The sequence below is a fragment of the Providencia sp. PROV004 genome (assembly GCF_011045615.1).
Lineage (GTDB): Bacteria > Pseudomonadota > Gammaproteobacteria > Enterobacterales > Enterobacteriaceae > Providencia > Providencia rettgeri.
On record NZ_CP042859.1, the window covers coordinates 3,567,768 to 3,683,110 of the forward strand.

Genomic DNA, 115,343 nt, shown 5'->3' on the forward strand with positions numbered 1-115,343 from the left:
TCAGTACAGTTATCGACCCGTGGTATGCGAACTGTTTGCATTTTCCATTCAGGGTAACGCAAATTTGGCCCTATGGAAGAATTTTTCTCCCCTGATATTGGTTTCCCTGACATTACGCTTTTTTCTAATGTGCTATGCAGCACTCTAATTGCCGAAGAATTCATATACAATTGATTAAAATTCAATATGATATATTGAGAATAGTTTACCAAAGCTACCAGTGAAATAGCAAAAATAACCACGCCAATCATCGCTTCAACTAATGCAAACCCTTGCTGCTTTATTCTCACTCGCAAAACCCTTTTTTAATCACTGGACAATAATCTAACCACCCTTTTTCACGAGGAAAAAACTGTCGTTTATTTACATCCAATACCATCCACCGGTAAACTTTAATTTCATTTTCAGAGCGGTAATGACTTTGTCCCGAAAGTACGAAAGTCGCCCCTTTGTAATGTTTTAAGCAACTTTTCCATTGTTGAGTTTCCTCTTTCTGGCAAACCCAATGCCTTAGTTCTCTATGTTTACTATCCCAATGCAATGTTCCTCCCCATGCAAGGGCTGATTCTGCTTTATTAAAAGCATCGAAATACTTAATTTCATTACGCTGCTCATCTCTAGCTCGTTCTTGGAAGAAATGCACAGATTTAATCAATAATGTGCCTATTGTGATAAAAATAATAACCATCAATAGAGAAACATTTCCCTGTTGTTGCTCTATACGCTTCATAAATTTCTAACCAAGGCCGCTATTCGGTAATTAAATGTTTGATTAGGTAATAACTCTGTTCTAAGGCTAATTTCCATTTCAAGTAATTGCACATTTTCCCGCCAATTAAATACTAATTTTTTAACCTTGATTAGCTTCTCATCAAATAGCGATTGCCAACGTATTCCATTGCAATCCCTGACATTCCTATTGGTTTCTAATTTTTCATTATTTAAGCGATAACCGAAATAATCAGAATCTATCGATTTAGATTTAATATTTTCCCAGTTACCTGATAAATCTTGGTCATAAGCAAAAATAATGCATGAATTGTTCCCTTGGCTTAAAGCCTTAGATGCAATTTTTAAAGGCTCCTTTCCACAATTCAGGCTACTGCAATAACCAATCCTTCTAAAATCTTTTTCCATGTTTATCAATGTTTGTCTTATATCCCTGTCTATTTGATATTGAATGTAAGACCGATAAGTTTGTTTAAATAATGTGGGAATGGCGCTCATCGCTGATACACACACAATGCTACTGATAGCCATTGCCATCAACATTTCAATTAGCGTAAATCCTTGCTGCTTTTTTAATTTATCGTTAGTTAAGAGGGTCAACATTTCGGTACTCCGGCCATTTTTTTATGGCTACAACTTCTTATACGACCTAATGAAGAAATATAAATTGTGATTTGCTCATGTTGATTTTTTAGCTCTATGCTAAAAGCACGAATAGTTCCCTGTTTTCCATAAAGCTGGATTGAAGTACGGCTTGCTTTGCTAAGAGTTATTCCTTGGTGCCTTTCTGCTGTTAGCTTGCCAACTTGCTGCTTGTTATTTGCATCCTTAACAATAAGCTGCCAATCACCTTTCCCAACCTTAACCGATAATATTTGGTACCTATTTAAATAGACCCCTTCTATCATTTGGCTATAAATAAACTCAGATACTTGCCTAGCAGCATCGATTAACCGTTGTCTTTCTACCTGCTGTTGCCATTGATATAAACCGGACAACATAATGAAAGAGCAAATAAATAAAACAATAAGAATTTCAATTAAGGTGAAACCACGCTGTATTGTATTTGAATCAACTCTCATCTTGTTGTGACTCCACTTTTTCATACACAAGCCTGAGATTGCCCAAAAAAAACGGTATAGCGAGTTTTGTGATTACAAACTGCATAACGTTTCGCAAAAAAATAGATAGATTCAGAGCAATACAACTCAATTTGCGAAGAGCCTCGCAAAGAAATAGTTCAGTCAAAATAAATACACGAAAGTAAATGGCTTATGAGCCAAGATAAATTTCGTCAAGGATGATGAGATTGATAAAGAAGGAAAATTAATAAGATATTAAAAAACAATACTAAGATGGTTTTTGATAAAACCATCTTAGTTAAAAATTTATTCACTAATCAAACAGTAAATGGATATTTGATAGCCTCATGGCACTGGTACCCTTCAAGGATAAAATCATCTGAAGTTACCCATGTTTCGAGATCTTCTAATGACTGAATTTTGGGGTTAATAATCAATGACGGAGAAGCAAAAGGCTCACGTTTTAGTTGGACATCACGCATTAAAGGTAATTGGTTTTCATAGATATGTGCATTCACAATTTTATGATAAGCCTTACCTGCTTTATGTCCTGTAATACGAGCCATTAGAGCGAGTAAAACAAAACATTGTACTTGGTTGAAATTTAAACCAAGAGGTACATCACAGCTACGCTGGTAAGATGTTAAATGTAGCGTATCACCTAATAGTGAAAAAGTATGAGTATGCATGCAAGGACGCAAGCAGCCCATTTCAAATTCACCAGGGTTATAGAAAGTGATAATTTCCGCACGGTCATCAATACCATTCTTTAAGTTATTGACGACTTTTTTCAGCTGATCTAAATGTGTTCCATCTGGGCGTTGCCATGAGCGCCCTTGAACACCATATACGCGCCCCATATCGTCTTCACCTTTGCGATGGGGATTATTCAGCCATGCTTGGTTTTCGTTTGCATTTGCATTCCAAGTATTACAACCAATTTCACGAAATTGAGCTGCATTGTCATAGCCACGGAGATAACCGAGAAGTTCAGCTATCGCCGCTTTATAGAAACTTTTACGAGTCGTAATCAAGGGGAATTGATTATTACCAACATCATATTCAAGGTCAGCGTTAATAACGGTTAAACAACGAACACCTGTACGTTTGTTTTCAACCCATTGACCCTCATCAATAATACGCTGGCATAAATCAAGATACGGCTTCATAGTGACTCTCTTTTTCAAAAATAACTTAAGTGGCTAACCTTCGCCTTATTGTATTTCATTGTTTTATTTACAAAATAGTTATACTCAACAGACTAAGTTAGCCCCAATAAATGGACTAATTAACTCTTTTTAGGCTCTTTTAGTGGCTTATGAGCCGGCACATTCTTACCATATTTATAAGCCCAGACAATCATTAGAATGCCAATAATAATCATTGGGATTGATAGAATTTGCCCCATACTAATACCACCAAATAAACCAAGCTGTGCGTCCGGTTGCCTAAAGAATTCAACGATAATCCTAAATGCACCATAACCAATCAAGAATAGCCCAGAAACACTCCCCATAGGGCGGGGCTTACGCACAAATAAGTTCAAGATGAGAAACAGAACAATTCCCTCTAAGAACATTTCATAAAGTTGTGATGGATGTCTTGGTAGCACACCATACTGCTCTAATATGGGTAGTAACGAAGGGTCTTGGGCGGCAAGCTGAATATCTTCACTGCGTGAATGTGGAAATAAAAATGCCCATGGCGTATCAAGTGTAACTCGTCCCCATAGCTCCCCATTAATAAAGTTCCCAATACGCCCCATGCCTAAACCAAATGGAATTAATGGTGCAACAAAGTCAGAAACTTGCAGGAAACGACGGCGAGTACGATGAGCAAACCACATCATGGCACATATCACACCGATTAAGCCCCCATGGAAGGACATACCGCCATCCCAAACCTTAAAGAGGTATAGAGGATCATCAAGAAAAACAGGAAGATTATAGAAGAAAACGTAACCTAGCCGACCACCAACAAATACGCCAACAAAGCCAACATATAACAAGTTTTCGACTTCATTTTTTGTCCAGCCACTATTTGGTTTTGCGGCACGACGCCCTGCAAGCCAAAGGGCAAAAACAAAACCAACAAGGTACATAAAACCATACCAATGTAACGACACTGGCCCAATCGAAAACATAACAGGATCTATTTCCGGAAATGCTAAGTAGTTGTTACTCATTGTTCCCCACTTTTTAATCATTAAGCCAACTACTCGTCGACTATTACGTATTCAACAGGCTTCAATTTGTGAAGCACCCTGAAGCATACAACAAAAAGTATCATCATTTATACTTGATATTTTTAGGCCTTAACCAAATTAGATGCTTACATCTTGTTGTAAATTAAATTCCACCACGCACAAAACCACCTAAACGGTGCTGTTCCATAAACTCACTCGCTTCTTGCCTAACGCTATCACAAGTTTCTGCAGCCAATAACTTCGGTACTAACTGTGACATCAAAGCAGGGTCAAGCTGGCGGATTAAATATTTCATGCGAGGAACACTACGCCCACTCATACTTAAAGAGCGATACCCAAGTGCAATTAATACCATTGCGCTAAGTGGTTGACCTGCCATTTCCCCACAAACGCTTACAGGGAGTTCCAGGCGTTGGCACTCTTCACTTACCTTTGCTAAAAAGCGCACAACTGAGGGATGAAGATTATCATATAGCGCTGCTACATGGGTGTTATTACGGTCAACAGCAAGTAAATATTGTGTAAAGTCATTAGTCCCGATAGAGATAAAATCAACACGTTTTTTAATTTCAGGTAGTAAAAACAGTAAAGAAGGAACTTCAAGCATAATACCAATTTGAGGCATCTCAACTGGCATTTTTAATAAAACACTCACTTCTTCTCTTGCTCTTTTAACCAGCAAAATTGCTTCGTCTATCTCATTAACACTTGTCACCATCGGTAATAAAATACGTAAATTACCCGAAAGCGTATTCGCCCGTAACATAGCCCTTAGCTGAATCAAAAAGATCTCGGGCTGGTCCAACATAATACGAATACCACGCCAACCTAAGCTTGGGTTTTCTTCGCTAATTGGCATATAAGGCAGCTGTTTATCTGCCCCTATATCAAGAGTTCTTAGCACAACCAGTTTGGTAGGAAAAAGTTGCAAAACTTCCTTATAGAGCTGTTTCTGCTCATCTTCCGAGGGAAAACCATTGTGCAGCATAAAAGGCAGCTCAGTACGATACAAACCAACACCATCAACCCCAGTGTTAATTTGTTGCTCGTAACGCGGACTTAAACCTGCATTAAGGTAAATGTGAACTTTTTCGCCATCTTTAAGTATTGCATCTTGCTCAAGAGTCCCTTCAGCTAAGCGGCTAATGGCATTTTCTTCTTCAATAATTTGCTGATATTCCTGAACAATTAAATTTTCAGGTTCAATAAAGACCTCACCACGGTACCCATCCAATATTAAATGGCGGTTATGTAATAACGAAGGCTCAATATCAGCCCCCATAATTGCAGGGATCCCCATGGCTCTGATTAAAATCGCAGAATGAGAATGTGTTGCTCCGTCACGCACGACCACACCGGCAAGTTGTTCAATAGGCAACTCAGCCAACACGCTAGCACTTAGCTCATCAGCAACTAAAATAAAGCTTTCTGGCCATTGTTCATTTGCGGTAAGTGAATCATCAAGATGAAACAATAAGCGTTGACCTAATGCTTTTAAGTCTGCCCCTCTTTCCCTTAGATAAAGGTCACGCAGGCGAGAAAACTGCTCCACATAATTTTCAATAACCGTTTTAACCGCCCATTCAGCGGTTGCATTGTCATTAATAGCGGCAAACAGGTGTTTTTTTAGTTGAGGGTCACTAAGTAGATGATTATAGAGATCAAAAATCGCAGCACTTTCTTTTGCTGAGCTAGCCATAAAACGCTTACTAATACGACGACATTCTGCTGTGGCACTTTCAAGAGCGGCGACAAGGCGTTGTTTTTCTTTATCGATATCAATAGCACTCGCTTGGAAAATACTATCTAAAGAAGGTTGGGAGCTATCTTGCCACCCATAAGCCATTGCAATTCCCTGTGATACCGGAATCGCTTTAATTCTATTTTGCCGATATTGCCCAAAAATACCTTTCGCTTGCGCTTGTGACAAAATCACAGCCAGTTGCATTGACAATGTGACCATGAAAGATTCTTCGGTTTCATTAAACAACCGCTTTTCCCGCTGCTGTACCACCAGCACGCCTAATAATTGGCGACGATAGACCACGGGAACACCTAAGAAAGCTCTCAAGCGTTCTTCTTTAAGCTGAGGCAGGAATTTATACTGAGGGTGTTCACGAATATCGGCTAGATTGAGCATCTCAGACTGGCGCCCTACCGCCCCTACGACACCTTCATCAAAACCTAGACGAATAGCAATCCCGCTAGGTTTTTTTAACCCGCGGGTTGCCATTAAGTAATAGCATTGGCGAAGGTGATCGGCTAAATAAATGGAACAAACATCTGTTCTCATTGCTTTGCAAGTCTCATTCACCAACACTTCTAGCGCATCAGTCAAACTTGTCGCCATTGCAACTTTTTCGACAATTTCACGTAAACGCATCAACATAGGCTACTTTGCTCCACGCCTACGGTTATTAAAAGTGGGTCGTTGTGGTAATTTTTGTTCCTGTAAAGGCATTACTACGGGGGCGAATTCTTTCATGACACGCCGATAAACTTCACGTTTAAAAGAAACGACCTGCCTAACAGGATACCAATAACTGACCCATCGCCAGCCATCAAATTCTGGCGATTTACTGCGCTGCACGTTTATATCGGCATCATTGCATTGAAGTTGGAGTAAAAACCAACGCTGTTTCTGCCCAATACAAACAGGTTTTGTATCCCAACGCACCAAACGCTTGGGTAATTTGTAACGTAACCAATTACGGGTAGATGCCAATAACCTGACATCTTTACGCTGTAGCCCGACTTCTTCGTATAGCTCACGATACATCGCCTGTTCCGGCGATTCCCCAGGATTGATGCCTCCTTGAGGAAATTGCCATGAGTGCTGACCATAGCGGCGGGCCCATAAAACTTGCCCTTGCCGATTACAAATTACAATTCCTACATTCGGGCGGTAGCCATCATCATCAATCACAGACTACCTCAATAACCAAATTTGAAAGATGCCTAATTGTTTCACACATACCTAAACTGGTAAACCTATATCAATACAGTTTGCAGATATGCCTGAAGTCACTACAATAGTGAACATCTCAACGGGGTGCCGAATTTATTTAGGCTGAGAAATAACCCGTAGAACCTGATCCGGTTAATACCGGCGTAGGGATTTGAGCCACCGCCTGCATATCTGCACCGGTTCCTCCTCAAATCCTGTGTCACTATCTTTTAGCGCAGGAAAAAGCATGTTTAAAAACAAAATTATAGCATCTATTCTTACCTTTAGTGCACTCAGTTTAAGTCAATTGGCATGGGCTGATAAACCAACGCTTACTGTTTATACCTACGATTCCTTTGCAGCAGAATGGGGACCGGGCCCACAAATTAAAAAGAATTTCGAAGCGCAGTGCGATTGTGAATTAAAAATAGTCGCACTGGGGGATGGCGTAGCTCTGCTAAACAGGCTCAGAATGGAAGGAAAAAAAAGCAAAGCGGATGTGATTTTAGGGTTAGATAATAATTTATTAGATTCTGCTGAAAAAACAGGCCTGTTTGCCCCTGCTGACATTAATACCAGCGCATTAAAACTCCCTATTTCATGGGATAGCTCAACTTTCATTCCTTATGACTATGGTTACTTCGCATTTATATATGACACTAATAAAATTAAACAACCACCAGCCAGCATGGATGCATTATTAAATAGTGAAAATAATTGGAAAATTATTTACCAAGACCCTCGAACCAGTACCCCTGGACTTGGCTTGATGCTGTGGATTGAAAAGCTGTATGGCGACAAATCTGCTGATGCATGGCAAAAAATGGCAGGCAAAACGCTTACCGTAACAAAAGGTTGGAGTGAAGCTTATGGCCTGTTCTTAAAAGGAGAAGGTGATTTTGTACTCAGTTATACCTCGTCGCCGGGCTATCAAATGCTCAATGACCAAAAAGATAACTATGCTGCCGCCTTATTTAATGAAGGGCACTATATGCAAGTTGAAGTGGCTGCAAGGTTAAAAAACAGTCCAGAGCCTGAATTGGCAAAACAATTTTTACAGTTTGTCTTAACCCCTGAATTCCAAAATACTTTACCAACAACCAACTGGATGTATCCGGTCATTGATATTCCATTGCCAGAGGTCTATAACCAGTTACCTCTACCTGAAAAAGCCTTACAATTTAGTTCTCAAGAAGTGGCCAAAGAACGCCAAAATTGGACTCGTTTATGGCAAACCGCCGTCAGTCGCTAATTAATTTATCTCTACTACCGGGGGCGTTGGCCTCCGGATTACTGATTACCGTTGCACTCATTAGTTTTGGTGCTCTGTGGTTTTTTGCGCCTGAAATTTCAATGGCTGATATTATCAGCGATAGCTATTTGTGGCATGTGATTGGTTTTACCTTTTGGCAGGCTTTTTTATCCGCTATTTTTTCTGTAGTCCCTGCTATTTTTCTCGCCAGAGCATTGCATCGCCGTCGTTTTTTTGGGCGAACTCTATTTTTACGCTTATGTGCAATGACGTTGGTTCTTCCTGTGTTAGTTGCCGTATTTGGTATTTTATCGGTTTACGGGCAAACGGGTTGGCTGGCTAAACTGTGCCAATTATTGGGGCTTAATTACAGTTTTTCGCCTTATGGCCTAAAGGGGATTTTGCTAGCACATGTCTTCTTTAATATGCCGCTAGCAACGCGTATGCTATTACAATCTTTAGAAAATATCGCTATTGAGCAACGGCAAATTGCAGCACAGCTGAGGTTTAATGAGTGGCAGCAATTTACCATTTTAGAATGGCCTTATTTACGGAGACAAATATTACCCACTGCTGCGTTAATTTTTATGCTGTGCTTTGCCAGCTTTGCGACTGTTCTCGCGTTGGGGGGTGGCCCAGCAGCTACGACCATCGAATTAGCTATTTACCAAGCACTTAATTATGATTTTGATTTAGGGCGAGCCACTATTTTAGCATTAATTCAACTCTTCTTCTGTGTCGGTTTGATGTTTATCTGCCACAGAGTAAATAGTGTATTTTCTGTTGGTTTTAGTCATCAGTCCCAATGGGTTGATCCTGCTGATAACACGTTTCGCCGCATTCGTGATTTTTTGCTCATCGCCGCTGCCATACTATTACTACTCCCCCAGCTGTTCGCGGTTATTTTCGATGGATTAAATGGGCAACTTTGGGCGGTATTGCAGCAACCCGCCTTATGGCAAGCCACGGCAACCTCAGTGTTTATTGCACTGTGTGCTGGCGCTGTCTGTGTGGTACTAACCTTAATGTTGTTATGGAGCAGCCGCGAATTGCGCTTACGCCAAGCAGCTCGTTTAGGGCAAGCCATAGAGCTTAGCGGGTTAATTATTTTAGCCATGCCGGGTATCGTCCTCGCGACAGGTTTTTTTATCTTTTTTAATGAAACGATAGGCTTACCTGAATCCCCTTACCCATTAGTTATCATGACTAACGCTTTGTTGGCCATTCCTTATGCGTTAAAAGTATTAGAAAACCCTATGCGAGACAGTGCTGAACGCTATAACCCGTTATGCCAATCACTCGATATTTCGGGTTTTAATCGTTTGCGAATTATTGAACTGAAAGCACTACGCAAACCAATCGCTCAAGCTCTTGCGTTTGCCTGTGTTATCTCAATTGGTGATTTTGGTGTCGTCGCGTTATTTGGCAATGATAACTTCCGCACGCTCCCTTATTATCTTTATCAGCAAATAGGGGCTTACCGATCAAACGATGGTGCAGTGACAGCCATGCTATTGTTATTGCTTTGTTTTTGCTTATTTAGCTTGATTGAACGTATTTCAGGAAAACATCATGATTAAATTGACTCAGCTAGATTACCAATACGACAACCTGACAATGTCGTTTGATTTTTCTGTTCAATCTGGTGAATCTGTTGCTGTTATGGGGCCTAGTGGTGCAGGGAAAAGTACGCTATTAAGTTTGATTAGCGGCTTTCAATTCCCCAATAATGGTACGATTGAGCTTAATGGCGAAGACCATACCTTTAGCCCACCCGCTAAGCGCCCTGTTTCTATGCTATTTCAAGAAAATAATTTATTTTCACACCTGACGATCCGGCAAAATATTGGCCTTGGGTTACAACCCAATTTGCGCCTCAATAAAACGCAAATTCAGCAAGTTGAGCAAATGGCGAGTCGTGTCAGCCTGAGTGAATGTTTAGATAGGTTACCGGCGCAACTGTCGGGGGGGCAACGACAACGTGCGGCATTAGCACGCTGCATGATCCGTAATCAACCGATTTTACTGCTCGATGAACCCTTTTCTGCTCTCGACCCTGCATTACGCCGAGAAATGCTACTATTACTCAAGGAAATTTGTGCGGAAAAATCAATCACACTGTTAATGGTTTCTCATAATGTTGATGATGCCCTACAAATTGCCCCGAGAACACTGGTTATTGCAGAGGGCAAAATTGCTTACGATGGCGATACCCAAAGCCTATTACAAGGGCAAAGTGCAGCATCTGCTTTATTGAGTATTACAGCCGTTTCTAATAATTAGCACTGTATAAATTCACACTATTCGCGTATATTTATCCTAACTATTTTTATGCGAGTAGCCTAATGACCCAACTCATCGCCCCAGCGGAAAGAGGCTTTATTCTTAGCCGGCACTGGAGAGACACCCGTCACGGTGTCGAGGTCTCTTATTGGCTACTCACTGATAACCAACCACAAAAGGTCACTGTTCCATATCAAAAAGCGATTGGTTTTTTAGCTGAATCTCAATTTCCTCGAGTAAAACACCTATTAGATGAACAACCCAATATTACCTATCGGCTTCTTGAATTAATTGATTTTAAACGTGAAAAGGTCTATGCGATTTATTGCCACCAATATCGACAATTACAGAACCTTGAAAAAAACTGCAACGAATTGGGTGTTGAATTATTAGAAACCGATATTCGCCCAAGTGAACGGTATCTAATGGAACGCTTTATCGCGGCCTCTGTCTGGTTTTCTCGAAATCAGCAAGGGGAGTTTCAACTAAAACCTTGCGAAGGCTACCGCCCCTTAGTCAAGGCCGTTTCCCTTGATATCGAAACCAGCCAACATGGTGAACTCTATTCTATAGGGCTGTCTGGCTGTGGTGACAACGTGGTATTTATGTTGGGGCCAGAACAAGGGCCTGCATTGAGCGCTGAACATCGCTTAATCTATGTGAATAGCCGCCCGCAATTACTTCATAAACTCAATGAATGGCTTCACCAATACGACCCTGATGCCATCATTGGTTGGAACCTAATCCAATTCGACCTACAAGTATTACAAAAACATGCAGAGCGTTATGGCATCCCCTTATTGTTTGGCCGGCAAAGCAAAAAGCTGGAATGGCGAGAGCATGGATTTAAACAAGGCGTCTTTTTTGCCGCTGCTGAAGGCCGGTTAATTATTGATGGTATCGATGCATTAAAAGCAGCGACCTGGAGTTTTCCATCATTTAGTTTAGAGTCTGTCGCCCAAGCGCTACTTGGTGAAGGTAAAGCGATTGATACCCCTTATGACCGAATGGATGAGATCAACCGTCGTTTCGCTCACGATAAACCTGCTTTAGCTCACTACAATATTCAGGACTGTATTTTAGTCCATCGAATCTTTGAAAAAACCGATTTAATGGCTTTCTTGCAGGAACGTTCAACGGTAACAGGTCTTGCTGTTGATAAAATGGGGGGCTCTGTAGCTGCATTCTCACACCTTTATATTCCCCGCTTACACCGACTTGGTTTCGTTGCGCCCAACCTCACAGAACAAAAAATGCAACTGAACCCCGGGGGCTTTGTCATGGACTCCCAACCCGGGTTATATGACTCCGTATTAGTTTTGGACTACAAAAGCCTATATCCTTCAATTATTAGAACTTTTCTCATCGACCCTGCAGGTATGATTGACGGGTTAGCACACCCTAACCTTGCACATTCGGTTCCCGGTTTTCGCCAAGCTTGGTTTTCTCGCACAACCCACTGTTTACCCGATATTGTCAGCCATATCTGGCAAGAGCGGGATAAAGCCAAAAAAGAGCATAATGCACCACTATCCCAAGCGCTAAAAATTATTATGAACGCATTTGCTGGAGTATTAGGAGCTGAAGGATGCCGTTTTTTTGACCCAAGACTGACCGCATCAATCACCATGCGTGGCCATGAAATTATGCGTACAACCAAACGCTTGATTGAGTCACAGGGTTACCAAGTTATTTATGGAGATACCGACTCCACGTTTGTATGGTTACGTGATGCCCACAATGAAGAACAAGCACAAAAAATTGGCTTTGCTTTACGTGATTACGTAAATAGTTGGTGGAAAAAACATTTAGCAGAAGAATGGCAATTAGAAGGTGTTTTAGAGCTCGAGTATGAAACCCATTACCGCCGATTTTTGATGCCCACCGTACGTGGTGCCGAAATGGGGAGCAAAAAGCGCTATGCAGGATTGAGTAAAGACACCATGGTATTTAGAGGGCTGGAAACCATTCGTTCAGACTGGACACCATTAGCTCAAATATTCCAAAAAGAGCTCTATACTCGTATTTTTTATCACCAACCTTACCGTGAATATATTCGTGAGTATGTCCAAAATATTCGTTCGGGCCAATATGATGACCGTTTAGTTTATCGTAAGCGTCTGCGCCGAAAATTGACTGATTACCAAAAAAATGTTCCTCCGCATGTTCGAGCCGCTCGTACTGCTGATGACTATAATTTAAGATTACAGCGCCCTTTGCAGTACCAAAATGGCGGTTGGATAAACTATATTATTACTCAGGCGGGGCCTGAACCATTGGAAATCATCACGGCAAAACCGGATTACGAACATTATATATCCAAACAAATCAAACCGATAGCAGATGCTATCTTGCCTTTCTTACAGGATGACTTTGATACCCTGCTAACTGGGCAAATTACCCTTTTGTTTTAAAATTTATTCTACCTTTGATGTTTTTTTAACAGGTGACGATAGCCTTCGGTTGAATTAATATATCGCCCCTTTGGTGTCTCGCACGTCTGGCTACACAAATTATGCGTGATAATCAACAATACTCATTATAATTCAAATAGACTGACTCATTGTCTCGGCCACAAGCCCAGCAAACGCCTTAGTGCTCACTTTGCTGCAATTTGAATGATTAAATGTGTATAATTAATCATCAGGTAACGACTATTTTTAAAATAATTCGAACTCTTCCTTGTGTAACTATTAATGAGTTACACCAACACTGGGCGAAGACACTGATAAAAATTGTCTTAAAAAATCTAAAAAATAAACTCTCAATTTTATGGAATTAAGTTAAATCTATGCCATTTACTCTTGGTCAACGCTGGATCAGCGATACAGAAAGCGAACTTGGATTAGGTGCCGTCGTGGCAATTGATGCCCGTATGGTAACGTTGCTTTTCCCTGCCAGTGGCGAAAACCGCCTATACTCTAGCAGCGATGCCCCTATTACCCGAGTGATGTTTAATGAAGGTGATACCATTACCAGCCACGAAGGCTGGCAACTTCAAGTTGAAAGCATTGAAGAAGATAAAGGATTATTGACTTACATCGGCACACGTTTAGATACGCAAGAAACCGGTGTCAGCCTTAGAGAGGTGTTCCTCGACAGCAAGCTCACATTCAATAAGCCGCAAGATCGTCTATTTGCTGGGCAAATTGACCGTATGGATCGCTTTGCTTTACGCTTTCGTGCGCGCAAATTTCAAAGTGAGCAAGTCAAACACCAAGCGACAGGCCTACGCGGTATTCGTGCAAGCCTGATCCCACACCAATTACATATTGCCAATGAAGTGGGAAAACGCCACCATCCGCGCGTATTACTCGCTGACGAAGTGGGCTTAGGTAAAACCATTGAAGCGGGGATGATTATCCACCAGCAATTAATGGCAGGCCGTGCAGAGCGCGTCTTAGTTATCGTTCCTGATAGCTTACAACACCAATGGCTGGTTGAGATGCTGCGCCGCTTTAATCTGCGTTTTTCTTTGTTTGATGATAGCCGTTACAGTGAAGCACAACATGATAGCGATAACCCATTTGAAACAGAACAACTCGTTCTGTGTTCACTGGATTTTGTCCGCCGTAATAAGCAGCGTTTTGACCAATTAGTTGAAGCGGGCTGGGATATGATGGTTGTCGATGAAGCTCACCACTTACAGTGGAGCGAAACTGCCCCGAGCCGCGAATATCAAGTTATTGAAACATTAGCTGAAAATATTCCGTCTATTTTGCTATTAACGGCAACACCGGAACAGCTAGGCCAAGAAAGTCACTTCGCTCGCCTGCGTTTACTTGACCCTAGCCGCTTCCATGATTACCAGGAGTTTATTGCTGAGCAAGAAAACTACCGCCCTGTTGCTGATGCGGTTTCGCTGTTGCTGTCAGGTGATAAACTAACTAATGACCAGCAAAATTTGCTTAATGAGCTAATCAAAGAACAAGATATCGAACCACTATTAAAGGCTGCAAACCTTGAAAGTGAAGACGGCAATGCCGCACGCCAAGAACTGATCAACATGTTAATGGATCGCCATGGTACCAGCCGACTGTTGTTCAGAAATACCCGTAATGGTGTCAAAGGTTTCCCTCGCCGTGAGTTGCATTCACTAAAAATGCCATTGCCCACCCAATACCAAACTGCAATTAAAGTGGCAGGTATTATGGGCAGTAAAAAAGACGTTGAAACACGTGCAAAAGAAATGCTCTACCCTGAGCAAATTTACCAAGAGTTTGAAGGTGAAAATGCCACTTGGTGGAACTTTGACCCACGTGTTGAATGGTTAATGGGCTTTTTGACCGCAAACCGCCATGAAAAAGTGTTAGTGATCTGCGCGAAAGCCGCAACCGCACTACAATTGGAGCAAGTGTTACGCGAACGCGAAGCGATTCGTGCTGCCGTGTTTCATGAGGGGTTATCACTATTAGAGCGTGACCGAGCAGCTGCCTATTTCGCTTCTCAAGAAGAAGGGGCACAGGTGCTATTGTGTTCTGAAATCGGCTCTGAAGGGCGTAACTTCCAATTTGCTAACCAGTTGGTGATGTTCGATCTGCCGTTTAATCCAGACTTACTTGAGCAGCGCATCGGCCGTTTAGACCGTATTGGCCAAAGCCGTGATATCAGCATTCATGTGCCTTATTTAGAAAATACCGCTCAATCTGTATTGATCCGTTGGTATCACGAAGGCTTAGATGCCTTTGAACATACCTGCCCAACAGGCCGAGCTATCTACGATAAATACTACCAACCATTGCTGCAATTTATGGCTGAACCGACAGTCACTGAAGGTTTTGATGATTTTATTAAAACCTGCCGCGCAGAGCATGACAGCTTAAAATTGCAATTAGAACAAGGCCGTGACCGCTTACTTGAAATGCATTCAAACGGTGGCGAGTCAGGTAATCAGTTAGCTGAAGAAATTAGCGAAGGCGATAACGATACTGAATTGGTTAACTTTGCGCTCAATCTTTTTGATATCGTTGGCATTAATCAAGAAGACAAAAGTGATAACTTAATTATCCTAACGCCATCTGACCATATGTTAGTACCTGATTTCCCAGGACTTCCTCAAGATGGCTGCACCATCACGTTTGATAGAGAGCAAGCGCTTTCCCGTGAAGATACGCAATTTATCAGCTGGGAACACCCTATTATTCGTAATGGTTTAGATTTAGTGTTATCTGGCGATACAGGCAGTTGTGCGGTTTCTTTACTGAAAAACAAAGCGCTGCCTGTTGGCACCTTATTGACTGAACTCATTTACGTTGTGGAAGCTCAAGCGCCTAAGAACCTGCAAATCAGCCGGTTCTTACCAGCAACCCCGGTACGCTTATTAATTGATTTAAAAGGTAATAACTTATCATCTCAAGTTGAGTTTGAAAGTTTTAACCGCCAATTAAATGCCATTAACCGCCATATGGCGAGCAAACTGGTAAATGCAGTACAAAATGAGGTTCATTCGGTATTACGCTTATCTGAGCCGATGATCGAAAAAGAAGCCAACGCATTGATAGAAAATGCAAAAGAAGCGGCTGATAAAGCGCTGACGTTGGAGCTTTCTCGTTTAGAAGCACTCAAAGCGGTCAACCCAAACATCCGTGATGAAGAGCTTGATATTATTGAAGAAGAGCGCCAGCAACTGATGACCAATATCGACCAAGCCACATGGCGCCTAGATGCCATTCGCTTAGTTGTGGTGACTCATCAGTAAACTATGATAATCAAACCATATTGTTCTATATGGTTTGATAATTAATTTAAAATCTACAACTCGAACTAATTATTTTATTTCGTACTTTTGCGTAATAAAAATAGGGTTACCCTAAGTAATTCGAGTTGTAGGTAGGCAGCAAACGAAGATATCTTGGGGAGCATACATAAGTACGTGACCCGAGTAGCTGAGTGAAGCTAACACCCCTACAACTTGAAGTATGACGGGTAATTGAATGATACCGTACAATCCACCGCTAGAACCTTGGCTCCACATCCTCTATCAAGACGACCATATCATTGTCGTCAACAAGCCAAGCGAACTACTTTCTGTTCCCGGAAAAGCCCCTGAGCACCACGATAGCATTATGAGCCGTATTCAACGTGATTTTCCTGCTGCTGAATCCGTACATCGCTTAGATATGGCAACCAGTGGCGTCATGGTTGTGGCACTGCACAAAAAGGCTGAGCGTGAGCTCAAACGCCAATTTAGGGAGCGTGAGCCCAAAAAATTCTATATTGCTCGTGTCTGGGGACATTTAGAAAAAGAAAAAGGCTTGATTGATTTGCCGCTAATTTGCGATTGGCCAAACCGCCCTAAGCAAAAGGTGTGTTTCGAAACAGGGAAATCGGCACAAACTGAATACCAAGTATTACAATACGAAGAACAAGCGACACGCGTGAAGCTTTCACCTATTACGGGTCGTTCTCACCAACTGAGAGTCCATATGTTAGCTTTAGGCCACCCAATATTAGGCGACCGTTTCTATGCTCACGATGAAGCCAAAGCGCTCGCCCCTCGCTTACAATTACATGCACAGGAATTATACATCACTCATCCTGAATATGGCACGCCAATGCATTTTACCTGCCCACCGGATTTTTAACGGTCTCTAATCGATTGATTAGATTTCAATATTACCAGTGCAAAAATTAACTCACTCTGTTTTTGCGCTGATTATTTTCCCGTTTGTTTTACCCTAAGAACATACATAACTATGTAACTAGGGTGCGCGAGCGCAGCCAACAAAAAACGGAAGCGAAATAATCCATTTTAATTATTCCCCTGATTTCCCCTAAATAGTTCGTGTTGCAGCTAGGTGGCAAAAGAGCGAATCCTTAGGAGCGTAGATTACTACGTGACTAGGGTTCATGAATGAAGACAACAAAGCGAGATTTTTTGGTTTTTCTTCGTTAGCCTGATTTCCCCTAAATAGTTCGTGTTGCAGCTAGGCGGCAAGAGAGCGAATCCTTAGGAGCGTAGATTACTACGTGACTAGGGTTCATGAATGAAGACAACAAAGCGAGATTTTTTGGTTTTTCTTCGTTAGCCTGATTTCCCCTAAATAGTTCGTGTTGCAGCTAGGCGGCAAGAGAGCAAATCCCTAGGAGCGTAGATAACTACGTGACTAGGGTTCATGAATGAAGACAACAAAGCGAGATTTTTTGGTTTTTCTTCGTTAGCCTGATTTCCCCTAAATAGTTCGTGTTGCAGCTAGGCGGCAAGAGAGCGAATCCTTAGGAGCGTAGATAACTACGTGACTAGGGTTCATGAATGAAGACAACAAAGCGAGATTTTTTGGTTTTTCTTCGTTAGCCTGATTTCCCCTAAATAGTTCGTGTTGCAGCTAGGCGGCAAGAGAGCAAATCCCTAGGAGCATACAGTAGTATGTGACTAGGGTGCGCGAGCGCAGCCAACAACGCTGCGGCGCGAAATATGACGGGGAAATTTATTTGAAGCCGAGCTCCTTCTTAACTAAGTCATAAGCTGCTTGGATAGACTGCGCCTTTTGCTTCGCAATCTCCATCATCTCTGGCGGCAAACCTTTCGCAACTAGTTTATCGGGGTGATGTTCGCTCATCAGTTTACGATAGGCTCGCTTAATTTTTGTTGGGTCATCACTAGGAGACACGCCAAGCACTTTACAAGCATCTTCAAGGGTTGGGCCATTTGATTGCTGATAATACCCTCCTGATTGCTGCTGAGAGTATCCTTGGCCAAATTGGCGACCACTTTGGATCATATCCAAGAACTGTTCAAACTGAACCTTAGAAATACCGAGCTCTTCGGCAATAATAAACAACACTTTTCGTTCGTTCGGGTGTAATTGTCCATCAGCAAAAGCAGCTTGTAATTGAATTTCCAGAAACATCTGAATCAAGTCAAAACGGCCATAACAGGCCATACGTAATTGTTTTAATACATCACGCAATGGAAAGTTAGGGGATTTGCCTTCTCTAAATGCTTGTTGAGCCGCTTTTCGTGTTTCTCCATGTAATTGCATTCTGTCCATTAAATTGGTCGCAAGCTGAATATCTGTCTCGGTTACACGGCCTTTGGACTTCGTTAAATGCCCCAAAATTTGGAAGGTACTCGCAAAGAAAATGATTTGGCGATCTCGCTTATTCATTCTCCCTGCAAATTTACGTTGAATCGATGCTTTATCAAAACCATGCCCAATAATTAACCCAACTAGCGCTCCCCAAAAGCCCAATCCAGAGACGATTGCGAGTATAACGCCAATAATTTTGCCCCAATAGTGCATATATCCCTCAATTCTTCAATGCTCAAAATGCAATTTTGCATTATCATACTATTCATTCAGCTCTATGCATAACTACCCGCGCGTAAAGTTTCTTACATTATACTGGCGCAAAGTGGTTGGCTAAGTTAGTCTTTGAGCGTTTGCTGGCGATGCCAATGATGACGGAACCCCATATTTAATGATGAAAAAAAGCTATCCAACACTACTCGCCACCATGGTATGGGCGGCAATTTATAGTCAGCAAGCGCATGCTGACCTTGCACAGCAGTGTATGCTGGGTGTCCCTGTTTACACCAAACCGATTGTAAAAGGTGACCCTAATAACCTGCCGATTCACATTACCGCTGAAGATGTCCGTGGTGAATACCCTAATTTTGTTGAATATGAAGGTAATGTCGATATTCAACAAGGGAACCAAACATTAACCGCTGATAACGTTAAACTCACCCAAACAGAAACAGCGGGTGAACTCCCTGTGCGTGAAGTAACAGCCACTGGTAATGTGCACTACGATGACCCACAAATTATCTTAAAAGGCCCTTCTGCGTGGTCTAACTTAGATAATAAAAACACTGATGTGAATGACGGTAACTACATGATGGTAGGCCGTCAGGGGCGTGGTGATGCGACGAAAATGAAAATGCGTGGTGAAAACCGTTACTCTATTATGGAAAACGGTACATTCACAACCTGTTTACCCGGTAATAATAGCTGGAGCGTCGCGGGCTCTGAAGTCATTATCGACCGCGAAGAAGAAGTCGCTGAAATTTGGCATGCGCGCTTTAAAGTGGGTGACGTGCCTATTTTCTATAGCCCATATATGCAATTACCGATTGGCAATAAGCGCCGTTCAGGTTTTTTAATTCCGACGGGAAGTTATTCAAGTAACGATGGGCTAGAGTTCTCATTACCCTATTATTGGAATATTGCACCAAACTACGATGCCACAATTACACCGCAATTTATGACCCACCGTGGTGTAAAATTAAATAATGAATTCCGCTACCTTATTGCTCCAGGTACAGGCACCGTGGCCTTTGATTTTCTAAATCATGACCGTGCTTATATCAAAGACAAAGAACGTGGTAAGCGTGAAGATCGTGATAGCGATGACCGTTGGTTATTCTACTGGCGCCATTCTGGGACTTACGCGGGGCATTGGAACTTCAGCTCTGACTATACCAAAGTGAGCGACCCTAGCTATTTTACTGACTTTAGTTCCCAGTACGGTAGCACCACTGATGGCTACGCTACGCAAAAATTCAGTGCAGGTTATTCAGATACAAACTGGAATGCGAAAGTCACTCACAAGCAATTCCAAATTTTTGCGGATAACCCCAACAAGCGCGCTTATAAAGCAGAGCCACAAGTGGACTTCAATTATTATAAAAATAATTTAGGTGCCTTTGACGTGCATACTTACGCACAAGCTGCTCGTTTTACGAGTGTGGGTAAAAATAACCCAGACGCAACTCGCTTACACATTGAGCCAGAAGTAAACCTGCCATTGTCTAATGGTTGGGCAAATATGAATAACAGCATCAAATTGTATGCGACTCATTACGACCAAGATATTCCTCGCTCGAATACGGATACTAGCTTAGAAAAAAATGTTACGCGTGTTCTACCCATGTTTAAAAGCGATGCAAAAGTTGTCTTCGAACGAGACCTTTTCCAAGGCAGCGATTTCGTTCAAACATTAGAACCACGTGTCCAATATTTGTATATTCCGTATAAAGATCAAGATAATATCAATAACTTTGACTCTTCATTGCTGCAGTCAGACTATAGCGGTTTATTCCGTGACCGGATTTACAGTGGCCTTGACCGTATCGCCTCTGCAAACCAGTTCACCACAGGTGTCACAACACGTGTTTATGACGATACTTTAGCTGAGCGCTTTAACTTCTCTGTGGGGCAAATTTATTACTTTGAACGCCCACGTGCTGGTGATTCAAATCGCCCAATAGATGATAAAAGCAACACAGGTTCATTATTGTGGGCCACTGACTCTATGTGGCGAATTGATGATAACTGGGGCTTGCGTGGTGGGTTACAATATGACCGCCGTCTCGGTAATGTCACAATGGGGAATGCGGTTGCAGAATACCGTTTAGATGCCGATCGTTTAGTTCAGTTGAACTACCGTTTCGTTGACCGCGATTATATTCAAGCAACCTTCCGTCGTGAAGATACTGCGAATGGTGGCTATACCTATACACTGCCTGAATACCAACGCGGTATTTCACAAGTGGGTGCTGTCATGAGTTGGCCATTAAGCGAGCGTTGGGGCTTTGTAGGTTCATATTATTATGATACCAAACAACAGCAACCTGCGAGCCAACTGGTTGGTTTGCAATACAATACTTGTTGCTGGGCAGTCAATCTTGGCTATGAACGTAAGATAGTTGGTTGGCAAAAAGAGAAGTTTAGCAGTGAATATGACAATAAATGGTCAATCAATGTGGAACTTAGAGGCCTAAATAACAATCATAGTTTAGGTAGTCAGAAAATGTTAGAAAGTGGCATTATGCCTTATCAACGTGCTTTCTGATAAAAATAACATAAATTTACTCTAAATAATTCGAGTTGCAGTTAGGCGACAAGCAAGTGAGTCGCTAGGAGCATACATAAGTATGTGACTAGTGCGAACGAACGCAGTCAACAATACTGCAACTTAAGGTATAACGAGTATTTACTCTAAATAATTCGAGTTGCAGTTAGGCGACAAGCAAGTGAGTCGCTAGGAGCATACATGAGTATGTGACTAGTGCGAATGAACGCAGTCAACAATACTGCAACTTGAAGTATGACGAGTAAAAAAGAGATTAGCCCGCTTTTGCGGAATCAAAGTCAATATTTATAGGACCATTATGAAGAATTGGAGAACGCTTATTCTGGGACTGATGTTCGCAAGCTCCACTGCTTTGGCTGCGCCTCAGCAAATGGATAAAGTCGCTGCGGTCGTCAATAACGGTGTTGTGCTGGAAAGTGACGTCCAGAATATGATCAACACAGTAAAACTGAATGCTCAGAACGCACGTCAACAAGTGCCTGATGATCAAACTCTGCGTCATCAGATCCTCGAGCGTCTCGTTATGGATAACATCATTTTGCAAATGGCTAGCCAAATGCAAATCAATATTCCAGATGAAGCCGTGGATGCAACTATTACTGATATCGCTCGTCAAAACGGTTTAACACTGCAGCAAATGCAACAACGCTTAACCGCAGATGGCATCAATATGAATCAATATCGTAGCGAAATTCGTAAAGAGATGCTGATCGCTGAAGTGCGTAACAATGAAGTTCGCCGCCGCGTTACCATTTTACCTCAAGAGGTTGATTCTCTAGCAGAGCAAATGAGCTCACAAGCCAATTATGAAATGGGCGTTAATCTAAGCCATATCTTGATCCCGTTGGCAGAAAACCCAACGCAAGAACAACTAAAAAACGCTGAAGCATTAGTGAATAAAATTTTAGCTGAACTGAAAAAAGGCGGAGATTTTGGTAAGTTAGCTATCGCTTATTCAGCAGACCCTCAAGCGCTGAAAGGCGGTAATATGGGTTGGTCACGCCTACAAGAATTGCCTGTTGTCTTTGCTGAACAGCTGAAAAATGCGAAAAAAGGCGATATTGCTGGCCCAATTCGTTCCGGTGTCGGCTACCATATTTTACGCGTAAATGATGTAAGTGGTGGCAGCCAACCGATTTCTGTCACAGAAGTGAAAGCACGTCACATCTTAATTAAGTCATCACCAATTATGGATGATGCACAGGCAAGACAAAAATTAACCAAAATTGCTCAGGAAATTCGTTCAGGCAAAGTTTCATTTGAAGATGCAGCAAAAGAGAATTCTGAGGATCCAGGTAGCGCATTAAAAGGTGGTGAATTAGGTTGGAATATGCCTGATGTCTACGACCCGGCTTTCCGTGATGCATTAATGAGACTGAATAAAGGCGAATTAAGCCAACCTGTTCAATCAAATTTTGGTTGGCACTTAATCCAATTAGAAGACACTCGTAACGTTGATAAAACAGATGCGGCACAAAAAGACCAAGCGTACCGTCTGCTATTCAACCGTAAATTTAATGAAGAAGCACAGAGCTGGATGCAAGAACAACGTGCTTCCGCTTATGTGAAAATGGTTGATGGCCGTGACAGCCAGTCTACAGATGAAAAATCAAATTAAGCCTATTGTCATCACTCCCGGCGAACCTGCCGGGATTGGTCCTGACCTACTGATTCAGCTTGCTCAACAGCAATGGCCTGTTGAGCTGGTTGCCTGTGTTGATCCTGAATTGTTACGCCAGCGTGCCAAAGCGCTGAATTTGCCACTGACATTAACCGAATATATCCCCAATACCGTCACTAAAGTACAACCTGCGGGTAGTTTATCCGTTCTACCTGTTCATTTAGCAACGGCTGCAAAGGCAGGTGTACTTAACGTTGATAATGGCCAATATGTCGTAGAAAGCTTAGCAAAAGCCTGTGACGGCTGTTTAAAGGATGAATTCTCAGCCATAGTCACAGGGCCTGTACATAAAGGCATCATTAATGATGCTGGCGTACCATTTAGCGGCCACACTGAATTCTTTGCAGAAAGAAGTGGCTGTGAACGCGTTGTTATGATGCTAGCTACCGAAGAACTGCGTGTTGCATTAGCCACAACGCATTTGCCACTCAAGGACGTGTCAGCTGCCATCACTCAACAGAGCCTGAATGAAGTCATCACGATTTTACACCATGATTTACAAACAAAATTTGGTATTGAAAAACCAGCCATCTATGTTTGTGGTTTAAATCCACATGCAGGAGAAGGCGGGCACATGGGTACCGAAGAAATTGATACGATAGAGCCCGCGCTCGAAAACCTGCGCACAAAAGGGATTAATTTGATTGGGCCATTGCCTGCAGATACCCTATTTCAAGCTAAGTATTTAGACCATGCAGACGCAGTGTTAGCAATGTATCACGATCAGGGCCTTCCTGTGTTAAAATACCAAGGTTTTGGCAGAGCAGTAAATATTACTCTCGGCCTGCCTTTTATCCGTACCTCTGTCGACCATGGCACAGCCCTTGAACTCGCTGGTACGGGTCATGCTGATGTGGGAAGTTTTATCACCGCATTAAAGTTAGCTATCCAAATGACATCTAAGAATACATGAATAATCGAGTCCATCAGGGGCACTTTGCCCGCAAACGCTTCGGGCAGAACTTTTTAACTGACCAATTTATTATCGACAGCATCGTGGATGCCATGAACCCGCTGCCGGGTCAGTCCATTGTAGAAATTGGTCCCGGCTTAGGTGCCTTAACCGAACCTGTCGGTAACCGAATCGATAAAATGACTGTAGTTGAACTTGACCGTGACCTTGCAGCACGCTTACACGTTCACCCTCAGCTAAAAGATAAATTAACTATCATTCAGCAAGATGCAATGACAGTAGATTTTGGTGAATTAGCCAAACAAGCAGGTCAACCCCTGCGCGTTTTTGGTAACTTGCCTTACAATATCTCTACACCATTAATGTTCCATCTATTCACATTCACCAACTCCATTGCTGACATGAACTTCATGTTACAAAAAGAAGTGGTGAATCGTCTGGTCGCAGGCCCTGGCAGCAAAGCCTTTGGCCGCTTGAGTGTCATGGCACAATATTACTGTAACGTGGTGCCTGTATTGGAAGTACCGCCGACTGCATTTACACCCGCACCAAAAGTAGATTCTGCCATTGTTAGGTTGATTCCTCATCGTGAAAACCCATATCCGGTAAAAGACATTAAATTTTTAAGTCGCATTACCACACAAGCTTTCAATCAACGCCGTAAAACTGTTCGTAACAGTCTTGGGGATTTATTCAGCGTTGAAGAGTTAACAGAACTGGGTATTGATTTAAGCACTCGAGCAGAAAATATTTCTGTTGAACAATATTGTAAAATGGCAAACTATCTCTCTAACCGTTCAGAATAGTCTGTTGAAGGAGGCACTATGCTTAATGAGCCGAATGTTAGCATCCAAGTTCAGAGTGTCTATATAGAAAGCCAATCTCAACCCGATATTGCGAGATATGTGTTTGCTTACACAATCTGCATTCGTAATTTAGGGCGGGAACCTATCCAATTAATGAGCCGTTATTGGCTCATTACTAACAGTGATGGCCATAAAACCGAAGTTCAAGGTGAAGGAGTAGTGGGTGAACAACCCCTTATTCAGCCAGGAAAAGAATATCGTTATACCAGTGGCGCAATCCTTGAAACACCAATGGGTACGATGGAAGGTTATTATGTGATGATAAGTACGCAAGGGGACAGTTTCCACGTTGATATCCCTGCTTTTCGTCTTGCCATCCCAACACTGATTAATTAATTATGTCGACATATTTAGTAGGTGATATTCACGGTTGCTATCGTGAACTCCGTGACTTGATGGAAAGTGTTCATTTTGATCCAACCAAAGACACATTATGGTTAACAGGCGATCTCGTTGCTCGCGGAGCTGAATCACTGCAAGTTTTACGCTATGTAAAAAGCCTTGGCTCAGCCGTACGTCTAGTGCTTGGTAACCATGATCTCCATCTGTTGGGAATTTACTGTAAGATCAGTCGCAATAAACCCAAAGATCACCTCGATGAGTTATTACATGCCCCTGATCTTGACGAACTGATCAATTGGTTACGTCGCCAACCTTTATTACAAATTGATGAAGAAAAAAAGATCTTGATGACCCATGCCGGTATGACACCGCAATGGGATATCAAAACAGCACGCATGTGTGCAAGAGAAGTTGAAGCAGTGCTTTCCAGTGATGCATATCCACTATTTATCGACTCCATGTATGGTGATATGCCAAATAACTGGTCTGAAAGCCTAATGGGGCTAGCACGCTTGCGTTTTAGTACCAATGCCTTAACACGTCTGCGCTACTGTTTTCCGAACGGGCAATTAGATATGATTTGCAAGGAAAACCCCAAAAAGGCACCTGCCCCACTAAAACCGTGGTTCGATCTACCAAGCCAAATTCCTGATGATTACTCGGTATTTTTTGGTCACTGGGCATCGCTCGAAGGAAAATGTACCCCCGATAACGTCTATGCTTTAGATACTGGGTGCTGCTGGGGAGGAGACTTGACGCTATTCCATTGGGAAACCAAGCAGTATCACCGCCAAAAGTCATATCAAAAACGCCGCAAAGAATAACTTTTTATATGATCAACTGTAAGTTATAGCAAAATGGCGCAATTAAGCGCCATTTTGTGATCAAACCAAAAATTAAGCTCTTTTGGTTAGGATCTCAAAACAATAACCATGGGTATTGTTTTCATCAGCTTCATGGTATTCCGTAAAAATAGAATCCCATTCATCAGGCTCATAAGTTGGAAAATGGGTATCACCAATAACTTCGGCATCAACATGAGTCAAATAGAGTTTATTCGCTAATGGTAAAAATTGTTGATAAACTTTACCACCGCCAATCACCATCACTTCATCAACATTTTCAATTGCTTGTGCCGCGGCTAACGCTTCTTCAATTGACGTTACCCAAATCACATCAGAATCAGTGCCAGGAACACTGCTTAATACAATATTTACACGTTGTGGTAATGGGCGCCCAATAGATTCATAGGTCACACGCCCCATGATAACCGGTTTATTTAACGTATTTCGTTTGAACCACGCTAGATCCCCCGGCAAATTCCAAGGCATCGCTTTTTCCATGCCGATAACCTGATCGATCGCCATTGCTGCGATTAAGCTAATATTCATCTATTCACCTTAGAAACAAGATATAAAAATTGAGCACACTATACGGAAAGAGAATTGTTTCGTCGACTAAATTTAAGCTTCCTTAAACAGGTTTGAATCACTTATACTCAAATTGATAAACTTACGACTAAAAATAACATGAAAAAACAAAATGAACCCTCTGATATTAGCCTAAATACGAGTATTTAGTCGGTCATTTTTATTTACCAACATTGAACGGGAAAAGAGATCAAAAATGTACGAAACGAGTATTATGGTTGCGACCATCGCGGCACTCGGTATGCTTTCTCCAGGGCCTGACTTCTTTTTAATTGTCAAAAACTCAGCTCGCTATCAACGCTCTGCGGCATTAATGTCTGCATGTGGTGTGATAGTCGCTATCGCGTTGCATATGTCCTACTGCGTTGCGGGCCTAGCTGTTTTAATTACCACCACACCTTGGCTGTTTAATATCTTAAAATACGCAGGTGCGGCCTATTTAATTTGGATCGGTGTCAAAAGCTTACTTCCGCAATCCGGCCATAGCGTTGATCTTACGACCAGTAAACACGAAATTGTTTCATTCAAGAAAGCCTTTATGCAAGGTTTCCTCTGCAATGTATTAAACCCAAAAGCCACGCTATTCTTTTTAGCCGTCTTCACTCAAGTATTAGATGTTAATTCTACCGTCGGTGAAAAATTATGGTTTGCCTTTATTATTTGGGGCTTAGCTGTCATTTACTGGCCAATATTAGTCTTTTTGATCCAAAGTGCCCCTGTCAGAAAAGGCCTAGCAAAAGTACAAACCTATGTTGATAAGGTTCTCGGAGTGGTATTAATCGCCTTTGGTGTTCGAGTGGCGCTAAGCTAGCCTTATTAGCTCCCATCAAAAAAGCAGGCTAAATGCCTGCTTTTTAAATATTCAATATTGTTGTAATACGAATTATTGCATTGTGTCTTGCGGTGCAACAACCAACTGCCCCACTGAACCTAAATCCGCTTTTTCCAAGTTTTGACTATAGAATAAAAAAGGAAAGTGGTTATAGGATGGCTGCATCATTTCCACTAATAATTCAACGCGACCATCAACCCATACCGTATCTTTCCAGCCATAGTCTTCTGGTGGAGTTGGTTTACCATTACGGTTTAAAACCTTAAAACGCACACCTTCAATATGAAACGCTTGCGGTTCATTCGTCGTCACAACCCAACGCTCCCAATTACCTTGGAGACTTGAGAAATCGACCCTATTTGTATCAATGGTCGCATTGTTAATACCAAAACCATCATTAAGGTGAATATTGCGTTGTGTAATACTGGATGTGACTTGCGTTTTATCTTCAACTAATTGTGTCGGTAAGCCGTCTGTTACTAATGACATTAACCCTGTCGCTTTGATAGTTAGCACATTAGTTGAAATTAAATTATTCGATGGCTCGAATAACCCCTTTAAGCGGTCCATAAAGGTCGCCGACTCACCTGCCGTGATAGTTAACTCTTGCGTTTTAGCCATATCAATCAAGACTTCGCGTCGTTCACCCGGCGCTAACGGTAGTTCTTGAACACTCACAGGGACAGTTAGTAAACCTTGGTCAGATGCAATCAACGAAAATGGGCGGCCATCACTAATTTTCATTACATAATTACGGGAGTTCGACGCATTTAATAACCGTAAGCGCACCCATCCTCGAGAAACTTCAATGTATGGATTTTGCACGCCGTTAACCAGTAATGTATCGCCTAAAAAACCATTTTCATCCGCTTTGTATTCTGGAACGCCAAAATTATCTAAGCGCTTATCTTGAATAATGACCGGAAAATCATCAACACCATAGTGTTTCGGTAAACGCAGGTTTTTCGTCACATCATCTTCAATGATCCACATCCCTAATAAACCATTGTAGACTTGTTCGCCCATTTTCCCTTGAGTATTCGCATGATACCAGAGCGTAGCTGCATTTTGGCGTATCGGGATCACCGGAGACCAGTCCGCATTAGGTGAAATTAACCGTGCGGCTCCACCTATTTGTGTTCCTGGTATTTGCAAGCCACTGATAGTCATCGAAACGGCTTCAGGTAAGCGATTACTATAAATAAGCTTAATATCATCGCCATTTTTTACTTTGACAGTCGGGCCAGGAGAAGAACCATTAACTCCCCAAATATCGGCTGAATATTTTCCATCAAAAGACCAATGAATTTTTTGTAATGTTAAAAATAATGGCTGTCCAGACCGTGATTCTAATAACGGTGGTACAGGTAAAGCTGTTGCCCCTTCTGCATTTGCATAAATAGGCGCATAGGACAAACATAGAGCCATCCCTGCCGCTATTAGGGTTTGGCATCGATTGAATGACATAAATTCTCCGCTAAACAAAATTCCAGCGCATTTTATTATTTGATATTATAAATATTCAGCCAATGATATGGCTAATTTTAGGTTGGCGCTAGCAATATAACTACTTAGATACAACAATTTAAGACCGCAATAATTTGTGAGCCATGATATCGCGAAAAAAGGCTAAATTCTAAAAATATCTATCCAATACATTAAAATTTAATTAATAAGATTATAAATAGTAAGGGTAAGTAATTAGAAAAGGAAAGTCAGGCAGTCGATAACAATAAAGACAGTTTATGCTATGTTCAATCTAAAATAATAGGCAATATTCACATATTGCCTATTATTAAAATAAATTCAATCGGTTAGGCTATTTACCCTGTTTTGCCATCTCTTCAACCTCAAGATCGAGTTCTTTAATTTTTGCTTCCATTAAAGCATGGCAATGTTCCGATAATTCCCTCACTTGCTCACGGGTATAAAGTGATGTATCAATAGGGTCTAACATTTCAATAATTACGCTACCGTTATTCCAACGGTTTAGCTTAATTTTACCTTGTGTGCTCGAAACGCAAACAGGCACAATAGGTACCCCTGCTGCAATAGCCGCATGAAATGCCCCTGTTTTAAATGGCAATAAACCACGACCGCGACTACGCGTTCCTTCAGGGAACATCCATACGGATATTTTACGTTTTTTGATCTGGTCTGCGACTTGCGTGATCGTATTATGCGCCTTAGAACGATTCGCACGGTCAATCAAAATATTACCGGTGATCCAATACAGAAAACCAAAAAATGGAATGTAAACCAAGCTTTTTTTACCGACTGTAACTGTTCTCGGTAATACCCCATTTGACATAGTCACCATGTCGTAATTGTTTTGGTGATTCCCTATATAAATACTTGGGCCATAACTTTTGGCTTTCTCAGGTACACGATTAATAACCTTAATCCCAAACACGACGGATAACCGCCCAAACATATGGCCAAATGTCATTACGTGTTTTGGGTTGCGTGGGCTAAACAAGCAGTAAATACCGCCGCCTATGCACACAAAAATAGTGTAGATAATGACAATGATCGCTCTAATCAGCGCTAACATACTAACCCCAAATTGTAAGGGGCTTCGCAGCCCCATGATGAATATTGTCTGCTTATAAACCTTTTGAACTTCATACTCAACAAGATTTATAAGGTTTGTTTTTGTTAATTATTCAGTATCTACTGGCTCAATATCAATACGCTCAATATTGTGCATTCCACGCGGTAATGACGTCCCTTTACGGCCACGTTCTGAACGGTATTTTTGCAAATCTTCTGCTTTAAATTTCAGTTTCCGCTTACCAAAATGCAAGGTCATTGATGCCCCCACAGGCAAGATCATCAACCAAGTCAATAAATCATCACCCGTTGCCGCTTGCGCGCCAGCAATATTGATAATTTTATTACCTTTACCTTTTGAAAGTTGAGGTAAATCCGCTACAGGGAATATCAACATACGCCCTGCCTTGGTAATTGCCAATAGCAAATCTTCCTGCTCATTATGCAGTTCAATTGGTGCTAATACTTTGGCATTTTCAGGTAAGGAGATTAAGGCCTTACCTGTTTTATTTTTAGTGACTAAATCATTAAAGGTACAAATAAAACCGTAACCTGCATCAGAAGCCATTAAATATTTCTGTTCGTCAGGCGCCATTAATACATGCTCAATGGTCGCACCTGGAGGCAGAGTTAATTTACCCGTTAGAGGCTCACCTTGACTACGCGCTGAAGGTAATTCCAGTGGGTCCACAGAATAGCTGCGCCCTGTCGTATCAAGGAACACCGCCGCTTGGTTTGACTTACCTCGTGCTGCTCTTTTAAAACCATCTCCTGCTTTATAATTTAGGTTAGTCGGTTCGATATCATGCCCTTTAGCACTACGCACCCATCCCATATCAGAAAGCACAACGGTAATCGGTTCTGACGGTAAAATTTCATGCTCGCTCATTGCTTTCGCTTCTTCCCGCTCATGCAACGGGGAGCGACGGTCATCACCGTAATCTTTGGCGTCAGATTGAATCTCTTTTTTAATCAACGTATTTAAACGTCTTTCAGACCCGAGAATCGCTTGTAAATCATCGCGTTCTTTAGCCAACTCATCTTGCTCGCCACGAATCTTCATTTCTTCAAGCTTGGCTAAATGGCGTAATTTTAGCTCTAAAATAGCTTCAGCTTGGGTATCACTGATATTAAAACGTGACATTAAAACCGCTTTCGGTTCATCTTCTGTACGAATAATTTCAATGACTTCATCAATATTCAGATAGGCAATTAATAAACCATCTAAAATATGTAAACGTCTTAATACTTTTTCTAACCGATGATTTAAGCGATTACGTACGGTTTGACGACGGTAAGCAATCCACTCATTTAAGATCTCAACAAGCCCTTTTACCGCTGGTCGGTTATCTAAACCAATCATATTTAGGTTAACACGGTAACTACGCTCTAAATCTGTTGTCGCAAATAAGTGTGTCATGACTTGTTCAAGATCAACACGATTACTGCGCGGAACAATCACTAAACGAGTTGGGTTTTCGTGGTTTGATTCATCACGTAAATCTTCAACCATCGGCAATTTTTTCGCACGCATTTGGCTGGCAATTTGTTCTAAGACTTTCGCCCCAGAAACTTGATGAGGTAGAGCCGTGATAACCGCATTACCATCTTCTTTTTCCCACACAGCACGCATGCGTACAGAACCGCGCCCATTTTGATAAATTTTACGGATATCATCACGGGAAGAAATAATTTCTGCTTCAGTTGGATAATCAGGCCCCGGTACAAATGCCATGATGTCATCAAGATTTAGTGTCGGTTTATCCAGTAAAGCAACCAACGCTTGAGCCACTTCTCGGGCGTTATGGGGTGGAATATCTGTCGCCATCCCAACCGCAATTCCCGTTGTACCGTTTAGCAGAATATTCGGTAAACGTGCCGGCAACATTTTTGGCTCGTTTAGCGTACCATCAAAGTTTGGTACCCAATCAACTGTGCCATGGCCAAGTTCGCTGAGTAAAATTTCAGCATATTTTGATAAACGTGATTCTGTATAACGCATTGCTGCGAATGATTTAGGGTCATCGGGTGCCCCCCAGTTCCCTTGGCCATCCACCAGCGGGTAGCGGTAAGAAAATGGCTGCGCCATCAACACCATCGCTTCATAACAAGCGCTATCACCATGTGGGTGATATTTACCGAGAACATCGCCCACCGTTCTGGCGGACTTTTTGTATTTCGCAGTGTTGCTTAAGCCAAGTTCTGACATCGCATACACAATACGGCGCTGAACAGGTTTAAGCCCATCGCCAATAAATGGTAATGCCCTATCCATGATGACGTACATCGAATAGTTCAGATAGGCATTTTCAGTGAAGGCATGCAGCGGTAAACGCTCTACACCATCATGAGTAATTTCACTCATTCAATTCGTTCCTTTCTCATCGCAATTCGAATATTAGACATCAATTTCAGCCATATCGCCTTTTTCTTGCAGCCAATTACGGCGATCTTCAGAGCGTTTTTTAGCAAGAAGCATATCCATGACAGCAAGTGTTTCTTGGTAGTTTTCATCATCGATAATTAGCTGTACAAGACGACGAGTATTTGGATCTAATGTCGTTTCACGTAATTGCAGTGGGTTCATTTCACCCAACCCTTTAAAACGTTGAACATTGGGTTTACCGCGCTTGCGGCTAAGACGTTCAAGCACAGCATTTTTTTCGCTTTCATCAAGGGCGTAAAACGTTTCTTTACCTAAATCGATACGATATAACGGTGGCATTGCCATATAGACATGCCCTGCTTTTACTAATGTTGGGAAATGACGGACAAATAATGCACATAGCAGTGTAGCAATGTGTAAGCCATCGGAGTCCGCATCCGCAAGGATACAAATTTTCCCATAGCGCAATTGGCTAAGGTCTTCGCTATCGGGGTCTATCCCAATAGCAACAGAGATGTCATGTACCTCTTGGGAAGCTAAAACTTCATCAGAAGACACTTCCCATGTATTGAGGATTTTACCGCGCAACGGCATGATAGCTTGATATTCGCGGTCACGAGCTTGTTTTGCAGACCCTCCCGCGGAGTCCCCTTCTACAAGGAACAATTCCGTCATACTCAGGTCTTGGGAGCTACAATCGGCTAATTTACCCGGTAATGCAGGGCCACTGGTGAGTTTTTTACGCACCACTTTTTTCGCTGCACGCATTCGACGTTGCGCGCTAGAAATTGCCATTTCTGCGAGTTGTTCAGCCACTTGCACGTTCTGGTTAAGCCATAAACTGAAAGCATCTTTTACCACACCCGAAACAAACGCAGCACATTGACGCGAAGACAGACGTTCTTTCGTTTGCCCTGCAAATTGTGGGTCTTGCATTTTAACGGAAAGCACATAAGTGCAGCGCTCCCAAATGTCATCAGCGGAGAGCTTAACACCACGAGGCAATATATTACGGAATTCACAAAACTCACGCATTGCATCAAGCAACCCTTGGCGTAAACCATTAACATGGGTCCCACCTAGCGCTGTTGGGATAAGGTTGACATAACTTTCTGTTAGTAATTCCCCGCCTTCAGGCAACCAGAGCAACGCCCATTGTGCGGCTTCAGTTTCCCCGGAAAATTCGCCTGTAAACGGTTTTGGCGGTAACGCTTCAAGGCCGTCAATTGACTCCATTAGGTAATCGGTCAACCCGTCACTGTAGCACCAGCTTTGCTCTGTATTGTTGAGCTTATCCTTAAACGTGATTTTCACGCCAGGGCATAAAACGGCTTTAGCTTTTAAGTTATGAGTTAAACGAGTTACTGAAAACTTTGGACTATCAAAATAGCTGCCATCTGGCCAAAAATGCACGCTAGTACCTGTGTTACGTTTGCCACAAGTCCCTATTACATGCAAATCTTCAACCTTGTCGCCGTTCTCAAAAGCAATTTGATACACTTGGCTATCACGACGAACAGTAACTTCAATACGTTTTGATAACGCATTGACGACAGAAATCCCGACACCATGCAAACCACCTGAGAATTGGTAGTTTTTATTGGAGAATTTTCCCCCTGCATGTAATTGCCCTAGAATCAGCTCAACAGCTGACACTTTCATTTCAGGGTGGATATCGACAGGCATACCGCGCCCATCGTCGATTACTTCAAGGGATTGATCGGCATGTAAAATAACTTCGATGTGGCTCGCGTGCCCCGCAAGCGCTTCATCGACGCTATTATCAATTACTTCTTGAGCCAGATGGTTCGGTCGACTGGTGTCGGTATACATCCCCGGACGACGGCGAACAGGCTCTAAACCACTGAGGACTTCAATGGCCTCTGCGTTATAACTAGATTGAGTCATGTTGTCATTCTGCGGTAATAGGTGATTAATTGAACTATTCAATCAGTGAGTTACTGTTGATAATAACAGTGTTCATACGTTTTGACACTATTTCTCTGCCAATTGAAGGAAATCAACAATTTGAGAAAAGTAAGCTTCAAAACCAATAAAGGCATGATTACCGTCAGGTTCCACAGTTTGTTTGCACTTTGAAAGATAGGCAACTGCCTCTCGATAATCAAGTACTTCATCGCCCATTTGCTGTAATAGCCAGATAAGATGAGGAGATGCGAGTCTTTCAATGTATAAGGATTTTAGCTCATGGATATGCTTTTCTTCCAACACATATTGTTCATGAGTATATGGGTTTGTATTGTCGCCTAAGTAATCTTGCAGTAAATCAAAAGGACGCACTGCAGGGTTTACAACGACAGCTGGGAGCTGATAACGCTCTGAAAACCAAATCGAAAAATAACCGCCTAGTGAAGACCCAACTAGCCCCATTTTTTCATACTGATGCTGTTGGATAATATCATCCAACATCGCTTGAGCTTGCTGAGGGTAGTTCGGCAATTGCGGTACAAGCATATTAATATGTGGATAATTCTCGTCAATCCATTGCTTTAAGTTATTAGCTTTAGCGGATTGAGGTGAGCTATTAAAACCATGAATATAAAGTAGAGTAGACATAAGCGAATTAATAACCGTCAGAGTCAAGGTCAGGGCTAAACTCTCTTGTGTCTAAACGGTGAACGTGGGTTGTAATATGCCTTTGACTTTGCTCATTAATGCTTAATTCTAAATATCGCCAACCCGGCGCGACAGTATCAAGGGCAAAATTAGTACAGTGAGGTTTAAATTGTACGCAAGTAGAAGGCGTAGCTAATAACCGAATCCCGTGCCAGTTTTCATCCATTTCTTGGTGAATATGGCCACATAGCATCGCTTTAACATTTGGGTAGTTTTTTAAGTAGTCAGCTAAAATATGTGAATTTCTCAAACTGTGCTGATCAAGCCAAGTACAACCCGAAGCTAGAGGATGGTGATGCAGCATAATCAATGTGGTACGTTCAGGTTCAGCATCTAAGCTGGCTTTCATCCATTCCAATTGTTGTTCAGAAAGCTCACCATGAGGTACATCTTGAAGTTGGCTATCAAGCATCAGAATTTGCCATTCATCGCCAATTAAAATTTGTTTAGCACTTGAAATCCCAGCAACTCGCAGTGTTTCTACCATAGCAGGTGGGTAATCATGATTACCAGGAAGCCATACACAAGGGGCAGGAATACGCGCAATACCATCCGCAAAATGCTGATAAGCTTGTGGTGATTGGTCTTGAACCAGATCCCCTGTCGCAACAATTAAATCAATTGGAAGATTTTGCTCTGTGATAGCATCAAGTACCGCCTGATAGCTACGGTAAGTATTTACCCCTAAAAGCGTATTTTCTGTATTAGCAAAAAGATGCGTATCAGTAACCTGTAAAATTCTCACAATTTTAGAGTTCTTCGCAGTCACTTCAAGCTGGCTGTCCAAAAGTATTCCTTTCCTTAAATATTATTTAGTACCTAATCTATTCATTAAAACTATATAAAAGCTAAACACACTTATAACTATATAAAAGCTAAACACACTTATAACTATATAAAAGCTAAACACACTTATAACTATCTTAAAACTTTACTTTCTAACTTTCTGATAATCAGCACACACTTCACCAGATTAATCGTTATTTAAAACTGTTTCATCCACTTTTCATAAAGTTTTTGCTGGTTGAGCTGTAACCACTGAATAGCAATAACGGTTGCTGCATTATCAATTGTGCCATCTTCAACCCATTGATAAGCTTGTTCTCGGCTAACCACATGCACACAAATATCTTCATTTTCTGACGCTAGCCCATGCACCCCTTTCGCTTGGCTGCTATCGACTTCACCGATAAATACATGCATACGTTCAGTCGTACCACCCGGGCTAGAAAGATAACTTACTGCTTTTTCAGTACGACCAATAATAAGCCCAGCTTCCTCAACGGCTTCACGACGAATAACCTCTTCGGGCGATTCGTTTGGCTCAATCATTCCAGCAACTGCTTCAAGCAGCCAAGGTGTTTCGCTAGTTTCGATCGCAGGTAACCGAATTTGTTCAATTAAAACAACACTATTCGTTTTCGGGTCATAGGGTAAAACCACACCTGCGTGACCACGTTCAAAAACTTCACGGCGAATTTCTTTACTCCATCCGCCCGCGAAAAGACGATGTCGAAATTGATATTCAACCATTTGAAAAAAACCGTTAAATAATTTACGCTTGGATATAATTTCAACATCATTCTTGCCATATTTAATTGGCTGCTTTATTTGTTTTGTCATTGCATTCTCCAAACCCAATTATTCCATCTTAAGGAAATAATTGTGGATTAAAACAGTTTTTAAGGTTTTTTAACCTCAGATGAGGTAATGTTTAATAAATTGAGACAAAATGGCACAAAAGGCTACCGTTAATAGAAGTGATACTCTGTTACAATAAGCGCCATTATTCAAATCTAAGAGCAACGTAGTGTCTGTTTTTAATAACTGTCTCTAAAACGGATAATTTAATATCTATCGCCTAGTTAGGCATGGTACGTTTTAGGCAACAGACTCAACTTAATTTGCTGTTTAATCAAGGAATCAAAATGAAGAAACTGCTTCCCCTTTTAATTTCGATGAGTTTTGTGGGTCTCAGTACCAATAGCTACGCAGAAGATTTACTACAGGTTTACCAAAAATCCAAAGAAAGTAACCCTGAGTTAAGAAAATCATTAGCAGAACGTAATCAAGCTTTTGAAAAAATTAATGAATCTCGTAGCCCATTATTGCCACAATTAGGTTTAGGTGCAGGAGCTAGCTACGGAAGCGGTTACCGTGATGCAAGAAACACTGAAAGCACAGGTTTAAATGCTTCACTGAAACTAACCCAAGTTGTGTTTGATATGTCTAAATGGCGTCAATTAACTATCCAAGAAAAAACAGCGGGTATTTCTGATGTCACTTACCAAACAAGTCAGCAGCAATTAATTTTAGATACTGCAATTGCGTATTTTAACGTATTAAAAGCGATTGACGCGTTATCTTATATTGAAGCGAATAAAGAAGCTGTTTATCGCCAATTAGACCAAGTGACACAACGCTTTAACGTTGGTCTTGTTGCTATTACTGACGTGCAAAACGCCCGTGCAAACTATGATAGCGTTATAGCACAAGAAGTTGCAGGCCGTAACGAGTTAGAAAATGCGATTGAAAAATTGCGTCAAGTCAGCGGCGTGTACTATAACCAACTTGCCTCTTTAAATATCGACCGTTTTAAAACCAATGAACTGGGCGATATCAACGCTATCTTAAAAGAAGCGGAAGAGCGTAACCTCAGCCTGTTAAGCGCACGTTTAGCACAAGACGTTTCTCGTGAAAACATCCGTTTAGCGGAAACAGGTCACATGCCAACGGTTAGCCTTGATGCCTCAACATCAGTCACAAATAGTTACCAACACGGCAGTGGTTATAATACTCCATATGGCGGTAGTGCGAGCAATAGCTACAACGGCCAAAATAGCATTGGCTTAAATTTAAGCATTCCACTGTATAGTGGTGGTGCAGTAAGTTCTCAGGTCGAACAAGCACAATATGGTTTCCAAGGTGCTAGTGAGCAACTAGAAAGCGTTTATCGCAATGTGGTTCAGTTAGTTCGCTCATCATTTAATAACGTAGCATCGTCAATCAGTAGTATTAATGCTTACAAACAAGTTGTTGTTTCCGCACAAAGCTCATTAGATGCGATGGAAGCAGGCTACCAAGTAGGAACACGTACCATTGTTGACGTATTGACAGCAACAACAGCGCTATACCAAGCGAAGCAGAATCTGTCTAATGCGCGTTATGACTACATGATTAACCAACTGAATATCGAATTTGCTCGCGGCACATTGAACGAAGACGATATTGCACGCCTGAATGCGAATTTAGGTAAAGAGATTTCAACCTCTGCAAGTAGTATTATCCGTAATACCAATGCGCCAAAAATGAACTAAAATATTTAGCTCATGTGAAAATGACATAATGACCCGCTTACATAGCGGGTTATTTTTTGAGGGTAATCCTGCAAACTACTTAGAATTGCTAATTTGTACTAATTAAACCGTTTATAACGCCTTTTCATTAGCCACGGGCACAAATTCAGTGAATTCTCACTCTTATTACTACGCATTAGAGCAAAAAACAACCTACATCTAATATATTGATATAAAATAAAAATATTATTTTCTCTTCAAGAAACGCCATGCTAATTAGGGAAAAATAGCAGAAAGTTATCAAAATGATAAATTCAGCTCATTTCTCCTATATTTCTGCTTTAATTTTCAGCGTTTATCCCCTATCCTAGAGCTAACATCTAAAAACATCTTACTTAATTTAATTCAGGGTAATTACCATGACCATGAAGCGTACCAAAAATATTAACCAGAGCGCCTTCCGTAAGTCTTGGCGTTCATACCGTTTAGCACCTGTGGCTGTTGCGGTCAGTGCTGTATTTATGCTTTCCGCTTGTGAAGAAAGCGATGAAACCGTATCACTGTACACCAATGCGCAAGATTGTAGCCAAGCGAACCCATCGCAAGCAGAACAGTGCACCATCGCCTACAATAATGCTCTACAAGAAGCGGCTAAAACTGCACCTAAATATGAAACTCAAGCTGACTGCATTGCTGAGTTTGGTGAATCAATGTGTACTCAAGCTCCAGCTCAAGCAGGTCTTGCAGGCACTAGTTCAACCAATGGTGAACAAACGGCCCAAGCACAAAGCAGCGGTGGTAGCATGTGGATGCCATTAATGATGGGTTATATGATGGGCCGTATGATGGGCGGTAGCGCTGCATCACAACCATTATTCAGCTCAAAAAACCCAGCTAGCCCAGCCAACGGTAAGTTTGTGGATGCATCAGGTAAAAGCTATGGCCCTGCAGTTGCAGGTGGTCGTTCAATGAGCGTACCGAAAACAGCCATGGCACCTAAACCACCAACAACTTCAACCGTTACCCGTGGTGGTTTTGGTGACACCGTAAATAAACAAGCGATGGCACAACGTTCATCTTCTTCTGCAAAATCAACCTCTTCTTCCCGTTCGATGGGTGGTTGATAAGTAATGAAACGAGTTCCTATAGTAGAGCGCCCAAACTGGCGCGAAAAAGCCTCTGAATTTGGCTTTGAATTTCATACTATGTATGGTGAGCCTTACTGGTCAGAAGATGCGTATTACCAATTCACTATGGCACAGATTGAAGAAATCGAAGATGCAACCGAGCAGTTGCATCAAATGTGTCTAAAAGTGGTTGAACGTGTTGTTGAAAGCGATGAGCTAATGGCACGTTTTCAGATCCCTAAGCATTGCTGGGAATTTGTTCGCAGTTCATGGAAAAGCGAACAACCTTCTTTATATTCCAGGCTTGACCTCGCTTACGATGGTATTAACCCACCTAAGCTATTGGAAAACAATGCGGATACTCCAACCTCATTATATGAGTCTGCATTTTTCCAATGGATCTGGCTAGAAGATCAAATTGAAGCAGGAAAACTCCCTGAAAACGCCGATCAATTTAATAGCATTCAAGAGCAATTGATCGAGCGCTTTACGCAATTAAAAGATCAGTATGGTTTCCGTTTGTTGCATATGTCTTGTTGCCGTGACACAGAAGAAGATCGCGGTACCGTTCAATATTTACAAGACTGTGCAAATGAAGCCGGTATTGCCACTGAATTCTTATATATCGATGAAATTGGTCTAGGTGAAAAAGGTGAATTTTCGGATACACAAGATCAGGTGATTAGTAACCTGTTCAAGCTATATCCGTGGGAATTTATGCTAAGAGAAATTTTCTCGACTAAATTGCAAGATGCTGGTGTACGCTGGTTAGAACCTGCATGGAAGAGCATCATTTCTAATAAAGCTTTATTGCCAATGTTATGGGAAATGTTCCCAGATCACCCAAATTTACTGCCTGCTTATTTTGCAGATGGCAAAACCCAACCAGAACTCGAAAAATACGTTATTAAGCCCCTATTCTCTCGCGAAGGTGCTAATATCCGTATTATCGAAAACGGTAAAGAAATTGCAGCCGCGGATGGCCCATACGGCGAAGAAGGCATGATTATTCAACAGTTCCACCCACTTCCACAATTTGAAGGTAATTACACCTTAGTCGGAAGCTGGTTGGTGAATGATCAACCTGCGGGGATCTGTATTCGTGAAGATAAAGAATTGATCACTCAAGATTTATCACGTTTTTACCCACATACGATCATCGGCTAATCATACTTAAAGCTAAAAATGAAGCCCAAACATAGCAATATGATTTGGGCTTTTTTATGAAACAAAGCTATCGCAGAAAAATTTATCCTACCTGAATAGACAACATACTTAACGATGCTGACACAATTCCTTCAATCGGTGTACTAATCTCTTCTTGACCATCCCAAGTGCCTAAAATAGGTAAAATAGGCAAGTAATGTTCTGGTGATGGGTTCGACAATTTGCCATCCTCCCGTTCCAATCCGCTAGCTAGTGGATGTGGCGTTTCATGGCTTTTCAGGTTGTCATACACAAATTTCTCAAAAGATATTGCCCACGGGTATGGCTCAGCATGGGAATTTTGCCAATTCATCGCTCGTAAATTGTGTACAACATTGCCACTCCCCATAATCAATACACCTTCATCCCTTAGAACGGATAGTTTTTTTCCAAGGTCATAGTGCCAAATAGCAGGCTTGCTACCATCGATACTCAATTGGATTACGGGGATATCGGCTTCTGGATACATACGTACCAAAATTTCCCACGTGCCATGGTCTAATCCCCACTCTTGTTCATCAAGGTAAATTGGCTCAGGGGCTAATAATGAGGCAACTTGCTGAGCTAATTCAGGAGAACCAGGGGCAGGATATTCGATTTGGTACAAGGCTTCAGGGAACCCACCAAAATCATGAATCGTTTTCGGTTTTAACATCGAAGTAACTGCGGTTCCACGCGTATACCAGTGGGCTGAAATCACTAAAATTGCACTTGGCCGAGGTAAAGCTTTACCGAGTTTCTCCCACGTTTGAGTATAAGGATTATCCTCAATCGCGTTCATGGGGCTACCATGACCAATAAAAATGGCAGGGATCTTATTTTTTACCACTGAAGTATTTAGCGACATGATGATTTCAACTCCAACTCAATTAGTTTCTTCCTACAGCATACGCTTTCCTGTCAAAAACACAGTGGGCTAATTATGAGTATGATCATCAAAAAAATTGAAAAGGCCACGAGGTGTGCAACTCTGTGGCCTTAATAACATTCTATATGCTTAACGTACTATCAATAATTTAAATAAATTAGCTTATTTTAGCCTATTAATATTTAAACTTATCAAAATCTCTATCTAGAGCTCTTCCTCAAAATATTATGAGGATCAGCTCGCTTTCTTCTCGACCTGAAGACGGTACTGCACTAAATCTTCAATTGTCACAACCGTCAAACCATGCTGCTTACCAAATGCTGCCACTTCTGGGGTGCGAGCCATAGAGCCATCATCATTAGTCAACTCACACAACACACCAGCAGGTTTGAAACCCGCTAGAGTAGCAAGGTCGATAGATGCTTCAGTGTGTCCACGACGCGCTAATACCCCACCATCACGTCCACGCAATGGGAAAACATGGCCAGGGTGATTTAGGTCAGCAGGAACTGCATTATCAGCAATAGCAGCACGAATAGTGGTGATACGATCCGCCGCAGAAACCCCCGTAGTCACGCCTTTTGCCGCTTCGATGGTTACCGTAAAGCCAGTTTGGTTTTGGCTGGTGTTATTTTCCACCATCATTGGTAATTCGAGCTGCTTGCGACGTTCTTCAGTGATACAAAGACATACGATCCCACTGCTATAACGAATGGTAAATGCCATTTGTTCCGCAGTCATGGTTTCTGCAGCAAAAATTAAATCGCCTTCGTTCTCACGATCTTCATCATCAAGAACAAGAACACCCTTACCTTGGCGTAAAGCCTCGATAGCATTTTCAACACGCTCGATAGGATTACCGAATACAGAAAGTAGCGAATGATCCATGGTAAAAAACCTCTTAAATAGTTATTAACTAGTTACCAGAATCAAGGCAGTCTTAGGAATACGAGAAATGGTGAATATATAAATAGCCAACAACAGGCATTTACCTATTCAGGTATGCAGAACACTATTGTGCGTAACAGCACAAACATGCAGATACTGTTAATTCTCTCCCATCCGGACTATAACCGTCGGCCCCAGATTCACACTGGGTCTGCTGACCTTTACCACAAAATAGTAAAGCGCTCGCGGGCTTCATGCGTGATGCATGTTTACCGCCGGTGGGGACTTTCACCCCGCCCTGAGATATACGCAATTAATATAACGCCAATAATTCAAGTTCGCAACGATGATAATCAAAATTGGCGAATGACTCACACTTTTAGTCAAAAAACATGAATAAAAACTTAGAGTTATCACGGTTAATTTTACTACCTTAGACGAATAGCAAGCTGCTCTCGTCACAGATAATACAACGAGGCCTTTTTGCTAACTAATTCGAGCTAGCACAAGGCGAAAAGAGGTATTACACTACGCTTAATAATATCTTGATTAACTGAAGGACCCGCGAATGCTCGATCCGAAAAAAATTGAACAAGTTGCCCGCCAAATTCAAGGCGCTTTACCGCAAGGCGTACGTGATTTAGGTGAAGATTTTGATAAAAAACTGCGTTCACTGTTACAATCACAGCTCGGTAAATTAGACTTAGTCAGCCGTGAAGAATTTGATATTCAAACTCAAGTTTTATTACGTACCCGCGAAAAATTAGCGAAAATGGAACAACGCGTTAGCGCACTTGAAGCCCATTTAAATGTAGAAGAAAAGACAGCTGAGTAATTAAATTGAAAAAGTGACACCTCTTTAATTTTAGATAAATAAAAACCTCACGGCGTTTTTACATACCCACGTGAGGTTTTTAACTAACTAATTAATAATGATAAATTAACTCGTTTTCATAATATTTTTAATGATATTCGTTGTGGAAATACCATCTTCAAAGTTAAGGACTTTGACCTCGCCTCCCGCGGCCCACACTTCCGCACTGCCCGCTATCTCTTCAGGGCGGTAATCCCCCCCTTTAACTAAGATGTCTGGCAGCACTTCTGCGATTAAGCGTTGCGGAGTGTCTTCTTCAAAAGCCACAACCCAATCCACTGCCCCCAAAGCACCTAAAACGGTCATGCGTTGTTCTAATGGGTTGACTGGGCGTGTTTCACCTTTTAAGCGGCGTGTCGATGCATCGCTATTTACAGCTACAATCAGACGGTCTCCCAATTTACGTGCATTGGCTAAATACGACACATGCCCTGCATGAAGAATATCAAAACAACCATTCGTCATCACCACACGCTCACCGCGCTGTCTTGCATTCGCAACGGCTTGTTTCAATTCACTTTCGCTCATCACACCAAACCCGGTGTCAGCACGGCCACGAATGGCATTTTCCAATTCAATTGGCGAAACCGTGGAGGTTCCTAATTTACCCACGACCACGCCTGCTGCGGCATTAGCCAATGCGCAAGATTCATGTAATGGGCGACCAGATGCAATAGACGCTGCAAGTACGCCGATTACGGTGTCCCCGGCTCCTGTTACGTCAAACACTTCTTGCGCCTGAGTCGGTAAATGCAATGGTGCTTCATCGCGACGAATTAAGCTCATACCTTGTTCTGAGCGCGTAATTAACAGTGCTTTAAGCTCCAATGACTGAAGCAGCTTCATGCCTTTTTCTTCAACGTCTTGATTGTTTTTACAAGGCCCAACAATCGCTTCAAACTCAGACATGTTTGGCGTTAGTAATGTTGCCCCGCGGTAACGTTCGAAATTGTTGCCTTTCGGGTCAATCAAGACGGGAACATTGGCCTTGTTGGCAAGCGCTATCATCTTCTCGACATGAGTTAACGCCCCTTTCGCGTAATCAGATAACACCAGAGCACCAATATGAGGTAACGCCTGTTCAATGCGTTCCAACACAGGTGCGACATCAACATTGTCAAAACCTTCTTCAAAATCAAGACGGATAAGTTGCTGATTACGTGAAAGTACACGTAATTTAGTAATCGTTGGATGGGTTGGAATAGCGACAAAATCACAACGCACCTGCACCGCATTTAAGTTTTCAGTCAGTGCTTTTGCCGCGTCATCAATCCCAGTTAACCCGACAAGACGTGAATTTGCCCCTAACGAGGCAATGTTCATCGCGACGTTAGCCGCACCACCGGGACGCTCTTCTACCATCGTGACTTTAACGACCGGAACAGGGGCCTCTGGCGAAATACGGTTTGCAGGACCATGCCAATAACGGTCTAACATAACATCACCAACCACCAGCACACCGGCTTGTTTATAATCCGGAAGAGTTACTTTCATCCTGCACTCCAGTTTTAAAAAGGAAATCTGATAATAATTAGCAACAATACTAGCATATTGCGCTATTTAGCTAAATAAAATGCGTTTATTCCTTATTCCTCAAGCCATTTTTGCCAACTCGCTAAAACTTGTTCACGTTGTTGAGTAAATTGGGTCATTTCAACACGGCTTGGCAATGATTGTAATGCTAAGTGATGAAGTTCATTACGCATCGTAACATACGCTTGAGTTAAGGCATTTGCTTCATCTTCTGGCATAAAGCCATATTGCGCCATCAGCTCGAAAATACGCACATTATCGGACCAACGCGTTAACACATTATTTTCTGTGGCAAAACGCAAAACTAAGTATTGTGCGATAAATTCAATATCAGTGATCCCACCGGGATCGGCTTTTAAATCGAACTCATTGGCTTGATGGCTTCCTAAGTGCTGATGCATTTTCAAGCGCATATCACGCACTTGCTGCTGCAAGGTGTGAGGGTCTCTTGGCATACACAGAGTTTCGTGGCGAGTCTGTATAAATTGCCGTTGTAAATCCTCATCACCAAATACCATTCGGGCTCGTATGAGCGCTTGATGCTCCCATGTCCAAGCATCATTTTTTTGGTAATCATCAAATGATTGTATCGTACTGACTAACATTCCTGACTCACCGGAAGGCCTGAGCCGCGCATCAACTTCATACAACACGCCTGAAGGTGTTCGAGTACTAAACAAATGGATAATACGCTGAGCAACACGTAAGTAAAATTGGCGTGCATCAATGGAGCGTTCGCCATTGGTAACCACATCTAAAGGGCAATCGAAAAGAAAAACGAGATCTAAGTCAGAGCCATAACCCAATTCCCAGCCGCCTAGCTTTCCATAACCTAATACCGCAAACCCATATTGTTTTTTGTCACTTTGCGCTAGATGTGCTGGCTCACCATAACGTTTTACCATTTTTTGCCATGCTTGGTGTACCACCGCATCAATAATCGCCTCTGCAAGGTAAGTCAGATGATCACTAACTTTCATTACGGGTAAAACACCTGAAATATCTTCAGCAGCGATACGCAATAACTGGGCTTGTTTGAATTGACGTAATGCTTCCAGTTGTTGTTCTTCGTCATCTTCAGGAACGCGCATTAAATATTGGCGCAATTCATCACGGTAAGCGGTTAGTGGTAGAGGTTGGTATAACGATTGAGGGTCGAGCAACTCATCAAGTAACAATGGGTGACGGGCTAACTGCTCTGCTATCATTGGTGAAGCCGCACATAGGCGAATAACGTGCGTCAAAACCTCGTCAAATTCAAGCATTAACTCGAGGTAAGTTGTGCGGCTAACAATGCTCAATAACAGTGGTGTGATACGTTCAATGACTTGCCCTGCATCATCGCGCTCACCGACTTTTGCCAATAATTTAGGCATTAATTCATCAAGTACATCCCGTCCACGAGGGCCAATTGTGCGTTTATTGAGGTCATGACGGAACATCACTATGCCGTGGATAATACGTTGTGCAATCTCTTCATTTTTAGACGGCAAATAGGTGGCTAATTCTTCTTTTGACAATTCACTTTGCCATAATGTGATGTAGATTTCATCAAATGCATCAGTGTTCTCGGTGTCATCTTCCTGGCCTATTTGCTCAGTAAATATTTGATGCACTGCCGACATTTTCTGATTCAAAACCTGATAAAATGCAGGCCAATCAGCAAAACCCATTCCCCACGCTAAACGCGCTTGGTTTAAAGCCTCTTCAGGGAGCGTTTGTGTCTGTTGGTCATCAATACTTTGCAGTAAATTTTCGGCTCTACGCAAGAAAAGGTAGCTATTTTGCAGAATATTAACTTGATCTTCGGTTAATAATGCGAGTTCTCGGATACCTTGTAGCGTTGAAAATAAGGATTGTGACTGTAAAACAGGTTCCCGTCCCCCTCTAATTAACTGGAAAACCTGTGAAACAAATTCAACTTCACGAATACCTCCAGCCCCTAATTTGATGTTATTGACCAAACCACGGCGCCGAACCTCCCGCTCAATCATATTTTTCATATTGCGTAAGGATTGGATCACGCTAAAGTCAATATAGCGGCGATAAACGAAAGGACGCAAAAGTTTTCGTAAACACTCCTCATAATGGAGGCTATCAGCGCCCATAATACGAGCTTTAACCATCGCATAGCGTTCCCAATCACGCCCTTGTTCTTGGTAATAATCCTCAAGCGCGGAAAAGCTAAAAACCAGCGGCCCGCTATCACCAAATGGCCGCAAACGCATATCGACCCGATAGACAAAACCATACTCAGTCACTTGGTCGAGTACGCGAATTAATTTTTGCCCTAAACGGGTAAAAAATTGCGCGTTATCTAACTCTTTTCTGCCACCTTGAGTAACTCCATTTTCTGGGTATGCAAAAATCAGATCAATATCTGAAGAAAAATTGAGCTCTCTGCCCCCTAATTTCCCCATTCCTAAAATCAATAGCGGCTGAGGCTTGCCTTCTGCATTACAAGGCGTTCCCCATGACTGACGATATTCTTGATACAACCAGTCTCGCGCCGCAACAACCAAGGTTTCTGCCAATACACTGAGCTGATAAATCGTTTCTTTTTGCGTGCTTATTTCCAGTACTTGCATCCAGGCGCAGCGCACTAACATATGATGACGAAATGAGCGTAACACTTGCATCAAGTGATCTTCGTTGCTAACAGATAACAAGTCTTGAGCTAACCATGACGCATAACTTTTCCATTCATCGGCTTTGGGTGGTTGAGCGCGAATTTCAAGTAAAAACCGTGAATGTGCCAATACCTGCTTTAACACAAAATCACTAAAGGTAAGCACTTGAATTTCTTGTTCATTTAACGGTAATAATTCATTCGCTTGTTCTGCTAATTGTCTTAAAACGCGTTCACCTTGGCTTTGCAATAATTCAGGAAAAGCATGCATGTTATCAGTACCTTAATGGGCTTCTTGATAGGTTAAAGCACTTAACCATTGGATAAAGGCTAATTTACATTTTAACCACTGGCTGCTATAGCAAAAATCCTCAGCACTAACCGCTTCATTGGCAATATCCGAACGTAATTGCTCTAGCGGAGTGTCATGAATAAAGTGAGGCGCTGAATTTTGGTAATGGACTAAAAATGCCTGAACAAAGCGTAAAAATTCACTAAAGCCTTGGCGTGCATTGCTGCCATTGGCTAACCAATAAGCTTCATGCTGCTGGCAAAGTAATTGCATATGAGTTAATGACTTTTCGAGAGGTTGCTCTTCATAGTCAAACAACGAATCTGGGCGAGTTAATGGTTCTTTTAGCGGCGATAACAATGAATATCCGCGCGCAGCTTTGCTAAGTGATGACAAATGCAGACCATCGATATCTGCAAATTTCTTTGCTAAATTAAGTACATCAGCAATAAAGCCTTTTTTAAGCTCTAATTCAAACTCTTGAATAGGCAAATCCTTTGCGCCTGAGGAAATTTCGCCTTGGTCAAAAACTACTTCTATTTCGCTATCTTCAAAAGTCACTAACCATTTTTCACGGGTAAAATTGGTGCTAAAGAGGATATTTAATTCAGACTGAAGCTGAGAAATATCAGTTCCTTCGGGCCAAATTTCAGCGGGTAATGCCGCTAAATCAAGTTCTGGCGAATCAATGTCAACATTATATTCAGGCCGTTGGTGTAAACCACCAATCGCCTGCCCAGCTGTTTTCATGGTCATTTCATAACGCCCATCACAACCTCGGATGCGTAAGCCCATATCCCACTGACGTAACTGCTTGTTTGCCGTATCAAAGTAGATATTAGTTAACTTTGTCGGCTCACTGTATTGGTGAGACAATGTCGATAAACACTGTCGTACAGCCTCTATTGCGGAACTCTTAGCAGCAAGTTTGAGTTCAACCTCTACGTGGCTCATACATATCCTTATTTAATTATTTCACTTCACTCATATTACCCCAATCGAGCTAAGCTGAGAAAAGAAACTGTATGGTAATCAAAAATTCTACCTGTCATATTTCTTTCAGTGAGTTATATTGAAAATAGAGTAAAAATAAGGGTAATTTAGACAGTTAGGATAGTTCTCATTCTCCTTTAGAGTGTAGAGACATCTGCGTTTAGGGTTTGCACCCACACACTTTACTCATTAATATTCAAATAATATAAAACTCACTCACCATCAAAAGACTGTAAATACCATGCGAAAAATTCCATTATTATTAATTTCAATCATGGGGCTAGGCCTTTCCTTAAATTCACACGCAGCAGAAAAACGTTATGTGTCAGATGATTTATCCACATACGTTCATAGTGGACCTGGCACAAAATATCGTATTGTAGGTACGCTCAATGCAGGGGAAGCGGTTGAATTGCTCTCCACAGATAACAAGTTCGCACAAGTCCGTGATGAAAAAGGCAGAACGGTCTGGTTACCTGTTGACCAACTCAGCAATACGCCAAGTATGAAAACCCGAATTCCAGAACTTGAAGCTGAGAACCAAAAATTACGCCAACAGCTCGACAATATTGACAGCACGTGGAATACACGAACGGCTGATATGCAGCAAAAAGTCGCTGATAATGACAATATCGTCAGCCAACTGAAGGCTGAAAATGAAAAATTAAAAAACGAGTTGATCAAGTCAGGTAAGAAACTCGAAATTGCAGAAGTTAACTTAGACGATCGCCGTCGCGAATTGATCTTACAATGGTTTATGTATGGTGGTGGTGTTGCTGGTGTTGGCTTAATTTTAGGCCTAATTTTACCGCACATTATTCCACGTCGTAAAAAACGTAATGACGGCTGGATGTAATTGAGGCCATTCGAATGAAAGTATATCTCGTGGGTGGAGCAGTACGTGACCAACTGCTTGGGCTGCCTATTTCAGACAGAGACTACGTGGTGGTTGGCGCAACCCCCGAGGCAATGCTATCGCAAGGTTTTCAACAAGTCGGAAAAGATTTTCCTGTTTTCTTGCACCCAAAAACCCATGAAGAATACGCTTTAGCCCGAACAGAACGTAAAATTGGTGCAGGCTATACCGGTTTTAGCTGCTATAGCGCACCGGATGTCACTATCGAAGATGACTTACTGCGTCGTGATTTGACGATTAATGCGATAGCTCAAGATGAGTCAGGTGAAATTATTGACCCATTCCACGGTGTCATTGATCTCGATAAGCGTATTTTACGCCATGTTTCCGATGCATTTTCTGAAGACCCTTTACGGGTTTTACGGGTTGCTCGTTTTGCCGCTCGCTACTTTGAGCATGGTTTTACTATCGCACCAGAAACACTCGCCTTGATGCAAACGATGGCCGCTACAGGGGAATTATCTCATCTCACCGCCGAGCGAGTTTGGACCGAAACAGAAAAAGCGCTGAAATCAAATTCCCCACAGGTGTATTTTGATGTCTTACGCCAATGCGGTGCTTTAGCTGTACTTTTTCCTGAAATTGATGCGCTATTTGGCGTTCCTGCCCCTGAAAAATGGCACCCTGAAATTGATACAGGTATCCACACTCTAATGGTAATGAAAGTGATTTCCCGCTTATCTAAGGATGTGGATATTCGCTTTGCCGCATTGTGCCATGATTTAGGCAAGGCTCTAACACCACCCGATATTTGGCCAAGCCATCCAAACCATGGTGAAGCAGGTATTCCATTAATAGAAACACTCTGTGTAAGATTAAAAGTACCAACCACGGCTCGTGACTTAGCTCGTCTAGCGGCACGATATCATGATAAAATCCATGTTATCAATAAATTACATGCTAATGATCTAATTGCGATTTTTGATGGACTTGATAGTTGGCGTAAACCAGAACGTGTTGAACAACTAAGTTTAATCAGTGAAGCGGATGCCAGAGGTCGGTTAGGTCTTGAACAACAGCCGTACCCACAAGGGGTATATTTCAGGCAAGCTTTTGCTATTGCGCAAGCTGTTGAAGTCAAACCTATTGTTGAGCAAGGGTTTAAAGGCCCTGAAATTCGTCAAGAACTCACTCGACAACGTATAGAAGCGGTCGGCAATTGGCAACAGCGACAAAAAATCATAGTTGTCGTTGCCTAATAGATACAAAACTGGCGGTTAAACACCGCCAGACAACATTTAAGCGGTTTTCGTGCCTCTTTCGATAACAACCCCAACTTGTTTAGCGCGTGCTACTGCCCCCGGTTTAGCCACTTTAATGCGAACCCATGGACTATCAAACTGTGTTAGCAATAATTGTGCAACTTCTTCGGCAACACGTTCAACTAAACCAAATTTATTATTCCCAACATGAGCAAGGATAGCTTGGCTAACTTTGGCATAATCTAAGCAATGTTCAACATTATCGCTCATAGACGCGCGTTTGTTATCCCATCCCATTTCGATATCGAGCACCAATTTCTGTTCAATATCTTGTTCCCAGTCATATACACCAATCGTGGTGATGACTGATAATTGCTCAATAAATACGATATCCATCACGTCATTTTCTCATTTATGTACTGAATTGATACCACTTCAGCAAAAATATGCGTATTATCCAAGACTGAAGTGAATTTATGGCCTTAACCGTTTTTGGAGCTAGCTATGAGTGCAACCGCGCTTGGCATGATAATCTTCGCCTATCTTTGCGGCTCAGTTTCGAGTGCGATACTGATCTGCCGTTTGGCGAGACTACCCGACCCCCGTCAACACGGCTCTGGTAACCCTGGTGCAACTAACGTATTACGTGTAGGCGGTAAAGCAGCCGCTGCCGGAGTACTCATTTGTGACGTATTAAAAGGGATGATCCCAGTTTGGCTTGCTTATTATTTAAATGTGCAACCATTCTATCTTGGCTTTGTTGCAATTGCAGCTTGTCTTGGGCACATATATCCCATTTTCTTTCGTTTCAAAGGCGGAAAAGGGGTAGCAACCGCATTTGGTTCAATTGCCGCTATTGGTTGGGATCTTTCTGGTTTAGTCGCAGGAACATGGTTACTGACGGTGTTACTTAGTGGTTATTCGTCACTAGGAGCGATTGTCAGCGCCTTACTTGCTCCCTTTTATGTTTGGTGGTTTAAACCTGAATTCACCTTTCCGGTCGCTATGCTATCTTGTTTAGTGTTAGTTCGCCATCACGGTAATATACAACGCCTTTGGCGTGGTCAAGAAAGTCGTATTTGGCAAAAGCTGAAAAATAAAAAACGAAAAACCAATAAAGAAATAGCCCAAGAAGCTAAAGAACAAGAACTCGATGACTAATGGTGACATTTGATTTTCTCTAAGAAGAGCTGATTTCAGCTCTTTTTTTATGTTACTTGCCTTGTTTAAAATTTCCCAAAAATCCTCATTGATAACAACAGCGTGATATCCCTCCTTAAAACTGTACTAGTAGTAATTTGTGCTACGTTACATTTTTGCCATAACTAGCGCACACTTTTAAAAAAAAGTTAAATTATTGCAAATTTATTACTAAGGAATATTTAAAAGCTGTCGACTATATAAAAGGAAAATTAAACTATAATAATGGTATTTATAATGAGCAGAACCCCTTATATCACTCAAAATGAATATGTGTTAGATGAAAACATCACATTAATGACAACCAGCGATCTACAAGGAAACATTGTTCACGCTAATGATTTCTTTGTGCAGGTTAGTGGTTATGAATTAGATGAATTATTAACACGTCCACACAATATTATCCGCCATCCAGATATGCCCAAAGAAGCTTTTGCCGACATGTGGACAACACTTAAAAAAGGAGAACCCTGGACTGGCATTGTGAAAAATCGTCGGAAAAATGGTGACCACTACTGGGTTCGAGCTAATATTGTCCCAGTGGAACGCAAAGGCGTTATTACAGGCTATATGTCCATTCGTACTCGAGCAACACGCCAAGAAATTGCAACGGTAGAACCACTCTATGCAGCAATGAATGAAAATAAAAGCCAACAAAAAATTTTCAAGGGGATTGTGCTTTCTAAAAAATTACCATTTCACTTCTCAACATATTCAACACGTTCACGTATCCGACTCATCATGAGTCTGTTATTTATCCTTTGGCTTATTACGGCTAGCTTTATTTTGCAGCCAAGCGTGCCTCTACTGCTGATGAGTGCCTGTACATTTATCATACTATTGGTCGGTGATGTGATACTTGAAAAAATGCTAGCAACTCCACTGGAAAACATGACCAAACAGGCACTTGGTATTGCACGAGGAAATCGACATAGCGTTAACCATATGCAGCGCACAGATGAAATTGGCTTAATATTACGTTCTATCGGGCAACTTGGGCTAATCTGCCGTTGGTTAATAAAAGATGTCTCCGAACAAGTTGATAACGTTCGCAAAGGCAGTGAATCTTTAGTCTCCGATTGTCATGAATTAGACACTCACACTCAACAAACCGTCGGCTATATGCAACAAACCGTTGCAACAATGAACCAAATGGCCGTTTCCGTAAAAATGAATGCTGATAACACGATTCAAGTTGACCAACTTTCGAATACAACGAGCAAAACAGCAGTGAATGGGGGCGCCATGATGGAAGCTGTTGTGGATACCATGGATGAAATTGTCAGTAGCACCAGCAAAATTAACTCCATCACTGACGTGATTAAAGACATCGCATTTCAAACCAATATACTCGCGTTAAATGCCGCGGTAGAAGCCGCACGTGCAGGTGAACAAGGCAAAGGCTTTGCCGTTGTCGCAAATGAGGTTCGTAGCCTAGCAAGCCGTAGTGCAAGTGCAGTAAATGATATTCGTGAATTAATTAATGATTGTGAAAAGAAAGTCAATTCAGGGAAAAATCAAGTCCATACGGCAGGGGATACCATGAAGGAGATTGTTGACCAAATACAAAACGTCACGCAATTGATCACCCATATTAGCCAAGCAACCTCTGAACAAGCGGCAGGGATAGCCGATATTACCCAAGCAGTCAGTGAGCTCGAAACCATCACACAACAAAGCACATTACTGGTAGAACAAAGCACAGAGACATCGAAAATGGTAAAAGAACGGTCAAGCCGGCTGGAAGATGCGGTCGTTATTTTACATTAGTACTTAACTGAATAACAAAAGGGCTGTCATCCCAGCCCTTTTACAAAAATAGAGATACACCAACAACACTATTTTTCTAGCGGGGGCAATTCTGCCAAAGGCCAACGTGGGCGAACCGTCACCCCAAGCCCTGTAGTGGTTCCACCTTTAAGGCGAATAAGCCCCGCCAGCGCGATCATTGCGCCGTTATCCGTACAAAATTCAGGGCGAGCATAAAAAACTTCACCGCCACGCTGCTTGAGAACATCTTCCATTTTAGCTCTAAGTGCGCGATTAGCACTAACACCCCCCGCCATCACCAAACGTTTAAAACCTGTTTGTTCTAAAGCGCGTTTGCATTTAATTGCCAGAGTATCGACCACGGCATCCTCAAAGGCTCTCGCAATATCCGCACGAGTTTGGTCGTCATCCGCATTTTCACGGATGGTATTGGCTGCAAAGGTTTTTAGCCCAGAGAAGCTGAAATCCAGCCCTGGTCTGTCGGTCATTGGGCGAGGAAACACAAAACGACCCGCAGTACCCTGCTCCGCCATGCGAGATAACACTGGGCCACCTGGGTAGTCTAAACCTAATAGTTTTGCTGTTTTATCAAACGCTTCGCCTGCTGCGTCATCGATGGATTCGCCTAGCAGCTCATACTCACCAATTCCGGTCACACTGATAAGCTGAGTATGCCCACCAGAAACCAGTAACGCGACAAAAGGAAATTCAGGGCTTTTCTCTTCTAACATCGGTGCCAATAAATGGCCTTCCATATGGTGAACGGCCACGGCGGGAACGTTCCAGGCAAAAGCTAATGAACGCCCTACTGTTGCACCAACCATTAAAGCCCCAACCAAACCTGGCCCCGCAGTATAGGCTACAGCGTCGATGTCTTGACTTGTTAAATTGGCTTCTTTCAACGCTGCTTGAATTAACGGCACTGTTTTACGAATATGATCGCGTGAAGCCAATTCAGGCACGACACCACCGTAGTCTGCATGAACTTTAATTTGGCTGTATAATTGATTGGCTAATAAGCCATGCTCATCATCATAGATTGCGATACCAGTTTCATCGCAAGAGGTTTCGATACCTAAAACACGCATTGCACTACCCTTGTTTATTGCATAACCGCAAGTCTATCACTATTTTCGTTCAATCGCGTAATTAATGTTGTCAAAAGGCTGACTTTCCTGACTGTATAGTCTATAATCAGTCCCCTGTAATAAAAATTTCGTGTGGCTAATTCTCATTATTATCTGGTTTTGTTTGCTTTTTCATCAAATGAACTGCAAATCAGGTAATCTTGTGTGATTCAATTTTATACGGCACTTTACAAACCCGTACTCATTGAAGTAAAATTCCGCACCATTTTAAATGAAGGCTGGTGAATCAGTACCAGCAACAAACCGATTTCTATTGAGGTGAGAGGCACATGCCGGTAATTAAAGTACGTGAAAACGAGCCATTCGACGTTGCACTGCGTCGTTTCAAACGTTCCTGTGAGAAAGCAGGTGTTTTAGCTGAAGTTCGTCGTCGTGAATTCTATGAAAAACCAACGACTGAACGTAAACGCGCTAAAGCATCAGCTGTAAAGCGTCACGCTAAGAAACTGGCTCGCGAAAACGCACGCCGTACTCGTCTGTATTAATTGTTTGCGGTGAAAGCCGCATTCATTGTAGACGATAGCTAATACAAAACTTTAGTTTCTCTTGTAGTCACTCCAGTTTTTGTAGTAGTACATAGCTAAGCAGTTAAAGGCCGTGCTTTCCTAAAGGAAGCGCGGCTTATTATCGTTCATCAACAGGCGAAAAAGAGGCTTATGGCTGGACGAATTCCGCGTTCATTTATCAATGACTTGTTAGCAAGAACCGACATCATTGATTTAGTCGATGCAAAAGTCCCGTTAAAAAAACAGGGTAAAAACCATCACGCTTGTTGTCCGTTCCATAATGAAAAAACACCTTCTTTTACCGTAAATGGTGAAAGACAATTTTATTACTGTTTTGGTTGTGGTGCTCATGGCAACGCTATCGATTTTTTAATGAACTATGACAAACTCGATTTTGTTGAAGCCATTGAAGAATTATCTGCACTACATGGCCTTGATGTTCCTTACGAAAAAGGAACGGGTTCAAGCCAAATAGAACTTCATCAACGACAAAATTTATATCAGTTGATGGAAAAAATTAATCAATTTTACTGTGCTGCCTTAAGTCATTCTTCAGCTAATAAAGCGAAAGATTATTTAAGCCAACGTGGTTTAAGTGCCGAAATTATTGAGCATTTTTCAATTGGTTTCGCCCCTGCGGGCTGGGACAATTTGCTCAAAAAATTCGCTGTAAACCCAGAAAGTCGCAAACAGCTTGATGATGCAGGCATGTTAGTGACAAATGATAATGGCCGAGTCTATGACCGCTTTAGAGAGCGTGTCATGTTCCCAATTCGGGATAGGCGCGGTCGTGTGATTGCCTTCGGTGGGCGCGTATTAGGAGATGCTCTCCCTAAATACTTAAACTCCCCCGAAACAGATATTTTCCATAAAGGCCGTCAGTTATTTGGCCTCTATGAAGCAACACAAAACAGTAATGAATTATCAAAATTACTGGTAGTTGAAGGCTATATGGACGTTGTTGCACTTGCTCAGTACGATATCCGCTATGCGGTTGCTTCACTTGGCACATCAACAACCTCAGAACATATTCAGTTACTTTATCGTTCAACAGATACGGTTATTTGCTGTTATGATGGAGACCGCGCTGGCCGAGAAGCGGCATGGCGAGCACTTGAAACAGCACTGCCTTATCTGACTGACGGCCGTCAATTGCGTTTTATGTTTTTACCCGACGGTGAAGACCCAGATTCATTAGTACGAAAAGAAGGCAAAGACGCTTTTGAGCAACGTATGAAAGATGCTCAAACCCTTTCTGCTTTTTTATTTGATTCACTTGTGCCACAGGTAGATTTAAAAACACAAGAAGGGAAAGCAAAATTTAGTAAACTGGCTATCCCTTTGATTAAACAAATACCTGGTGAAACACTGCGCCTTTATATGGCACAAGAGCTAGGAAATTTTATTGGTATACCGGATATTTCTCAAGTTCTTGCTATGATTGATAGAGAGAGCACAGAACAAGTTAACTATCAGGCGCCCAAATTAAAACCAACCACAATGCGAATACTTATCGCGCTGTTGGTACAGAATCCGAACTTTTCGGAACTTGTTCCCTCGTTAGAGGGAATTGCCCATATTCAAATGCCGGGGCTTTCTCTATTTCAGGAATTGGTCGATGTCTGCCGTTCCACCCCCGGAATGTCAACTGGGCAGTTGCTAGAGCGTTATCGTGATAATAAATTTGCGAAACAGCTTGAAAAACTCGCAACGTGGAACGATATAGAAATAGAGGAGATAGCGGAAAATACTTTTATAGATGCCTTAAACCATCTATTTAACAGCGCACTCGACGAACGTTTTGACTACTTAATAGCAAAAGAACGAACTGAAGGGCTGACCCCAGAAGAGCGCGAAGAAGTCCGCTTAATCACTCTTTCTAGAGTGAAAACATAGTATCAACCCAAAACAGAATTAGTATTTTAAACGGCTTAAGTGCCGATAAACACAAGGCAGATGCCTGTAAAATGCTACGAAAAATAAAGGGCGTAGCAAATAATAAATGTTCCCTTTGTATGTTCTTGTTGGCCGAATGTTTCGCCGACCGACACCAATCTAAATACTCAGAAGTGTGGATACCGTCTTATGGAGCAAAACCCGCAGTCGCAGCTTAAGCTACTCGTAACCAAGGGTAAAGAGCAAGGTTACTTAACCTATGCTGAGGTCAACGACCATCTGCCGGAAGATATCGTCGATTCAGATCAAATCGAAGATATCATTCAGATGATTAATGACATGGGCATCCAGGTCATGGAAGAAGCACCTGATGCCGATGATTTAATTTTGGCTGAAAATACTTCCGATACTGATGAAGATGCAGCTGAAGCCGCTGCACAAGTGCTGTCCAGTGTTGAAAGTGAAATCGGCCGTACAACCGACCCTGTCCGCATGTATATGCGCGAAATGGGAACCGTCGAGCTTCTCACTCGAGAAGGCGAAATCGACATTGCAAAACGTATCGAGGATGGGATCAATCAGGTTCAGTGCTCTGTTGCTGAATACCCTGAGGCTATCACTTATCTTCTTGAGCAATATGACCGTGTTGAAGCAGGAGAAAGCCGTTTATCTGATTTAATCACCGGCTTTGTTGACCCTAACGCGGAAGAAGATCTCGCACCAACAGCGACTCACGTTGGCTCTGAATTACCACAAGAAGAGCTTGATAAAGACGATGACGAAGACGAAGAAGATGAAGACGGCGATGACAGCGATAGCGATGACGATAACAGCATCGATCCTGAATTAGCGCGTCAAAAATTCTCTGATCTTCGTGAGCAATATGAAAAAACGCGTCAACATATTAAACAATATGGTCGTAGTGACGCGAAAACGGCTGCCGCTATCGAGCAGCTTTCCGAAGTATTTAAAGAGTTCCGTTTAGTTCCTAAGCAATTTGACTATTTGGTCAATAACATGCGTGAAATGATGGACCGAGTTCGCTTACAAGAGCGTACCATCATGAAACTGTGTGTTGAACAATGTAAAATGCCGAAGAAAAACTTCATTACTTTATTTAGTGGTAATGAGACCAGTGAAACTTGGTTAACTGCTGCAAAAGCAATGAACAAGCCTTGGTCAGAAAAATTACTTGAAGTTGAAGAAGAAATTCTGCGTTGCCTACAAAGACTGCGCCAAATTGAAGAAGAAACGGGTCTGACAATCGAACAAGTTAAAGATATCAACCGTCGTATGTCTATCGGTGAAGCGAAAGCACGCCGTGCGAAAAAAGAGATGGTTGAAGCAAACTTACGTCTGGTAATTTCTATTGCTAAGAAATATACCAACCGTGGCTTGCAGTTCCTTGACCTGATTCAAGAAGGTAACATCGGTCTGATGAAAGCCGTTGATAAGTTTGAATATCGCCGTGGCTATAAGTTCTCAACTTATGCGACTTGGTGGATCCGTCAGGCTATCACGCGTTCAATCGCTGACCAAGCACGTACTATTCGTATCCCGGTTCACATGATTGAAACTATCAACAAGCTGAACCGTATCTCTCGTCAAATGCTGCAAGAAATGGGCCGTGAGCCATCGCCAGAAGAACTGGCAGAACGCATGCTAATGCCGGAAGATAAAATTCGTAAAGTACTGAAGATTGCTAAAGAACCGATTTCAATGGAAACCCCTATTGGTGATGATGAAGATTCACATTTAGGTGATTTTATTGAAGATACCACTTTAGAACTGCCTTTAGACTCTGCAACATCAGAAAGCTTACGCTCTGCAACTCACGAAGTGTTAGCAGGCTTAACCGCTCGTGAAGCAAAAGTACTGCGTATGCGTTTTGGTATCGACATGAATACTGACCACACCCTTGAGGAAGTTGGTAAACAGTTTGATGTTACCCGTGAACGTATCCGTCAGATTGAAGCGAAAGCGTTACGTAAATTACGTCACCCAAGCCGCTCAGAAGTGCTACGCAGCTTCCTTGACGAATAATTGATTCATTTATATCTAAAAACACCTGCTCCGGCAGGTGTTTTTTTATGCTTACTACCCAATATTCGCTAATTCTCTGATTTATTCCTTGCCATCAGACATAACGTTATCAATATCGCTATCGCGCCACCTAACATCGCCAGATTAAAACCGGAAACAAAAGCAGAACGCGTTGCCTGCTCAATAAATGTTGATGGCATCACCGAGGAAGTTTGAATCAAACGTTCGATTTCCTGTGCCGACAACATCATGGCCAGCTTGTTATCCTGTAATAGCTGCTCTACAGCGCGATGTGTCATCAATGTCCCTAAAAAAGCAATGCCAAGGGTCATACCTGTTTGCCTTAATGCGTTCATGACCGCAGAAGCAATACCAGAATAGGCCTTATCAACACTCGCCATAACCAGTGCCCCAATTGCTGGGGTAGACATCCCCATTCCAGCCCCCAAAATAAATAAGGTTATCGCAATAGGAATATAAGGTGTTTCAGTATTCACACGAGTTAATAATAATGAAGCCAATGCAATTAAAATAAAACCCAAAATCATGAGGTTTCGCACGCTTAAACGGCGAGACAGTTTACCAAAAGAAAATGAAAAAATAGCCATGGCAATAAACTCAGGAGCCATGCGGATCCCGGCTTCAAATGCCCCCCACCCTTGGCCTTTTTGCAAAAATAGTGCGATGAAGAATACATTACTGTAAGTTGCAAAACCCAAAGCAAAAGACGCCATATTATATTGAAAGAAAAAAGGATTTTTTTTGAATAAAAAAAGCGGTAATAATGGCCGAGTTACGTGAAGTTCAACCCAAATAAACCCTAAGCATGCAAAAATCGCAATGATTAACCCACTCAATGTGAGGTAACTGCCCCAACCGTGTTCTCCAGCTTCGATTAAAGCAAAAGTTAACCCACCTAACGCAATGATACTTAAAACTTGTCCCATTGGATCTAATGCGGCTTTATCTGGATCTGCACTTTCTTGTATACCTAACCAGCCTAACAGTAATGTCAGTAGTCCAATCGGGATATTAATTAAAAATATCGTTGTCCAATCGAAGCTATCGACTAAAAAGCCCCCTAAAATAGGACCAATAATTAACGAAAGTGCACTCACTGCTGACCAAATACCAATAATTCTGATGCGCTCGATATCATTCGAGAAAGCTTGCGTAATAATAGAAAGTGCCCCTGGAATTAAAGCAGCAGCAGCGACTCCTTGGATAACCCGCCCCGCTATCAACATGTGTGGCGACGCAGAAAATGCACAAATTGCAGATCCTAGAGTAAAGATAACAATCCCTGTTAACCAAATTTTTTTACGCCCATAACGGTCGCTTATCGGGCCAACAGATAGGATCAACGCTGACAGACATAACGCATAGGCGTCAATAATCCATTGTAGCATTGACATATGAGCCTTGAGGTCACGCCCAATAGCAGGTAGTGCAACATTTACAATACTGATATCTAACGTTGCCATAAAGGTACCCAAGCAAACTGCTAGGATCAAAAAAAGCCGTCTCATTTTTTATACCTCATCATCGATCATAGCAATATGATAATATTCGACCGACCGACGGTCAATAAAAATGAGAATAGATATCATTTATCACTTATATTTTTTTACTCTTTGAAAAAACGGCCTTTAGCCGTTTTATTCTTATTTTAATCCGTTTGAGTTGAAAGTACCGGAGTTTCATGTAGATAAACCCAATAACATTTCTCCGCTTCCACTCTAATGCAAACAACGGAAGTTCGTAATGTTTCTATATCACTAATTTGCTGTTTCTCTTGATATTGAATCCAGCAATAGCCATTATCCTCTCTTAATGGAACCAGATTAGTACATCTTGTCGTAAATGATGCTCGAGTCCCAATATTTTGGCTAAATAACGTGGTGACGTCATTTAAACCAATGCAATAGCCTTGTATTGTGACCATTTTGAAGTTGTCATCAAAACTGCTTAATAAAAGAGATAAGCTTTTATCGCTATTTCGTCCCTTAAATACATCTTCAATTAAAACATGTAAATCCACTACGCTTTGCAGCGCTCTTTTCATTGTTTCACTCATTTATTTTTCCTTGATCACTGAAATTAATGAAAGTAACCCGAGTATTGATGCGATAAAAAACGTATATTGATAACGTATTAAATCATTCGAGAAAGTCGTTAAGCTAAATATAGAAATAAATACGACTGCACCAACACTAAATGCGACTTGTCGATTAATATTCCACAATACGCTACCTTGAAGTAAATCTTTGTCTTTAAAATCCATTAACGAGCTAATTTGTGCAGTATTGGCGCTCAATCCCCCCCCCATCCCCATCAATAAATAAGCGATTATTAATAAACTGAGCTGGTTTGAAGATGAAACCCAATAAAGCAGAAAAATACCAAAGCTATGCAGTGTAATACCAATAATAAATAATCGCTTTTTTCCTATCTGCAAATAAAGGCGTCCACCGGTTAGCATTGATATTACTGCCCCCAATGCATATAGCACCATAAATAGCCCGGTTTGTGCAGCACTGAACCCCATATTTTCTTGTAGATTAAAAATATTGAGTAAATTAACTCCCGTAAAAATACCGGGAACAGCATAGTAAATAATAAAAGCGTTGCGTAGGTTGGAATTCTTTAATAACTGAAAATTTAAAATAGGTTCTCGGCATTTTTTAGCGTATTTAAGGTAAACAATAAATACGAGGGCTGAAGTAAAAAAACTCACCAAAGCCAATAATAAATTGTGATAATCATTATAAAAAGAGAATGATAATAATAGGCTTAACAAACTTAAACTCACCATTATTAATCCCAAAATATCTGGTTTTTCTCTTATTTTTACTCCTTCATTTTTTATCCAACTCCAGGCTAGTACTGCTGTTAGTAATGAGAAAGGCAAATTAGAATAAAACACCCAATGCCAAGACAGAGAATCAATAATTAGGCCGCCAATTGCAGGCGAAAATGCGGGAGCAATTAACGCTACAGTCATAATCAATGTTGATATACGCTGGCGATCATTATTGGGAAATAATGCGAAAACTAACGCCTGACCTACCGGAATTAATAACCCTCCTGCTGCACCTTGGATAAAGCGCCAAAAAATTAAGCTATAAATTGAACCACTGCTTCCACTAAACCAAGCAGCAACAGAAAAAAGTAACATGGAATAACACAGTAATTTTTGATTGCCTAACCTACCTGCTAGCCATAAGCTGATTGGCATCACTAAAACTAGACCTAAAATATAGGCATTGGCAACCCATGCAACTTGAGATTGGCTTACTGAAAAGGACGATGCAATATCAGGTAATGCTATCGCTGACATAAAAATGTTAATACAATCAATAAAGAAACCAAGTAAAAATACTGTGGCAATTTTGTATCGATAAGTCATGGACTTCCTCCGGTGGCAAAGAATAAGTTTTAGTCCTTTCTTTGTCGATACAAGGGAGGTAACATGATTGTTTAATAAATAAGAACAATCATTGTTATTATGCAAAAAAATCTCAAAAAGATTATCAGTTTTCTACAAGTTGTTGATTCGGGCTCATTCACTAAAGCCGCAGATATTTTAGGGCTAAGCCGTTCTATGGTGAGTGTCGATATCAAACAATTAGAAGCTCAGCTTAATGTAAGCTTGCTAACACGAAATACGCGAAATATTGCATTAACAGAGGTGGGAAAACATTTTTATGACGACTTTAAACGTATTCAAAGTCAAATAGATGAAGCTTTCGAAAAAAGCCAAAATTTAGGAACTAATATTGTAGGTTTGCTGCGCTTTTCATCAACAAGTGAATTTGGCCAACGTTTTATTTTGCCACTACTACCTGAATTTTGCCGCCTTTATCCTAAGCTAAGGTTACAGTATTCATTTAACTCATCCTTAGATGACCTTATCACAGAGAAACTCGATTTATCTATTCGGTTAGGTAATTTAAAAAATTCATCCCATAAAATGAAAAAACTGGGTGAATATGAAATTTACTTAGTTGCCACCCCTGAATTTCTAAAAAAACACCCAATCAAACAACTCACTGATTTAGCAAATGTTCCATGGATTAACCATGCGCTATTAAACTGGCAAGATCCTCAATATTTTTTACAGAATTCAAAAAATGAAAAATATTACTTACCTTTAATTAAAAACCAATATGAGTCTAATTCTGCCGCCGTTATTCACCATATGGTGTTAGCCTCATTAGGTATTGCAATATGCCCAGCTTGGATGGTTGATGATGACTTGCGGTATGAACGCTTAGTTCATGTATTACCTGAATACCGTTTGCCGAAACAAAATATTCAATTACTTTACCCAAATACTTTTGTTTTACCGGCTAAGACACGTGCATTTATCGATTTCTTAACCGATAAATTAGCGGCAAAGAAATAAAGATAGATCGGTTCAATGTTTCTAAAATAGAGATTTCTAATCTACCACAGTATAATAGCTATTTTCCTAATCGGAAATGGCTATTATGCCCTCCATGGCATAATAGTTTGCTTTATTTCTTAGATGCTAAATAATCTTGTAGAGTGCCTTCCGGCTTTTTCTTACAAAACTCAACAATCTGAGGGACTTCGGCAACACTTTGCTCTGTTAGCGCAACATAATCTCCACCTTTAAATTGCGTTTCTTGATTTGTTACCCATAACGCAATAGGTGCCCAGCTCTGAGGGTCTAAATTAATAAATTGCTGGCAAGTCATATTTTCAGGTGTAACCGTATTTTTGTCTGCCGCCATTGAGTTAAATGAAATTGTAGATACAGCAAGTAATACGCTAGATATAATAACCTTTCTCATTTTGAACTCCTTTGAAAATTAAAAACACAGAATCATGTGCCGGAATATTATTAGCATATTATTTATGGAACTTACATATTCTAATTTTGATGATTAAATTTATACCGAGTCAAAAATTCGAATAATAAATAATAAAAACAAATAACTATGAACAATTACTTAATTAGACCATCAATATACGATATATTTTTTTATAAAAAAGCCACTTATACAAAGTGGCTATGATTATTTAATTAGACTGTTTTTACTTCCATCTCAGCAGGATCTTTAATTGGTTCATTAACAAAGAAGAAATAAACCAATGATGCTAGGAATGCGACAGTTGCACAAACCACAAGGGCTAAGGTAAATGAATGTGTTTGGTCAATAATAATACCGGTAATAATCGGAGCAAACGACCCTCCAATAAAACCACCGAAATTTTGAATGCCACTCACAGAAGTGATTAAGCGAGAAGGCACTGAAACTAAAATCAATCCCCAAGCAGAAGTCCCCGCAAAGTGAATAGAAAATAGTGCCATACTAATACACGCAACGGCTGAAAAGGTACTGTCAGTATAAGCGGCAGGCAATGTAAACATCGCAGCGAATAACAAGCCTAAGCAAATCATCCACTTACGGCTTTTCATTTTGTCAGCACCGCGTTTCACCACATAGTCTGCAACAACACCATTTACCAGCATTCCCAGCGCACCAAATAAAAAGGGTATTGCTGCAACCCAGCCGGTTTTTTCTAGACTTAAACCTCTGGAGTTTTCAAGATAAGCAGGCAACCATGTGAGGTATAACCAAACCATATAACCCACACCATTAAACCCAATGATCATTCCCCATAAAGAACGTTGTTTAAATAATGACGCCCATTCCTTGAAAGAAACTTTATTCGTTGAAGATGGTGGAGCACCGTCATTTAAATAGTTTAATTCATCATCTGTTAATTCTAATTGTTCACGATTACGATAGAAAATAAACCAAAGTATAGACAGAATAATCCCACTAATACCGATAATAATAAACATTGTACGCCAGCCAAAAGCTAACATTAATGCAATGAGCAAAGGTGGCGCTAATGCTTGAGCTAGAGTAGAGGACATATTTACAATCCCCATTGGCAGACCACGCTCACGGATATTATACCAATCATTAACGACTTTAACGCCTGTCGGTAAATGCGGTGCTTCACCAATACCTAAAATAACCCGTGCAATAATTAAATGGGTAAATGAAGATAATAGACCTGTCACGGTTTGTGCTAATGACCATAAGAACAAACCGAAGCCATAGATCTTTTTAACCCCAAAGCGTTCCATTACCATACCTATAGGTAGTTGGCATAACGCATAGCCAAATGAAAATACCGATAACAATAATCCCATTTGGGTTGCACTAAATCCTAATTCTTTACTGATTGTAGAGTTAGCAATAGAGAGTGATGCTCTATCTAAAAAATTAATGATACCTGCTATCAACAAAAATGTAAGCGCAATAAGCTGCCAGCGCTTTAGCCTTTTACTCGCATGTAGTGACATAATTAAGTACCTTTAAGACGTAACAGGACCCTGCGGAATAATATTTACTCCGCAGATTTATTTTATTAATAATCTTTATTTTTTATCTATTATTTACGACTTTAACTTTAATATTAATTCTATTTCCACTGGCGTATCAAAAGGTAATGTATTCGTACCGATTGCTGAACGTGCATGCTTACCTTTATCACCGAGTATTTCAATTAAAAAATCTGAAGCTCCATTCATGACTTGTGGTTGGTTTTTAAAATCATTAGCACTTTGTACAAAACCTAATAATTTTATACATTCATCAATTCTATCTAAATCTCCTAAATATGCTTTCAACGAGGAAAATATATTAACAATGCACTGTTTTGCTGCTTCTTGACCTTGCTCGACTGTTAATTCTTTACCTAATGTACCACTATAAATTAAAACGCCATCTTTTTGGCAATCATGGCCTGATGTATATAATAAATCCCCATACTGCTTAATGGATACATATGAAAATTTTGGCGTCCCTGGTGTGGCAAGTTTAATCCCTTTATCTTCTAATTTTTTTTCAATATTCATTCAATTTTCCTATTTATTGAGCAAGATATTAGCCATGTCATAATAAATTTCCGCAGCAAGGTATAATTCTTTTATTTCAACAAACTCATCTTTAACATGAGCTTGAGCTAATCCCCCTGGCCCCATAATAAGTGTAGGGATCTCACTGGTAACTGAGAAAAAAGGCGCCTCACATGTCGCTTCAAATATTTCTGGTTGCGCTGTTTTTTCTGTAAAACGGCTCACTGTATCTAATGCAACTTTAGTTAATTCGTGATCTGCTGGGATATCTGAAGCGGGAATAAATAAGTAATTATCTAAGTGATAATCTATCTCTTCACCTTTATTATATTGCGCAATAGCTTGATGCAATCTCGCCTCTATTTTTTGCTTTTCTTCCCCTGGAACGAGTCTTCTATCTATTTCAATATCACAATGCTGCGGAACGATATTCGGAGCTGTACCACCATTTATGGTGGTAATAATCATTGAAGCATTTCCTAATAGTGGGTGACTAATTTCCTCAACAGAAGTGCGATGTTGCTCTATCGCAGGTAGTATTTTGGCCATCTTAGAAATGGCACTATCAGGATAACGAGTTTTTGCTGCATGACCCCCGGTGCCTTTAGTACTTAAGTTATAACGGCTAACGCCTTTATGTGCGATACAAACACCAAGAGACGTTGGTTCACCAATAATGGCATAATCTGCAGAAATTCCATCTTTAATGTAATGCAGCATGCCAAGATTGATTCTCTCCTCATCCACATTAAATACTAATGTTAAATTACCTGAAAATGCATCTTGATTACGCTTTAATAATGTTGCCGCATACATCATTGCAGCAACACCAGACTTCATATCTGCGGCTCCTCGCCCAAAAACTTTGCCATCTTTAATCACTGGGTCGAATGGCTCGGTGCTCCAACCACAACCACAAGGCACAACATCTATATGACCGTTGAATAATAAATGTTTACCTTTTCCTGAACCTTTTAAATGTGCAATAACATTTGGACGTCCAGGAGCAACCTCTTGCATTTCAACATCAATATTTTCTTGTTTAAAGTAGTGATATATAAATTCAGCAACTTGTTGTTCTTCCCCTGGTGGGTTTTCAGATTTATGCCGAATTAACGCACAAAGAAGCTCTAGCAACTCATGTTGTTGCTGTTCATTTAATTTATACATTTTATTCTCCGATATTTAATATCGTGCGTCTGGTATAATAATATGGTCTATTTCATTATTATTTAATGCATATATTTTGTTTGTTAAGTTAGGAATAACACAACTGTGATTCGGTATAATATTTAATACATCACCAATATTTAATTTAATTTGTTTTGGGTCATAGCGAAGATAGCCATGCTCTTCATTTAATTTAACTAGTTTTATATTTGGGTCTTCCACTATATAACCAAACCCTGGTTCTGCGGATTGATCAGAAGTTAATGTTTTTGTCCCTGCATCTACTGTTGCATACCCCTCAATAGGAATACTCACAACCGTTGTTCTTATTGTTAAAGCGCAATCTTCAGGCGTATAAATACCACCATAGATAGCATTCATATCGCCAAAAATAAAGTTCCCAGCCCGTGACTCTGTAATCCCTTTTAATTCATCAGCATAGAATGAAGATAATGTTGAGCCGCCAGATGTCCGAGGCGCTTCGATACCCAATTTCTCTAACCGTTTTTGGCAAGATAATAAAAGCTCTGCTTCTGCTTTTGCCGCTTTACGTATTTCAGGCTCTGTACGGTATTGATATATTGTTCCTGCATAAGTAAATACACCAATAATTTTCAAATTAGGTAATTTTTGTATTGCCAGTGCAAATGGCTCTAAGTCATCTAATTGAATTCCTTCTCGGTGAGCACCATAATCAACAGCAATATAGACCTCAATAATTTGGTTTTCTTGCTTTGCTGCTGCTGATAATTGTTCAGCACCTTGTAGGCTATCAATAATTGTTCTTAATCTGATTTTTTTAGCTAACTCAATAAATTGCTTGCACTTTTGTTCACCGATCATTGGGTAAGCAAGTAGAATATGATCAATTCCGCCTTCCGCCATAACTGTCGCTTCTTGCAATGTGGCACACGTAATTCCTTTTGCACCACAGGCAATCTCAAATTTTGCTAATTCTACTGATTTATGCGTTTTTATATGTGGCCAGTGTTCAATATCTTGCTGTGTTAGCTTGCCTGTCATGCCTCTGACATTTTTTTCAAGTTGCTGTAAATCTAAAGCAACATAAGGCGTTATTGGCATAAAAACCTCTCTTATTCTTCATTATTGTCTTCCCCTTTTAATTCCGCTAAATAGGTATAAAGGGTATATTTGGAAATATTTAAAAATTCACAGATTTTCTCACCTGCTTTTTTGATTAAGAACGCACCTCTATCATCAAAGAATTTAATTGCATCCATTTTTTCTTTTTTTCCCATATTGATGACGGGGACTTTAATAACCTGCATACATTCTTGAATAAGGTGATCTAATATTTCATTAACGTCCGTGACAAAAACTTCCTTAACCGTATCCTGCTCAATGCTATTGCGCTGTGTAATGCCTTGAATAGCTTTTTCTGCAGCAATAAATTCTGAAATATCTTGATTAATACAAAGTGCCCCAGAAACTTTGCCAGTTTCATCACGTAAATAGATTGAAGTTGAACGCAACATTTTCCCATCTTTGGTTTGGGTAAAATAATTGTATTTGTCGCCATCAACATCAGTGCCGCGCAATACCTCAAGCCCTAAATTACTACTTGGGTCTCCCACCTTTCGCCTCGTTACATGACCATTAATAATTGCAACAATACTGCTTTCTAGCCCTTTACTATGGTCATGTAATACCACTTCACAAGTGTCGCCAAATTGGCCCGCAATCCCTTTCATAACTGCCAATAACATTTCAAAGTTGTCTTGGATAATTTTCATTTTCTACCAAACTTATTTTAAGCCTAACTAAATATTAGTTAGATCATAATGGAGACTCAATCAAGATTTGAGCAATTTGTGATCTATATCTTGATTCTAGCTAACAAATTTTTAGTTGCCATGACTAACATAGCAATAATCCCAGTTTATAAAAAAACTGGGAGATAAGATAGAACAAGGGATTTCAGAGAGTTTGTTAATGAATGGAAAGCTATATAGAGATAAACTAGCCGCCTAACTTTTTGTTAGTTTCTATTCCCGACAAAAAGTTAGCGATCCTATTTTTATAGATTCACCCAGAACACCCCCGTTTCTCGGATCTCTGTAAACTGCTTTTGAAAGTCAATTAAGTTTTGTTCTGGATTTAATGCGCTAAATCGCTCTGGATGCATAAATTTAGCCATAGCTTCAATGGCAAATATGTTCATCGGATTGTTGTAAAAATTATGGTAAATCGCCATAACGCGCTTTTCTTTAACTGCCGTTAATGATGAAATCCCTTGCCTATCCATTAATACCGATAACTGCTTCTGCACGTTAGCTTTATCTGCATTATATCCTAAGCTTACTGCGAGCGAGCGACGATTAAAATTGTGCCAATCAGCGCCAGTCAGTAAATAGAATTCTGGGTTTAATGTAATAATATTCTCAATGGAGCTTTCAGCCCCTTTTGCAGGAAAGCTATCTGCAACAAGATTATTTCCACCTGCCAAGGATGCTAAAACACCATAACCTGAACGCCCATAAAGCTGACAGCAACTATCCGCAAATAGCCCGGCATTTGCTTCAATCAAAACAGTTGGAAATGGCTGAGATAGTTGGCTTTCAATGGCCTCTAATTTCTCTTGATACAGCGTTGCAAACTGCCCCGCTCTTTCTTGTGTTCCTAATAATTCTCCTAATAATAAAATGCTTTTCGGCGTATTTTTCGCAATATCCATTCGAAAATCAATAAAAATGACTTGGATACCTGCAGCTTCGAGTTGCGGTAAAATTTGACTATCACGCATCGCACCATAATTAGCCTTATGCATAACTACCACATCAGGCATTAACTCGATCAATTTTTCAACTTGGAGACCGGCTTCACGTGTTTTCTTTAACGTGGGTATTTTGCCTAATTCAGGCAACACACTGAAATAAGCTTGTTTTAAATCTGGTGCGTATTGCGTAAGCGAATCACTCCAACCCGCAATGCGTGATATCCCTTCTTTACCAGCAGCAATATCCACTGGCAAAATATCACGGCTATCCACCAAAAATAATTTTTCGACGGGAAGATTAACAGTAACTTCACGACCTTGTAAGTCAGTGATCACCGTTGATGTTTTTGCCTGCGACCAAAAACTGAGCAAGCAAAATAACCCTATAAGAAATGATTTCATGGAATATCTCATTACTTTTTATTGCTAATAATCTGCTAGAAATAAGCCACTAATACATAGTGACTTATTTTCAATTAATTAAAATGTCACACTGTAATTAAGGGCAAAGGTTCGGCCACGGCCTTTATAATCGTACAGGTTTGCAGCTCCGTATTTCGGGCTATATAAACTTTGTGCCCGCTGCCCCCAAATTGTGGAGTAATTTTTATCTAGTAGGTTTTCCACTGCAAAGCTGACTTTACCCACTGGCAGCATATAACTTCCTAATAAATCAACGGTATTATAACCATCAAGTTTCTTACCTGCCGCATCCGTTAAATTGAATGTTTGTTGGCTTTGTAAGCGTAGTGCCCAATCATTCGGTTCCCAACCAATATAAGCATTCACTTTTGACGGGCTCGCGAAGTCAACACTCCATTTTTCCCAGCTACCATCCACTTTAGTTTCTGATTTTTGTAGATTGAAATTACTTCCTACACTCCAATCTGAATCAGCAAAGAAGTAATCCACCGCGCCTTCAACCCCATAAATACGGCGTTTATCGGTTTTCATATAGATGGTCATATCATCTTTATTAATACCATAACTTCTATCAGACAACGAATAATAGGTGGCAACTTGTGTGCGCAGGTTTTCCCCTGTGTAACGCCATCCTAACTCAAACGAGTTAACCTTAATTCCTTTTACCTTGGTATCATTAATGTTAACACTTTTATTGAGATGGTAGTGGCCATTGGCATCTGGGGTCTTCGCATAGTCACCTGTTCCGTAATACTTAGCAATATCAGGAATTTCAAAGCCTTGAGAGAAATTAAACCATGTTTGTTGCTCTTCAGTTAGGTTAACCAGCAGCCCTGCATTAAACAGTAAGTTGTTGTAATCCGTTTTCCCACCCGGTACTGCATCCGCTGATTTACCTTTACCATTAGCAATCGCTTCTTGCTGCGCATAACCAATAAAATCATCCACTTTATTTTCAGTATATTGGTAACGCACACCACCGCTTAACGTGAACATCGGCGTAATGTCATAACTGCTTTGTAAAAATGTCGCCATATTGGTGGTGGTATAACTTGGATAGCGGCCGATTTGGAAAGCTTTAGTTAAATCCATTCCTCCTGATTCTTTCGCTTTATCTAAATCAAAAAACATTTGATTCGCACGAAATTGCTCATGCTCTGCATCCACACCATAAGTTAACGTTAATTCATCGATAGGTTGGCTATTGAATGTCAGCTTGGTTCCATAAAAATTGGTTTTTTGATCCGATGAGCTGATACTTGTAACATCCTTGCCAGTCAAGGTTGGGAAGGGATAAAACTTTTGTGATTCATCACGATAATAAACTTGAGCAACAAAATCTTGCCCAAACACATCTGCATTTGAATACTGTAAATTGAGCAAATTGCGCTCAGTTCCTGGCAAACGATCAGAGCTTAATTTACTGCTGTTATAAGCTTCACCTTGTCCTTTAACCGCGGAAAAGTCTTTTCCTAAATAGAGGCCGTGTTTACCATCAGACTCACTTTTATAATGCTGATAAACGGCTTGAAGCTGTTGTTTTTCATCGATTTTGATAGTACCTGATGCCATCACGTCAAGACGATCAGAAAATTGCAGCCCTGTTTGGGTATTATCAATATTAATCGCATTACCTTTGCCATCATACCAACCGCCATAGCGTTGATAAGCAACAGAAATTCGTCCGTGAGCGTTCTCATTACCACCACTTACTGCTGCGGCAACATTTTCATCGTGATCTTTACCATTGTTAAAGCCTGTTTTTCCACCTAATTGCAGAGAAACCTGTTTTTCTTCTTGGCCTTTTTTCGTCACGATATTAATCAAGCCACCACTACTGCCACCGCCGTACATCGCCGTTGCACCTGAAATAACCTCGATATGATTGATATTAAAAGGATCGATGGAATCTAATTGGCGACTATCACTACGAGAAGAGTTAAGGCGTACCCCGTCCACCATCACAATCATTGAACGGCCACGCATATTCATGCCATAGTTTGTCCGCCCTTGGCCACTGACACTCATTCCTGGAATAAGCTGCGCTAAAATATCTTTTAACTCTTTTCCACCTTCAGCTTGCTGTTCAATTTCAGCATTATCAATCACCCATGTGGTTTGCGCCATTTCTGAAACGGTTTTATAACCACGTGTAGCGGATACGGTTATGGATTCTTCTTTTTTATCAGCGGCAAATACGGAGGGGGAAATAAAAGGGAAAAAGCAAGGAGAGATAATAAAAAAATGCTTTATTTTCATTAAATTAAACCTTTACATTATTAGAATTGCTGTTATTGAATCTAAAAAATAAATCACAATGCATGATTAAATTACTATTTATTATTTTATCAAATAATTATTATCAACAGTAACTAAGAATCAAGATAAATATAAGAATTATTATTATTAGCAATATAAAATATAAGGTTATTCAACATAAAAATACAAATCACGCATCCCTGCGTAAGATCTTCCTATAGGTTACTTCACGCTAACGACTGCAATATAATTCAATTTTCCACGATTTTGCCGAAAATGACGGAACATACGCAAAAATTGAGGACGGTTTTCTTTCTTCAATGCATTGCGGATAATCTTTAGCGCACCGAATACACCTTCATCGTAAATTAACCCTTTTGGCGATAATAGCGTCATTGGGCCAGTATGGGATACCACTTGCTGAAAGCCCACTTGTTGGAATAATTCCACCCACTGTGTTTCCGGTAATGGTTGCGCTTTGACATTAATCGCTTGTTGCATTTGAGAAACGACATTTTGGACAGCTTGGGCATCCTTAAATGCAATATCATGGGTTAATAAACATCCGCCTGGCTTTAGTACTCGATAGTACTCCTGCAATAGCTTTGCTTTCGCTTTATCAGCGTACATGGTTAGCATGGCTTCATTAATGACCACATCAAAACTGTTATCCTCAAACGGTAATTTCGATGCATCTGCCATTTGAATTGTCACTAATTCTGTTAACCCTTTATTCGCAACGTTTTTTTGTGCTTGTGCAAGCGCCTGTTTGTCCATATCAATACCTGTAATATGGCAATGAAATTGAGAGGCAATTTCAATAGCTGTGGTTCCCATATTACACGCAACTTCAAGAACTTGGCTGTTCTTATGTAATCCTGATTGGCTAAGTAACCACTCGGTTGCTTCTTTCCCTCCTGGGCGTAGGCGTTTTTTCCCCAAACGAGCTAGAAATTTGTGCCCTGCTTCATGGGCAGTAAATGATTGGTCCATTTGCACCTCCAAGTTAGTGTGTACAAGCCATTTCAGGCTCACGTAACATAACTAACAGCATTTTTGCGGGTTCAAGTGCATCTACCGCATGAGGGATATTAGCCGGCATTCTGACAATTTCCCCAGGTTTAGCCGTCACTGGCTTACCTTCGATGGTGAGTTGTAAACTCCCTTCAACAACCATCACAATGGCGTCAAAAGGGGCGCTGTGTTCAGAGAGCGCTTGGCCTTTATCAAAAGCAAATAAGGTGATATTCCCCCCACCATTTTTCGCTAATACACGGCTTGCAATACCTTGTTCGGTATAATTAATTAACTGATTGATAATCAGCGCTTCTGCGGGTGTTATTGTGTTATTGCTCATCGTTTATATTCCTTAATTTAATCATTTTCATTCAGTTATCTAAATAGCGGAATGACCCCTTGGGTCTGCCGGCCTTGATAGTCTATTGGCGTAATTGCAACAGGTAATTGGTACAGTTGTGTCAGGTTTTCTTCCGTTAAAATTTGTTCAGTTTCACCAAATAAACAGCCGCTACTGTTAAACAGCAATAATGAATAGTCAGCGATATGCAGCGCATGCTGTGGATAATGACTCGTAAATAAGATGGTCATTCCGCGATGTATGGCTAAATCACGTAAAACGCTGAGCACACTGTCTTGGTTGGCAAGATCCAACGCGGATGTCGGTTCATCCAGAATCAAAATTTTTGGTTCACTGGCTAATGCTCTCGCAATCATAACCATTTGTTTTTCCCCTCCACTGAGACAGTTAAAGGGTTGGCCCGCAAAATTACTTATGCCTAAGTACGCTAAACACCGCTCTACAATTTGGTTATCTTTTTCATTGGGTGAGGCATACCACGGCAAGTGACGAATACGCCCGAGACTCACCATGGTGCGAACAGAATAATGAAATAGTGAACCACTAAGCTGTGGAACATAAGCGACGGGGGCATTTAGTGAAATATTGCCAGTGGCTCCTTTTTGTAAACCGAGCAAGAGTTTTAATAAGGTGGTTTTTCCACGGCCATTCGGCCCTAAAATCGCGCCAATGCTGCCTTTGGGCTGCTGAAAAGTTAAATTCGTAAATAACTGGCGCTGTGCAATTTTGAAATTAAGGTGTTCAACTTGGATCATAAATCGGCCACCTTTTTATTTAATGTATGGATCAGTAGTGCAAAAATGGGGGCACCGATTAGTGCGGTGATCACACTTAATGGAATTTCCGCATTCGTCATACTGCGGGCAAAGGTGTCGACAGCTACCATATAAATCCCACCAATAACTGCACTAGCGGGCAGTAATATCCGGTGATCATGTCCTACCACTAGCCGTGCAATATGCGGAACAATCAGCCCTACCCAGCCGATGGTGCCGGATACCGCCACTGTCGCACTAGTGATCAAAGTCACGCTGAGTAACACGGCCCAACGGGTTCTATTAATTTTCATCCCTAAGGCTTGTGCATTTTCTTCCCCTAAGGAGAGCACATTGATACGAAAACGCAGTGCAAAAATGACTAAAACACAGACCATAACAACAGGAAAAACAATATTAAGTTTAAGATAAGACGCACTGGCAAAGCTGCCCATAAGCCAAAAAACAATGGTTTGCAAAGTATTATTAGGGTCTGCAAAATAGGTAATTAACGAAATTAATGCAGCAAAAAAAGCATTAATAATCACCCCCGCAAGGATTAACATTAATAGCTGGCTGCCTTGGCGATTCAAGCCGAGTAAAAAAACTAGCACGATAGCTAACAACCCACCGACAAAAGCCAATGAAATGGTGATCAACAAAGAAGAAAATAACAAAATAGCTAGCGCGCCACCCAATGCGGCTCCAGATGAGACGCCAATAATTTGCGGCCCAACTAATGGGTTACGGAAAATGCCTTGCAAAGCCGCCCCCGCAACCGCCAACCCAGCCCCTGCTGTACCTGCTATCAGAACTCGTGGTAAGCGCACATTTAACACGACATTTTGTTCCGTACGACTATAGTTCCCCATCATCTCGTTACCCAAAATGGTGTCATAGAGAATATGCCAAACCGCAGAAAACGAAACCGGGTAGCGGCCACAACTTAGTGCCAAAACAAACGTCAACAATAGGCAAATGGCGAAAACGAGCCAAAGATATTGGGGCTTACGCATGCGGTTTCCCCATTAAAGAGATGTAGTGCTGGCTATTTTTGTTCATCTCCATTTGCAAAATGCCGTCAATTTGCTCATCAGACACGTCATAGCCATAAAGTTGCTGATATCTCAGGCGAATTTCCTCACGCAATGGCATTTTCATCGTTTCTGGATGAAAAATCATTGATAACCATTGCCAATACAGCGGTGTTTCTTGGTTTGGTGCATCCCAGATAAAACCACCAATAGGAAGCTTATATACGCGCTGGTTTTTCACTGCAGTGACTTCGCTTAACATGGGATTGCGATAAACGTCAGCTGGCGATAACCCCTCTTCGAAATTACCCAATAGAATAATGTCAGGGTCCCAAACAAGAATTTGCTCAATATTGAGCGTTCTTGGCCCAGTGAGGTCGCGGTTTAAACTCACTCCACCCGCCAATGCAAAATCCGCGTTGTTGTGTGATGTTGAGCCAAATGTTTGAATACTCTGGTTAAAATGGGAGAGATACAGAACACGAGGCTGCTGCGCTTCTGGTATTTCAGCGGTAGTTGCTGAGAGTGTATCGACAACTTCTTGGCGCCACTGGATCATCTTCTGTGCTTTATCATTGTGGCCAAGTGTTTGTCCCATTAGGCGAACCCACTCTTGCGTATAGCGTTCTTGCCCATAATCTAACGTAGCAACAGTCAGCCCTGCATCACGCATAGGGGAAATAATATCATCCCCTCGATGACCCCATTGCCATACCAGATCGGGCTCCACATTAAGCAATGCTTCAATATTTGGTGTAAAGTTGTTACCTACGACATTTGAATTCACCTGTAAAACAGAAGAAAACATTTGGCTTAACATGCCATCTCGCGCAGCAACCTTTGCAAAAGGATGCATTCCAACTAATTTTTCACTGCTTTCATCCATACCAACTAACATCGAAGCGGCAGGGATTGGGATCACGACAATACGTTTTGCAGGGGCTGACAAATGAATTTTATCCCCTGACATATCTGTGAAATCAACGGCTTGTGATGCATATACGTTGCCCATCCCCCACAAGGTCAGAAAAACGTCGATGAGTCTAAAAGCATTATTTATCATAGGGTTATTCAGCTCTCTGCTAAGATCTCAATTGATAATGTGTATGATTATCATTTATACTTATGCCATTCTAAGACGGCGTAAGAGGATGACCTATGACATTTGTCAAAAACGTTTTCCCCCATACACAATCACTCAATGCCATAAAATCGTGCTTACTGTTTAATGGGATAGAAGATGAAAAACTGGCATTACTGCTGGAAAATTGTGGCCATATTCGCTTTAAAAGTGGTGAAATCCTGAACCATGAAGGAGAACCATTTAAGCATTGCCCTTTGATGATAAGCGGGCAAATCGAGGTGTATCGCCACACTTATTTGGGCGAGGAAAAAATTTTTGGTTTATTTTGCACAGGGGAAATTGTTGCCATCGCAGCCGTTTTTATGCCACATAACCGCTATCCTATGAGTTTACGGGCAAAAACCGACGGTGAAGCCTTGCTACTCGATAAACGTGATATTTTACGGCTTTGCCATGCCTGCCCACAAATTATGGAAAAGCTACTCATGCGTTTTAGTAGCAAACTGTATGAAAACATTAACCATATTGATTGGCTAACTTCAAGTTCTGCTGAACAACGCTTGGCTGCTTATATTCTTGATTTAAAACATAAACAACTAACTTCAGATATTGTTTTACCTTTATCTCGGGGCCAGCTCGCCGCTAAATTAGGCATACGCTACGAAACACTCAGCCGGTTGGTTTCAGGGTGGCGGCAAAAAGGGTTTATTGATATCGAGAAAGACACTGTGCATATCCATAATGAAAACTACTTAACGCAATTATCTATTTCTGCACAGCGCCCATTTTAACAACCACGCATTAACCAATATTAATGCGTTTATTTATTATTAAAAATTATAGGTTACGCCACCATTCACATTAAACCCCATACCGGGGAATAAAGTGCTGTCTTTTGCTGTGACGGTTTGGTTGGCAACCGATGTTGTTGCATAGCGCTCATCGGTTAAATTATCCATCGATAAATACACAGACCACTGCTCTGTAGGCTTATAACTACCTTTCAGCCCCAGTACGGCATAATGTTTACGTTTTTGAATATCAAGGTTGTTTTGGTGGTCAACTGCCATATCCGTAGGTGCCCAATGAATATTAGGCCCAACACTCCAATCCCCAATTTCATATAACACCTCGGCAGCAACAATATTACGTGGAATACCCGCGATATAGTTGCCATTATATTCACCGCCCATGAAACGGAAATCATTATAAGTCCAAGAAACTCGGTAATTGATATCCCCCGGACCTGCGCCAACACGTCCTGTAAGCCCAGCTTCTAAGCCTTGATGGCGAGTTTTCGCGGCATAATTAAACACACCAACGACAGTTCCTGCACTGTCATAAGTGGTAATATACTCATCTTTAATTTGGCTACGGTACAGCGCAAGGCTCCATTTCAACCCATCGGTGACATCGCCTTCTCCCCCAATTTCATAAGTAATGGCTTTTTGTGGTGAGAGTTTCGTCAATTTTCCATTGCTGGAGTTAATAATTTCCCAAAATGTTGCAGGTTCTTCACTCGCACTGATATTAGCAAAGTAACGCTGGCTTTCCGTTGGTCGCCAAATCACTCCCGCTTTTGGTGTCCAAAATGTCCAACTTTGGTCTAACGACAAATGACTCTGTCGTTTTTCTACATCACGGCGCGCATGTGTGCCTTTCACATCTAAATTAACGGTCACTGTTGGCGTAATATGTAAGTCTACCCCAACACTGCCGTAGAGGTTTTCAGCTCGGCCATCATATTTACCTATTTTTGTTTTGTCTGCGGGTGTCCCTTTACGATTTTGCATTAATTCAGTCTGCAAGGTCATTTGGTCCCATGCAAGAGCTGTACGATATGTCACGGGCTCAGTTTCAATATTATAGGTAAATTGCATCCCTTCACTGTGGCTGCGGCTAAACCGGTAGTAAGCGGGAGTAGTAAAATTATCATGAGTACGAATGTGCCAAACTCCTGCACCAATTGCTTGGTTATCCACTTGCCAGTCAGAGCGGTTAGCCACTCGGAATTGCTCAACATTACGGTGAGGATCACGCAACCAAACCATTGGGTACACCTCTGTTGGGTTATTATTTAATACCTCTTCAGAAACTGGCCCCGCAACGTCAAAGCGCAAATCTGTCCAACTCAGCCAAGTTCGGTTTTCAAAGTTATCAGTCACATAACCAAAGTTGCTGCGTAACGTTTTACGTTGGGAAGCAGAGTGTTTGCGATAACCATCAAAATGGTCATAAGTGAAATTAATACGCCCATCAAATAACCCATCATCAGAAACACCACCGAAGGCAGTTTGTAGCCCTTCGCGCCCATGGGAGCCGTACTCATAACGTAGGCGCCCTTGCTCACTTCGGCCAGTGTAAGAGAGCACATCCAATTCACCGCCCAAGCTGTTACTTTGTGGGTTAAGGCTATTTGCGCCGCGGCGTACGCTCACCATCCGCGCATCACGCATTTCTAAGGTACTGATGTGAAAACTGCCGTCTGCATCCGTTGCGGGTAAGCCATCTTGCAGCAGCAATACACCACGAGCAAGCGGTGCACTTTGCACGCCAGAGCCGCGAATATTTAAACGCGGCTGGTCAATCCCCCCAAAGAAATTTTGGATAACCAACCCAGGCTGGTAATCCAAGGCGTCTTGTAAGGTAGCAAGGCGAGTTTCTTTTTCGATAACAACTAAATTGGTTCCACCAGCTACTTTTTCAAGTTTATCTTTTTCTTGCTGTTCACTCGGTGACAAACGGCTTTGGCCTGTTGAAGACGTGACGACCAGTTTGTCTGGTGTGCCTGCTGGTGCGGCGAACCCAATTGGTGTCGTCAAAGTTCCTATGCCTAAAGTGAGTGCAATACAATGCGCCAATTGGTGCCGTTTTAAACGATAAGGCATATATTCACCCCAATAATAGTAATGGTTATCATTTTCATTTGAGGCATTTAAAATAGAGGATGGGTATAGATATCCCTATGACATTTGTCAAAAATGCCTAGAGTGAACTTCATTTTCAGGCTAATCACACATGTAATTAACCAAAAGAGCAGTTTGAATTACTGAGGCTATCAAAGTATTAATAGCCCATTTTATTTCATAGTAGTGAATTCGCAGTCCAAATACGACTACACACTTTCTCTAATAACGCTTTATTATGGCTAAAAATAATCATCGCCAATGGCCGCTCTTCCGATAATCTCACTAACAACTGCCAAATCTCTTTTTGCAAATTGGCGTCTAACTGTGCGGTGATTTCATCAGCAATCAAAATTTTCGTTCGCGGGTCAAGTGCTCGCAATAAGGCGATACGAGCAAGCTCACCACCGGATAACTCACTGGGAAGCCTTTCTAGCCATGCAGGTTTAATCGAAAAATACGCTAACCAGTGAGAGTCTGGCTGCCAAGCATCAAATACACTCGCACCGACCTTACGGTATGGGTTAAAACTTTTCTCTGGATGCTGAGGGACTAATTGAACCGGACAATAACCATATCGAGGCAATGGTTGGCCTTCAAATAGAATGGTTCCTTGGGATGCCTTTTGCCACTGAGCTAACACTCGGCCTAACGTAGTTTTACCAAAACCACTGGGCGCAGATATTCCAAGGCGTTCACCGCTAGCCAGTGACAAACTAAAGTCATCCCACAGCCGTTGCCCACCTTGATCAATACATAAATTATTTACTTGTAAAATAGGTTCAGTAATACTCATTTACTTGCCATAAATTGATGTTCAGGTAACGCATTCCACAACGATTGTAGCCATTTTCCACCACCGCCTTGTTGCAGTTGTTGGCTGCTTAGCACTTCTTCCAACTCTCCGTTACGTAATAAGGCGATGCGGTCAGCAAAACGCACAGCCATGGATAAATCATGGGTGACCCATAAAACACCTCGGCCAACGTGACACAGTGATTTTATATTTTCGAGCAGTTGCATCGCATGGTCGTCATCCAACCATGATGAGATTTCATCCGCTAAAATATATTGTGCGCGGGAAAGTGTCGCACTGCTGGCGAGTACCCGTTTTGCCATTCCACCGGATAACTGGTTTGGGTAGCTATACACTAGTGAGCTTTGCAAATTATATTGCTGTAAGTGCCGTGCAACATCGTGCATTTTAATATGCTGCCCACTTAACACTGCGGCACGTTCTAATTGTGGGCCGATACGAATTAGCGGATTAAGCGCGCTAACCCCTTGAGGAATATAGCATAATGCATTACCACGGTGCTGAGCTTTGTTTTGTTCCGTCAGCCTTTTACCATTAAGGTGAATACCGCCACGACAGCGCATATTATGGGGAAGTAACCCCAAAACACTCTGTAATAACAAGCTCTTACCTTCCCCGCTCCCACCTACGAGTGCAACCATCTCACCGGGCTGAATATCTAAGGAAATTCCTTGTAGTAACGGAGCCCAACGTTTACGCCCTAACCAACGAAACTGCGCGACATCTACGGTGAGATTATCAAAACTCAACATACGCCCCCCTTCAACCATAGCTGCTGCAAGGCTTTAGCAAATTGGTCAAATAATAACACTAATCCGACTAATGCAACGCCTGGGAAAACCACCAGCCACCAAGCACCTGTGCTGAGGTAGCGCAATGCATCAGATAATAAAATACCCAGTGAGGGTTCATGGGGCGACAAACCAAAACCTAAGAAACTTAATGCCGCACTGTGTAAAACCGCATGGGGAAACATTAACAACGTTCCTACCATCCATTGCGGCAAAATCATGGGTAAATAATGATAACGCCAACGATAAAACGCACTGTTACCAATACGTTGAGATAACATAATGTAATCTGACTGACTAACTCGTTGTAACTCCGAACGTAAAATTAAGGCTAATTTTGGCCAATGTGTCAGTGCAACGGCCCAAATCACCCCCATTTTTCCACCACCCAGCGTAAAACAAATCAATACCAGTAATAAAAGATGCGGCAATGCCAACATAGCATCAATAATGCCACGCACCACGTAGTCCATAACTTTGCTTATTGAAGATAACCCCGCCATGACAAGAGCAATGGAACCACTGGTAATGGCAGCCATAAGGCCAATTTGCAAACTTGTTGCCACACCTTGAAAGGTTCTGGCAAATAAATCACGCCCTAAATTATCTGTACCAAATAGATGCGTCCACGAAGGTGGCAAGCGCCTATCGAGTAAATTCATTTCAATATCATTAAGGGAGAGGCCAAACGCATAAATACTAACGATGACCAATAAAAGTAATGAGAAAGCTAACTTAAATAAGGCGCGATTAGGGTTATAGGTCATGATCCTCTCATCACTCCCTTATTCACTTTTTTTAGCAGGCTGTCTGCTACCGTATTGCTTAAAAATATTAGCGTAGCGCATAACATGACGATCCCCATCAACAAGGGAATATCTCCACGTAGCCCCGCATCTATCGTTGCCTGACCTAAGCCTGGATAGGCAAATACTTTTTCAGCTAGCAATGCCCCACTCAATAATTCACCTACAGAAGCAAACTGCAAACAAATTGCGGGGGTGATGGCATGTTTCAACACGTGGAAACCCATCATTGACCAGCCATTATCCCCTTGAGCCCGTGCGTAATGAATAAATTCACTGCTCATCACCTCAACAACTTTGGCTCGTGTATGCAATGCGATATTACCCACGCCTAGCATACCCAACGCAATTACAGGCAAAATTAGGTGATGAAGTTTCTGTGAAAAAGTTGCCGTTTGCTCATCCAAGCCTATCGGCCAAGCGCAGCATATTGGAGCCCATTGTAATGTCACCGCGAACAAAGACAGCAACAGCAAACCGACCCAAAAAACAGGAATTGAAGCAAGTAAATAGCATAATGTTGAGATAAGTTTGTCTGGCCAGCGGTTTAAATAACGCCCAGCGACTAACCCTAGCGCAAAACCCACAATACCAGAAAACAACCAAGCACAAATAAGCAATGCTAAAGAAGGCACAAGGCGGTCTGCAATCACTTGAATTACAGGGGTATTATAGAGCATGGAATAGCCCAAATCCCCCTGTAATACTTGTGAAAACCAACGCCAGAACTGTACCCATAAAGGCTGATCAAGCCCCCATCGCGCAGCAATTAGCGCATATTGCTCAGGAGGCACGTGCAGTAAGTCATTGCCAATATAGGCTTTTATTGGGTCGATAGGCGAGTAACTCAGCAGGATAAAAATCCCCGCTGCCGTTACGGTTAATAAACCAAAAAATCGCAATAAAAGCCCAAGTGCGGTTCGCATTACTGACAGGTCCACGCCCATTCATCGACATTATTTAACACCGACCAAGATCCGTGAATTTCAGGAGCACTGGTACCTAAATCAACACAATTATTCAGTAAATAAATATGTTGTAGGTTCATCAACCAAGCCCACGGAGCATCACCTTTAATACCAACTCCCGTGCTACCGTTCCAATCTACTTGTTGCCATAACGGAATCGCTGCGTCTTGGTCAGCTTGCGCTAACGCTTTTTCGATTAACTCATCAACGACTGCATTTTTATAATAACCAGGGTTATAAAAGCCAACACCTGCTGCTTTGCTGCTGTAATTATGGACAATTTCCATCGGGTCTAAGCTTCCCCAACCAAAAAGTGTTGGGTTAGCATGCATGTGTAGCTCAACGGTTTCCCAGCTCCCCGATTTTAAATCCATCTCGATACCAATCGGTTTTAAGCTTGAACGGATTGCCTGCGCAAGGTCACGACGTGTGGTATCACCACTGGCATACCATAATGTCAGTTTTGCCACTTTGCCATTTTTCTCACGTAAGCCCTCTTTATTCAGCTTCCATCCCGCATCTTCTAAAATGGATTTCGCTTTTTCAAGATCACCATCTTTAAAAGCGGAGTCTGGGCTATTCCATGGCAGCCCTGCAACGCCGGTATAAGCCGGTACGGCAAAGCCTTCCAACACGGATTCCGCTAATAGTTTACGGTCAAGAGCATAGTTAATGGCTTTACGGACAGCAACATCTGAAGTGATGTCGTTACCGATAGGGTTACCTTGAGCATCTTTCTCACCGGCAGGTGGAATTGGGAAAGAAATGCCGCGGTTTTCCACGCTATAGCGCTCAACCAATTTCATGTTTTTCACATTATTAGCATTCGCCGCTACCGCAGCAGGGATACGAACAATTTCCAGTTGATTGCTTTGTGCCGCCGCAAAGGCCGCATCTTCATCAAGGAAAACAAAGACCATTTTACCAAAGTCATTTTTTGGCCCTGCATAATACGGATTTTGCTCGACAATCAGTTGCTGCCCCGGCTGGAATGCAACTAAACGATAAGGGCCTGCGCCAATTGGGTTATGTGCATAGGTTTTCGCATCATATTTATCGGCACAAACAATCCCTAACGAACCAAGTACATTAATAAAGGTACTTTGTGGGGAAGATAAGGTGATTTTTACGGTGAGTGGGTCAATTTCCTCTGCTTTGGCAAAATTCCCCATGTCCACCTTACCGCCACTTGCCGCAGCATTGTTATAGGTAAATACAACATCTTTTGCCGTTAACGGTGAGCCATCGGAAAATTTTAAGCCTTTTTTCAGCTTGAGTGTCCACTGTTTACCATCTGCATTATGTTGATAACTTTCAAGCATATAGCTATGCCATGAAAGGTCAGCCTTTTGTTTCAGTAATGGGCTATGCAACAGTAGGTAGCTGCCGTGGCTCCACCCGAGCATGGGGTCAAAACCCTCTGTTGGCTCTGAGCCAATCGCTAAACGTAAAGTTTGTGATTGAGCCGGTTCTGCCGCCTGTGCTTGCAGTGTGAGCCCCATAAAGCACATTGCGGCAACGATATTTTTAATCATACATCCCTCTATAGACAGATTTTATTTTTTATTTCATATAATTAATGACGTTATTTTCATTAATGTCGCTATTGGTGAGATATTCACTATGTGTAGAGTAACCAATATGAGTTATATTAAATTTAACGCCCTGATTGCTAGGCGCTACATCAATAGAACAGCGAATTTATTCGAGAAACCGTCAAAATTAAGCCGTTATTTGACTTACCTTAACAACTACTCATCAATTTCTTTGTCAAATTCAATTGGGTTAGAGTGCAAGGACAAATTGGTAATAAAATTCGGGTCGTTCGACTGCCTTGATTGCAACCGAAATTGAGAAGGCGTCATATTGTATTTTCGCTTAAATACATCGCAAAAATAGGCATTACTGCCAAAACCGCAACGATGACTAATTTGAAAAACAGAATAATTCGAAAATGTTAAATAATTCAACGCCATTCCCATTCGAACATCTAGCAGTAATTGACGAAATGACACCCCTTCACGGTTCAAATGGCGACGCAAAGTTGAAGGTGTCGTAAATAACGCTTTCGCGACATCGTCTAAATGCCATTTTTTTTGCGGTTCTTGGGTTATCAAATGGGTAATTGCTTGGTTTTTCGGTTCATCATAATTAAAACGAAACAGGTTAAGAATATCGATACCTTCTTGATATACCGCCATTAAAATAAAATATAGGCTCTGTTTCATTAACAATGCTTCTTGGGATTCACTCTGTTTTTTAATGGTAAGCATTGTTTTAATAAACTAAAGTTATCTCTCACCGTTTCCGGGGGAGAAACATGGTAAATGGGTTGGTGGCTAGTCAGTGGCGCACCCGACTTCATCAATGTTTTTAGTAATAAAAATACCGATTGTAATTCTTCTTCTGACATCGACAAGGTGTGTAATTCAAGCGGCTGATTCACGGTGTTACACACAATATTGCAAGAAACTTGGCTATATTTAGGAATAATTAAGGTGACATCGGTTTCAATTTCAATGGATTGACCGTTGATCACGACATTTCCTTTCGCGCCAGTTAACATGGCTATCATCGCGTTTTCAATATAAAACGCTTTTAACACCATTTGGCTTTCCGAAAGAAAGAATTTATATTCCATAATCTCTATAAACTGCAGTTAATGTCAGAATGACTTCCCAAGAAAAGGGATTGTTGAATAGATATAAAGCCACGTAGCAAAAGCATATCAACCCCATATCAGTGCGGATGAGAATATAGTCCCGTTACGCTGAAATCGCAATATAGATATACGCTCATTTTTTACTGTTATTTTGATGGTTGTTATATTTTCTAAATAAAATGCTGTTTAATTGAAAGGCAATTTTCGATATAAGGTGTAGAATCGCGCGGCAGACACATGCAGCCAACAACACTGCATAATAATAATGATTTTGGTATTCACTCACACCCTACCCTACTTGCATTAGCTTTTACATCATAAATACCCAATTTTTGCTGGGGTATAGCTAAACATGTTCGCGTATTTTTAGTTGACTGAGTTGCAGGAGAAAGTATGTCTGATTTTTCAGGATCAGGCTGGTTAGCTGAAATTTTTTTACGATATGAACTAAAACGTGGCGTCACCCGCTTAACGGACAAACAACATATCGGCCCTTTAATGGTTCAGCGGCCATTCTACCCCGAGCAAGGAATTGCACACACGTATTTACTTCATCCACCCGGTGGCGTTGTCGGGGGGGATAAACTCCTTATCAATATTGATGTTCAACCACATGCCCATGCGTTATTGACCACGCCTGGTGCAACAAAATTTTATCGTAGTGCGGGCGGCGTTGCACGACAACTACAAAGCTTAACCGTCGCGCCCAATGGGTTCTTAGAATGGTTACCTCAAGAAAATATTTTTTTCCCTGAGGCTCAAGTTCGCTTAGAAACTCATGTTCGAATCGCAAGTTCATCAAAATTTATCGGCTGGGAAATCCAATGTTTAGGCCGACCCGTATTAAACGAGCAATTCGACAACGGTGATATTCGGGGCCGCTTGCAGTTTTATATTGATGACAAACTCACCTTGGCAGAATCCATATTTATCGAGGGTTCACAAAAACAGTCAGCCGTCATGCGTGAATTTCCTATGGTAGGTTCCTTGTATATCTACCCCGCCAGCGATGAATTAAAAGCTGAACTTCACGAGAGTTTGGCCGTGTTTTTCTCTACGGAAGTGAGGCCGCTTGAGTATGGACTGACTGATGTAGACGGTATTTTAGTATTGCGGTTATTAGGTTCTCAAACCGAGCCCATGATGGCTTGCTTCGCCCATATTTGGCAGGCAACAAGACAATACTGGTTAGGTTATTACCCTGATCCGCCGCGTATTTGGGCAACTTAAACGTTTTTTAGGAGCAAAAAATGGAATTAACCCCCAGAGAAAAAGATAAATTATTGCTTTTTACGGCAGGCCTCGTTGCTGAAAGGCGTTTAGCCCGTGGATTAAAGCTCAATTACCCTGAGGCGGTCGCATTGATCAGTTGTGCGATTATGGAAGGCGCCCGTGATGGCAAGACGGTTGCCCAATTAATGAGCGAAGGCCGAACCGTGTTAACCGCAGAGCAGGTAATGGAAGGCGTGCCAGAAATGATCAAAGACATTCAAGTGGAATGTACATTTCCTGATGGCACAAAACTGGTTTCTATTCACGACCCGATTGTATAGGTAACAACATGATCCCCGGTGAAATTAAAGTCAACCACGCTTTAGGCGATATCGAACTCAATGCAGGTCGAGAAACCCAAACAATACAAGTTGCCAACCATGGTGACCGCCCGATTCAAATTGGCTCTCACTATCATTTTTATGAAGTCAACGACGCCCTAAAATTTGAGCGCGTAGGCACACTGGGTTTTCGTTTGAATATCCCAGCGGGTATGGCGGTGCGTTTTGAACCTGGACAAAGTCGTACTGTTGAGCTCGTCGCTTTTAGTGGCAAACGAGAAATTTATGGTTTCCATGGCAAAGTCATGGGCAAGTTAGAGAGTGAGAATTAATAATGAAAACAATCTCTCGTCAAGCGTATGCGGATATGTTTGGTCCCACAACCGGTGACCGCTTGCGCTTAGCTGATACAGAATTATTTCTAGAGATCGAAAAAGATTTCACCACCTATGGTGAAGAGGTCAAATTTGGTGGCGGTAAAGTTATTCGTGACGGCATGGGTCAAAGCCAAGTCACCAGTGACCAGTGTGTCGATGTGTTAATCACTAATGCCATTATTTTAGACCACTGGGGCATTGTTAAAGCGGATATCGGAATTAAAAACGGCCGTATTGCGGGGATTGGTAAAGCAGGCAACCCCGATGTTCAACCCAATGTTGATATCGTTATCGGCCCCGGCACAGAAGTGGTTGCTGGTGAAGGTAAAATTATCACCGCGGGTGGCGTTGATACTCACATTCATTTTATTTGCCCACAACAGGCAGAAGAAGGTCTGGTTTCCGGTGTTACCACCTTTATAGGCGGTGGAACTGGCCCTGTGGCGGGTACTAATGCCACGACCGTCACCCCCGGTATTTGGAATATGTACCGCATGTTAGAAGCCGTTGATGAACTGCCGATCAACGTCGGGCTATTTGGTAAAGGCTGTGTCAGTCAGCCCGAAGCGATTCGCGAACAGATCGAAGCGGGCGCAATAGGCTTAAAAATTCACGAAGACTGGGGCGCTACCCCAATGGCTATTCACAACTGCTTGAATGTGGCCGATGAAATGGATGTGCAAGTGGCTATCCATTCAGATACGCTAAATGAAGGTGGTTTTTATGAAGAAACCGTGAAAGCTATTGCAGGGCGAGTGATCCACGTATTCCATACTGAAGGTGCTGGCGGTGGCCATGCCCCTGACGTCATCAAATCCGTTGGGGAACCGAATATTCTGCCAGCGTCGACCAATCCAACGATGCCATACACCATCAATACCGTTGATGAGCATTTGGATATGTTAATGGTATGCCACCACTTAGACCCATCGATTCCAGAAGATGTGGCTTTTGCTGAGTCTCGAATTCGCCGTGAAACCATTGCTGCGGAGGATATTTTACACGATATGGGTGCAATTTCTGTGATGTCTTCAGACTCACAAGCCATGGGACGCGTTGGCGAAGTGATTACTCGTACTTGGCAATGCGCTCATAAAATGAAATTACAGCGTGGGACGTTAGAAGGCGACACTCTCGATAGCGACAATAACCGTATCAAACGCTATGTGGCGAAATATACCATTAACCCCGCTATCGCCCACGGTATCGCCCATGAAGTCGGTTCGGTAGAAATCGGCAAATTAGCTGATATCGTGTTATGGGACCCTGCATTTTTTGGTATCAAACCCGCCCTTATCATGAAAGGGGGAATGGTCGCCTATGCGCCAATGGGCGATATTAACGCGGCAATCCCGACGCCACAGCCAGTACATTACCGCCCGATGTTTGGGGCGTTAGGTAAAGCAAAATACCATACCTCGATGATTTTTATGTCAAAAGCCGGTATTGAAGCAGGTGTTCCTGAAAAATTAGGCCTACAGAGCAAAATTGGCCGGGTTGAAGGCTGTCGAAACATTAGCAAAACCTCAATGGTTCACAACAGTTATGTGCCGCACATCGAACTTGACCCACAAACTTATATTGTCAAAGCCGATGGCATCCCACTAGTGTGTGAACCAGCGACTGAGTTACCGATGGCACAACGTTACTTTTTATTCTGACCCCTAATTAAAAGAGCCTGAGAATGAAAAAATTTATTAAAGTGGTTGCTCCACAACCGCATTCACCAACCGCGTTAACCCTGTGCTTAACCATGGATGAGCGCACCAAAAGCCGTTTAAAAGTCACTTTAAGCGATGGGCAAGAAGCGGGGCTATTTTTGCCGCGCGGAACCATCCTGAAGGAAGGCGATGTTTTATCCACTGAAGACGGCGAGTTAGTCACCATCGAAGCCGCGAAAGAGCAAGTTTCTACGGTTTACAGTGATGACGCTCTGTTGCTTGCTCGCGTTTGCTATCACTTAGGTAACCGCCATGTTCCATTGCAAATTGAAGCGGGCTGGTGCCGTTATTTTCATGACCATGTGCTAGATGATATGGCCCGTGGATTAGGTGCTACCGTCAGTGTCGGTTTAGAAAAGTACCAACCAGAACCAGGGGCCTATGGCGGCTCATCAGGTGGTCATCACCACCATCACGGCCACGATGATCACCACCACTAATCGGGTTCAGGGAGTTTGCCTATGTTAGCAGATCTACGCTTATACCAGTTAGTTAGCCCTTCTTTACCTGTTGGGTCATTTACCTATTCACAAGGCCTAGAATGGGCGATTGAAAAAGGCTGGGTAACGACACCTGATACCCTTGCTGGCTGGCTAACCGCACAAATGACCCATGCGATTGCGACATTGGAACTCCCTGTTTTACGGCAAATTCATACTTCCCTTTCCCTTGGTGATATTGAAGCGGTGAAATATTGGTGTGAATTTATGATTGCCAGCCGTGAAACCAAAGAATTGCGTCAAGAAGAGCGGCAACGAGGAATTGCTTTTGCCCGACTACTTCCTCAGCTAGGTATTGAACTGGATGCTAACCTGCAAACCTGTGTGAAACAAACCCAGCTAATGGCTTTCGCTCTCGCCGCAGTAAATTGGCAGATTGACGTTGAAAAATTGTGCACCGCGTATGCATGGGGTTGGCTAGAAAACACGGTGATGTCCGGTGTTAAGCTTATCCCTTTAGGGCAAAGCGCAGGGCAAAATATTTTATTTACCCTTGCTGAGCGCATACCCGAAGTGGTTACGCAATCGGCAATCTGGCCAATAGACGATATTGGCAGTTTTACACCTGCACAAATTATTGCCAGTAGTCGGCATGAAACCCAATACACACGACTTTTTCGTTCATGAGAAAAATGCTATGCAAGAATATAATCAACCCTTAAGAATTGGTGTCGGTGGGCCAGTCGGCTCAGGAAAAACCGCATTATTAGAAGTGTTATGTAAAGCCATGCGCGACACTTACCAAATTGCCGTTGTCACTAATGATATTTACACCCAAGAAGATGCCAAAATTTTAACCCGTGCCGAAGCATTAGATGCAGATCGCATTATTGGTGTTGAAACTGGTGGCTGCCCTCATACCGCTATTCGTGAAGATGCATCAATGAATTTAGCGGCAGTTGAAGAGTTAGCCATGCGCCATAAAAACCTTGATATCGTGTTTGTGGAAAGCGGCGGCGATAACCTCAGCGCGACGTTTAGTCCAGAGCTGGCAGACTTAACTATTTATGTTATCGATGTTGCTGAAGGCGAAAAAATCCCACGTAAAGGCGGCCCGGGGATCACTCATTCCGATTTATTGGTGATTAACAAAATTGACCTTGCACCCTATGTCGGCGCCTCATTAGAAGTGATGGAAGCCGATACCGCAAGAATGCGCCCAGTAAAGCCCTATGTGTTTACTAACTTAAAGAAAAAAGTCGGCTTAGAAACCATTATCGAGTTTATTATCGATAAAGGTATGTTAAGACGTTAATAGATTTGAACGCCCTATAGGTTTTATCTATAGGGCATTTTCAATTAACAAATACGGGGTAAAGGCTCACTGTGGGGTAAATCTAATAACCTTGATGTACCGAAGATCCCAACCAATTTGACTTGTTTTTGCTCAGTCACACAACCAATCGTGGCTGCATCTTTCCCTAATGGGTGTTGGTGTAGTGCAGCAATCACCGCACTTTCCGCTTCAGGTTTCACCACAATCACTAATTTGCCTTCATTCGCAAAGTTTAACGGCTCTAAGCCCAATAGCTCACACACCCCCCTAACCGCAGAAGAGACAGGTAAATCGCCTTCATTAACAGCAATTCCACAGCCGCTAGCTTGGGCAAATTCATGTAGGATTGCCGTTACACCACCACGAGTTGCGTCTCGTAATGCCCGAACGCCGTCAATTTCACGTAGCGGTGCTATCAATGGCGTTAATACTGCACAATCACTGCAAAGCTCCGCTTCTAACCCAAGTTGTTCGCGTAGGTTTAAGATAGTGGCACCATGGTCACCCAACGTACCACTAACAATCACTTTATCCCCCGCTTGAATATGCTGAGCTCCCCACTGGATATTGCTCGGGATCACACCAATACCGGCCGTATTGATAAAAATTTTGTCTGCCGCCCCGCGCTGCACGACTTTGGTATCGCCGGTCACAATATCCACACCCGCAGCCGCTGCCGTTGCCGCCATGGATTCCACAATTGAGGTAAGTTCAGAAAGTGGAAAGCCTTCTTCCAAAATAAAACCGCAAGAAAGGTATTTGGGAATAGCACCACTGACTGCGACGTCATTCACTGTGCCGCAAACGGCTAATTTACCAATATTACCTCCGGGGAAAAAAATCGGGTCGATGACATAGCTATCGGTACTGAATGCCAAACGATCGCCTAATACGGTCATTTCCGACAATGCTAGCCGAGCTTGGTCTTCCCGCTCATTCAATGCTTGGTTTGCAAACGCCTGCAAAAATAACTGTTCAATTAATTGCTGCATCGCCTGCCCACCACTTCCATGAGCCATCGTCACTACATTGTTAGCATTACGACTCATTTATGCCTCCCGACGATATTGATAATAAGCTGCGCAAGCACCTTCAGAAGAAACCATCAATGCGCCAAAAGCAGTTTGTGGCGTACAACGACGCCCAAATAACGTACATTCGCTGGGCTTACAGCGCCCTGTTAAAACCTCACCACAGCGCGCTTGCGGGTCATCCGCCACTTTATGGAGCTGTACCTGAAAACGCCTCTCGGCATCAAAAAATTGATAAGCTTGGGTTAATTGAACCCCTGAACCTGCAATTTCCCCCAATCCGCGCCACTCACTGGTTTGTTTGAGTTCAAAAACTTCCTCTAGCGCCTTAAGTGCTAACAGGTTGCCTTCATTAGCCACAATGCGTTTATATTGGTTTTCTACCTCACAACGGCCATCGGCGATTTGGTCAATTAACATGGCTAATGACTGCAAAATATCTAGGGGTTCAAACCCTGTGACAACCAAAGGCTTATGGAAGTCTTCGGTAATAAACTGGTAGGGATGCGCGCCAATCACCATGCTCACGTGCCCTGGCGCTAAAAAACCGTCAATACGCACATCCGGTTGTTCAAGTAAGCTACGCAAGGTGGGAATAATCGTAATATGCTGGCAGAACACACTAAAATTGGCTAGTTGGCGGCGTTTTGCTTGCTGCAAGGTGATTGCGGTGCTCGGCATGGTGGTTTCAAAGCCTAAGCCAAAGAAAACCACTTGGCGATGGGGATGCTGCTCTGCTAATGCCAAAGCATCTAGCGGTGAATAAACGATGCGGACATCCGCCCCATTACGCTTGGCGTCAAGTAAAGAGCCCTTTTCGCCCGGCACTCGCATTGCATCACCATAAGTACAAAAGATAACCTCTGGGTGCTGTGCAATTTCAATACAGCCATCAATTCGTCCCATTGGTAAAACGCACACAGGGCAACCTGGCCCATGAACAAATTCAATTTCAGCGGGTAATAACTGGTCAATACCAAACTTAAAAATCGCGTGGGTATGGCCTCCACAGACTTCCATGAGCTGCAATGGACGTCGTTTCGCTTGAGGTATTTCATTCACCCGTTGATGAATATGCGCCAATAGCGCTTTTGCAAGAACAGGGTCGCGAAATTCATCGACGTACTGCATCTGTTGCTCCTGCATTTAAACCGCTAAAATCACCAACTTCATGGTCTAATTGACTCATCGCGGTTAAGGCATCCAAGGTAGATTGTGCTTCTTCTTCATTGATGATACTCATGGCAAACCCGACGTGCACCAATACCCATTGGCCTAATAAATCAGTGGTTTCGCCTTCACAAATTAGGCCAATATTAACATCGCGTTTTACACCACAAACATCCACTTGAGCGAGTTGGTGAATATCTTCACCAACTGCAACTATCTTGCCCGGAATACCTAAGCACATAGCTGTGTCTCCAACCATGCCAGCCATGCATCCATCCCTTCGCCACGTGTCGCAGACACTTGAATAACTTGGATATTGGGGTTCACCTGTTTGGCATTGGCAATACACGCATCGACATCAAAATTCAGGTATGGCAATAAATCAATTTTATTCAATAACATAATATCTGCTGCCGCAAACATATGTGGATATTTGAGAGGTTTATCTTCCCCTTCCGTGACCGACAGCACCGCCACTTTATGGCGCTCCCCTAAGTCAAAACTGGCAGGGCACACGAGGTTCCCAACATTTTCGATAAATAACAGGCTGTTATCTGATAAATCTAAACGTGCCGTTGCATCGTGTACCATTTGTGCATCTAAGTGACAGCCTTTTCCTGTATTCACTTGAATCGCAGGCACACCCGTTTCGCGGATCCGTTGTGCATCATTAGTGGTTTGTTGGTCACCTTCAATCACTGCACAATTGATTTTGTCACGTAGCCTTAATAAGGTTTCTGTGAGTAAGGTCGTTTTTCCAGAACCTGGGCTAGAAACGAGGTTCAATACCAAAATATTTTTCTGGTTAAAATCCTCGCGGTTATGTTCTGCCAGATGGTTATTTTTATCTAATACATCCATCTCAATTTGTAGCATGCGCTTTTGGCTGATCCCCGGTGCATGGGTACCCGCTTCACCGTGACCATAATCAAGGTCATGGTGTTCCCCAGCTGGTTTAAAACTCGCCTCTGCCGTTTGATAAATATGTTTATGCTTATGTTTGTGTTTATGCTTTTTAGATTTATTTTCAGCAGGTGCGGGTTCATATTGGTGATAATGGTTATGCACATCACCTTGATGATAGTAATGGTGATGAATAATCACTGTTTGCCCGTGAGATTCATGATCATGGTGGTGGTCATGATGGTCGTGATCGTGGTGGTGGTCGTGACCATGATGATGGTCATCCCCCTCAATTTTTCGCTCTCCCGATGCACATCCACAAGTACTACACATAAGTTTCACTCCCAACCGCTAAATTGTTAAATTAGATTAATACATAATCTATTGAGCCTGGTTGATACACCTCAAAGTCAGTTCCAAAAGCTATTCCACTTCCAACTCTTTGATGCGCAAACTCTCTCCACTCTCAACTTTCAGGTTCAGCCCCTGACAGCGTGGACAAACCGATTGGTGGCTGTCTACCTCCACCGTTTCACTGCAATCCCAACACCATGCTTGTGCGGGCGAGTAAATGATGTGGAGCTGGCAGCCTTCTGCAACCGTACCACGGCAAACGACATCAAAGCTGAAGCGAAATGCACTCTCTTCAACACAAGAGAGCGCACCAATTTCAAGCCAAACACCAGTGACTCGGCTAACTGCATTTTTTTTCGCCTGCTGTTCAATAATTTCTATCGTACTTTGGCATAACGAAATCTCATGCATCCTGCCCCCTTAAGTGACGGGTAAACAATGCCCTGCGTTCAGGTGCTTGAGGAATATTTGGGTCACTCACTGGGAGCGATAGCAATATTCGCTGGCAATCATCCACTAGGTGAATACCTTGTTCCGGTGTCATTTTCTTTTCTAATGGTGACATTAATGAGCAAGCAACATATTGAGTTAAACCGTCTAATTCACCCACGGTATACGTCATTTCACCATAGGGAAGAATTAACCCAACCTTGTCACCGACCACGCGGTGAGGCCAATATTGTTCAGGCCCCGGTAGAATAATCGCACTGAGCATCCATGGCGTGATCACCACGCCCACCCATTGCCCGTCAAACAGTGAGAATTCACTGGCATGCACTGGCATCGTTGGATGCAAAAATGACAAATCATGCATTGATTGTTCAGCAACGCGCGTAAATGCGGCCTCCACCAGAGGCCGAGGGTTAGTGTCATAACCTAAGATTTCATCCGACATGCAAACTCTCTTCTTTTGCTATGATTTCCAAGCCTTCGCTTCGCAAAACCTCAATGACCTTTTGTAAAGCAGGCTCTAAAGCGGCCTGCCCAGTTGCTGTCAAACCAATATGCGGTTCGAGGGATTCAGGCACAACACCCACTAATGTTAGCTTCTGTGGGAATTCATCGGTTAAATGCAAAGCCGATAGCACATCTGATAAACCGAGTTGATGCGGGGAGATTTTACGCGTAAATAACGCAGGAACTTCGTCATCGCGCAAGACTAAAATCGAGCCAGCCTGCTGGCTCGATAACACGACGTCAGCAATAATTAAATGGTCTCTATCCGCCATTGGGCCAATTAGCTCCATTCCTGCCGTTCCGCCATCAAGTACTTCTACGCATTCAGGTAGATGATAGCGCTGTTCTAAAGCCTCAACGATGCGTACCCCAATACCTTCATCGCTGAGCAGTATATTGCCAACACCTAAGACTAAAATACGCATTACAGCACCTTAACCTTAGTGACTTCGCCACCTTCAGGGTCAACAATGTGCACCGCACAAGACATACAAGGGTCAAATGAGTGAATGGTTCGCACCACCTCAAGGGGTTTAGATGGGTCAGCAACGGGAGTTCCTACCAATGCTTGCTCATAAGGGCCCGGCTCATCATTGAAATTACGAGGGCCGGAGTTCCAAGTAGAAGGTACTACCGCTTGGTAATTTTCAATTTTACCGTCTTTGATAACCACCCAGTGGGATAACAAACCTCGAGGTACTTCACCAAAACCAACACCTTTAATAGTGATATTTTCTGGGAAAATTGGTTTTACAAAGGTGGTGTGATCCCCTTTTGCGATGTTGTCCACCAGCGCTTGCCATTGAATTGACAAGGTTTCATTCAATACACAGCAACGAACACTACGTCCGATAATCCGCCCCAATGTTGAATGCAGTTGATCCACACTAATACTGTTACCTGTCAATGTTTGATACAGGTTTACCACATCATTAAAGTGTTTTTCTGTCGGTTCATGTTTTGCCGCTAGTTTGCACAGTAAGTCTGCTAATGGCCCCACTTCGACGGTTTTATCATAGAAAGTCGGTGCTTTTACCCATGAATATTTACCGTCATCATCCCAACCGGTGTAATCTGGGTTCGTGGTACCTTCCCACGGTGCTTGAGGTTCATTTTCTTTGTACCATGCATGTTTGCTACTTTCTTTGATACCGTTGATCAAATACTCGTCTGTATGGCTAGTAATGGGGCGATAAGTACTAAAATCGCTGTTTTCAAGATAACCGCCCGGTAATAGGAAGCTCCCGTTTTTACCATCCATTGGCATTTCAGGCATGCACATGTAATGTTTCGCGCCTTGACCGACTTCGAGCCATTCAGGGTAGCCCGCTGCAATCACTGCTGCGTCAATCTTATACACTTGCTCAATAAAATCCCCTAAACGGTCAATAAAGGATTTCACATACATCAAACGTTCAAGGTTCAGAACCCCGACACCATCAAGGTTAATAGGGTTTGCCACACCACCAACTGCAAGGTTTTGAATATGCGGTGTTTTCCCGCCTAATAATGCCACAATACGGTTAGCATCTCGCTGACATTCAAGGGCTTGTAAATAGTGGGCCACGGCAATTAAGTTTACCTCAGGCGACAGCTTCATCGCTGGGTGCCCCCAATACCCATTAGCAAAAATACCCAATTGCCCACTGGCAACCAGTTTTTTAATTTTGTCTTGAACTCGTGTGAACTCTTCTGGGCTATTCAGTGGCCACGTCGAAACGCCTCTTAGGATTTCGGCCGCTTTATTGGGGTCTGCATTCAGCGCAGAGGTGATATCCACCCAATCTAACGCAGATAATTGATAGAAATGAACAATATGGTCTTGAATGGTATGCGCGGCTAGAATCATATTACGGATATACTGCGCATTAACAGGGACATCAATATTTAAGGCACTTTCAATGGTGCGTACCGATACAATACCGTGCACTGTAGTACAAACCCCACAGATACGCTGCATAATCATCCAAGCATCACGGGGGTCTTTCCCTTTGACTATCTCTTCCATACCGCGCCACATCGTGCCTGAAGCCCAAGCCTTGGTGACTTTTCCATCTTCAATTTCACAATCAATGCGTAAGTGACCTTCGATACGAGTGACTGGGTCTATTGTTATACGTTGGCTCATGCTTTACCTCGGGCCTCTGAATGGCTCATCGTTGTTTTTTTCAATGCTGGAATAACAGGTAATAAGCGGATCAATAAGATATAAGCGCATACCTCTATTGCCACGAAACCTATTGAAATTAAAAGTTCTTCTGTTGTTGGGAAGTAGTCGTATCCGCCTCCGGGGTTGAATGCAACGAGGGAATAGCTCATCCGCCACATGGCAGCGCCAATCAACATGCTTAAACCGCTTGCATATAACCACCGTGAATCATTTCTTAGTGATGGCATGCGGAAAATAATCAATGGGAAAACCATTAATGCGGTTTCTATCCAGAACATCATGGCGTAGAAATCGGTATTGAAGATATGGTGCAATTTATCTCGATAAATCAGCTCCCCAAAACGACAGACCAAAAACAGTACTAACAGTACCTGCAAGATACGAGTGATACGAACAAACAGTGGTCGTTCATCTGCGCCCTGCCCACGTAATGCGGCTTGGAGTAATGACCCTTCAAAAATGACAATCGAAAAGCCCATAATGAATGCGGTTAGTAATGAGAGTAATGGCAGCATTTCATAACTTTGCCAAATAGGATGAACTTTATACCCTGCCGAAATCATCAATGAACCCATTGATGATTGGTGCATCATCGGCAATAACGCTCCTAGCGCAATAATGAAAAACATCACTTTATTTAAGCGTTTTAACGAAACTTTCCAACCAAAACGTTCACACAGTGCGGGGGCAAATTCCAATGCCATCACACCAATATAAATCGTCATACAAACCGCAGTTTCAAACAGCACCGAATTGGTGTTAAAGAAACCAGGAATGTAAAAGTAAGGCAAGTTCCAGTAGCGACCTACGTCAATGGTGATGGACAACCCACCGAGAGAGTAACCAAACAAACTGGCTAATAGTGCGGGACGCACTAACGGATGATATTCACCGCGGTTAAATACATATACTGCCCAAGCCAGCGCCCAACCACCACAAGCAAAACCGGTTCCAATCAGTAAGTCAAAAGCAATCCAAATTCCCCAAGGATAGCCACCATTTAGGTCAGAAACTGAACCTAGGCCGAAGACTAAACGTTTAACTATCAAGATGACACAAATCAGCACTAAGGGCCCAAATACCATGATTGGCCAACTGACTAAACGCCCGCCTAGCGGCTGTTCTTTATGATGCGTCGTCATTTGAGTCATCTCCTTCGTGTTTGTCATTCTTGGTATTGCGATACACCAAGAAACTCAACCCAGCCAACGCGGCCAATGGCAGTACCATGCCTTTATAAAGCGTGTGCTGCACATACTCAGAACGGGCTCCTGTGGACAACTGTTCTAACTCAGGCAGCCCAAGGTTTTGATAGGGTACACCTGAAAGAACAATAACTTGCGTGCCACCGCCTTCGAGCTCGCCATAAACATGAGCCTCATATTTCGGTACTTTAATGACATTCGGGTCATTGCTATGTAAGGTTTGTCGTGGGTAACCGTACTCATCACCCACTTTGAGTGTTAAGCGTTTTTTGGCTTCCGCGAGCAATTCTTCTCGCGTTCCGAAAATCACCGCGCCCGTTGGACAAACTTCAACACAACCGGGTAAGCCGCCTTTATCTAAACGTTCGACACCTTTTTGGTTACATAACTCGCATTTATGAATTGCGCCAAATTTGTCATCGTAGGCATATTTCGGAATATTAAAAGGACACGCCACCATGCAATAACGGCAGCCGGTACATACGCTGGCATCGTAATGAACAATGCCAGTTTTTGGGTCTTTCTTCAGGGCTTGAACAGGGCAAACCGACACACAGTTAGGGTCAACACAATGCATACATTGTTTTTTAATGTAGGCGTAACCGTCTTTTTCTTGGTCTTTATTAACGCCTGTTCCGCTACTCCAAACCTGAATAATATTGTTGGTATAAGGGGTTAGTTTGTCATTATTTGACCAAGTTTGTTCCCCGACCGGGTTACGTTCCGGATGGTTAATATCTTGGCATTTTGTCACGCATGCCTGACACCCAATACACAGGGTCGAGTCATATAGCATTCCCAAAGAATTGGGAATCGGCGGACGGTTTTCAGGCCCCGCCAAACTGGGTGAACTTCCCGCAAGTAATGCTCCCCCCGCGGAGAGTTTCAGAAAATTTCGTCTATTCACGGTTATTCTCCCCGTGAGTCAGTATCTTGTTGGCGTTTTTGACGGCCTAATTCACGTACCGCCATCACGCTGACGCCAGCCACTAACCCGACAACACCACCGATTAATCCCACAGCAGTAGATGAAATTTGGCCACCTTCACGATTATTGACATCCGGTTTATCCACCCGTGGTGTTGGGTTTTCCACGCTCGCCAACTGATGGATCGCTTTGTGAAAGCCTACATTTTCCTCATTACAGCCATAACAAGGGTGACCAATTGCCACAGGCCAGACACCGCCAACATCACAGAATTGTAATGTGGAACAGTTCCCGTAAGTTTCAGGCCCCTTACAGCCTAAATGGTATAAACACCAACCTTCACGATGACCATCATCACCGAACTCTTTTGCGAAGCGGCCCGCATCAAAATGAGGGCGACGCTCACAGTGTTCATGAATTAAACGACCGTACGCGAACATTGGACGATTTTTACTATCCAATTTTGGTGGGCGATTAAACGTAATTAAGTGCGCGACTGTCGCAAGGAAATTATGTGGATTAGGCGGGCAACCTGGAATATTGATAACTGTTTTATCTTTAATCACTTGGTTTAAACCCACAGCTCCTGTTGGGTTATCGCCTGCTGCAGCAACACCGCCCCACGAAGCGCAAGAACCAATCGCAATCACAGCTGCGGCGTGTTCAGCCACTTCACGAATATGCTCAACAATCGGCTTACCCGCTACCATGCAATAAATACCGTTATCTTTTAGTGGGATAGAACCATCGACAACTAAAACATATTTTCCTTTGTACTTTTCAATTGCGTTATGTTTGTTTTGCTCAACTTGCTCACCAAAGGCAGCAGACAACACCTCGTGGTATTCCAATGAAATGGTATCGAGAATTAAATTTTCTAACGTAGGATGAGTGGAACACAACAAAGATTCTGTACATCCCGTACACTCTTGGGCACCAATCCAAATGACCGGTGGCCGTGCTGGGTCACTAATAGATTCCGCTATTTGGGCTGCAGCCTTCCCGCTTAATCCCATTGTCGCGGCCAGTGCTGTACATAACTTCATAAAATCACGGCGGTTAATGCCATGCGAAGAAATAATAGAGTTATCTCCTATCATTCTTTTTTCCTATTATTATGGGTGGCTTAGAACCTATTCATTAGGCAATTTTTGTTTATTATCTTAAGGTTATAGATACCACAAAGCCCTGTGTACAAATGAGGCACACACCTTTGGCTTGTATTTTTCTATTTAAAAAGTTAACAAAACTAAGTCTAATGAAATAAATTCTTATTTAAGTAACCTGATGCATAAATATAAAATAAGATCCTATTCCTACCGCGTCCAAATCATTTGATCTTCATCAAGAGGCAATAAGAAATTTTAATTTTTTTATATATTTGCTAGAAAAATCGATTCAGTAAACCGTATTGAAAAAAGAAAAGAAATATAAATAAATGGATTTAATTTTCAATAATGCGTTATATATCACATCATTTAAAATATAAAATTCTTTTATTTTCATTGCGATATTGAAATTCATTATTGCAACTTAATTAATTAAGCGGAATGTGTGTATTAATAATAAACAATCCATTAATATAAACATGAACATGCCAAATAAGAATCAATATCAAAAAAAACAATATAATCCATTAAATATAATGGACTGCAAAGTTATAAGTGGATATACAATCTTATAAATATAATACTATTCATCAATAATAGATTCATGTTTCAATACTGCAGAAGCGATAGCTACCTGCCCAAGTGATAGCCCCCCATCGCCCATGGGAAATTGTTTTGCATATAACACATCGAACTCAGATAGATTATTCACTAATAGCTCTCGCAATAGTTGGTTATGAATCACACCACCTGACAAAACAATTTGCTTAGTACCATATTGGTTCGCTGATTTCCTTGCAAGCTCGGCAAAACCTTGCGCTAATGCCACATGAAATGCATGCGCCCGTTGTGGTTTAGGCGCACAGTACGTCATCCATTGTTGCCAAAATGTGTGTAAATCCAATTGTTGACCAACTAACGGCATAGTGACCGGATGCGTAGTCACAGGTGACTTCATTGCAATCGCCTCAAGTTGGCAAGCGGCTTCCCCTTCCCAACTGGTTTGCGCCGTACAAATACCTAACGCTGCAGCAACCGCATCAAAAAGCCGCCCAGTGGATGAAGCCATTGGGCTATTAATTCCTTTTTCAATTGCTTTTTGTAAGCCTTGCCAAGGAAATGACATTAAATAAGCGGCACTTTCTTGCTTTTGCCACTGGGGAACAAACTGTAAACAATGAGCAAGGAAATTACGCCATGGCTGGCGAGAAGCTAATTCCCCTCCCGGTAGTGCAACTGGAGGTAACCCCCCTAGATATTGACTGGACTTATAATCCACCAGTAAGCATTCACCTCCCCATAAGCGGTCGTCATCGCCATACCCCAACCCATCGAGAGCTAACCCAATAACTTTATTACTATTTAACGGTAAGCCATGCTCGGCCATTACCGCAGCAATATGCGCATGATGATGCTGCACTTTTAGTAATGGAATTTGTAATTGCTGTGATAATGCCTCCCCATAGCGCGTACTCACATAACTAGGATGCCTATCACTGACTATCGCTGCTGGCGTGAAACGATAAATAGATTCAAATAATGCAATCGCAGACTGATATTGTTCGAAAATATCCATGTCATCAAGATCGCCAAAATGTTGGCTCATTACCGCACTTTTGTCTCGCAATAAACAAAAGGTATTTTTAAGATCCGCCCCTAAGGCCAGTATTGATGGCGAATTTTCAAACCCTTCAGGTAAGTCAACGGCATCAGGAACATAGCCCCGCGCACGGCGGAGCATTTCCGCTTTCCCATCATGATAACGCACCAATGAGTCATCTGCACGTTGGACGATATCGCGATTATGAGTGAGGTAAAAGTCAGCGATATTGGCTAAATCTGCCAGCGCAGCTTGCTCACTCAACACAGGGGGCTTTCCAGATACATTTCCTGACGTCATCACTAATGGGCGATTAACTTGTGCCATTAATAGGTGTTGCAACGGATTAGACGGCAACATGACACCGACTTCCGCTAGGTTTGGCGCAATATATTGGCTTAATACATGATTTTTCCAATTTTTGATCAATACAATCGGGGCTGCTGGGCTTTTTAATAATGCACATAGCCCATCACTAGGCGGCATATTGTGCAACTCTAACCAATTCAGTGATGGGATCATTACCGCCAGTGGCTTAGTTGGGCGGCATTTACGAACGCGCAAAGCCTCTACCGTCTCATCATGACTCGCATCACAAGCAAGGTGAAAGCCCCCAATCCCTTTAATAGCAACAATTTTCCCTGCCAATAGCTGTTGAGCAGCCAAGAGTAATGCGTTCTCTTTATTTGCAATCGTTTTTCCTGATGAGTCGCATAATTTAATTTCAGGGCCACACACCGTGCACGCATTGGGTTGTGCATGAAATCGCCTATCTGCTGGGGATTGATATTCCTCTAAACAATTAGGGCACAAGGGAAAATCAGCCATTGCGGTATTGGGCCTGTCATAAGGTATATGACGAATTATCGTGAAACGCGGGCCGCAATGCGTGCAATTTATGAATGGGTAATGAAAGCGCCTATTTGATGGAGTGAAAAGCTCTTGTTGGCATGCATCGCAAGTGGCGGCATCAGGGATCACTTGGGTATCCATTTTGCCTTCACCACTACGGCGAATAGTAAATGCGTTGGGTAATTTATCCCATTGAAAAGATTGCGGTTCAATACTTTCTATATGGGCTAACGGTGGGCAGTTTTGGTACAATAACTGGGTAAATTCAGTGATATCCGAATCAATACATAAGCGCACTAGCACCCCTTCGCCATCATTACAGACATCACCTAATAGTTTGCATTGGTGGGCTAATTGCCAAACATAAGGGCGAAACCCGACCCCCTGAACTTTCCCTTTAATGCGTAACTGTATACCACTTTTCACTGAGATATCCTCTTACCACTGTAAGGATATTTTCGCGCTAAAACATAAAAAAAGCTTCACTTGAGATCAAGAAAAGTCGTGGAAGTACAATTGACCGATTCATTTTTCAAAAACCGATTCATTAATTAGCAATACAATAATGATTGCATTAAAAAATAGAGCCTATCATTTATTCATTAAGAATTCTAAACAGTCTTAAATATAAACTTAAAATCCAATTTAACTTGAATGCGTAAACAATATAACTTTCTCTATTAAATAATATTAGAATTATAGCTAATTTGATTAATTATTTTCAGAATTATTCTCTATAAATCAACATAAATAACCTTTCTAAATCATTCACCTAGTCCATAAGAACGATAGTATCCCGTCATACATAAACGTAGACTCATTCACATATTAACAATATAGCAACATCTTGGGATAAATGAATATTATTCATAAAAAAACTCAATCTATTAATAATATAAAGAGGTGATACTTTGAAATTAAAACAACTTTTCGTTTCTCTTTCTATCGGTGCTGCGCTATTTGGTGCTAGCCATCTAGCTAGTGCAGATGAAATTATTACGCTTGGAACAAAAGGCGGTCCTTCCTTATTAAATGAAAAACGTTTGCCGCAATCTACAGCATTTATCAAGAACGATAAAATATACCTATTTGATGCGGGATACGGAGCAAGTTTGCGATTAGTTCAATCAAAAGCCCCATTAAAAAACCTTGATTCTATCTTTATTACCCACCTTCACAGTGACCATGTTGCCGATTACCCAGCCCTACTGTTAAATGCCTGGAACAGTGGTTTAAACCATAATATCGCTGTTTATGGCCCTGTTGGAACGGAAAGTATGACAAAAGGTGTTTGGGATACATTTAGTCGCGATATTGATTTACGCGTTAAAGATGAAGGTAAACCTGATTTGCGCCAAATGGTTACAGCAAAAGATATTCAAGAAGGGTCTGTACTCAAGAATGATGATGTCGAAATTAGTGCCTTATTTGTTCCACACCCACCTTTTAACTCAGACGAAGCCCTCGCTTATAAAATACAATCTGGCGGAAAAACTATCGTTATTACTGGTGATATGATTGATAATAGCCAAATCATTGAATTTGCTAAAGATGCTGACTATTTAATCAGTGAAGTCGTCTTAGTTTCTGGGGTGGAAAATTTAGCAAATCGTATCGGCAACGGTTCAACGCTGGCAAAAGCGATTATTTCCCACCATACGACCGCAGAAGATGTCGGCAAAATAGCCCAACAAGCCAATGTAAAACACCTTGTACTTACCCACTTAGTTCCTGCAGATGACCCATCCATTACCGACGATGTGTGGATTAATGAAGTGAGAAAACAATACTCAGGTCCAGTAACGGTCAGTAAGGACTTACAACGTTTTGAGGTGAAATAGTTTATTTGAATATATCATCAATAGGATATTGCATGTAATCTCTTAATATCCTATTGATATTAACTTATATACTGAGCCTATTATCCTATAGCTTATTTTTCACTTTTCTCCATAACTCATCCCCCCAAACACCGTAAATGAGTAGTCCTATTTGAATAAATCTTTCACAAGTTTCTCATATGAAACCAAACTCCATCATAACCTCGACACGCCCCACATTTTGAAACGAATATTTTACATATAGCCAACATTTGATTGACTAATAATCATCCATACAATTAATCTGGTTTTAAATAAAAAACAATGTTTCACCTATGAAACAAAATGTTACAGCACATTCAAAAGGAGAAAACCATGAGCTGGGTTGCAGTCTGCGATATCTCACAAGTTCAAGAAGAATTTCCTTTTTCCGCCAAAGTTGATAATGCCGAAATTGGGATCTTCTTAGTTGAAGACCAATATTATGCCTTAGAAGATGTTTGCCCACATGCCTACGCTCTGTTAAGCCAAGGTTTTGTTGAAGATGGCAAAGTGGAATGCCCATTACATGAAGCCGTTTTTGATATTAAAACAGGTAAATGTTTACGCGAACCCGGTGGGCGAGATCTCAAAACCTACCAAACACGCGTTCACGACAACCAAATCGAAATCAGTTTGATTGAGGAGTAGAAATGGAACCCATTCAAAATTTTAACCCGTATTTGCCGGCGAATAACCAAATCATCCCAGCGCGAGAAGGCGGTAAAGGCAGTATTCAGGCACCAGGAAGTGCACCGAATATCGTTTGGCAAACACGTTCACGTCTCCCAGATGAATATGAAAATAAACTTATTTTTGCACTGGAAACGCTATTCGCCGCAGGCACTGAATCACTTGAAGAATTAGTTAGCGCATTAAATCAACAACAATTATATGACCGACAAGGGCACCCTTGGTCTACCAGCAGTTTCCGCGAATTTCTTCTTGTCAATGGTTACTAATACATTGTCATAAAAAGAAAATAGAACAAAAACACTTTTGATAAACGGAAGCAAATGATGACAACGAATACACAACTTCAAAACTATCAAGATTACCTCGATGTCGGATTACGAGGGCAATGGTACCCCGTATTATCCAGTTGGGAAGTGAGCAGCGACCCCATCGGTATTACCCGTTTAGAAGAACAAATTGTCCTTTGGCGTGATGATAAAGGCCAAATTCACGCACTAGAAGACAGATGCCCACACCGCGGAGCCCGTTTATCAATGGGTTGGAACCTAGGTGAACGTATTGCCTGTTGGTACCACGGCGTCGAAGTCGGTGGTGATGGCGTCGTTAAAGATGTTCCAGCGGTCAGTCAATGCCCTCTTGAAGGTCAAAAATGTTTAAAAACCTATCCCGTTCAAGAAATTCATGGCGCTATCTTCCTCTATTTTGCGGTAGTTGACGGTGAAACACCTCCAGCCCTTGAGTTTCCTGAAGAGTTAGCTGATGACGAAAACCATAGCAATTTCCTCTGCACTGCATCGTGGAAATGCAATTACCAATATGCATTAGAAAACGTGATGGACCCAATGCATGGCACCTATCTCCATTCATCATCACACTCAATGGCAGAAGGTGATAAACAATCAGAAATGATCCTAGAAGCAACAAAAAATGGGTTTATTTTCCGTAAAAATGACCAAATTGGTGTCAACTTCGACTGGGTGGAATTTGCGAGTACAGGAGCAAATTGGCTACGTTTATCTATCCCATATCAAAAACGCTTCGGCCCTGGCGGGCACTTTTGGATTATCGGCATGGTCGTACCTGAAGACCGTCATCACACTCGAGTTTTCTTTTGGCGTATTCGCAAAGTGAAAGACTGGCAACGTGATTTATGGCGCTTTATGTACCGCAACCGCCTAGAAGGGCTACATTGGGATGTCCTAGAACAAGATCGCATTATTTTGGAAAACCTCACACCAAATGCACGGGATAAAGAGTTTCTTTATCAACACGATGTGGGGTTATCTCGCCTACGCCGCATTATGCAACGTGAAGCGAAGAAACAGTTTGACTTAATAAACAATAAGGAAACTGAAAATGCATGATGTCTTGTCAGGAAAACGCATCGTAATCACAGGCGCTGCAAGAGGGCTTGGCTTTAGCTTTGCACAAGCCGCTGCAGAGCAAGGCGCTCAAGTTATCTTGTGTGACATCCTCGAACAGCGATTACAAGAAAGTGTCGAGTCCTTACAACAACAAGGTTTTGAAGCCCAAGGTGTTTCTCTCGACTTAGCGGATCCTGACTCAATCACTCATGCATTCGACAGTATTGGCCAACAAGGTGCAATTGATGGGCTGATTAATAATGCGGCTCTGGCAACAGGAGTGGGTGGAAAACTGCTCGATGAATATGACTTGGCGCTATGGGATAAGGTTATGACCGTCAATGTCAGAGGAACGTGGCTAGTCACCAAAGCTGCTCTTCCTTTTTTAAAGCAGAGCTCCCGCGGGAAAATTATCAATATTGCTTCTGACACCGCACTTTGGGGAGCTCCCAAGCTGATGGCCTATGTCGCCAGTAAAGGGGCTATCATCAGTATGACACGCTCAATGGCACGTGAACTCGGAGTTCACCGTATTTGCGTCAACGCGATTGCTCCGGGACTCACAAAAGTCGAAGCGACCCAATACGTCCCAGCCGAGCGCCACCAGCTATATGAAAATGGCAGAGCATTACAAGGGGAGCAGATGCCCGAAGACGTTACAGGAACCGCTTTGTACTTGCTTTCGCCTATGGCTGATTTTGTTACAGGACAGCTAATCCCAGTTAATGGTGGCTTTATTTTTAACTAATTTCGCCATTTTGTCGGTAAAGAGGTGAGGACCATGAATTCAACATGTAAATATCTGGTACCCGGTTTGGAAAAAGGGCTACAGCTTCTTTTGCTACTTGCAGAACAGCACCGTGAGCTCACATTTGCCGAGATCCTTCGCTTAGTCGATATGCCCAAAGCAACGGCTTACCGTGCGATCCAAACCTTAGTGCACTTGGATTTCCTCGTCCAACACCCGCGTACTGGGGCATTTTCATTAGGCCGCAAAGTACTCAGCCTTGGTCTTGGCTATATTGCATCGCTCGATTTAACCCAGTTAGGCCAGCCCATTATCGAGCAACTCAGAGACCGAAGCCAATGTAACAGCCATTTAGTCATTCGAGATGGCCGAGACATTATTTACATCGCCAGAGTCAGTGGCGCAGAATCAAAAATTAACCATGTTAGCGTAGGCACGCGTTTATTAGCCCATCGAACCTCACTCGGTCGTATGCTACTCAGTGGGTTAACTCGCGCTGAATTCGATGCACTTTACCCAGACGATGAGCTACCCGACAACGCAGGCAGCAAGCAGGAATTTTGGCAAATGATCCAAGCTGACAAACTGCGAGGCTATGTGATTGGTGAATCATTTTATCGTCGAGGAATTTCATCCATTGTTTACCCTGTTTATAACCAAGCGAATGGCGTAGAAGCGGTGATTAGCATCATGGTGCCAATGAATAGCATCCCTGCACAAGAGTGCCGGCGATTACAAAATGAAGTGAGCTATGCAGCCCAAAAACTCACTGAATTTATAGGTGGCATGAGCCAAGCAAAAGCCGTTTAGCGTTAACCGAATATCATCCACACATTTTTAGGTTTATTGCCATAAGCCTCAGGTTCTTTTTGCCCAAAAAAACCTTTGGCAATAACACCAATCGATAGAGGACTTTACAATGTCAGTGATTGGAATAGAAAAATTAGAATTTGGTGTTGAAGATATCCCTAGCTGCCAGAAATTTTTACATGATTTTGGCCTTCAAGCAGCCTCTGATAACGCCTCGTTATTTACCACGTTATCGGGTGCTGAAATACAGTTATTTTCCTACCAAGATCCAAATTTACCCGTACCTTTTGAAGCAGGTTCAACACTGCGTCGCATTACGTGGGGAGTTGAAAGCCCAGATAAACTCAAGGAGATCATTGAGAAAATTAGGCCTTGTGATGGTTTTCAACTGACGTCAAATGGCGCACAGTGCCGTGACCCAAATGGCATGACGGTCGCTTTCACTATTAGTAAACAAAAAACGGTTGAATTAGAGGTCACCGCTATCAACCAATGGGGGGATATTCGCCGCATTGATAAACCCAGCCCAGTTTACGAAAAAGCCACGCCAATTAACGTCGGTCACGTAGTATTTTTTGTTGATGACTTACCTTCTACAGAAGCGTTCTATTGCCAAAAACTGGGTTTTCAAGTTTCAGACCGTTATATCGACCGTGCCGTCTTTTTACGGACACAAATAAACGGTTGCCACCATAACCTGTTTTTGCTGAAGCTTCCTCATCGTGGCAGCGGCCTCAACCATGTCGCTTTTACGGTTCGTGATATCCATGAAGTGATTGGCGGCGGTCTGGCAATGAACCGCCATCAATGGAGCACCTTTATTGGTCCAGGCCGGCACCCTATCTCATCCGCTTACTTTTGGTATGTCAACAGCCCAACAGGTGGGGCTTTCGAATATTACACCAATGACGATTACCTAACCGATAAATGGCAGCCACGCGAACTGGAACATTCCTTAGTTTCATTTACGGAATGGGCTGTGGAAGGTGGTCTCGATTATGAAACTCGCCGCCAAGTTAAGGAGTAACGCCATGAGCTCATTAATCCAAGGCGGTATTGTCATTATCGGTGGGGGTCAGGCAGGTGGTTGGGCAGCAAAAACCCTACGCGATGAAGGTTATCAAGGTATTATTTCGGTGATCAGCGATGAAAACCATGATTTTTATGAGCGCCCACCGCTGTCTAAAGCCGCATTGACACAGGAGAGTTTTTCATTATCGCGCTTATTCAGCGAACAAGAAACTAATGCCTTAAATTTACAGTGGTTTCGCCCACTACGTGCCACCAAAATTGATAGCCAAACCCAATGTATTTATTTAAGTGATGGTCGTGCCATTACGTTTGACAAATTACTGCTCGCGACAGGCGGTCGGCCTCGCTACCTGTCGAATCGTTGGCAGCAACATCCACAAGTATTTGCCTTACGTTCATGGGATGACGCGCAGAAATTACGTAGTGCGCTGCTCTCTGCACAAAAAATTGCCATTATTGGTGGTGGTTGGATTGGCTTAGAAGTTGCCGCTTCCGCTCGAAAAATGGGGATTGATGTCACGATTTTTGAGCGGCAAAGCCGCTTATGCGAACGAAGTGTACCGCAGAATGTTTCAGAGGCTCTTGCATTACGCCACACACAAGCAGGTGTTCATGTCATAACCGATTGTGGAGATATCGAACTTGGCGAACCGACAACAAGTGGATTACAAATTAGTTGCCAAAAACAGCCTTCGCAAAATTTCGATCTCGCTGTTATGGGGATTGGTGTTGAATTAAATCTCGAACTTGCCAAAGAAGCGGGTCTTGATGTTACCCACGGTATTGTGATTAATCACCATGGGCAGACTTCTCACCCAAATATTTACGCTGCGGGCGACGTCGCTTGCCATCCAACACTGTCCTTATGTTTACAGTCATGGGCTTATGCGCAAAACCAAGCCATCACCACAGCAAAAGCCATGCTAAACCCGCAGTCTGAAGGGTTCAATGAACTCGCTTGGTTATGGTCAGATCAATACCAAGACAACATCCAAATTTTAGGTGTCCCAACCTCACAAAAATTAAAACATATTCAACGGTATACCCCTAATTCAGAGGTTCATTTTGCTTTAAATGAAAGCAATGAATTGGTGCAAATGATTGCATTTAATGATGCACGAGCCATCAAGCTAGGTAAACGTTGGATACAAGGCCACCGCAAATTGGACCCTTCACAACTTGCTGATCCCACATTTTCATTAATGTCACTGAAATAGTGCCCAGCAGGAGAAATCTCATGGCTAATCAGACTATAACCTTACAAAATTCAGAGCATGATCAAGTCGAGCAAGATGTTCCTGAAAAGATCAATTGGTTGATCCCTATCGGGCTGTTTTCCTGTGTACTACTGGCTTTCTTCGATAAAATCAGTATTGCAGCTCTATTTTCTGACGAAAAATTTCAGCAAGCTCTGGGAATTGATTTTGACCCAACCCGTTTGGGGTTACTGATGAGCGCATTTTTATTCGCTTATGGTGTTTCTTCCATGCTACTAAGCGGTATTGGCGATAAATTTCATCCCACCAAAATGCTGCTATTTATGATCAGTAGCTGGTGTTTTCTCATGATTTTTATGGGATTCACACACCACTATGGCACGATGGTTTTTCTGCGTGTATTGCTAGGAATTGCCGAAGGGCCTTTGCTGGCAATCGCTTACGCCATTGTACGCCGTACCTTTCCGCCAAAAATGCAAGCTCGTGCCACCATGATGTGGTTATTAGGTACACCGTTAGGCGCAGCATTAGGCTTTCCTATCTCATTGTATTTACTAAATAACTATGGTTGGCAAAGTACATTTTTTGTCATGGCCGCCTTTACTGTTCCTGTTTGGTGGCTTGTGGTGATTGGTATTCGCCATCCCAACTTAGTCAATCGTCAAGCTCAGACTAAAAACACAGCAGGTGAAACACTTCCAGCGGAGCAATTGGCTGTGATGCGAGCCCATAAAAAACGCTTATTCCAAAATAGCCATTTTTGGATTATCTGCATGTTTAATATCGCTTTTCTTGTCTACCTTTGGGGAATGAATGGTTGGTTACCCAGCTATTTAATTAAAGGTAAATCCATTCACTTAGAACATGCGGGAATTCTGTCATCCCTTCCCTTTATCGCCATGTTATTTGGTGAAGCCATCGGAGCGTGGTTATCAGATCGCTACGATCGCCGCGCACTCGTTTGTTTTATTTCACTACTTGGTGCCGTGTTAGGCCTTGCTGGTGTGTTATTTCTCACTGGCACCTACAGCATCATTCTTATGATGGCATTTAGCATGTTCATGTGGGGAACGGGCGCACCAAATATCTTTGCTCTACTCGCAAAAGCCACACAAAAGCAAGTCAGTGCATTAGCAGGCGGTATTTTCAATGGGTTAGGAAACCTTGCTGGCGCCGCTGCACCGCTGGCAATGGGAGTTCTTATTACCGTCACTCACACTATGGATAGCGGGCTGTTATTTATCGTCGTCATAGGTTTATTCGGCAGCTTGTTACTAGTGCCTTTACTGAAAAAATATTAATTCATTTTTTATTGGAGATAACACCATGTCACAACCGCAAATCAAACCACAAGATATTCCAATGGCACAATGGATTGAGTCGCGCATTGCTCGCCTTGAAGGGCGTAAATATGACTGGAATGCCCTGAAATTCCAAGCGGATTACGACCCTAAATATCGCCGCGCACAAATGCGCTATATCGGCACGGGTGCGACTGGCGTTGCTAATGATGTCAACACCGTTCCCGCAGAGAACTTTACCTTCTCCACCATGGTTCTCCCTGCCAAGTGTGAAGGGCCATTACACCTCCACCCCGATGTTGAAGAAGTGTTCTTTATGTTGAAAGGCACCATCACGTTGTTTGTAAAAGATGGCGATGAAGAGTATGAAACCGTACTGAAAGAGCGTGACCTAATTTCAGTCCCTGCGGGCATTTATCGTGGTTTATTTAACCATGGGGAAGAAGAAGCCTTAATGTGCGTCATGATCGGGACACCAAAACCTGCGATCCCAACATATCCCGAAGATCACCCTTTATCAAAAGTTAAACGTAACTAACAGGAGTCGTCAGTGATGAATTTGCTCAATAAAAAACTCCCGGAACCACTGATAGCAGACTTTGGCCAATATCGTCTCAATTGGCGAGAAGCAGGCCAAGGGCACCCAGTGGTATTGTTGCATGGTATCAGCTCTGGATCTGCTTCATGGGTAAGCCAACTGACCAGTCCATCACTGACAAAACACTATCATCTCTATAGCTGGGATGCGCCCGGCTATTTAGAAAGCCGTGAGCTAGAGACGACAACGCCTACCGCTATTGATTACGCAAATGCATTGAATGCTTTTATTGACAAATTAGCCTTATCAAACATCGTGTTAGTGGGACACTCTCTTGGCGCCATAATGGCAAGTGCTTTTGCCTCGCAATATCCCAATAAAGTTAAAGGCTTAATCTTAGCGAACCCCGCGCAAGGTTATGCAACAAAAAGCCCTGACCAACAAAAACAAGTTTACCAACAGCGGCAAGATATTGTTTTGAGTTCTGGTATTGAGGTATATGCGCAAAATCGTGCTGCTGCTTTGTTATCCGCCAACGCAACCACTGAGAAAGTCAATTGGGTTCAACAGAACATGAAGAAGCTCAACCCTAAAGGCTTCTTAGCCGCGGCGTGGATGCTAGCCCATGACGATATCAGCCAATATTTAAATCGCTATGATGGCCCATTGGAAATACTGGTTGGCACAGAAGATACCATTACGCCACCAGCACAAGTAGAGCAACTCGCACGCCAAAAAAACTGCCCCTATTTCCTGATAAACCAAGCGGGGCACGCCAGTTATTTAGATGCGCCAGATGCCTTTAACAACCATTTACAACAATTTTTAGAGACGCTCTATTGCCAAGCAGAATAAAGGAAGACTCATGAATTTACAGTTAAATAACCGTGTTGCTGTCGTGACAGGAGGAAGCTCCGGCATCGGCTTTGCAACCGTCAAACTCTTACTGGATGAAGGCTGTAAAGTGGCATTCTGCGGTCGTGATCAAGACAAACTCCAGCAAGCGCTTACAACATTACGAGAACATTACCCTCAAGGGCATTTTATCGCACAACCTTGTGATGTTCTTGATAAAACACAAACCGAAGCTTTCGCAAAACAGGTTCATCAACAATATGGGCACGTCGATATATTGATAAACAACGCAGGGCAAGGCTATGTCGCAAGCTATAGCGATACCCCCGAAGAAGCATGGTTACACGAAGCCCAGTTAAAACTATTTGGTGTAATTAACCCGGTGAATGCTTTCTTGCCACTCTTAGAGCAATCAAATATTGCTTCTATCACCTGTGTCAATTCACTGCTGGCCTTACAGCCTGAACCACATATGGTCGCCACCTCGGCGGCTCGGGCAGCATTATTAAACATGACGCTAAACTTGTCGAAAACACTGTTACCCAAAGGGATCCGTGTGAACTCTATTTTACTTGGCATGGTGGAGTCCGACCAATGGCGACGTCGCTTCGACAATCGCAGTGATAAAAATCTCGATTGGGAACAATGGATTGGTGATATCGCTAAAAAACGCGGTATTCCAATGCAACGTTTAGGAAAACCCGAAGAGCCCGCACGTGCCTTAGTCTTTCTAGCCTCCCCCATGGCGTCGTTTACCTCGGGTGCCGCTTTAGATGTTTCTGGTGGCTTTAGCCACCATATTTAAAGGATTTAACGATGAAAACACTCATGTTGATTGGTTATGGTGCAATGGCTCAAGAAGTGATTACTCGCTTACCTAATGAGATAGCCCTGCGTTACATTGTTGCCCGGCCCCATCACCATCAAGCCATTTTGGAACGCTTTAAAGGGGTAGTCACCCCCATCGATAACCTTGACAATAATATCATTCCACCGGATTTAGTGTTGGAATGTGCGGGTCACCAAGCCGTTAAACAATATGCACCAACGGTACTAGAAAGAGGCTGGACACTGGCCATTATCTCAACGGGAGCCCTTGCTGACACGGACTTTGAACAACACTTGGTCGCCTTAACCCAACGCCACCACAGCCAGTTAATTCCACTGACTGGCGCTGTT

The 115,343-nt window shown here is 42.2% G+C and carries 106 protein-coding genes and 2 riboswitches (2 of these 108 cut by a window edge); of the genes, 46 read left to right on the forward strand and 60 right to left on the reverse strand.

Features of this window, described 5'->3' with window-relative positions; genetic code table 11:
* The 8 genes from FVA69_RS16300 to rppH all read right to left on the reverse strand — a co-directional run.
* A protein-coding gene (locus tag FVA69_RS16300; RefSeq protein WP_004908676.1) for a prepilin-type N-terminal cleavage/methylation domain-containing protein crosses the window boundary here: on the reverse strand, positions 1-290 show its 5' portion. It extends 97 nt beyond the left edge of the window; 290 of the gene's 387 nt are visible here — the first part of the coding sequence; it begins with the start codon at positions 288-290; the stop codon falls past the left edge of the window.
* The gene (locus FVA69_RS16305) at positions 287-730 is read right to left on the reverse strand and encodes a DUF2509 family protein (RefSeq protein ID WP_004908674.1); all 444 of its coding nucleotides are present in this window, start codon (positions 728-730) and stop codon (positions 287-289) included. The genes FVA69_RS16300 and FVA69_RS16305 overlap by 4 nt, the downstream gene beginning before the upstream one ends.
* Positions 727-1,332: a prepilin peptidase-dependent protein gene (locus tag FVA69_RS16310; RefSeq protein WP_109911785.1), complete on the reverse strand. Its 606-nt coding sequence runs from the start codon at positions 1,330-1,332 to the stop codon at positions 727-729. The genes FVA69_RS16305 and FVA69_RS16310 overlap by 4 nt, the downstream gene beginning before the upstream one ends.
* A complete protein-coding gene (locus FVA69_RS16315) occupies positions 1,326-1,811 on the reverse strand; it encodes a prepilin-type N-terminal cleavage/methylation domain-containing protein (RefSeq protein ID WP_004908669.1) in 486 nt (161 codons plus the stop codon). The genes FVA69_RS16310 and FVA69_RS16315 overlap by 7 nt, the downstream gene beginning before the upstream one ends.
* Positions 1,812-2,128: 317 nt before the next feature.
* Positions 2,129-2,980 carry a thymidylate synthase gene (locus FVA69_RS16320; RefSeq protein WP_004908666.1) on the reverse strand — a complete coding sequence of 284 codons (852 nt, stop codon included), beginning with the start codon at positions 2,978-2,980 and terminating at the stop codon, positions 2,129-2,131.
* A gap of 119 nt (positions 2,981-3,099) precedes the next feature.
* Positions 3,100-3,996 carry a prolipoprotein diacylglyceryl transferase gene (lgt, locus tag FVA69_RS16325; protein ID WP_004908663.1) on the reverse strand — a complete coding sequence of 299 codons (897 nt, stop codon included), beginning with the start codon at positions 3,994-3,996 and terminating at the stop codon, positions 3,100-3,102.
* A gap of 163 nt (positions 3,997-4,159) precedes the next feature.
* The gene (ptsP, locus tag FVA69_RS16330) at positions 4,160-6,406 is read right to left on the reverse strand and encodes a phosphoenolpyruvate--protein phosphotransferase (protein ID WP_004908660.1); all 2,247 of its coding nucleotides are present in this window, start codon (positions 6,404-6,406) and stop codon (positions 4,160-4,162) included.
* 3 nt (positions 6,407-6,409) lie between these two features.
* Positions 6,410-6,943 (reverse strand): RNA pyrophosphohydrolase, encoded by a 534-nt coding sequence (gene rppH / locus FVA69_RS16335; protein WP_004908658.1) that lies wholly within the window; start codon positions 6,941-6,943, stop codon positions 6,410-6,412.
* Between the two features lie 112 nt (positions 6,944-7,055).
* A riboswitch (TPP riboswitch) is annotated at positions 7,056-7,153 on the forward strand.
* A 58-nt stretch (positions 7,154-7,211) separates the two neighbouring features.
* On the opposite strand from rppH, the gene thiB reads away from it, so the two are divergent.
* From thiB to rluA, 6 genes are all read left to right on the forward strand, one after another.
* Positions 7,212-8,216: a thiamine ABC transporter substrate binding subunit gene (gene thiB / locus FVA69_RS16340; protein WP_004908655.1), complete on the forward strand. Its 1,005-nt coding sequence runs from the start codon at positions 7,212-7,214 to the stop codon at positions 8,214-8,216.
* A complete protein-coding gene (gene thiP / locus FVA69_RS16345) occupies positions 8,192-9,796 on the forward strand; it encodes a thiamine/thiamine pyrophosphate ABC transporter permease ThiP (RefSeq protein WP_164529105.1) in 1,605 nt (534 codons plus the stop codon). Before thiB ends, thiP begins: the two co-directional genes overlap by 25 nt.
* Positions 9,789-10,499, forward strand: coding sequence for a thiamine ABC transporter ATP-binding protein ThiQ (gene thiQ, locus FVA69_RS16350; protein WP_123382293.1), 711 nt, complete (start codon positions 9,789-9,791; stop codon positions 10,497-10,499). Before thiP ends, thiQ begins: the two co-directional genes overlap by 8 nt.
* Before the next feature lie 62 nt (positions 10,500-10,561).
* The gene (locus FVA69_RS16355) at positions 10,562-12,913 is read left to right on the forward strand and encodes a DNA polymerase II (protein WP_164529106.1); all 2,352 of its coding nucleotides are present in this window, start codon (positions 10,562-10,564) and stop codon (positions 12,911-12,913) included.
* Between the two features lie 377 nt (positions 12,914-13,290).
* The gene (gene rapA / locus FVA69_RS16360) at positions 13,291-16,197 is read left to right on the forward strand and encodes an RNA polymerase-associated protein RapA (RefSeq protein WP_164529107.1); all 2,907 of its coding nucleotides are present in this window, start codon (positions 13,291-13,293) and stop codon (positions 16,195-16,197) included.
* A 235-nt stretch (positions 16,198-16,432) separates the two neighbouring features.
* Positions 16,433-17,083 (forward strand): bifunctional tRNA pseudouridine(32) synthase/23S rRNA pseudouridine(746) synthase RluA, encoded by a 651-nt coding sequence (gene rluA, locus FVA69_RS16365; RefSeq protein WP_004908638.1) that lies wholly within the window; start codon positions 16,433-16,435, stop codon positions 17,081-17,083.
* A gap of 843 nt (positions 17,084-17,926) precedes the next feature.
* Here the strand turns inward: rluA and djlA are convergent.
* Entirely contained in the window at positions 17,927-18,742 is an 816-nt protein-coding gene (gene djlA / locus FVA69_RS16370; protein WP_004908636.1) for a co-chaperone DjlA, read from the reverse strand.
* A gap of 178 nt (positions 18,743-18,920) precedes the next feature.
* Here djlA and lptD point away from each other — a divergent pair, with 178 nt between their 5' ends.
* The 6 genes from lptD (at position 18,921) to apaH (ending at position 25,943) form a co-directional block, all read left to right on the forward strand.
* Positions 18,921-21,296, forward strand: a complete 2,376-nt coding sequence (lptD, locus tag FVA69_RS16375; RefSeq protein ID WP_042851533.1) for an LPS assembly protein LptD — start codon at positions 18,921-18,923, stop codon at positions 21,294-21,296.
* Positions 21,297-21,615: 319 nt separating this feature from the next.
* Positions 21,616-22,935: a peptidylprolyl isomerase SurA gene (gene surA / locus FVA69_RS16380; protein WP_042851532.1), complete on the forward strand. Its 1,320-nt coding sequence runs from the start codon at positions 21,616-21,618 to the stop codon at positions 22,933-22,935.
* A complete protein-coding gene (gene pdxA / locus FVA69_RS16385; protein ID WP_123382291.1) occupies positions 22,919-23,911 on the forward strand; it encodes a 4-hydroxythreonine-4-phosphate dehydrogenase PdxA in 993 nt (330 codons plus the stop codon). The genes surA and pdxA overlap by 17 nt, the downstream gene beginning before the upstream one ends.
* The gene (rsmA, locus tag FVA69_RS16390; RefSeq protein ID WP_164529108.1) at positions 23,908-24,717 is read left to right on the forward strand and encodes a 16S rRNA (adenine(1518)-N(6)/adenine(1519)-N(6))-dimethyltransferase RsmA; all 810 of its coding nucleotides are present in this window, start codon (positions 23,908-23,910) and stop codon (positions 24,715-24,717) included. The genes pdxA and rsmA overlap by 4 nt, the downstream gene beginning before the upstream one ends.
* An 18-nt stretch (positions 24,718-24,735) precedes the next feature.
* The gene (gene apaG / locus FVA69_RS16395) at positions 24,736-25,113 is read left to right on the forward strand and encodes a Co2+/Mg2+ efflux protein ApaG (RefSeq protein WP_004908625.1); all 378 of its coding nucleotides are present in this window, start codon (positions 24,736-24,738) and stop codon (positions 25,111-25,113) included.
* A gap of 2 nt (positions 25,114-25,115) precedes the next feature.
* Complete coding sequence (gene apaH / locus FVA69_RS16400; RefSeq protein WP_004908624.1) at positions 25,116-25,943, forward strand: bis(5'-nucleosyl)-tetraphosphatase (symmetrical) ApaH; 828 nt, start codon at positions 25,116-25,118, stop codon at positions 25,941-25,943.
* A 72-nt stretch (positions 25,944-26,015) separates the two neighbouring features.
* Here apaH and folA read toward each other — a convergent pair whose 3' ends face one another.
* A complete protein-coding gene (gene folA / locus FVA69_RS16405) occupies positions 26,016-26,510 on the reverse strand; it encodes a type 3 dihydrofolate reductase (protein WP_004908621.1) in 495 nt (164 codons plus the stop codon).
* A 235-nt stretch (positions 26,511-26,745) separates the two neighbouring features.
* On the opposite strand from folA, the gene FVA69_RS16410 reads away from it, so the two are divergent.
* Positions 26,746-27,360: a LysE family transporter gene (locus FVA69_RS16410; RefSeq protein WP_004908618.1), complete on the forward strand. Its 615-nt coding sequence runs from the start codon at positions 26,746-26,748 to the stop codon at positions 27,358-27,360.
* A 72-nt stretch (positions 27,361-27,432) separates the two neighbouring features.
* Here the strand turns inward: FVA69_RS16410 and ftsP are convergent, their stop codons facing one another.
* From ftsP to nudF, 7 genes are all read right to left on the reverse strand, one after another.
* A complete protein-coding gene (gene ftsP, locus FVA69_RS16415; protein ID WP_109911778.1) occupies positions 27,433-28,848 on the reverse strand; it encodes a cell division protein FtsP in 1,416 nt (471 codons plus the stop codon).
* Positions 28,849-29,200: 352 nt separating this feature from the next.
* Complete coding sequence (locus FVA69_RS16420) at positions 29,201-29,935, reverse strand: 1-acylglycerol-3-phosphate O-acyltransferase (protein WP_004908611.1); 735 nt, start codon at positions 29,933-29,935, stop codon at positions 29,201-29,203.
* A 108-nt stretch (positions 29,936-30,043) separates the two neighbouring features.
* Positions 30,044-32,299: a DNA topoisomerase IV subunit A gene (parC, locus tag FVA69_RS16425; RefSeq protein WP_164529109.1), complete on the reverse strand. Its 2,256-nt coding sequence runs from the start codon at positions 32,297-32,299 to the stop codon at positions 30,044-30,046.
* A gap of 33 nt (positions 32,300-32,332) precedes the next feature.
* The gene (parE, locus tag FVA69_RS16430; protein WP_004908605.1) at positions 32,333-34,228 is read right to left on the reverse strand and encodes a DNA topoisomerase IV subunit B; all 1,896 of its coding nucleotides are present in this window, start codon (positions 34,226-34,228) and stop codon (positions 32,333-32,335) included.
* Between the two features lie 87 nt (positions 34,229-34,315).
* On the reverse strand, positions 34,316-34,897 hold the full coding sequence (gene yqiA / locus FVA69_RS16435) for an esterase YqiA (RefSeq protein WP_164529110.1): 582 nt from the start codon (positions 34,895-34,897) through the stop codon (positions 34,316-34,318).
* Between the two features lie 7 nt (positions 34,898-34,904).
* Positions 34,905-35,744 (reverse strand): 3',5'-cyclic-AMP phosphodiesterase, encoded by an 840-nt coding sequence (gene cpdA / locus FVA69_RS16440; protein WP_109911776.1) that lies wholly within the window; start codon positions 35,742-35,744, stop codon positions 34,905-34,907.
* Positions 35,745-35,941: 197 nt separating this feature from the next.
* On the reverse strand, positions 35,942-36,580 hold the full coding sequence (gene nudF / locus FVA69_RS16445) for an ADP-ribose diphosphatase (RefSeq protein WP_004908597.1): 639 nt from the start codon (positions 36,578-36,580) through the stop codon (positions 35,942-35,944).
* Between the two features lie 305 nt (positions 36,581-36,885).
* Here nudF and tolC point away from each other — a divergent pair, with 305 nt between their 5' ends.
* The 3 genes from tolC (at position 36,886) to FVA69_RS16460 (ending at position 40,547) form a co-directional block, all read left to right on the forward strand.
* A complete protein-coding gene (tolC, locus tag FVA69_RS16450; RefSeq protein ID WP_042851530.1) occupies positions 36,886-38,274 on the forward strand; it encodes an outer membrane channel protein TolC in 1,389 nt (462 codons plus the stop codon).
* Between the two features lie 398 nt (positions 38,275-38,672).
* A complete protein-coding gene (locus tag FVA69_RS16455; protein ID WP_042851529.1) occupies positions 38,673-39,377 on the forward strand; it encodes a DUF1190 family protein in 705 nt (234 codons plus the stop codon).
* A 6-nt stretch (positions 39,378-39,383) separates the two neighbouring features.
* Complete coding sequence (locus FVA69_RS16460) at positions 39,384-40,547, forward strand: glutathionylspermidine synthase family protein (protein WP_109911774.1); 1,164 nt, start codon at positions 39,384-39,386, stop codon at positions 40,545-40,547.
* Positions 40,548-40,629: 82 nt separating this feature from the next.
* Here FVA69_RS16460 and ygiD read toward each other — a convergent pair whose 3' ends face one another.
* Together ygiD and ribB are read right to left on the reverse strand one after the other, a co-directional pair.
* Complete coding sequence (gene ygiD, locus FVA69_RS16465) at positions 40,630-41,433, reverse strand: 4,5-DOPA dioxygenase extradiol (RefSeq protein ID WP_004908585.1); 804 nt, start codon at positions 41,431-41,433, stop codon at positions 40,630-40,632.
* Positions 41,434-41,688: 255 nt separating this feature from the next.
* Positions 41,689-42,342 (reverse strand): 3,4-dihydroxy-2-butanone-4-phosphate synthase, encoded by a 654-nt coding sequence (ribB, locus tag FVA69_RS16470; protein WP_004908582.1) that lies wholly within the window; start codon positions 42,340-42,342, stop codon positions 41,689-41,691.
* Between the two features lie 158 nt (positions 42,343-42,500).
* Positions 42,501-42,652: riboswitch (FMN riboswitch) on the reverse strand.
* Between the two features lie 258 nt (positions 42,653-42,910).
* On the opposite strand from ribB, the gene ubiK reads away from it, so the two are divergent.
* Entirely contained in the window at positions 42,911-43,177 is a 267-nt protein-coding gene (ubiK, locus tag FVA69_RS16475) for a ubiquinone biosynthesis accessory factor UbiK (protein WP_004257742.1), read from the forward strand.
* Between the two features lie 105 nt (positions 43,178-43,282).
* On the opposite strand, the gene hldE is transcribed toward ubiK, so the two are convergent.
* The 3 genes from hldE to FVA69_RS16490 all read right to left on the reverse strand — a co-directional run bounded on the left by hldE (position 43,283) and on the right by FVA69_RS16490 (position 48,624).
* Positions 43,283-44,710, reverse strand: a complete 1,428-nt coding sequence (gene hldE / locus FVA69_RS16480) for a bifunctional D-glycero-beta-D-manno-heptose-7-phosphate kinase/D-glycero-beta-D-manno-heptose 1-phosphate adenylyltransferase HldE (RefSeq protein WP_004908578.1) — start codon at positions 44,708-44,710, stop codon at positions 43,283-43,285.
* A 92-nt stretch (positions 44,711-44,802) separates the two neighbouring features.
* Complete coding sequence (gene glnE / locus FVA69_RS16485) at positions 44,803-47,649, reverse strand: bifunctional [glutamate--ammonia ligase]-adenylyl-L-tyrosine phosphorylase/[glutamate--ammonia-ligase] adenylyltransferase (RefSeq protein ID WP_117162529.1); 2,847 nt, start codon at positions 47,647-47,649, stop codon at positions 44,803-44,805.
* Between the two features lie 12 nt (positions 47,650-47,661).
* Positions 47,662-48,624, reverse strand: a complete 963-nt coding sequence (locus FVA69_RS16490; RefSeq protein ID WP_117162530.1) for an inorganic triphosphatase — start codon at positions 48,622-48,624, stop codon at positions 47,662-47,664.
* 280 nt (positions 48,625-48,904) lie between these two features.
* Between FVA69_RS16490 and FVA69_RS16495 the strand changes: the two genes are divergently transcribed.
* The gene (locus FVA69_RS16495) at positions 48,905-49,519 is read left to right on the forward strand and encodes a TIGR04211 family SH3 domain-containing protein (protein WP_036958005.1); all 615 of its coding nucleotides are present in this window, start codon (positions 48,905-48,907) and stop codon (positions 49,517-49,519) included.
* Positions 49,520-49,533: 14 nt separating this feature from the next.
* A complete protein-coding gene (locus FVA69_RS16500) occupies positions 49,534-50,778 on the forward strand; it encodes a multifunctional CCA addition/repair protein (protein ID WP_004908571.1) in 1,245 nt (414 codons plus the stop codon).
* A 39-nt stretch (positions 50,779-50,817) separates the two neighbouring features.
* Here the strand turns inward: FVA69_RS16500 and folB are convergent, their stop codons facing one another.
* A complete protein-coding gene (folB, locus tag FVA69_RS16505) occupies positions 50,818-51,177 on the reverse strand; it encodes a bifunctional dihydroneopterin aldolase/7,8-dihydroneopterin epimerase (protein WP_004908569.1) in 360 nt (119 codons plus the stop codon).
* A gap of 108 nt (positions 51,178-51,285) precedes the next feature.
* Between folB and plsY the strand changes: the two genes are divergently transcribed.
* Positions 51,286-51,942, forward strand: a complete 657-nt coding sequence (plsY, locus tag FVA69_RS16510; RefSeq protein WP_004908566.1) for a glycerol-3-phosphate 1-O-acyltransferase PlsY — start codon at positions 51,286-51,288, stop codon at positions 51,940-51,942.
* 276 nt (positions 51,943-52,218) lie between these two features.
* Entirely contained in the window at positions 52,219-53,751 is a 1,533-nt protein-coding gene (locus tag FVA69_RS16515; RefSeq protein ID WP_164529111.1) for a methyl-accepting chemotaxis protein, read from the forward strand.
* 68 nt (positions 53,752-53,819) lie between these two features.
* Here FVA69_RS16515 and tsaD read toward each other — a convergent pair whose 3' ends face one another.
* The gene (tsaD, locus tag FVA69_RS16520) at positions 53,820-54,839 is read right to left on the reverse strand and encodes a tRNA (adenosine(37)-N6)-threonylcarbamoyltransferase complex transferase subunit TsaD (RefSeq protein WP_004908561.1); all 1,020 of its coding nucleotides are present in this window, start codon (positions 54,837-54,839) and stop codon (positions 53,820-53,822) included.
* A gap of 329 nt (positions 54,840-55,168) precedes the next feature.
* Here tsaD and rpsU point away from each other — a divergent pair, with 329 nt between their 5' ends.
* The 3 genes from rpsU to rpoD all read left to right on the forward strand — a co-directional run bounded on the left by rpsU (position 55,169) and on the right by rpoD (position 59,344).
* Positions 55,169-55,384: a 30S ribosomal protein S21 gene (gene rpsU / locus FVA69_RS16525; RefSeq protein WP_001144069.1), complete on the forward strand. Its 216-nt coding sequence runs from the start codon at positions 55,169-55,171 to the stop codon at positions 55,382-55,384.
* 171 nt (positions 55,385-55,555) lie between these two features.
* A complete protein-coding gene (dnaG, locus tag FVA69_RS16530; RefSeq protein WP_004908557.1) occupies positions 55,556-57,301 on the forward strand; it encodes a DNA primase in 1,746 nt (581 codons plus the stop codon).
* Between the two features lie 189 nt (positions 57,302-57,490).
* Positions 57,491-59,344 (forward strand): RNA polymerase sigma factor RpoD, encoded by a 1,854-nt coding sequence (gene rpoD, locus FVA69_RS16535; RefSeq protein ID WP_004257799.1) that lies wholly within the window; start codon positions 57,491-57,493, stop codon positions 59,342-59,344.
* Between the two features lie 68 nt (positions 59,345-59,412).
* On the opposite strand, the gene FVA69_RS16540 is transcribed toward rpoD, so the two are convergent.
* The 3 genes from FVA69_RS16540 to FVA69_RS16550 all read right to left on the reverse strand — a co-directional run bounded on the left by FVA69_RS16540 (position 59,413) and on the right by FVA69_RS16550 (position 62,753).
* A complete protein-coding gene (locus FVA69_RS16540) occupies positions 59,413-60,873 on the reverse strand; it encodes an MFS transporter (protein WP_109911768.1) in 1,461 nt (486 codons plus the stop codon).
* Between the two features lie 140 nt (positions 60,874-61,013).
* A complete protein-coding gene (locus FVA69_RS16545) occupies positions 61,014-61,421 on the reverse strand; it encodes a hypothetical protein (protein ID WP_109911767.1) in 408 nt (135 codons plus the stop codon).
* Positions 61,422-62,753, reverse strand: coding sequence for an MFS transporter (locus FVA69_RS16550; RefSeq protein ID WP_164529112.1), 1,332 nt, complete (start codon positions 62,751-62,753; stop codon positions 61,422-61,424).
* Between the two features lie 99 nt (positions 62,754-62,852).
* Between FVA69_RS16550 and FVA69_RS16555 the strand changes: the two genes are divergently transcribed.
* Positions 62,853-63,752 carry a LysR family transcriptional regulator gene (locus FVA69_RS16555; protein WP_004908546.1) on the forward strand — a complete coding sequence of 300 codons (900 nt, stop codon included), beginning with the start codon at positions 62,853-62,855 and terminating at the stop codon, positions 63,750-63,752.
* A gap of 112 nt (positions 63,753-63,864) precedes the next feature.
* Here the strand turns inward: FVA69_RS16555 and FVA69_RS16560 are convergent, their stop codons facing one another.
* The 13 genes from FVA69_RS16560 to FVA69_RS16620 form a co-directional block, all read right to left on the reverse strand.
* Positions 63,865-64,164 (reverse strand): HdeA/HdeB family chaperone, encoded by a 300-nt coding sequence (locus FVA69_RS16560; protein WP_004908543.1) that lies wholly within the window; start codon positions 64,162-64,164, stop codon positions 63,865-63,867.
* Between the two features lie 233 nt (positions 64,165-64,397).
* Positions 64,398-65,693: an MFS transporter gene (locus tag FVA69_RS16565; protein ID WP_004908541.1), complete on the reverse strand. Its 1,296-nt coding sequence runs from the start codon at positions 65,691-65,693 to the stop codon at positions 64,398-64,400.
* Positions 65,694-65,786: 93 nt separating this feature from the next.
* Positions 65,787-66,248 (reverse strand): RidA family protein, encoded by a 462-nt coding sequence (locus FVA69_RS16570; protein WP_110731723.1) that lies wholly within the window; start codon positions 66,246-66,248, stop codon positions 65,787-65,789.
* A gap of 9 nt (positions 66,249-66,257) precedes the next feature.
* Positions 66,258-67,418 carry a M20 family metallopeptidase gene (locus FVA69_RS16575; protein ID WP_164529113.1) on the reverse strand — a complete coding sequence of 387 codons (1,161 nt, stop codon included), beginning with the start codon at positions 67,416-67,418 and terminating at the stop codon, positions 66,258-66,260.
* Positions 67,419-67,433: 15 nt separating this feature from the next.
* Positions 67,434-68,501 (reverse strand): alanine racemase, encoded by a 1,068-nt coding sequence (locus FVA69_RS16580; protein ID WP_117162533.1) that lies wholly within the window; start codon positions 68,499-68,501, stop codon positions 67,434-67,436.
* A gap of 11 nt (positions 68,502-68,512) precedes the next feature.
* Positions 68,513-69,172: a helix-turn-helix transcriptional regulator gene (locus tag FVA69_RS16585; protein ID WP_164529114.1), complete on the reverse strand. Its 660-nt coding sequence runs from the start codon at positions 69,170-69,172 to the stop codon at positions 68,513-68,515.
* A 284-nt stretch (positions 69,173-69,456) separates the two neighbouring features.
* Positions 69,457-70,557, reverse strand: a complete 1,101-nt coding sequence (locus FVA69_RS16590) for an ABC transporter substrate-binding protein (protein WP_004908526.1) — start codon at positions 70,555-70,557, stop codon at positions 69,457-69,459.
* A 78-nt stretch (positions 70,558-70,635) separates the two neighbouring features.
* Positions 70,636-72,837 carry a TonB-dependent siderophore receptor gene (locus FVA69_RS16595; protein WP_109911761.1) on the reverse strand — a complete coding sequence of 734 codons (2,202 nt, stop codon included), beginning with the start codon at positions 72,835-72,837 and terminating at the stop codon, positions 70,636-70,638.
* 222 nt (positions 72,838-73,059) lie between these two features.
* Complete coding sequence (locus tag FVA69_RS16600; RefSeq protein ID WP_109911760.1) at positions 73,060-73,830, reverse strand: class I SAM-dependent methyltransferase; 771 nt, start codon at positions 73,828-73,830, stop codon at positions 73,060-73,062.
* Between the two features lie 13 nt (positions 73,831-73,843).
* Positions 73,844-74,194, reverse strand: coding sequence for a cupin domain-containing protein (locus tag FVA69_RS16605; RefSeq protein ID WP_004908515.1), 351 nt, complete (start codon positions 74,192-74,194; stop codon positions 73,844-73,846).
* A gap of 35 nt (positions 74,195-74,229) precedes the next feature.
* Complete coding sequence (locus FVA69_RS16610; RefSeq protein WP_123382283.1) at positions 74,230-74,970, reverse strand: ABC transporter ATP-binding protein; 741 nt, start codon at positions 74,968-74,970, stop codon at positions 74,230-74,232.
* Entirely contained in the window at positions 74,967-75,986 is a 1,020-nt protein-coding gene (locus tag FVA69_RS16615; RefSeq protein WP_109911758.1) for a FecCD family ABC transporter permease, read from the reverse strand. The genes FVA69_RS16610 and FVA69_RS16615 overlap by 4 nt, the downstream gene beginning before the upstream one ends.
* Positions 75,979-77,067, reverse strand: a complete 1,089-nt coding sequence (locus tag FVA69_RS16620; protein WP_164529115.1) for an ABC transporter substrate-binding protein — start codon at positions 77,065-77,067, stop codon at positions 75,979-75,981. Before FVA69_RS16620 ends, FVA69_RS16615 begins: the two co-directional genes overlap by 8 nt.
* A 95-nt stretch (positions 77,068-77,162) precedes the next feature.
* Here FVA69_RS16620 and FVA69_RS16625 point away from each other — a divergent pair, with 95 nt between their 5' ends.
* Positions 77,163-77,879, forward strand: a complete 717-nt coding sequence (locus tag FVA69_RS16625) for a Crp/Fnr family transcriptional regulator (RefSeq protein WP_109911756.1) — start codon at positions 77,163-77,165, stop codon at positions 77,877-77,879.
* Positions 77,880-77,918: 39 nt separating this feature from the next.
* Here the strand turns inward: FVA69_RS16625 and FVA69_RS16630 are convergent, their stop codons facing one another.
* The 8 genes from FVA69_RS16630 to FVA69_RS21425 form a co-directional block, all read right to left on the reverse strand.
* Positions 77,919-79,976, reverse strand: a complete 2,058-nt coding sequence (locus tag FVA69_RS16630; protein ID WP_164529116.1) for a TonB-dependent receptor family protein — start codon at positions 79,974-79,976, stop codon at positions 77,919-77,921.
* Positions 79,977-80,172: 196 nt separating this feature from the next.
* Positions 80,173-80,772, reverse strand: a complete 600-nt coding sequence (locus FVA69_RS16635) for an ATP-binding cassette domain-containing protein (RefSeq protein ID WP_164529368.1) — start codon at positions 80,770-80,772, stop codon at positions 80,173-80,175.
* A 14-nt stretch (positions 80,773-80,786) separates the two neighbouring features.
* Positions 80,787-81,563, reverse strand: a complete 777-nt coding sequence (locus tag FVA69_RS16640; RefSeq protein WP_164529117.1) for an ATP-binding cassette domain-containing protein — start codon at positions 81,561-81,563, stop codon at positions 80,787-80,789.
* Positions 81,557-82,369 (reverse strand): ABC transporter permease, encoded by an 813-nt coding sequence (locus FVA69_RS16645; RefSeq protein WP_164529118.1) that lies wholly within the window; start codon positions 82,367-82,369, stop codon positions 81,557-81,559. Before FVA69_RS16645 ends, FVA69_RS16640 begins: the two co-directional genes overlap by 7 nt.
* Positions 82,366-83,334 carry an ABC transporter permease gene (locus FVA69_RS16650; RefSeq protein WP_004908492.1) on the reverse strand — a complete coding sequence of 323 codons (969 nt, stop codon included), beginning with the start codon at positions 83,332-83,334 and terminating at the stop codon, positions 82,366-82,368. Before FVA69_RS16650 ends, FVA69_RS16645 begins: the two co-directional genes overlap by 4 nt.
* Positions 83,334-84,887, reverse strand: a complete 1,554-nt coding sequence (locus FVA69_RS16655; protein ID WP_226537898.1) for an ABC transporter substrate-binding protein — start codon at positions 84,885-84,887, stop codon at positions 83,334-83,336. Before FVA69_RS16655 ends, FVA69_RS16650 begins: the two co-directional genes overlap by 1 nt.
* Positions 84,888-85,127: 240 nt before the next feature.
* Complete coding sequence (locus tag FVA69_RS21420; RefSeq protein WP_238789257.1) at positions 85,128-85,604, reverse strand: helix-turn-helix transcriptional regulator; 477 nt, start codon at positions 85,602-85,604, stop codon at positions 85,128-85,130.
* Positions 85,604-86,017 (reverse strand): hypothetical protein, encoded by a 414-nt coding sequence (locus FVA69_RS21425; protein WP_241254166.1) that lies wholly within the window; start codon positions 86,015-86,017, stop codon positions 85,604-85,606. Before FVA69_RS21425 ends, FVA69_RS21420 begins: the two co-directional genes overlap by 1 nt.
* Positions 86,018-86,431: 414 nt before the next feature.
* On the opposite strand from FVA69_RS21425, the gene FVA69_RS16665 reads away from it, so the two are divergent.
* The 7 genes from FVA69_RS16665 to ureG are packed head-to-tail and all read left to right on the forward strand — an operon-like array spanning position 86,432 to position 91,444.
* Complete coding sequence (locus FVA69_RS16665) at positions 86,432-87,268, forward strand: urease accessory protein UreD (protein ID WP_117162538.1); 837 nt, start codon at positions 86,432-86,434, stop codon at positions 87,266-87,268.
* Positions 87,269-87,288: 20 nt separating this feature from the next.
* On the forward strand, positions 87,289-87,591 hold the full coding sequence (locus FVA69_RS16670; protein WP_004908484.1) for an urease subunit gamma: 303 nt from the start codon (positions 87,289-87,291) through the stop codon (positions 87,589-87,591).
* 8 nt (positions 87,592-87,599) lie between these two features.
* Complete coding sequence (locus FVA69_RS16675; protein WP_004908481.1) at positions 87,600-87,923, forward strand: urease subunit beta; 324 nt, start codon at positions 87,600-87,602, stop codon at positions 87,921-87,923.
* A gap of 2 nt (positions 87,924-87,925) precedes the next feature.
* Positions 87,926-89,629, forward strand: coding sequence for an urease subunit alpha (ureC, locus tag FVA69_RS16680; RefSeq protein ID WP_117162539.1), 1,704 nt, complete (start codon positions 87,926-87,928; stop codon positions 89,627-89,629).
* A 23-nt stretch (positions 89,630-89,652) separates the two neighbouring features.
* Positions 89,653-90,129, forward strand: coding sequence for an urease accessory protein UreE (gene ureE / locus FVA69_RS16685; RefSeq protein ID WP_109911748.1), 477 nt, complete (start codon positions 89,653-89,655; stop codon positions 90,127-90,129).
* Between the two features lie 21 nt (positions 90,130-90,150).
* Positions 90,151-90,816 carry an urease accessory protein UreF gene (locus FVA69_RS16690; protein WP_109911747.1) on the forward strand — a complete coding sequence of 222 codons (666 nt, stop codon included), beginning with the start codon at positions 90,151-90,153 and terminating at the stop codon, positions 90,814-90,816.
* Positions 90,817-90,826: 10 nt separating this feature from the next.
* Positions 90,827-91,444, forward strand: a complete 618-nt coding sequence (gene ureG, locus FVA69_RS16695) for an urease accessory protein UreG (protein ID WP_004908472.1) — start codon at positions 90,827-90,829, stop codon at positions 91,442-91,444.
* Positions 91,445-91,488: 44 nt separating this feature from the next.
* Here the strand turns inward: ureG and hypE are convergent, their stop codons facing one another.
* From hypE to hypF, 12 genes are all read right to left on the reverse strand, one after another.
* Entirely contained in the window at positions 91,489-92,514 is a 1,026-nt protein-coding gene (hypE, locus tag FVA69_RS16700) for a hydrogenase expression/formation protein HypE (RefSeq protein ID WP_164529120.1), read from the reverse strand.
* Positions 92,515-93,627, reverse strand: a complete 1,113-nt coding sequence (gene hypD, locus FVA69_RS16705) for a hydrogenase formation protein HypD (RefSeq protein WP_164529121.1) — start codon at positions 93,625-93,627, stop codon at positions 92,515-92,517.
* A complete protein-coding gene (gene hybG / locus FVA69_RS16710) occupies positions 93,611-93,907 on the reverse strand; it encodes a hydrogenase maturation factor HybG (protein WP_004908461.1) in 297 nt (98 codons plus the stop codon). Before hybG ends, hypD begins: the two co-directional genes overlap by 17 nt.
* Positions 93,898-94,902: a hydrogenase nickel incorporation protein HypB gene (gene hypB, locus FVA69_RS16715; protein ID WP_164529122.1), complete on the reverse strand. Its 1,005-nt coding sequence runs from the start codon at positions 94,900-94,902 to the stop codon at positions 93,898-93,900. Before hypB ends, hybG begins: the two co-directional genes overlap by 10 nt.
* Before the next feature lie 90 nt (positions 94,903-94,992).
* Positions 94,993-95,334, reverse strand: coding sequence for a hydrogenase maturation nickel metallochaperone HypA (hypA, locus tag FVA69_RS16720; RefSeq protein WP_004908455.1), 342 nt, complete (start codon positions 95,332-95,334; stop codon positions 94,993-94,995).
* Positions 95,327-95,818, reverse strand: coding sequence for a hydrogenase-2 assembly chaperone (hybE, locus tag FVA69_RS16725; protein ID WP_164529123.1), 492 nt, complete (start codon positions 95,816-95,818; stop codon positions 95,327-95,329). The genes hypA and hybE overlap by 8 nt, the downstream gene beginning before the upstream one ends.
* Positions 95,808-96,305 (reverse strand): HyaD/HybD family hydrogenase maturation endopeptidase, encoded by a 498-nt coding sequence (locus tag FVA69_RS16730; RefSeq protein WP_164529124.1) that lies wholly within the window; start codon positions 96,303-96,305, stop codon positions 95,808-95,810. Before FVA69_RS16730 ends, hybE begins: the two co-directional genes overlap by 11 nt.
* On the reverse strand, positions 96,305-98,008 hold the full coding sequence (gene hybC / locus FVA69_RS16735) for a hydrogenase 2 large subunit (protein ID WP_164529125.1): 1,704 nt from the start codon (positions 98,006-98,008) through the stop codon (positions 96,305-96,307). The genes FVA69_RS16730 and hybC overlap by 1 nt, the downstream gene beginning before the upstream one ends.
* Positions 98,005-99,192: a Ni/Fe-hydrogenase cytochrome b subunit gene (hybB, locus tag FVA69_RS16740; protein WP_109911742.1), complete on the reverse strand. Its 1,188-nt coding sequence runs from the start codon at positions 99,190-99,192 to the stop codon at positions 98,005-98,007. The genes hybC and hybB overlap by 4 nt, the downstream gene beginning before the upstream one ends.
* Positions 99,176-100,162 (reverse strand): hydrogenase 2 operon protein HybA, encoded by a 987-nt coding sequence (hybA, locus tag FVA69_RS16745; protein WP_110731714.1) that lies wholly within the window; start codon positions 100,160-100,162, stop codon positions 99,176-99,178. The genes hybB and hybA overlap by 17 nt, the downstream gene beginning before the upstream one ends.
* Before the next feature lie 2 nt (positions 100,163-100,164).
* Positions 100,165-101,283 (reverse strand): hydrogenase 2 small subunit, encoded by a 1,119-nt coding sequence (gene hybO, locus FVA69_RS16750; protein WP_004908437.1) that lies wholly within the window; start codon positions 101,281-101,283, stop codon positions 100,165-100,167.
* A gap of 592 nt (positions 101,284-101,875) precedes the next feature.
* On the reverse strand, positions 101,876-104,170 hold the full coding sequence (gene hypF, locus FVA69_RS16755; protein ID WP_164529126.1) for a carbamoyltransferase HypF: 2,295 nt from the start codon (positions 104,168-104,170) through the stop codon (positions 101,876-101,878).
* 485 nt (positions 104,171-104,655) lie between these two features.
* Here hypF and FVA69_RS16760 point away from each other — a divergent pair, with 485 nt between their 5' ends.
* From FVA69_RS16760 to FVA69_RS16820, 13 genes are all read left to right on the forward strand, one after another.
* Positions 104,656-105,585, forward strand: a complete 930-nt coding sequence (locus tag FVA69_RS16760) for an MBL fold metallo-hydrolase (protein ID WP_164529127.1) — start codon at positions 104,656-104,658, stop codon at positions 105,583-105,585.
* 354 nt (positions 105,586-105,939) lie between these two features.
* A complete protein-coding gene (gene nirD / locus FVA69_RS16765) occupies positions 105,940-106,254 on the forward strand; it encodes a nitrite reductase small subunit NirD (protein WP_004908430.1) in 315 nt (104 codons plus the stop codon).
* A 2-nt stretch (positions 106,255-106,256) separates the two neighbouring features.
* A complete protein-coding gene (locus tag FVA69_RS16770) occupies positions 106,257-106,565 on the forward strand; it encodes a recombinase-like helix-turn-helix domain-containing protein (protein WP_004908428.1) in 309 nt (102 codons plus the stop codon).
* A 57-nt stretch (positions 106,566-106,622) separates the two neighbouring features.
* A complete protein-coding gene (locus FVA69_RS16775; protein ID WP_004908426.1) occupies positions 106,623-107,663 on the forward strand; it encodes an aromatic ring-hydroxylating oxygenase subunit alpha in 1,041 nt (346 codons plus the stop codon).
* A complete protein-coding gene (locus FVA69_RS16780; RefSeq protein ID WP_117162546.1) occupies positions 107,656-108,411 on the forward strand; it encodes an SDR family oxidoreductase in 756 nt (251 codons plus the stop codon). The genes FVA69_RS16775 and FVA69_RS16780 overlap by 8 nt, the downstream gene beginning before the upstream one ends.
* Before the next feature lie 33 nt (positions 108,412-108,444).
* The gene (locus FVA69_RS16785; protein ID WP_004908423.1) at positions 108,445-109,221 is read left to right on the forward strand and encodes an IclR family transcriptional regulator; all 777 of its coding nucleotides are present in this window, start codon (positions 108,445-108,447) and stop codon (positions 109,219-109,221) included.
* Between the two features lie 109 nt (positions 109,222-109,330).
* Positions 109,331-110,248, forward strand: coding sequence for a VOC family protein (locus FVA69_RS16790; RefSeq protein WP_109911737.1), 918 nt, complete (start codon positions 109,331-109,333; stop codon positions 110,246-110,248).
* A gap of 4 nt (positions 110,249-110,252) precedes the next feature.
* Positions 110,253-111,470 (forward strand): NAD(P)/FAD-dependent oxidoreductase, encoded by a 1,218-nt coding sequence (locus FVA69_RS16795; RefSeq protein ID WP_109911736.1) that lies wholly within the window; start codon positions 110,253-110,255, stop codon positions 111,468-111,470.
* 20 nt (positions 111,471-111,490) lie between these two features.
* Entirely contained in the window at positions 111,491-112,771 is a 1,281-nt protein-coding gene (locus FVA69_RS16800; protein ID WP_164529128.1) for an MFS transporter, read from the forward strand.
* Between the two features lie 25 nt (positions 112,772-112,796).
* A complete protein-coding gene (locus FVA69_RS16805; protein ID WP_004908416.1) occupies positions 112,797-113,309 on the forward strand; it encodes a cupin domain-containing protein in 513 nt (170 codons plus the stop codon).
* A 15-nt stretch (positions 113,310-113,324) separates the two neighbouring features.
* Positions 113,325-114,164 (forward strand): alpha/beta fold hydrolase, encoded by an 840-nt coding sequence (locus FVA69_RS16810; protein WP_004908415.1) that lies wholly within the window; start codon positions 113,325-113,327, stop codon positions 114,162-114,164.
* A gap of 10 nt (positions 114,165-114,174) precedes the next feature.
* Entirely contained in the window at positions 114,175-114,969 is a 795-nt protein-coding gene (locus FVA69_RS16815; RefSeq protein ID WP_004908414.1) for an SDR family oxidoreductase, read from the forward strand.
* 11 nt (positions 114,970-114,980) lie between these two features.
* Positions 114,981-115,343 carry the beginning of an aspartate dehydrogenase gene (locus FVA69_RS16820; RefSeq protein WP_164529129.1) on the forward strand. It continues 429 nt past the right edge of the window, so only the first 363 of its 792 coding nucleotides appear in the window; it begins with the start codon at positions 114,981-114,983; the stop codon falls past the right edge of the window.

Bases quoted from the DNA above. Each gene is read 5' to 3' on its own strand.
- FVA69_RS16305 (WP_004908674.1), bottom strand. From the start codon at position 730: ATGAAGCGTATAGAGCAACAACAGGGAAATGTTTCTCTATTGATGGTT.
- FVA69_RS16310 (WP_109911785.1), bottom strand. From the start codon at position 1,332: ATGTTGACCCTCTTAACTAACGATAAATTAAAAAAGCAGCAAGGATTT.
- FVA69_RS16315 (WP_004908669.1), bottom strand. From the start codon at position 1,811: ATGAGAGTTGATTCAAATACAATACAGCGTGGTTTCACCTTAATTGAA.
- FVA69_RS16320 (WP_004908666.1), bottom strand. From the start codon at position 2,980: ATGAAGCCGTATCTTGATTTATGCCAGCGTATTATTGATGAGGGTCAA.
- lgt (WP_004908663.1), bottom strand. From the start codon at position 3,996: ATGAGTAACAACTACTTAGCATTTCCGGAAATAGATCCTGTTATGTTT.
- ptsP (WP_004908660.1), bottom strand. From the start codon at position 6,406: ATGTTGATGCGTTTACGTGAAATTGTCGAAAAAGTTGCAATGGCGACA.
- thiB (WP_004908655.1), top strand. From the start codon at position 7,212: ATGTTTAAAAACAAAATTATAGCATCTATTCTTACCTTTAGTGCACTC.
- thiP (WP_164529105.1), top strand. From the start codon at position 8,192: ATGGCAAACCGCCGTCAGTCGCTAATTAATTTATCTCTACTACCGGGG.
- thiQ (WP_123382293.1), top strand. From the start codon at position 9,789: ATGATTAAATTGACTCAGCTAGATTACCAATACGACAACCTGACAATG.
- FVA69_RS16355 (WP_164529106.1), top strand. From the start codon at position 10,562: ATGACCCAACTCATCGCCCCAGCGGAAAGAGGCTTTATTCTTAGCCGG.
- rapA (WP_164529107.1), top strand. From the start codon at position 13,291: ATGCCATTTACTCTTGGTCAACGCTGGATCAGCGATACAGAAAGCGAA.
- rluA (WP_004908638.1), top strand. From the start codon at position 16,433: ATGATACCGTACAATCCACCGCTAGAACCTTGGCTCCACATCCTCTAT.
- djlA (WP_004908636.1), bottom strand. From the start codon at position 18,742: ATGCACTATTGGGGCAAAATTATTGGCGTTATACTCGCAATCGTCTCT.
- lptD (WP_042851533.1), top strand. From the start codon at position 18,921: ATGATGAAAAAAAGCTATCCAACACTACTCGCCACCATGGTATGGGCG.
- surA (WP_042851532.1), top strand. From the start codon at position 21,616: ATGAAGAATTGGAGAACGCTTATTCTGGGACTGATGTTCGCAAGCTCC.
- pdxA (WP_123382291.1), top strand. From the start codon at position 22,919: ATGAAAAATCAAATTAAGCCTATTGTCATCACTCCCGGCGAACCTGCC.
- rsmA (WP_164529108.1), top strand. From the start codon at position 23,908: ATGAATAATCGAGTCCATCAGGGGCACTTTGCCCGCAAACGCTTCGGG.
- apaG (WP_004908625.1), top strand. From the start codon at position 24,736: ATGCTTAATGAGCCGAATGTTAGCATCCAAGTTCAGAGTGTCTATATA.
- apaH (WP_004908624.1), top strand. From the start codon at position 25,116: ATGTCGACATATTTAGTAGGTGATATTCACGGTTGCTATCGTGAACTC.
- folA (WP_004908621.1), bottom strand. From the start codon at position 26,510: ATGAATATTAGCTTAATCGCAGCAATGGCGATCGATCAGGTTATCGGC.
- FVA69_RS16410 (WP_004908618.1), top strand. From the start codon at position 26,746: ATGTACGAAACGAGTATTATGGTTGCGACCATCGCGGCACTCGGTATG.
- ftsP (WP_109911778.1), bottom strand. From the start codon at position 28,848: ATGTCATTCAATCGATGCCAAACCCTAATAGCGGCAGGGATGGCTCTA.
- FVA69_RS16420 (WP_004908611.1), bottom strand. From the start codon at position 29,935: ATGTTAGCGCTGATTAGAGCGATCATTGTCATTATCTACACTATTTTT.
- parC (WP_164529109.1), bottom strand. From the start codon at position 32,299: ATGAGTGAAATTACTCATGATGGTGTAGAGCGTTTACCGCTGCATGCC.
- parE (WP_004908605.1), bottom strand. From the start codon at position 34,228: ATGACTCAATCTAGTTATAACGCAGAGGCCATTGAAGTCCTCAGTGGT.
- yqiA (WP_164529110.1), bottom strand. From the start codon at position 34,897: ATGTCTACTCTACTTTATATTCATGGTTTTAATAGCTCACCTCAATCC.
- nudF (WP_004908597.1), bottom strand. From the start codon at position 36,580: ATGACAAAACAAATAAAGCAGCCAATTAAATATGGCAAGAATGATGTT.
- tolC (WP_042851530.1), top strand. From the start codon at position 36,886: ATGAAGAAACTGCTTCCCCTTTTAATTTCGATGAGTTTTGTGGGTCTC.
- FVA69_RS16455 (WP_042851529.1), top strand. From the start codon at position 38,673: ATGACCATGAAGCGTACCAAAAATATTAACCAGAGCGCCTTCCGTAAG.
- FVA69_RS16460 (WP_109911774.1), top strand. From the start codon at position 39,384: ATGAAACGAGTTCCTATAGTAGAGCGCCCAAACTGGCGCGAAAAAGCC.
- ygiD (WP_004908585.1), bottom strand. From the start codon at position 41,433: ATGTCGCTAAATACTTCAGTGGTAAAAAATAAGATCCCTGCCATTTTT.
- ribB (WP_004908582.1), bottom strand. From the start codon at position 42,342: ATGGATCATTCGCTACTTTCTGTATTCGGTAATCCTATCGAGCGTGTT.
- ubiK (WP_004257742.1), top strand. From the start codon at position 42,911: ATGCTCGATCCGAAAAAAATTGAACAAGTTGCCCGCCAAATTCAAGGC.
- hldE (WP_004908578.1), bottom strand. From the start codon at position 44,710: ATGAAAGTAACTCTTCCGGATTATAAACAAGCCGGTGTGCTGGTGGTT.
- glnE (WP_117162529.1), bottom strand. From the start codon at position 47,649: ATGCATGCTTTTCCTGAATTATTGCAAAGCCAAGGTGAACGCGTTTTA.
- FVA69_RS16490 (WP_117162530.1), bottom strand. From the start codon at position 48,624: ATGAGCCACGTAGAGGTTGAACTCAAACTTGCTGCTAAGAGTTCCGCA.
- FVA69_RS16495 (WP_036958005.1), top strand. From the start codon at position 48,905: ATGCGAAAAATTCCATTATTATTAATTTCAATCATGGGGCTAGGCCTT.
- FVA69_RS16500 (WP_004908571.1), top strand. From the start codon at position 49,534: ATGAAAGTATATCTCGTGGGTGGAGCAGTACGTGACCAACTGCTTGGG.
- folB (WP_004908569.1), bottom strand. From the start codon at position 51,177: ATGGATATCGTATTTATTGAGCAATTATCAGTCATCACCACGATTGGT.
- plsY (WP_004908566.1), top strand. From the start codon at position 51,286: ATGAGTGCAACCGCGCTTGGCATGATAATCTTCGCCTATCTTTGCGGC.
- FVA69_RS16515 (WP_164529111.1), top strand. From the start codon at position 52,219: ATGAGCAGAACCCCTTATATCACTCAAAATGAATATGTGTTAGATGAA.
- tsaD (WP_004908561.1), bottom strand. From the start codon at position 54,839: ATGCGTGTTTTAGGTATCGAAACCTCTTGCGATGAAACTGGTATCGCA.
- rpsU (WP_001144069.1), top strand. From the start codon at position 55,169: ATGCCGGTAATTAAAGTACGTGAAAACGAGCCATTCGACGTTGCACTG.
- dnaG (WP_004908557.1), top strand. From the start codon at position 55,556: ATGGCTGGACGAATTCCGCGTTCATTTATCAATGACTTGTTAGCAAGA.
- rpoD (WP_004257799.1), top strand. From the start codon at position 57,491: ATGGAGCAAAACCCGCAGTCGCAGCTTAAGCTACTCGTAACCAAGGGT.
- FVA69_RS16540 (WP_109911768.1), bottom strand. From the start codon at position 60,873: ATGAGACGGCTTTTTTTGATCCTAGCAGTTTGCTTGGGTACCTTTATG.
- FVA69_RS16545 (WP_109911767.1), bottom strand. From the start codon at position 61,421: ATGAGTGAAACAATGAAAAGAGCGCTGCAAAGCGTAGTGGATTTACAT.
- FVA69_RS16550 (WP_164529112.1), bottom strand. From the start codon at position 62,753: ATGACTTATCGATACAAAATTGCCACAGTATTTTTACTTGGTTTCTTT.
- FVA69_RS16555 (WP_004908546.1), top strand. From the start codon at position 62,853: ATGCAAAAAAATCTCAAAAAGATTATCAGTTTTCTACAAGTTGTTGAT.
- FVA69_RS16560 (WP_004908543.1), bottom strand. From the start codon at position 64,164: ATGAGAAAGGTTATTATATCTAGCGTATTACTTGCTGTATCTACAATT.
- FVA69_RS16565 (WP_004908541.1), bottom strand. From the start codon at position 65,693: ATGTCACTACATGCGAGTAAAAGGCTAAAGCGCTGGCAGCTTATTGCG.
- FVA69_RS16570 (WP_110731723.1), bottom strand. From the start codon at position 66,248: ATGAATATTGAAAAAAAATTAGAAGATAAAGGGATTAAACTTGCCACA.
- FVA69_RS16575 (WP_164529113.1), bottom strand. From the start codon at position 67,418: ATGTATAAATTAAATGAACAGCAACAACATGAGTTGCTAGAGCTTCTT.
- FVA69_RS16580 (WP_117162533.1), bottom strand. From the start codon at position 68,501: ATGCCAATAACGCCTTATGTTGCTTTAGATTTACAGCAACTTGAAAAA.
- FVA69_RS16585 (WP_164529114.1), bottom strand. From the start codon at position 69,172: ATGAAAATTATCCAAGACAACTTTGAAATGTTATTGGCAGTTATGAAA.
- FVA69_RS16590 (WP_004908526.1), bottom strand. From the start codon at position 70,557: ATGAAATCATTTCTTATAGGGTTATTTTGCTTGCTCAGTTTTTGGTCG.
- FVA69_RS16595 (WP_109911761.1), bottom strand. From the start codon at position 72,837: ATGAAAATAAAGCATTTTTTTATTATCTCTCCTTGCTTTTTCCCTTTT.
- FVA69_RS16600 (WP_109911760.1), bottom strand. From the start codon at position 73,830: ATGGACCAATCATTTACTGCCCATGAAGCAGGGCACAAATTTCTAGCT.
- FVA69_RS16605 (WP_004908515.1), bottom strand. From the start codon at position 74,194: ATGAGCAATAACACAATAACACCCGCAGAAGCGCTGATTATCAATCAG.
- FVA69_RS16610 (WP_123382283.1), bottom strand. From the start codon at position 74,970: ATGATCCAAGTTGAACACCTTAATTTCAAAATTGCACAGCGCCAGTTA.
- FVA69_RS16615 (WP_109911758.1), bottom strand. From the start codon at position 75,986: ATGCGTAAGCCCCAATATCTTTGGCTCGTTTTCGCCATTTGCCTATTG.
- FVA69_RS16620 (WP_164529115.1), bottom strand. From the start codon at position 77,067: ATGATAAATAATGCTTTTAGACTCATCGACGTTTTTCTGACCTTGTGG.
- FVA69_RS16625 (WP_109911756.1), top strand. From the start codon at position 77,163: ATGACATTTGTCAAAAACGTTTTCCCCCATACACAATCACTCAATGCC.
- FVA69_RS16630 (WP_164529116.1), bottom strand. From the start codon at position 79,976: ATGCCTTATCGTTTAAAACGGCACCAATTGGCGCATTGTATTGCACTC.
- FVA69_RS16640 (WP_164529117.1), bottom strand. From the start codon at position 81,563: ATGTTGAGTTTTGATAATCTCACCGTAGATGTCGCGCAGTTTCGTTGG.
- FVA69_RS16645 (WP_164529118.1), bottom strand. From the start codon at position 82,369: ATGACCTATAACCCTAATCGCGCCTTATTTAAGTTAGCTTTCTCATTA.
- FVA69_RS16650 (WP_004908492.1), bottom strand. From the start codon at position 83,334: ATGCGAACCGCACTTGGGCTTTTATTGCGATTTTTTGGTTTATTAACC.
- FVA69_RS16655 (WP_226537898.1), bottom strand. From the start codon at position 84,887: ATGTGCTTTATGGGGCTCACACTGCAAGCACAGGCGGCAGAACCGGCT.
- FVA69_RS21420 (WP_238789257.1), bottom strand. From the start codon at position 85,604: ATGAAACAGAGCCTATATTTTATTTTAATGGCGGTATATCAAGAAGGT.
- FVA69_RS21425 (WP_241254166.1), bottom strand. From the start codon at position 86,017: ATGGAATATAAATTCTTTCTTTCGGAAAGCCAAATGGTGTTAAAAGCG.
- FVA69_RS16665 (WP_117162538.1), top strand. From the start codon at position 86,432: ATGTCTGATTTTTCAGGATCAGGCTGGTTAGCTGAAATTTTTTTACGA.
- FVA69_RS16670 (WP_004908484.1), top strand. From the start codon at position 87,289: ATGGAATTAACCCCCAGAGAAAAAGATAAATTATTGCTTTTTACGGCA.
- FVA69_RS16675 (WP_004908481.1), top strand. From the start codon at position 87,600: ATGATCCCCGGTGAAATTAAAGTCAACCACGCTTTAGGCGATATCGAA.
- ureC (WP_117162539.1), top strand. From the start codon at position 87,926: ATGAAAACAATCTCTCGTCAAGCGTATGCGGATATGTTTGGTCCCACA.
- ureE (WP_109911748.1), top strand. From the start codon at position 89,653: ATGAAAAAATTTATTAAAGTGGTTGCTCCACAACCGCATTCACCAACC.
- FVA69_RS16690 (WP_109911747.1), top strand. From the start codon at position 90,151: ATGTTAGCAGATCTACGCTTATACCAGTTAGTTAGCCCTTCTTTACCT.
- ureG (WP_004908472.1), top strand. From the start codon at position 90,827: ATGCAAGAATATAATCAACCCTTAAGAATTGGTGTCGGTGGGCCAGTC.
- hypE (WP_164529120.1), bottom strand. From the start codon at position 92,514: ATGAGTCGTAATGCTAACAATGTAGTGACGATGGCTCATGGAAGTGGT.
- hypD (WP_164529121.1), bottom strand. From the start codon at position 93,627: ATGCAGTACGTCGATGAATTTCGCGACCCTGTTCTTGCAAAAGCGCTA.
- hybG (WP_004908461.1), bottom strand. From the start codon at position 93,907: ATGTGCTTAGGTATTCCGGGCAAGATAGTTGCAGTTGGTGAAGATATT.
- hypB (WP_164529122.1), bottom strand. From the start codon at position 94,902: ATGTGTAGTACTTGTGGATGTGCATCGGGAGAGCGAAAAATTGAGGGG.
- hypA (WP_004908455.1), bottom strand. From the start codon at position 95,334: ATGCATGAGATTTCGTTATGCCAAAGTACGATAGAAATTATTGAACAG.
- hybE (WP_164529123.1), bottom strand. From the start codon at position 95,818: ATGTCGGATGAAATCTTAGGTTATGACACTAACCCTCGGCCTCTGGTG.
- FVA69_RS16730 (WP_164529124.1), bottom strand. From the start codon at position 96,305: ATGCGTATTTTAGTCTTAGGTGTTGGCAATATACTGCTCAGCGATGAA.
- hybC (WP_164529125.1), bottom strand. From the start codon at position 98,008: ATGAGCCAACGTATAACAATAGACCCAGTCACTCGTATCGAAGGTCAC.
- hybB (WP_109911742.1), bottom strand. From the start codon at position 99,192: ATGACGACGCATCATAAAGAACAGCCGCTAGGCGGGCGTTTAGTCAGT.
- hybO (WP_004908437.1), bottom strand. From the start codon at position 101,283: ATGATAGGAGATAACTCTATTATTTCTTCGCATGGCATTAACCGCCGT.
- nirD (WP_004908430.1), top strand. From the start codon at position 105,940: ATGAGCTGGGTTGCAGTCTGCGATATCTCACAAGTTCAAGAAGAATTT.
- FVA69_RS16770 (WP_004908428.1), top strand. From the start codon at position 106,257: ATGGAACCCATTCAAAATTTTAACCCGTATTTGCCGGCGAATAACCAA.
- FVA69_RS16775 (WP_004908426.1), top strand. From the start codon at position 106,623: ATGACAACGAATACACAACTTCAAAACTATCAAGATTACCTCGATGTC.
- FVA69_RS16780 (WP_117162546.1), top strand. From the start codon at position 107,656: ATGCATGATGTCTTGTCAGGAAAACGCATCGTAATCACAGGCGCTGCA.
- FVA69_RS16785 (WP_004908423.1), top strand. From the start codon at position 108,445: ATGAATTCAACATGTAAATATCTGGTACCCGGTTTGGAAAAAGGGCTA.
- FVA69_RS16790 (WP_109911737.1), top strand. From the start codon at position 109,331: ATGTCAGTGATTGGAATAGAAAAATTAGAATTTGGTGTTGAAGATATC.
- FVA69_RS16795 (WP_109911736.1), top strand. From the start codon at position 110,253: ATGAGCTCATTAATCCAAGGCGGTATTGTCATTATCGGTGGGGGTCAG.
- FVA69_RS16800 (WP_164529128.1), top strand. From the start codon at position 111,491: ATGGCTAATCAGACTATAACCTTACAAAATTCAGAGCATGATCAAGTC.
- FVA69_RS16805 (WP_004908416.1), top strand. From the start codon at position 112,797: ATGTCACAACCGCAAATCAAACCACAAGATATTCCAATGGCACAATGG.
- FVA69_RS16810 (WP_004908415.1), top strand. From the start codon at position 113,325: ATGAATTTGCTCAATAAAAAACTCCCGGAACCACTGATAGCAGACTTT.
- FVA69_RS16815 (WP_004908414.1), top strand. From the start codon at position 114,175: ATGAATTTACAGTTAAATAACCGTGTTGCTGTCGTGACAGGAGGAAGC.